The 114,943-nt window shown below is 63.9% G+C and carries 106 protein-coding genes (1 of these 106 cut by a window edge); 68 read left to right on the top strand and 38 right to left on the bottom strand.

Annotated elements, in window-relative coordinates; translation table 11 throughout:
• Positions 1-523 precede the first annotated feature (523 nt).
• The 10 genes from AC0L3J_RS20740 to AC0L3J_RS20785 form a co-directional block, all read right to left on the bottom strand.
• Positions 524-1,174: a hypothetical protein gene (locus AC0L3J_RS20740; protein WP_456765122.1), complete on the bottom strand. Its 651-nt coding sequence runs from the start codon at positions 1,172-1,174 to the stop codon at positions 524-526.
• A 69-nt stretch (positions 1,175-1,243) separates the two neighbouring features.
• A complete protein-coding gene (locus tag AC0L3J_RS20745; protein WP_456765121.1) occupies positions 1,244-1,444 on the bottom strand; it encodes a hypothetical protein in 201 nt (66 codons plus the stop codon).
• 171 nt (positions 1,445-1,615) lie between these two features.
• Entirely contained in the window at positions 1,616-2,374 is a 759-nt protein-coding gene (locus AC0L3J_RS20750; RefSeq protein WP_456765120.1) for a hypothetical protein, read from the bottom strand.
• Positions 2,375-2,393: 19 nt separating this feature from the next.
• Positions 2,394-3,800: a hypothetical protein gene (locus AC0L3J_RS20755; RefSeq protein WP_456765119.1), complete on the bottom strand. Its 1,407-nt coding sequence runs from the start codon at positions 3,798-3,800 to the stop codon at positions 2,394-2,396.
• Between the two features lie 280 nt (positions 3,801-4,080).
• Entirely contained in the window at positions 4,081-4,866 is a 786-nt protein-coding gene (locus tag AC0L3J_RS20760) for a fumarylacetoacetate hydrolase family protein (RefSeq protein ID WP_456765118.1), read from the bottom strand.
• Entirely contained in the window at positions 4,866-5,885 is a 1,020-nt protein-coding gene (locus AC0L3J_RS20765) for a 2-dehydropantoate 2-reductase (RefSeq protein WP_456765117.1), read from the bottom strand. Before AC0L3J_RS20765 ends, AC0L3J_RS20760 begins: the two co-directional genes overlap by 1 nt.
• A gap of 104 nt (positions 5,886-5,989) precedes the next feature.
• Positions 5,990-6,415: a CBS domain-containing protein gene (locus AC0L3J_RS20770; protein WP_027569141.1), complete on the bottom strand. Its 426-nt coding sequence runs from the start codon at positions 6,413-6,415 to the stop codon at positions 5,990-5,992.
• Between the two features lie 176 nt (positions 6,416-6,591).
• Positions 6,592-7,914, bottom strand: a complete 1,323-nt coding sequence (oxlT, locus tag AC0L3J_RS20775; protein ID WP_007608345.1) for an oxalate/formate MFS antiporter — start codon at positions 7,912-7,914, stop codon at positions 6,592-6,594.
• 259 nt (positions 7,915-8,173) lie between these two features.
• The gene (gene oxlT, locus AC0L3J_RS20780) at positions 8,174-9,460 is read right to left on the bottom strand and encodes an oxalate/formate MFS antiporter (protein ID WP_211394180.1); all 1,287 of its coding nucleotides are present in this window, start codon (positions 9,458-9,460) and stop codon (positions 8,174-8,176) included.
• A gap of 251 nt (positions 9,461-9,711) precedes the next feature.
• Positions 9,712-9,849, bottom strand: a complete 138-nt coding sequence (locus AC0L3J_RS20785) for a hypothetical protein (RefSeq protein WP_007608347.1) — start codon at positions 9,847-9,849, stop codon at positions 9,712-9,714.
• A gap of 278 nt (positions 9,850-10,127) precedes the next feature.
• Here AC0L3J_RS20785 and AC0L3J_RS20790 point away from each other — a divergent pair, with 278 nt between their 5' ends.
• A complete protein-coding gene (locus tag AC0L3J_RS20790) occupies positions 10,128-11,459 on the top strand; it encodes an Hsp70 family protein (RefSeq protein WP_456765116.1) in 1,332 nt (443 codons plus the stop codon).
• Positions 11,460-11,498: 39 nt separating this feature from the next.
• Here AC0L3J_RS20790 and AC0L3J_RS20795 read toward each other — a convergent pair whose 3' ends face one another.
• The 3 genes from AC0L3J_RS20795 to pcaB all read right to left on the bottom strand — a co-directional run bounded on the left by AC0L3J_RS20795 (position 11,499) and on the right by pcaB (position 14,581).
• Positions 11,499-11,942: an SRPBCC family protein gene (locus AC0L3J_RS20795; protein WP_456765115.1), complete on the bottom strand. Its 444-nt coding sequence runs from the start codon at positions 11,940-11,942 to the stop codon at positions 11,499-11,501.
• A gap of 263 nt (positions 11,943-12,205) precedes the next feature.
• Positions 12,206-13,195: a Bug family tripartite tricarboxylate transporter substrate binding protein gene (locus AC0L3J_RS20800; RefSeq protein WP_456765114.1), complete on the bottom strand. Its 990-nt coding sequence runs from the start codon at positions 13,193-13,195 to the stop codon at positions 12,206-12,208.
• Positions 13,196-13,201: 6 nt separating this feature from the next.
• A complete protein-coding gene (gene pcaB / locus AC0L3J_RS20805) occupies positions 13,202-14,581 on the bottom strand; it encodes a 3-carboxy-cis,cis-muconate cycloisomerase (RefSeq protein WP_456765113.1) in 1,380 nt (459 codons plus the stop codon).
• A gap of 582 nt (positions 14,582-15,163) precedes the next feature.
• On the opposite strand from pcaB, the gene AC0L3J_RS20810 reads away from it, so the two are divergent.
• From AC0L3J_RS20810 to AC0L3J_RS20820, 3 genes are all read left to right on the top strand, one after another.
• Positions 15,164-15,373, top strand: a complete 210-nt coding sequence (locus AC0L3J_RS20810) for a cold-shock protein (protein ID WP_007593324.1) — start codon at positions 15,164-15,166, stop codon at positions 15,371-15,373.
• Positions 15,374-15,471: 98 nt separating this feature from the next.
• Positions 15,472-15,714, top strand: a complete 243-nt coding sequence (locus AC0L3J_RS20815; RefSeq protein ID WP_007593322.1) for a hypothetical protein — start codon at positions 15,472-15,474, stop codon at positions 15,712-15,714.
• Between the two features lie 54 nt (positions 15,715-15,768).
• Positions 15,769-15,993, top strand: a complete 225-nt coding sequence (locus AC0L3J_RS20820; RefSeq protein ID WP_026233616.1) for a hypothetical protein — start codon at positions 15,769-15,771, stop codon at positions 15,991-15,993.
• A gap of 66 nt (positions 15,994-16,059) precedes the next feature.
• Here the strand turns inward: AC0L3J_RS20820 and AC0L3J_RS20825 are convergent, their stop codons facing one another.
• The 4 genes from AC0L3J_RS20825 to AC0L3J_RS20840 all read right to left on the bottom strand — a co-directional run bounded on the left by AC0L3J_RS20825 (position 16,060) and on the right by AC0L3J_RS20840 (position 20,464).
• Complete coding sequence (locus AC0L3J_RS20825; protein ID WP_007608360.1) at positions 16,060-16,242, bottom strand: hypothetical protein; 183 nt, start codon at positions 16,240-16,242, stop codon at positions 16,060-16,062.
• 374 nt (positions 16,243-16,616) lie between these two features.
• Positions 16,617-17,894, bottom strand: coding sequence for a formyl-CoA transferase (gene frc, locus AC0L3J_RS20830; protein ID WP_007608365.1), 1,278 nt, complete (start codon positions 17,892-17,894; stop codon positions 16,617-16,619).
• Between the two features lie 65 nt (positions 17,895-17,959).
• Positions 17,960-19,693 (bottom strand): oxalyl-CoA decarboxylase, encoded by a 1,734-nt coding sequence (oxc, locus tag AC0L3J_RS20835; RefSeq protein WP_456765112.1) that lies wholly within the window; start codon positions 19,691-19,693, stop codon positions 17,960-17,962.
• A 78-nt stretch (positions 19,694-19,771) separates the two neighbouring features.
• On the bottom strand, positions 19,772-20,464 hold the full coding sequence (locus AC0L3J_RS20840) for a GntR family transcriptional regulator (RefSeq protein ID WP_197031202.1): 693 nt from the start codon (positions 20,462-20,464) through the stop codon (positions 19,772-19,774).
• 350 nt (positions 20,465-20,814) lie between these two features.
• On the opposite strand from AC0L3J_RS20840, the gene AC0L3J_RS20845 reads away from it, so the two are divergent.
• The 11 genes from AC0L3J_RS20845 to AC0L3J_RS20895 all read left to right on the top strand — a co-directional run bounded on the left by AC0L3J_RS20845 (position 20,815) and on the right by AC0L3J_RS20895 (position 33,782).
• Positions 20,815-22,944: an acetate--CoA ligase family protein gene (locus tag AC0L3J_RS20845; protein WP_456765111.1), complete on the top strand. Its 2,130-nt coding sequence runs from the start codon at positions 20,815-20,817 to the stop codon at positions 22,942-22,944.
• Between the two features lie 61 nt (positions 22,945-23,005).
• Positions 23,006-23,848, top strand: a complete 843-nt coding sequence (locus tag AC0L3J_RS20850; protein ID WP_456769664.1) for an IclR family transcriptional regulator — start codon at positions 23,006-23,008, stop codon at positions 23,846-23,848.
• Between the two features lie 103 nt (positions 23,849-23,951).
• Positions 23,952-24,920 carry a Bug family tripartite tricarboxylate transporter substrate binding protein gene (locus AC0L3J_RS20855; RefSeq protein WP_456765110.1) on the top strand — a complete coding sequence of 323 codons (969 nt, stop codon included), beginning with the start codon at positions 23,952-23,954 and terminating at the stop codon, positions 24,918-24,920.
• Complete coding sequence (locus AC0L3J_RS20860) at positions 24,917-25,402, top strand: tripartite tricarboxylate transporter TctB family protein (protein WP_456765109.1); 486 nt, start codon at positions 24,917-24,919, stop codon at positions 25,400-25,402. Before AC0L3J_RS20855 ends, AC0L3J_RS20860 begins: the two co-directional genes overlap by 4 nt.
• Positions 25,402-26,901: a tripartite tricarboxylate transporter permease gene (locus AC0L3J_RS20865; protein ID WP_027569151.1), complete on the top strand. Its 1,500-nt coding sequence runs from the start codon at positions 25,402-25,404 to the stop codon at positions 26,899-26,901. The genes AC0L3J_RS20860 and AC0L3J_RS20865 overlap by 1 nt, the downstream gene beginning before the upstream one ends.
• A 52-nt stretch (positions 26,902-26,953) precedes the next feature.
• Positions 26,954-27,754 carry an NYN domain-containing protein gene (locus AC0L3J_RS20870; protein ID WP_456765108.1) on the top strand — a complete coding sequence of 267 codons (801 nt, stop codon included), beginning with the start codon at positions 26,954-26,956 and terminating at the stop codon, positions 27,752-27,754.
• 85 nt (positions 27,755-27,839) lie between these two features.
• Complete coding sequence (locus tag AC0L3J_RS20875) at positions 27,840-29,642, top strand: adenine deaminase (protein ID WP_473348228.1); 1,803 nt, start codon at positions 27,840-27,842, stop codon at positions 29,640-29,642.
• Between the two features lie 153 nt (positions 29,643-29,795).
• Complete coding sequence (gene gcl / locus AC0L3J_RS20880; RefSeq protein ID WP_473348229.1) at positions 29,796-31,586, top strand: glyoxylate carboligase; 1,791 nt, start codon at positions 29,796-29,798, stop codon at positions 31,584-31,586.
• Positions 31,587-31,597: 11 nt separating this feature from the next.
• Positions 31,598-32,383, top strand: a complete 786-nt coding sequence (gene hyi, locus AC0L3J_RS20885) for a hydroxypyruvate isomerase (RefSeq protein ID WP_456765105.1) — start codon at positions 31,598-31,600, stop codon at positions 32,381-32,383.
• A gap of 12 nt (positions 32,384-32,395) precedes the next feature.
• Positions 32,396-33,283 carry a 2-hydroxy-3-oxopropionate reductase gene (locus AC0L3J_RS20890; RefSeq protein ID WP_456765104.1) on the top strand — a complete coding sequence of 296 codons (888 nt, stop codon included), beginning with the start codon at positions 32,396-32,398 and terminating at the stop codon, positions 33,281-33,283.
• 115 nt (positions 33,284-33,398) lie between these two features.
• Positions 33,399-33,782, top strand: coding sequence for a DUF1236 domain-containing protein (locus tag AC0L3J_RS20895; protein WP_007593296.1), 384 nt, complete (start codon positions 33,399-33,401; stop codon positions 33,780-33,782).
• A gap of 43 nt (positions 33,783-33,825) precedes the next feature.
• On the opposite strand, the gene AC0L3J_RS20900 is transcribed toward AC0L3J_RS20895, so the two are convergent.
• The 3 genes from AC0L3J_RS20900 to AC0L3J_RS20910 all read right to left on the bottom strand — a co-directional run bounded on the left by AC0L3J_RS20900 (position 33,826) and on the right by AC0L3J_RS20910 (position 35,460).
• The gene (locus AC0L3J_RS20900) at positions 33,826-34,203 is read right to left on the bottom strand and encodes a VanZ family protein (RefSeq protein ID WP_456765103.1); all 378 of its coding nucleotides are present in this window, start codon (positions 34,201-34,203) and stop codon (positions 33,826-33,828) included.
• Positions 34,204-34,279: 76 nt separating this feature from the next.
• A complete protein-coding gene (locus AC0L3J_RS20905) occupies positions 34,280-34,882 on the bottom strand; it encodes a thiamine pyrophosphate-dependent enzyme (protein ID WP_456765102.1) in 603 nt (200 codons plus the stop codon).
• A gap of 11 nt (positions 34,883-34,893) precedes the next feature.
• Positions 34,894-35,460, bottom strand: coding sequence for a thiamine pyrophosphate-binding protein (locus AC0L3J_RS20910; RefSeq protein WP_456765101.1), 567 nt, complete (start codon positions 35,458-35,460; stop codon positions 34,894-34,896).
• Between the two features lie 265 nt (positions 35,461-35,725).
• On the opposite strand from AC0L3J_RS20910, the gene AC0L3J_RS20915 reads away from it, so the two are divergent.
• Together AC0L3J_RS20915 and AC0L3J_RS20920 are read left to right on the top strand one after the other, a co-directional pair.
• Positions 35,726-36,775: a hydroxyacid dehydrogenase gene (locus AC0L3J_RS20915; RefSeq protein ID WP_456765100.1), complete on the top strand. Its 1,050-nt coding sequence runs from the start codon at positions 35,726-35,728 to the stop codon at positions 36,773-36,775.
• A gap of 156 nt (positions 36,776-36,931) precedes the next feature.
• Positions 36,932-37,144 (top strand): hypothetical protein, encoded by a 213-nt coding sequence (locus tag AC0L3J_RS20920; protein ID WP_007608382.1) that lies wholly within the window; start codon positions 36,932-36,934, stop codon positions 37,142-37,144.
• Between the two features lie 4 nt (positions 37,145-37,148).
• On the opposite strand, the gene AC0L3J_RS20925 is transcribed toward AC0L3J_RS20920, so the two are convergent.
• From AC0L3J_RS20925 to AC0L3J_RS20950, 6 genes are all read right to left on the bottom strand, one after another.
• Positions 37,149-37,724: a GNAT family N-acetyltransferase gene (locus AC0L3J_RS20925; protein WP_456765099.1), complete on the bottom strand. Its 576-nt coding sequence runs from the start codon at positions 37,722-37,724 to the stop codon at positions 37,149-37,151.
• Positions 37,725-37,730: 6 nt separating this feature from the next.
• Positions 37,731-40,088 carry an Orn/Lys/Arg family decarboxylase gene (locus AC0L3J_RS20930; protein WP_456765098.1) on the bottom strand — a complete coding sequence of 786 codons (2,358 nt, stop codon included), beginning with the start codon at positions 40,086-40,088 and terminating at the stop codon, positions 37,731-37,733.
• 102 nt (positions 40,089-40,190) lie between these two features.
• A complete protein-coding gene (locus AC0L3J_RS20935; protein WP_456765097.1) occupies positions 40,191-42,395 on the bottom strand; it encodes a xanthine dehydrogenase family protein molybdopterin-binding subunit in 2,205 nt (734 codons plus the stop codon).
• Between the two features lie 7 nt (positions 42,396-42,402).
• Positions 42,403-43,419, bottom strand: coding sequence for an FAD binding domain-containing protein (locus tag AC0L3J_RS20940; protein WP_456765096.1), 1,017 nt, complete (start codon positions 43,417-43,419; stop codon positions 42,403-42,405).
• Positions 43,416-43,907: a (2Fe-2S)-binding protein gene (locus AC0L3J_RS20945; RefSeq protein WP_456765095.1), complete on the bottom strand. Its 492-nt coding sequence runs from the start codon at positions 43,905-43,907 to the stop codon at positions 43,416-43,418. Before AC0L3J_RS20945 ends, AC0L3J_RS20940 begins: the two co-directional genes overlap by 4 nt.
• 149 nt (positions 43,908-44,056) lie before the next feature.
• Positions 44,057-44,536, bottom strand: coding sequence for an Lrp/AsnC family transcriptional regulator (locus AC0L3J_RS20950; RefSeq protein ID WP_456765094.1), 480 nt, complete (start codon positions 44,534-44,536; stop codon positions 44,057-44,059).
• A 134-nt stretch (positions 44,537-44,670) separates the two neighbouring features.
• Here AC0L3J_RS20950 and ald point away from each other — a divergent pair, with 134 nt between their 5' ends.
• Positions 44,671-45,786 (top strand): alanine dehydrogenase, encoded by a 1,116-nt coding sequence (ald, locus tag AC0L3J_RS20955; protein ID WP_473348230.1) that lies wholly within the window; start codon positions 44,671-44,673, stop codon positions 45,784-45,786.
• Positions 45,787-45,795: 9 nt separating this feature from the next.
• On the opposite strand, the gene AC0L3J_RS20960 is transcribed toward ald, so the two are convergent.
• Positions 45,796-46,431 carry a 2-hydroxychromene-2-carboxylate isomerase gene (locus tag AC0L3J_RS20960; RefSeq protein ID WP_456765092.1) on the bottom strand — a complete coding sequence of 212 codons (636 nt, stop codon included), beginning with the start codon at positions 46,429-46,431 and terminating at the stop codon, positions 45,796-45,798.
• Positions 46,432-46,671: 240 nt separating this feature from the next.
• On the opposite strand from AC0L3J_RS20960, the gene AC0L3J_RS20965 reads away from it, so the two are divergent.
• A complete protein-coding gene (locus AC0L3J_RS20965) occupies positions 46,672-46,851 on the top strand; it encodes a hypothetical protein (protein WP_231171117.1) in 180 nt (59 codons plus the stop codon).
• Between the two features lie 166 nt (positions 46,852-47,017).
• Positions 47,018-48,076 (top strand): YeiH family protein, encoded by a 1,059-nt coding sequence (locus tag AC0L3J_RS20970; RefSeq protein WP_456765091.1) that lies wholly within the window; start codon positions 47,018-47,020, stop codon positions 48,074-48,076.
• Between the two features lie 80 nt (positions 48,077-48,156).
• Here the strand turns inward: AC0L3J_RS20970 and AC0L3J_RS20975 are convergent, their stop codons facing one another.
• The 5 genes from AC0L3J_RS20975 to AC0L3J_RS20995 form a co-directional block, all read right to left on the bottom strand.
• Positions 48,157-49,029 carry an ABC transporter ATP-binding protein gene (locus AC0L3J_RS20975; protein WP_027517023.1) on the bottom strand — a complete coding sequence of 291 codons (873 nt, stop codon included), beginning with the start codon at positions 49,027-49,029 and terminating at the stop codon, positions 48,157-48,159.
• The gene (locus AC0L3J_RS20980) at positions 49,026-49,895 is read right to left on the bottom strand and encodes an ABC transporter permease (RefSeq protein ID WP_473348231.1); all 870 of its coding nucleotides are present in this window, start codon (positions 49,893-49,895) and stop codon (positions 49,026-49,028) included. Before AC0L3J_RS20980 ends, AC0L3J_RS20975 begins: the two co-directional genes overlap by 4 nt.
• 35 nt (positions 49,896-49,930) lie before the next feature.
• The gene (locus tag AC0L3J_RS20985) at positions 49,931-51,352 is read right to left on the bottom strand and encodes an ABC transporter substrate-binding protein (RefSeq protein ID WP_456765089.1); all 1,422 of its coding nucleotides are present in this window, start codon (positions 51,350-51,352) and stop codon (positions 49,931-49,933) included.
• A gap of 165 nt (positions 51,353-51,517) precedes the next feature.
• Positions 51,518-52,297, bottom strand: a complete 780-nt coding sequence (locus tag AC0L3J_RS20990) for a Crp/Fnr family transcriptional regulator (protein WP_456765088.1) — start codon at positions 52,295-52,297, stop codon at positions 51,518-51,520.
• A 121-nt stretch (positions 52,298-52,418) separates the two neighbouring features.
• Positions 52,419-52,715, bottom strand: coding sequence for a gamma-butyrobetaine hydroxylase-like domain-containing protein (locus AC0L3J_RS20995; RefSeq protein WP_473348232.1), 297 nt, complete (start codon positions 52,713-52,715; stop codon positions 52,419-52,421).
• A gap of 208 nt (positions 52,716-52,923) precedes the next feature.
• On the opposite strand from AC0L3J_RS20995, the gene AC0L3J_RS21000 reads away from it, so the two are divergent.
• The 16 genes from AC0L3J_RS21000 (at position 52,924) to mmsB (ending at position 70,836) form a co-directional block, all read left to right on the top strand.
• On the top strand, positions 52,924-53,697 hold the full coding sequence (locus AC0L3J_RS21000) for a ferredoxin--NADP reductase (RefSeq protein ID WP_456765087.1): 774 nt from the start codon (positions 52,924-52,926) through the stop codon (positions 53,695-53,697).
• 104 nt (positions 53,698-53,801) lie between these two features.
• Entirely contained in the window at positions 53,802-55,544 is a 1,743-nt protein-coding gene (locus tag AC0L3J_RS21005) for a fumarate reductase/succinate dehydrogenase flavoprotein subunit (RefSeq protein WP_456765086.1), read from the top strand.
• Positions 55,545-55,573: 29 nt separating this feature from the next.
• Positions 55,574-55,807: a 4Fe-4S dicluster domain-containing protein gene (locus AC0L3J_RS21010; protein WP_007593252.1), complete on the top strand. Its 234-nt coding sequence runs from the start codon at positions 55,574-55,576 to the stop codon at positions 55,805-55,807.
• A gap of 2 nt (positions 55,808-55,809) precedes the next feature.
• The gene (locus AC0L3J_RS21015) at positions 55,810-56,787 is read left to right on the top strand and encodes a HEAT repeat domain-containing protein (RefSeq protein ID WP_456765085.1); all 978 of its coding nucleotides are present in this window, start codon (positions 55,810-55,812) and stop codon (positions 56,785-56,787) included.
• A 111-nt stretch (positions 56,788-56,898) separates the two neighbouring features.
• Complete coding sequence (locus AC0L3J_RS21020) at positions 56,899-58,071, top strand: fumarylacetoacetate hydrolase family protein (RefSeq protein WP_456765084.1); 1,173 nt, start codon at positions 56,899-56,901, stop codon at positions 58,069-58,071.
• A gap of 411 nt (positions 58,072-58,482) precedes the next feature.
• Positions 58,483-59,448 carry a galactofuranose ABC transporter, galactofuranose-binding protein YtfQ gene (gene ytfQ / locus AC0L3J_RS21025; RefSeq protein ID WP_007608422.1) on the top strand — a complete coding sequence of 322 codons (966 nt, stop codon included), beginning with the start codon at positions 58,483-58,485 and terminating at the stop codon, positions 59,446-59,448.
• 121 nt (positions 59,449-59,569) lie between these two features.
• Entirely contained in the window at positions 59,570-61,114 is a 1,545-nt protein-coding gene (locus tag AC0L3J_RS21030; RefSeq protein ID WP_456765083.1) for a sugar ABC transporter ATP-binding protein, read from the top strand.
• Positions 61,111-62,103 (top strand): ABC transporter permease, encoded by a 993-nt coding sequence (locus AC0L3J_RS21035; protein WP_456765082.1) that lies wholly within the window; start codon positions 61,111-61,113, stop codon positions 62,101-62,103. Before AC0L3J_RS21030 ends, AC0L3J_RS21035 begins: the two co-directional genes overlap by 4 nt.
• Positions 62,100-63,080 (top strand): galactofuranose ABC transporter, permease protein YjfF, encoded by a 981-nt coding sequence (gene yjfF, locus AC0L3J_RS21040; protein ID WP_456765081.1) that lies wholly within the window; start codon positions 62,100-62,102, stop codon positions 63,078-63,080. The genes AC0L3J_RS21035 and yjfF overlap by 4 nt, the downstream gene beginning before the upstream one ends.
• Positions 63,077-63,856, top strand: coding sequence for a FadR/GntR family transcriptional regulator (locus AC0L3J_RS21045; RefSeq protein ID WP_456765080.1), 780 nt, complete (start codon positions 63,077-63,079; stop codon positions 63,854-63,856). Before yjfF ends, AC0L3J_RS21045 begins: the two co-directional genes overlap by 4 nt.
• The gene (locus AC0L3J_RS21050) at positions 63,853-64,779 is read left to right on the top strand and encodes a Gfo/Idh/MocA family protein (protein ID WP_456765079.1); all 927 of its coding nucleotides are present in this window, start codon (positions 63,853-63,855) and stop codon (positions 64,777-64,779) included. Before AC0L3J_RS21045 ends, AC0L3J_RS21050 begins: the two co-directional genes overlap by 4 nt.
• Positions 64,780-64,781: 2 nt before the next feature.
• Entirely contained in the window at positions 64,782-65,858 is a 1,077-nt protein-coding gene (locus AC0L3J_RS21055) for an aldose epimerase family protein (protein WP_456765078.1), read from the top strand.
• Positions 65,858-66,736: an SMP-30/gluconolactonase/LRE family protein gene (locus AC0L3J_RS21060; RefSeq protein ID WP_456765077.1), complete on the top strand. Its 879-nt coding sequence runs from the start codon at positions 65,858-65,860 to the stop codon at positions 66,734-66,736. Before AC0L3J_RS21055 ends, AC0L3J_RS21060 begins: the two co-directional genes overlap by 1 nt.
• Positions 66,737-66,809: 73 nt before the next feature.
• Positions 66,810-67,883, top strand: coding sequence for a multiple monosaccharide ABC transporter substrate-binding protein (gene chvE / locus AC0L3J_RS21065; protein ID WP_275167653.1), 1,074 nt, complete (start codon positions 66,810-66,812; stop codon positions 67,881-67,883).
• A gap of 188 nt (positions 67,884-68,071) precedes the next feature.
• Positions 68,072-69,649 (top strand): multiple monosaccharide ABC transporter ATP-binding protein, encoded by a 1,578-nt coding sequence (gene mmsA, locus AC0L3J_RS21070; RefSeq protein ID WP_473348233.1) that lies wholly within the window; start codon positions 68,072-68,074, stop codon positions 69,647-69,649.
• Entirely contained in the window at positions 69,646-70,836 is a 1,191-nt protein-coding gene (gene mmsB / locus AC0L3J_RS21075; protein WP_027569186.1) for a multiple monosaccharide ABC transporter permease, read from the top strand. The genes mmsA and mmsB overlap by 4 nt, the downstream gene beginning before the upstream one ends.
• A gap of 117 nt (positions 70,837-70,953) precedes the next feature.
• Here mmsB and AC0L3J_RS21080 read toward each other — a convergent pair whose 3' ends face one another.
• A complete protein-coding gene (locus AC0L3J_RS21080; protein ID WP_247288921.1) occupies positions 70,954-71,109 on the bottom strand; it encodes a hypothetical protein in 156 nt (51 codons plus the stop codon).
• A 172-nt stretch (positions 71,110-71,281) separates the two neighbouring features.
• On the opposite strand from AC0L3J_RS21080, the gene AC0L3J_RS21085 reads away from it, so the two are divergent.
• The 23 genes from AC0L3J_RS21085 (at position 71,282) to AC0L3J_RS21195 (ending at position 96,382) form a co-directional block, all read left to right on the top strand.
• Positions 71,282-71,857 (top strand): cytochrome c oxidase subunit 3 family protein, encoded by a 576-nt coding sequence (locus tag AC0L3J_RS21085; RefSeq protein WP_456765076.1) that lies wholly within the window; start codon positions 71,282-71,284, stop codon positions 71,855-71,857.
• Positions 71,858-71,859: 2 nt separating this feature from the next.
• Positions 71,860-72,120, top strand: a complete 261-nt coding sequence (locus AC0L3J_RS21090) for a cytochrome C oxidase subunit IV family protein (protein ID WP_456765075.1) — start codon at positions 71,860-71,862, stop codon at positions 72,118-72,120.
• A gap of 96 nt (positions 72,121-72,216) precedes the next feature.
• The gene (locus AC0L3J_RS21095; protein WP_007608447.1) at positions 72,217-72,669 is read left to right on the top strand and encodes a c-type cytochrome; all 453 of its coding nucleotides are present in this window, start codon (positions 72,217-72,219) and stop codon (positions 72,667-72,669) included.
• Positions 72,670-72,708: 39 nt separating this feature from the next.
• The gene (locus tag AC0L3J_RS21100; RefSeq protein ID WP_473348234.1) at positions 72,709-74,055 is read left to right on the top strand and encodes a cbb3-type cytochrome c oxidase subunit I; all 1,347 of its coding nucleotides are present in this window, start codon (positions 72,709-72,711) and stop codon (positions 74,053-74,055) included.
• Between the two features lie 59 nt (positions 74,056-74,114).
• Positions 74,115-74,927, top strand: a complete 813-nt coding sequence (locus AC0L3J_RS21105; RefSeq protein ID WP_456765074.1) for a CbbQ/NirQ/NorQ/GpvN family protein — start codon at positions 74,115-74,117, stop codon at positions 74,925-74,927.
• A 10-nt stretch (positions 74,928-74,937) separates the two neighbouring features.
• Positions 74,938-76,854 carry a nitric oxide reductase activation protein NorD gene (locus tag AC0L3J_RS21110; protein WP_456765073.1) on the top strand — a complete coding sequence of 639 codons (1,917 nt, stop codon included), beginning with the start codon at positions 74,938-74,940 and terminating at the stop codon, positions 76,852-76,854.
• 73 nt (positions 76,855-76,927) lie between these two features.
• A complete protein-coding gene (locus AC0L3J_RS21115) occupies positions 76,928-77,593 on the top strand; it encodes an HAD family hydrolase (protein ID WP_456765072.1) in 666 nt (221 codons plus the stop codon).
• An 8-nt stretch (positions 77,594-77,601) separates the two neighbouring features.
• Positions 77,602-78,552, top strand: a complete 951-nt coding sequence (locus AC0L3J_RS21120) for a sugar-binding transcriptional regulator (protein WP_456765071.1) — start codon at positions 77,602-77,604, stop codon at positions 78,550-78,552.
• Positions 78,553-78,841: 289 nt separating this feature from the next.
• Entirely contained in the window at positions 78,842-80,155 is a 1,314-nt protein-coding gene (locus AC0L3J_RS21125; RefSeq protein ID WP_456765070.1) for an ABC transporter substrate-binding protein, read from the top strand.
• 90 nt (positions 80,156-80,245) lie between these two features.
• Positions 80,246-81,118 carry a carbohydrate ABC transporter permease gene (locus tag AC0L3J_RS21130; RefSeq protein WP_247288934.1) on the top strand — a complete coding sequence of 291 codons (873 nt, stop codon included), beginning with the start codon at positions 80,246-80,248 and terminating at the stop codon, positions 81,116-81,118.
• 3 nt (positions 81,119-81,121) lie between these two features.
• Positions 81,122-81,952 carry a carbohydrate ABC transporter permease gene (locus AC0L3J_RS21135; RefSeq protein ID WP_007608460.1) on the top strand — a complete coding sequence of 277 codons (831 nt, stop codon included), beginning with the start codon at positions 81,122-81,124 and terminating at the stop codon, positions 81,950-81,952.
• A 16-nt stretch (positions 81,953-81,968) separates the two neighbouring features.
• Entirely contained in the window at positions 81,969-82,976 is a 1,008-nt protein-coding gene (locus AC0L3J_RS21140; protein ID WP_456765069.1) for an ABC transporter ATP-binding protein, read from the top strand.
• A gap of 32 nt (positions 82,977-83,008) precedes the next feature.
• On the top strand, positions 83,009-83,782 hold the full coding sequence (locus AC0L3J_RS21145) for an SDR family NAD(P)-dependent oxidoreductase (protein ID WP_456765068.1): 774 nt from the start codon (positions 83,009-83,011) through the stop codon (positions 83,780-83,782).
• 38 nt (positions 83,783-83,820) lie between these two features.
• Positions 83,821-85,467: an FGGY-family carbohydrate kinase gene (locus AC0L3J_RS21150; protein ID WP_456765067.1), complete on the top strand. Its 1,647-nt coding sequence runs from the start codon at positions 83,821-83,823 to the stop codon at positions 85,465-85,467.
• A gap of 5 nt (positions 85,468-85,472) precedes the next feature.
• On the top strand, positions 85,473-86,408 hold the full coding sequence (locus tag AC0L3J_RS21155) for a carbohydrate kinase family protein (protein WP_456765066.1): 936 nt from the start codon (positions 85,473-85,475) through the stop codon (positions 86,406-86,408).
• 126 nt (positions 86,409-86,534) lie between these two features.
• Entirely contained in the window at positions 86,535-87,956 is a 1,422-nt protein-coding gene (locus AC0L3J_RS21160; RefSeq protein WP_456765065.1) for an amidase, read from the top strand.
• Positions 87,957-88,246: 290 nt separating this feature from the next.
• On the top strand, positions 88,247-89,197 hold the full coding sequence (locus tag AC0L3J_RS21165) for an ABC transporter permease (protein WP_456765064.1): 951 nt from the start codon (positions 88,247-88,249) through the stop codon (positions 89,195-89,197).
• On the top strand, positions 89,194-90,087 hold the full coding sequence (locus AC0L3J_RS21170) for an ABC transporter permease (protein WP_456765063.1): 894 nt from the start codon (positions 89,194-89,196) through the stop codon (positions 90,085-90,087). Before AC0L3J_RS21165 ends, AC0L3J_RS21170 begins: the two co-directional genes overlap by 4 nt.
• Positions 90,088-90,089: 2 nt before the next feature.
• Positions 90,090-91,103: an ABC transporter ATP-binding protein gene (locus AC0L3J_RS21175; protein ID WP_456765062.1), complete on the top strand. Its 1,014-nt coding sequence runs from the start codon at positions 90,090-90,092 to the stop codon at positions 91,101-91,103.
• Positions 91,100-92,104 carry an ABC transporter ATP-binding protein gene (locus AC0L3J_RS21180; RefSeq protein ID WP_456765061.1) on the top strand — a complete coding sequence of 335 codons (1,005 nt, stop codon included), beginning with the start codon at positions 91,100-91,102 and terminating at the stop codon, positions 92,102-92,104. The genes AC0L3J_RS21175 and AC0L3J_RS21180 overlap by 4 nt, the downstream gene beginning before the upstream one ends.
• A 55-nt stretch (positions 92,105-92,159) precedes the next feature.
• A complete protein-coding gene (locus tag AC0L3J_RS21185) occupies positions 92,160-93,656 on the top strand; it encodes an ABC transporter substrate-binding protein (protein WP_456765060.1) in 1,497 nt (498 codons plus the stop codon).
• 608 nt (positions 93,657-94,264) lie between these two features.
• A complete protein-coding gene (locus AC0L3J_RS21190; protein ID WP_456765059.1) occupies positions 94,265-95,941 on the top strand; it encodes a methyl-accepting chemotaxis protein in 1,677 nt (558 codons plus the stop codon).
• 108 nt (positions 95,942-96,049) lie between these two features.
• Positions 96,050-96,382, top strand: coding sequence for a hypothetical protein (locus AC0L3J_RS21195; protein ID WP_456765058.1), 333 nt, complete (start codon positions 96,050-96,052; stop codon positions 96,380-96,382).
• Here AC0L3J_RS21195 and AC0L3J_RS21200 read toward each other — a convergent pair.
• On the bottom strand, positions 96,320-97,273 hold the full coding sequence (locus tag AC0L3J_RS21200) for a helix-turn-helix domain-containing protein (RefSeq protein WP_456765057.1): 954 nt from the start codon (positions 97,271-97,273) through the stop codon (positions 96,320-96,322). The two genes, AC0L3J_RS21195 and AC0L3J_RS21200, sit on opposite strands and share 63 nt — an antisense overlap.
• Before the next feature lie 203 nt (positions 97,274-97,476).
• On the opposite strand from AC0L3J_RS21200, the gene AC0L3J_RS21205 reads away from it, so the two are divergent.
• The 5 genes from AC0L3J_RS21205 (at position 97,477) to AC0L3J_RS21225 (ending at position 102,680) form a co-directional block, all read left to right on the top strand.
• The gene (locus AC0L3J_RS21205; protein ID WP_456765056.1) at positions 97,477-98,058 is read left to right on the top strand and encodes a response regulator transcription factor; all 582 of its coding nucleotides are present in this window, start codon (positions 97,477-97,479) and stop codon (positions 98,056-98,058) included.
• A 379-nt stretch (positions 98,059-98,437) separates the two neighbouring features.
• Positions 98,438-99,523, top strand: a complete 1,086-nt coding sequence (locus AC0L3J_RS21210) for a cytochrome-c peroxidase (protein WP_473348235.1) — start codon at positions 98,438-98,440, stop codon at positions 99,521-99,523.
• A 17-nt stretch (positions 99,524-99,540) separates the two neighbouring features.
• Entirely contained in the window at positions 99,541-99,861 is a 321-nt protein-coding gene (locus AC0L3J_RS21215) for a plastocyanin/azurin family copper-binding protein (RefSeq protein WP_456765054.1), read from the top strand.
• Between the two features lie 23 nt (positions 99,862-99,884).
• Positions 99,885-101,546 (top strand): methyl-accepting chemotaxis protein, encoded by a 1,662-nt coding sequence (locus tag AC0L3J_RS21220; protein ID WP_456765053.1) that lies wholly within the window; start codon positions 99,885-99,887, stop codon positions 101,544-101,546.
• Positions 101,547-101,705: 159 nt separating this feature from the next.
• Positions 101,706-102,680, top strand: a complete 975-nt coding sequence (locus tag AC0L3J_RS21225) for a magnesium transporter CorA family protein (RefSeq protein WP_456765052.1) — start codon at positions 101,706-101,708, stop codon at positions 102,678-102,680.
• Positions 102,681-102,724: 44 nt separating this feature from the next.
• Here the strand turns inward: AC0L3J_RS21225 and AC0L3J_RS21230 are convergent, their stop codons facing one another.
• Positions 102,725-103,351, bottom strand: coding sequence for an alpha/beta hydrolase (locus AC0L3J_RS21230; protein WP_456765051.1), 627 nt, complete (start codon positions 103,349-103,351; stop codon positions 102,725-102,727).
• Complete coding sequence (locus AC0L3J_RS21235) at positions 103,348-104,286, bottom strand: ring-cleaving dioxygenase (RefSeq protein ID WP_456765050.1); 939 nt, start codon at positions 104,284-104,286, stop codon at positions 103,348-103,350. The genes AC0L3J_RS21230 and AC0L3J_RS21235 overlap by 4 nt, the downstream gene beginning before the upstream one ends.
• Positions 104,287-104,415: 129 nt before the next feature.
• Between AC0L3J_RS21235 and AC0L3J_RS21240 the strand changes: the two genes are divergently transcribed.
• Together AC0L3J_RS21240 and AC0L3J_RS21245 are read left to right on the top strand one after the other, a co-directional pair.
• A complete protein-coding gene (locus AC0L3J_RS21240) occupies positions 104,416-105,345 on the top strand; it encodes a LysR family transcriptional regulator (protein WP_456765049.1) in 930 nt (309 codons plus the stop codon).
• Positions 105,346-105,519: 174 nt separating this feature from the next.
• Positions 105,520-107,088 carry a hypothetical protein gene (locus tag AC0L3J_RS21245; RefSeq protein WP_456765048.1) on the top strand — a complete coding sequence of 523 codons (1,569 nt, stop codon included), beginning with the start codon at positions 105,520-105,522 and terminating at the stop codon, positions 107,086-107,088.
• An 81-nt stretch (positions 107,089-107,169) separates the two neighbouring features.
• Here the strand turns inward: AC0L3J_RS21245 and AC0L3J_RS21250 are convergent, their stop codons facing one another.
• The gene (locus tag AC0L3J_RS21250; protein ID WP_456765047.1) at positions 107,170-109,863 is read right to left on the bottom strand and encodes a hybrid sensor histidine kinase/response regulator; all 2,694 of its coding nucleotides are present in this window, start codon (positions 109,861-109,863) and stop codon (positions 107,170-107,172) included.
• Positions 109,860-110,891, bottom strand: a complete 1,032-nt coding sequence (locus tag AC0L3J_RS21255; RefSeq protein ID WP_456765046.1) for an ABC transporter substrate-binding protein — start codon at positions 110,889-110,891, stop codon at positions 109,860-109,862. Before AC0L3J_RS21255 ends, AC0L3J_RS21250 begins: the two co-directional genes overlap by 4 nt.
• A 294-nt stretch (positions 110,892-111,185) precedes the next feature.
• Between AC0L3J_RS21255 and AC0L3J_RS21260 the strand changes: the two genes are divergently transcribed.
• Together AC0L3J_RS21260 and AC0L3J_RS21265 are read left to right on the top strand one after the other, a co-directional pair.
• A complete protein-coding gene (locus AC0L3J_RS21260) occupies positions 111,186-111,953 on the top strand; it encodes a hypothetical protein (RefSeq protein ID WP_456765045.1) in 768 nt (255 codons plus the stop codon).
• A gap of 69 nt (positions 111,954-112,022) precedes the next feature.
• Positions 112,023-114,943, top strand: partial view of a leukotoxin LktA family filamentous adhesin gene (locus tag AC0L3J_RS21265; RefSeq protein ID WP_456765044.1) — the beginning only. It continues 13,402 nt past the right edge of the window; only the first 2,921 of its 16,323 coding nucleotides appear in the window; the start codon lies at positions 112,023-112,025; its stop codon lies off the right edge, out of view.

Raw genomic sequence — 114,943 nt, forward strand, 5'->3', positions numbered from 1 at the left:
CCACATCACCGCAGGACTTGACGCACAGACCCCGGGCGTCAGGACCACACGACTTGTTCGTCCGCGCACGTCCTCGCTGGGCCTTCGGGAGCTGGCGTGTGCTCACACCCGAAGCCATGCGAAGACGCTTTCGGCATCGTGTCGTAGGCACGAAAGCCATTGCTCACAGCCGAAGCCGCCCTGCAATGCCGCTCGCGCCCGACGCCGTCGCGTCCATCGCTGCCCAACCCGCGGTTCGTGACGATCGCGATCCGCCCCTTGTCCCGGGTCAGGGTATCGCGTACGTACGACAAATCCGAATTTCGGTAAAGTGGAATATTTTGGCGAACTGGGATTGACAGGCGGGTGGGAAATTTGTGCGGGTGTTTTGCCCGACGGGCACTCCGCCAATCCATCGTGCCCAATTGCTTCGGCATCGTCATTGCGAGCGCAGCGAAGCAATCCAGACTTTACCCGTGGAGGGACTCTGGATTGCTTCGCTGCGCTCGCAATGACGGCGTCGCGTGGTGCGCCCTGGCGGGCTCTACTCCGCCGACAGCCGCACCATCTGGCGGCCGCCGTTCATTTCCTTGAGGCTGTTGACGAAGTTTTCCGGCCGCTGCCAGCGGTAGGGGACCTTCAATCCCATGTACTCGGCGATGTCGCCGATGAAGCCGGTGCAATTGGTGGTCTCGGCATTCCAGACCGGCGAGCTTGCCTGCAATTTCTTGATATAGGCAAACACGCGCTTGGCGTCGGCTTCGTTCAGATAGACGCGGTAGTTTGCGGTCAGGTAGTCCGGGTCGAGATCGCCGTAGCTTGCGCCGGTCTCCGCCGGCACCCAGGTCAGGTGGCCGAGCACGTAAGCCCAGGTGTCGCCGGACGGCGTCAGGCCCGCGACCTCGACGGCGCGCTCGCTGGTCTTGCCGTACCAGACGAAGGCGTGGCCCCAGCTCGCGGCCGTGCGGGCGCGGAAATCGACGTAGTACGGACCTTTCTCCGCGCGCGCGACCGCGCGCCTAGTCGCTTGCGGCGCCGGCCGTGATACGGCGTCGGTCGTGGCAAGCGCGTTTGCCTCAGCAACGCGCTTGTTCGCTTCGTGGGCCGAGGCGGAGGGTGTCGTGCACGCGAGCATGGCCGCGAGCGCGAATCCCGCAAGGATGCAGGGTCCCGATCGATCAGGTTTGTTCGTCACGCTATGCCCCTCGACTGTCAGCCACTCACGCAGAGTCTACGCTTGCTTCTGCCCGTATTTCGCTGCGCGTCAGTAGCGCGCCGCGACGGGGCCGGGCGCCTTGCCGATCGGGGCCTTTCCAACCGGGCTCTTGCCAATCGGCATCTTGCCGATCGGCGCCTGCTCGGAATAGACGGGAACGGGCTGGCGGCGCGGCAGATCCGCAGCATTCGCAGCCGTCACCAGAGTAAGCGTAGCACCCACGACAAATACAATCTTCTTCACAGTCATACCCCTAGAAGGTTTGGTCCAAACACGGCACCGCCGTGCCCCCAGACACGCCCCACAGAAGGGCGGCCGAATGCGTCCACAGTGCGGCATCCGCGCGACATGTTGGCGGCATCTGCCGGGCGCGCGGAGACGTGATGTGTCTGAATGTTTGGCCTTCGCGCCCCTCGTTGGTCAGTGATCGGCGCTGAGGCGGAAATGCATCTCGATCTTCGCCGGTGACGCATCGCCCGCCACGCGCCAGGGCGAAAAGCCAGGGGTGGGATCAGGATCGGAGGGGAGATCGATCGGCCAGCTCTGCGTCGGCGAACCCGGAAGCGTCAGGCTGACGGCGCGGTGACGCGTTTTGTACGTCAACGACGTGGAGGCAATGATCGCTTTGTGCTCGCCTTCATGCGCGCGCCAGTTCGGAGGCAAATCGGCATTGGCATACCCTGTCGCTTCCTCGACCTCGATGTGCACATCCTCCGCCTTGTCCGGCAGCGTCATACCGGCGGGAAGGCGAAACTCGATGTGGAGCGTCATGTAGCCGTGACTGAGATAGGGCGAGCGGATGAGTTCGTACCAGCCCCAATAGCCAAGGATTGCCGCGATGAGCAGTACGGTGAGAGCAAAGGGCGCAGAGAGCCGCGTGGTGTGATGAGGCGTAGTGTCGGAGGTTTCCGTGGGCGGCTGTGGCGTTGCATTCCGGACCAGGCCGAAGCGCACGAACAGCCAGATGCCGGCGATCAGGCCAACCACACCGCCGATCGGACCGATGTCGAAGAAGGCGCCCATGGCTATGCCGCCATCGCGGTCTGGCCCGGCCAGCGCGATCACCAGTGCGGCAAGGGCGGACCAGCCGGCGAGCGCGCCGAGCAGGGCGGAGAGGAGGCCGAGGATCAAGCGCATGTCCGGATTGGTCGCGCGGATCGGGATCGCGGTTCGAACCATCCCGAAGGATCGGGTGCCTTCACCCGATCTTGTTCAGGCTGTTCCGGATCGTCGAGAAGATGCCGCCGATGTCTTTTCGCAAGCCGTCGAGCGCGTTGAAATTGTCGAAGATGCGGGCGAGGCGGTCTTCGACCTCGCGCTTGCTCTTGGTCAGCGCGTCGACGCGCGAGGCGAGGCTGACGTCGCCGCTCGCCTCGATCTCGCCGACGGTTTTGGCGAGGAGGTCGCGCGTGGTGCCGACGTCCGCGATCAGGGCCTCGATGCCGAACACGGGAGCCTTCAGCGGGACGAGGTCGGCCTGGGACTTCGACAGCTCCGTCTTGAAGGCGTTCAGCGTCGCCAGCGTCTCCTGTAACGCGCCGAGGCGCTGGCGCGACTGGAGAACAAAATCGTTCAGCGCATTCTGGCGGTCGGCAAGCGTCTTTCCGTCGGCGTCGGTCTCGACACCGGCGAGTGAGCGTTCGAGCTGGGCCTGGCGCTGGCCGAGCTCTTCGAAGTCGAGCCCGATGCCTTTCAGGATGTGGAAGCTGTCGTCGATGCGGGCCAGGCGCTGCTCGATCTCCATCTTGTTCTTCGACAGCGTCTCGACCCGGATGCCGAGTGGCGCTTCGCCGCCGGTTTCGAGCTCGTCGACGCTCTTGGCGAGGCGCTCATGACTGAGGCCCAGCTCGCCAATCAAGGCATTGAGGCCGGCGTCCGACGCGCGCAGCGGCACCAGCTCGGCGTGGGACTTCGCCAGATCTTCCTTGTACTGGTTCAGGGTCGCAAAGGTGCCCTGGACGGTGCCGACCCGCGACAGCAGCGTCGCTACGTCGCGCGCGATGTCCTTGAGCCGGTCGGCGAGATTGTTCTTGCGGTCGTCGGTCTCGAGGTCGTGCAGCGAGCGTTCGAGCTGGTTCTGGCGGTCGCGGATCTCGGTGAAAACCGGCTCGACCGCGCGGCGCTGCTCGGCGACCTTGCCGACCATGTCGCGCAGCTCCTGCTGGCGGCGGCGGATTTCGGCGAGCTGGTCGTGCATGTCGGTGGATTCGTTGCGGCCCCGCTGCAGCAGGGCGCGCTGCTCGGTCTCGCCCAGCTTGTCGTGGAGGGCGGAGACGGCCTCCCGGGGATCGCTCTCGATCAGGTGCTGGACGGTGGCGTCGAGGTGGTTCTGCAGGGCGTGGGCGACGACGACGTCCTCGCGGGTCTTCTTGAGGCGGTCGCGCAATGTGTCGAGGCGCCGGTCCTGGCGCGAGAGCCGCCAGGCGGAGGCGCCGATCAGTGCCAGCGCCAGGGCCAGGATCGCGCCGGTCGCAAACCGCTGCGGGACAGGCAGGCCTCCGAACCAGGCAGGCAGGTGGCCGACATCGTAACCGAGCGCCTGCTGGGCGAAGATCCCGATGGCGGTGAGGAGAACAAACCAGGCAACCAGGAAAAACAGCCACATCGTGACTTCCTCACGCCGGCACACATTATCGCCATAATTGCTATTGGAGAGCGGAACCGAGATCAAGGGCGGCGGGGGCTTGCTGGATAGGTCCGGTCGCACGATCCACGGCTGAATGCGTCAGCCGATCGGCGGACGGGCGGTGGGTGCCGGGGGTCCAAGGTTGGACGGAGTGTTCCGTAGCTTGGATGGAGCGAAGCGCAAGCCGAGTTCTGCAAGCCTTGAGGGCCGGCCCCGGATTTCGCTTCGCTCCATCCGGGCTACCGCACCGCTTTGGTGGCTACAGCCGAAACTCGTTGGTCAGCTCGCCGATGCCGTCGATCGCGACGGTCACAATGTTCACCGGCTCTTTCATTACGCCGACGCCGACCGAGGTGCCGACGGCAATGAGGTCGCCGGGGAGCAGGGTCATGTCGTGGGAGATCCTGCTGACCAGCTCCTGCACGGAGAAGATCATGTCCGATAGCGGATAGTTCTGCCGCTCCGCGCCGTTGAGGATGGTGCGGACCACCAGCTTTGCCGGATCGAGACCGGTGGCGATGACGGGGCCGAACGGGCCGTAATCGTCGATGCCCTTGGCCCGCGCCCATTGCGGGAACGTGGGATCGCTGGTCAGGATGTCGTTGGCAGTGATGTCGTTGACGCAGGTGTACCCGAAGATGAAGCTGTCCGCCTCCGCCGGAGACACCCGGGCGCAGGTCTTGCCGATGACGATGCCGAGCTCGCCTTCATACGTGGTCTTACCGTCGTAATAAGAGGGACGGCGGATCACCGCGCCTGGCGTCGTAATGCTGGTGGTGGCCTTCAGGAGGTAGAGCGGCTCCGGCGGCTCGGGCTGGCTGAGCTTGGCCGCGAGCGCGTGAAAATTGTTCCAGAGCGCGACGATCTTGCTGGGCGCGCAGGGCGCGAGCAGCTCGACCTCGGACAGCGCCAGCGTCTTGCCGGTTGCGGCATGACGGCCGAACATCTCGCCCTCATGCACGCTGATGCCTGACGAATTCAGCGTGCCGAAGCCGGTCGCACCGCTATTGCGGAAGCGGAGCCATTGTTTGATCTCGCCAGCCATCACGCCACCGCCAGTGCGCGCGGATCCGATCGTGTCGAGATGCCGTCGTAGAGACCGGCGATGCGGGCGCGCTGGGTCACCATCGCCAGCACTGAATCGAGCGCGGGAGTGGCGATGCCGGTGAGGCGGCCCATCTCCTGCACGACGGTGACGAGCGGGTCGATCTCCATCGGGCGGCCGCGCTCGAGATCCTGGAGCATCGAGGTCTTGTGCGCGCCGACCTTGCGGGCGCCTTCGATCCGGCGCTCGACGTCGACGCGGAATTTGACGCCGAACGTCTCGGCGATGCCTTGCGTCTCCATCATGATCGCGCGCGACAGCGCGCGGGTGGCCGGATCGGTGCAGATCACGTCGAGTGTTGCATGGGTGAGTGCGCTGATCGGGTTGAAGCAGACATTGCCCCACAGCTTGAGCCAGATCTCGTCGCGGATGCGGTCGAGCACCGGCGCTTTCAGCCCGGCTGCGACGAAGAGATCGGCGAGGCGTTGCACGTCCGGGGTGGTCTCGCCGGAGGGCTCGCCGAGCGGAAAATTGTTGCCGTAGACGTGACGGATCACGCCGGGCGCCTCGATCTCGGTGGCGGGATAGACGATGCAGCCGATGGCGCGCTCGGCGCCGATTTCGCGCCACTGCCGTCCGCCGGGGTCGATGCTCTCCAGCGTCGAATTCTCGTATTGGCCGCCATGCTTGTAGAAGTACCAATAGGGGATGCCGTTGACGGCGGTGACGATGCGGGTGTGGGGTCCGAGCAGCGGTTGCATTGTCTCGATCACGCCGGTGATCGAGTGCGCCTTCAGCGTGATGATGATGTAGTCCTGCACGCCGAGCTCGGCCGGATTGTCTGTGCAGCGCGGATGCACGGTGTGCTTCTCCTCGCCCGCGAGCAGCGTCAGGCCGCGCTCGCGCATCGCGGCAAGGTGCGCGCCGCGTGCGACCAGGCTGACGTCGGCGCCCGCGCGCGCGAGCTGAACCCCGAGATATCCGCCGATTGCGCCGGCGCCGTAGATGCAGATCTTCATGGAATCCTCGCGGAGCAGCGGAAGCCGGATTTCGGGACGAAAGATCCGGTCCGGCTCGGAAGGGTCCGAGCCGGGGCCGGTAGTCGCAGGGGAAGTGAGGCGCTTTAAGCTGCTTGCGGCGTGCCGTTGAGTGCTTCGTCGATGACGGCCGCGATGTCGCGCATGCTGATGACCGAGACGAGGCTGTAATCGTCGATGACAGGCAGGTGCCGGATGTGATTCCGGTTCATCAGATGGCGGACGTGCTCGATCGTGTCGCTCGAGGTGCAGGACACGAGTTGCTGCACCGAGACGAGCTGCGAGACCTTGACGTTGACGGCATTGGCGCCGTGCTCGGCAACCGCGCGCACGACGTCGCGTTCGGTGAACATGCCGACCGCGGTATTGCCCTCGGAGCGGACCACGTCCTTCACGACCAGTGCGCTGATATTGTTGGCGCGCATCAGCTTGGCGGCGATACCCACCGTTTCGTTCATTCGCACCGTGACAACGCGCGGTGTCTTCTTGCGCAGAATGTCTCCGACCAGCATTGCAACCTCCCTGGGTGAATGATGAGGCGAGTGTGGTATACATAATGCCAATCGTCAAGCATTCGGTTTGGCTGATCCGAAAATTCTTGCGGCAGCAATGCTGACATTTGTCGTGAGCCAAAAAGAAAGGGGCGCATCGCTGCGCCCCTGTCTCACCCGTGCAAGGTGCGGGTTCGTTATGCCGTCTCGGTCTTGGCGTTCCCCGTCGCGGCGTTGGCGCTCTCGGCTTCCTTGCCGAGAATGAAGGAGCGGCGCATCGGCTTGATCACGAACAGTGCCATCAGGGCCGCCGTCGCGTTCAGCGCCACCGCGACCACGAACACGGCCTTCCAGCCATAGGTGGCCGAGATCACGCTCGCGAGCGGAACGAGCAGGGACGCCGTCCCCTTCGCCGTGTAGAGCATGCCGTTGTTGGTGGTTGCGAACTTCGAGCCGAAGGTATCGCCGCAGGTCGCGGGGAACAGCGAGTAGATCTCGCCGAACACGCCGAAATAGACCGCGGTGGCGAGCACGAAGACGACGGGCACGTGGCCATAGGCCGACAGCGTCAGCAGCATCAGCGCGGCGGTGCCGAAGGCGATGAACATGGTGTGTTCGCGGCCGATCGTGTCGGAGACGAAGCCGAAGAAGGGCCGTCCGAAACCGTCGAAGATGCGGTCGAGCGAGATCGCGAACGTCAATGCCGCCATCTGGAAGCCGGCAAGCGTGACCGGCGTGTCGGCGATCTTGAAGTCGTGCGCGATCGGAGCGATCTGCGCCGCGGTCATCAGGCCCCCGGAGGCGACCATGACGAAAACGAGATACATGACCCAGAAAATAGGGGCGCGCAGCACCTGGGGCGGGGTGAAGTCGATCTTGGTCTGCGGCAGATTGAGCTGCTTCTTCTTCGGCGGGATCGAGATCCGCGGCGGCTGGATGAAGAAGGCGAGCACGAAGACGATCACGCCCTGGCCGATGCCGAAGGTGAGAAACGCGTGCTGATAGCCGCTCGTCGCGATCATGGTCGCGATCGGCACGACGGTGAGTGCAGCGCCTGCGCCGAAGCCGGCGGCGGTCGCACCGGCGGCAAGGCCCCGGCGATCGGGAAACCATTTCAGCGCGTTGCCGACGCAGGTGCCGTACACCGCGCCCGCGCCCATGCCGCCGATGATCGCGGCCGCGTAGAGCAAGGTGAGGCTATCGGCGTAGGAATTGAGAATCCAGGACAGCGCGATCATGACGCCGCCGAACATGATGACGATGCGCGGGCCGTATTTGTCGACGAACCAGGCCTCGATCGGCACCAGCCAGGTTTCGGTGACGACGAAGATGGTGAAAGCGAGCTGGATCGCGGCGCGTCCCCAATGGTGCGCGTGATCGATCGGATCGACGAACAACGTCCAGCCATATTGCAGGTTGGCGATCATCGCCATGCAGACGATGCCCATGACCAGCTGGAGCCAACGGAAACCTGTGCGGAGAGGCGCGGCCGTGACAGCGCCATCGGTGCTGGAAATCATCAAGAACCTCCCAAGCGCCTGTCTGTTTCGACACCGGTCGCAAGATGACCTGATGTCGCAATATTGTGGCGTATCGTCGCAAGCGCGGTGGCGAGCTTGGTATACCATATTCCAGATTGCAAGCCCTATCTTGGCGCGCCACTGACAAAATATGCGGGGTTCCGCTTGGGAACGGCGGACTCGTGAAAACTTCGCGCACAACGAAAACGCCCGGCCGCGAGGCCGGGCGTTTTGCACGAGAAGGCGCTTTTGGAGTGCGTCAGACGGTCGATTGCGCGACCACCACCTTGCGCCAGGGCTTGAGCACCGCGATCGCCAGCGCCGAGGCCAGGATGTTGGCGCCGGCCGCGATGATGAACACGTTGTCCCAACTGCCCGACGATTGCTGCATGTAGTTGCCGATCGGGACCAGCAGCGCGGCCGTACCCTTCGCGGTGTAGAGCAGGCCGGCATTGGTGGTCGCGAACTTGGCGCCGAACGTGTCGGTGCAGGTCGAGGGGAACAGCGAGTAGATCTCACCCCAGGCGAAGAACACGAAGCCCGAGAGCAGCACGAACCAGAGCGGATCGTGGCCCCAGAGGTAGAGCATCCAGATGCCAATACCTTCCATGCCGAAGGCGATGAACATCGTGTTCTCGCGGCCGATCATGTCGGAGATCCAGCCGAAGAACGGACGCGTCAGGCCGTTGAGCACGCGGTCGATCGTGGCCGCGAAGGTCACCGCGGTCATTGTCACCGCCATCAGCGTGACCGGCACGTTGTCGATCTTCCAGTCGGCCGCGATCGGCTTCAGATTGGCCGTCACCATCAGGCCGCCGGCACCGACGATCACGAACATGAAGTACATCAGCCAGAAGATCGGCTGACGCAGCACTTCGGTCGGCTGATAGTTGCGGCGGGTCTGCTGCAGATTGGCGTTCACGACCGCGTTCGGCACCTGACCTGCTTTCGGCGCGAGCAGGAAGAAGGCGAGAATGCAGATGATGATGCCTTGTCCGAGGCCGAAATAGAGGAAGGTGGTCTGGAAACCGCTGTCCTTGATCATGGCCTGGATCGGCGCGACGGTCAGCGCGGAGCCTGCACCGAAGCCCGCGGCCGTGATGCCCGCGGCAAGACCGCGCTTATCCGGAAACCACTTCAGCGCGTTGCCGACGCAGGTGCCGTAGACGCCGCCGGCGCCGATGCCCGCGATGATCATGCCGAGATAGTAGCCGTTGAGCGTGGTCGCCTGCGCGTTGATCGCCCAGCCGGCGGCGCAGAGCACGCCGCCGACCAGGACGACGAGGCGCGGACCGTATTTGTCGACGAACCATCCTTCGATCGGCACGAGCCAGGTCTCGAACAGCACGAACAGCGTAAAGGCCCATTGGATCGACGCACGATCCCAGCCGAACTTCTTCTGAATGTCGGGGACGAAGAACGTCCAGCCGTATTGATAGTTGGCGATCATCACCATCGCCGCGACACCGACTGCCAATTGCGCCCAGCGATACGTGTCGCTAACGCGCGCGGCTGTCGGGGCGGTTGCTTGCACCATGTCCGTCATAAAGCCTCCCGTGGCGCCTCTCATTTTTCTGCGAGCGCTGGAACGGCATTCTTGTATGCATTATGCCAAGCTTCAAGCGCTGGTCCGGTCACCGTGCGCAAATGCCGCAGGACCTTGCCCGGTTGCGGCTGTGACTCAGGACAGCACAAGTAGAAATGGCCCCGTCATCCGGGGCCATTCATCAAAAGTCGTATGCGGACTGATCTAAAACCGTCTCCCGCTGCGCGCGCAGGCGCGGGAGGCTGCCCGGCCTACAGGCCGAAGCGCGGCAGGTCGCCGTTGTGATTCGAGATCTTGGCGCTCGCCATCAGGAGGCGGTCGATCGTGGCCATCAGGCGGGCGAACAGCGAGGAGGAGGGCGCGAGAGCGACGGAAGCGGTCTTGGACATCGGAAATCCCTTTCTTGAGACGGTCAGTAGTGCTGTCTCATTTCGAAAGGGAATTTATGTATACCAGATGCCAATGTCTATGCATGCCATTGCATAGCAGCATTTAGCTCTTCGCATTGCAGCATAATGATCCGTTAAATGGGCCGATTTGAGCGGGATATGCCCAAAACCGGCCGAAACTGAACCATTTGACCGTCGATGTCCACAAACGGAGCCTTGGCAGCGGGGCACGAAGCCGTTAGTGGTCTGCCCCTTCCAATCATCTGTCAGAGTGGTTCATGTCGAGCGCCTCGCCCGCCGTCTCGATCGGCATCGATTTTGGGACCAGCAACACGGTCGTGGCCCTTGCGGCGGACGACCGCCGGGTTGAGGCCATCCGCTTCGACCATGGCGGACAGCGCCACAGCGTCTTCGTGTCGGCGCTGTGCTTCTGGGAGGACCGGCCGGGCGCCGGCGCCCAGGCCGAAGGCGGCCCGTGGGCGATCGAGCAGTTCCTCGAAGGCCGCCATGTCTACCGCTTCCTCCAATCGTTCAAGACCTTCGCCGCGAGCTCCAGCTTCAACACCACCCAGGTGTTCCGGCAGCGCTACAAGTTCGAGGATATTTTGGCGGCGTTCCTGCGGACGCTGGCGCGCCATGGCGGCGATAAATTCGGCTTCGAGACGTCCACCGTCACGGTCGGTCGCCCCGTCCGCTTCGCCGGCGGCAATCCCGACGAAGCGCTGGCGATGCAGCGCTACCGCGCCGCGTTCGAGCGCCTTGGGGCCGGCCACGCCCGCTACGTCTACGAGCCTGTCGGAGCCGCGTTCTCCTTCGCCCGCCGGCTGGAGCGCGATGCGACCGTACTGGTCGCGGATTTCGGCGGCGGCACCAGCGATTTCTCGGTGATGCGGTTCTCGCGTGCCGGCGGCGCCTTGCGCGCCGAGCCGCTCGGCCATGCCGGCATCGGGATTGCGGGCGACACGTTCGATTACCGCATCGTCGATCACGTCGTCTCGCCGCGGCTGGGCAAGGGCTCGAGCTTCCGCTCGTTCGACAAGGTGCTGCCGATCCCCACGGGCCACTACACCAACCTCGCGCGCTGGCATCAGCTCGCGATGATGAAGAGCAACGGCGACCTGCGCGAACTCAGGGAGCTTGCGCGCACCGCGGTGAAGCCGGCTCTGCTCGAGGATTTCATCACCATCGTCGATCTCGACCTCGGCTTTTCGTTGTACCGCGCGGTGTCCGACGCCAAGGTCGCACTGTCGGCGCAGGATCAGGTGGAGTTCCGCTTCAAAGGCGGCGGCGTCGACATCGGCTCGACCATCACGCGGAAGAATTTCGAAGCCTGGATTGCCGACGACATCGCGAGGCTCGGGGCTACCGTCGACAAGGTGCTTGGCGAAGCCGGCATTACCGCGCGCGAGATCGAGAAGGTGTTCTTGACCGGCGGCACGTCCTTCGTGCCCGCCGTTCGAAAGCTGTTCGCCGAGCGGTTCGGCAACGAACGGCTGATGTCAGGCGACCAGTTCGAGTCGATCGCCTATGGCCTTGCGTTGATCGGACATAGCCCGGATCCCGACCGCTGGACCGCAAGCGGCGGGATTGCGCCGAAGGCAGGACCGTAGCCTACGGTCACGCGGCCGCCCCTAAATCCCGTCCGGTCGCTATTGCTTGATCTCAGGCTCGACGAGCTTCGCCAGATTGCGCAGCGATTCCTGCCAGCCGAGATAGCAAGCCTCCGGCGGGATGACGTCGGGGATGCCGGCCTGCGTGATATCCAGCTCGGTGCCGACGGATACTTTCTTCAGGATCACGGTGACCTGGATCTCGCCCGGCAGATTGGGGTCGTCGAACCTGTCGGTGTAGCGGAGACGTTCGCCGGGGACGAGCTCGAGATATTCGCCGCCGAAGGCGTGGTTGTTGCCCGTCGTGAAGTTGCGGAACGACATCTTGAACGTGCCCCCGACCTTCGGCTCGAAATGATGGACGGTGCAGGTGAAGCCGTTCGGCGGAAGCCATTTCGCCAGCGCATCCGCCTCCAGGAAGGCGCGATAGACTTTCTCCGGGCTGGTCGTGAGAACGCGGTGCAGGCGGACAGTGCTGGGCATGATCATTTTCCTCATGAATCGCCGGGCTCGACGTCAGCGTCTATTGCCCGTTCATGTCTAGATGACGGACGAGATACCCCCGATCCGACAGGGCGTTTCGAATTTTTTGATGGATGAGGGGCAGACTGCCGCCACGTCCTGCGGCGTCATGGTGAATGCCAGCTTTGTAACAGCGGATCGTCGGATTGTTCCGTCGGCCTGCGGCGTGAGGCGCGACGGCGAAAGCTGGCGGGCGATCACGCGCTCGACTGCATCGGTTGCACTTATTGATCGAGCCGAATCTGCGCGGCTTTGACAATGTCCTGCCAGCGCGCGATCTCTTCGGTCATCCGCCGCTTGAGCGGTTCGGGGCCTCGCTGGTCCGGCGGTGGCAGGATCAAGCCTACCAGTTCGAGCCGTCTCCGCACGCCGTCATCGTCGAGCGCTGCGCGAAGCGCATCCGAGAAGCGGTCGCGAATGGCGTCGGGAGCGCCTTTCGGCAGGTAGAACGCGAACCAGCTCGATGCGACAAACTGTGGAAGTCCTGCTTCCCTCGCCGTCGGCGTGTCCGGCAGTTGCGGAACCCGTGCGGGCGCCGAAACGGTCAGAAAACGCAGATTGTTGTCACCCAGGAAGGGAAGAACGTCGCCCAATAGTCCACAGCTGAAGTCGCTGCGGCCCGCGATCAGGTCGGTCATCGCCAGCGCTGATCCGCGATATGGCACCTCCACCGGCTTGAATCCGATCACGGAGGTGAACAGCAGACAGCTGATGTGGCTGATCGAACCGACACCCGCATGGCCCAAGGTGAGGTCCGGGCCACGCGCCTTGGCGATCGCGATGAACGACGCCATGCTTTCGGCGCCGAGGTCGCGGCGAGCGACGACCAGGATCGGCGTTTCCGCGACCAGACCGATCGGCGTGAAATCAACCAGCGGATCGTAACGGAGATTCGGATACAGCGCGACCGATGCAGCATGCGTCCCGACGTGACCGCTGACGAGCGTATAACCGTCGGGCGCGCTTTTCGCGACGCGCGTTGAGCCGGTCGTGCCGCCCGCCCCGGCGACGTTCTCGACAATGATCGGCTGCCCAAGTTTTCGCGCCATGTGTTCGGACACGATCCGGCTCATCACGTCGTTGGGGCCGCCAGCCGCGAACGGGACGATCAACGTGATTGGCCGTGACGGGAACGGCGACTCGGCCTGTGCCGCATTCAACATTGTCAGCACCGCAGCTGCGACGAGGCCCATGCGCTTGCGCTTCAAAATCATATGGCCTCACTCCGCATCAATGGCGTCGCCTTGCACCGCCGCGAGAACACGATCGACCTCACGGCCGGACAGGCCGATGTATCGGGCCGGATCCGCAGCCGCCTCGATCTCATGGGGCGCGATGTGGGCCGTCACGGCCGGATCGCGCGAAAGGCTCTGGGCTAGTGTCAGCCCCGAGGCGATGGCGTGCGTGCATGCCGCACTCACCATTTCGTGCGCATGATGGCGCCCGACGTGCGGAGCCAGCGCCATCATGACGGCCTCGGCGGCGATGAGACCCTGCGTCCGCCCGAGATTGGCCTGCATCACATCGGGCCTGACGACCAGTCCGCTGCAGAGGCGAACAGCGTTATCCATGGCCCGGGAGACCAACGCGAACGCTTCCGGCAGCAGCAACCATTCGGCTTGCCACGGTCCCGTCGCCCGCTCGTGGTCGTGGACCGAAGCGTCGAGCATGGCGCTTGCGAGCCGGCGCAGCGACGGTCCGGTGCTGAGAATTTGCTCGCAGATGATCGGGTTACGCTTGTGCGGCATGGTGCTGGACGCGCCATGGCCCTGACCGCCTGGCTCCAGCAGTTCGCCGACCTCAGTCTGCGCCATCAAGACGACATCGGTCGCGATCTTGCTCAGGGTCGCCGAGATCAGCCCAAGCAGGCAAACCGTCTCGGCCAAACCATCGCGCGCGGCGTGCCATGCCACCAGGGGCTCGCCGAGTCCGAGCTCGCTGGCCAGCGCAGCGCGGACGCTGTCGCCATCATCGCCGAGTGATGCGAAAGTGCCGACCGCACCGCCGAACTGGACCTGGAGGACTCTTGGTTTGAGTTCGGCGAGACGTTGCCTGTGGCGCAGTAGGCCCGACAGCCAGACGGAAACCTTGAACCCGAAGGTGATCGGGATCGCGTGTTGAAGCTTGGTCCTGCCGACCATGGGCGTATCGCGGTGGGTCCGCGCCAGATCCGCAAGCGTCGATATCAGCCGCTCCAGATCGCGGTGGATGAGCTCGAGCGCGTCGCGCATCTGCATCACGAGCGCGGTGTCCATGATGTCCTGACTCGTGGCACCCCAATGGACGAATTCGCCATGGGGTTTGCCGGTGAGCCGGATCAGCTGCTCGACCAGATTCACGACAGGCAAACCAGCGCGCAAAGTGCCCGCGGCCAATTCGTCGAGATCGAGTAGTTCAGCGCGTGCAGCGGAGGCGATCGCAGCAGCAGCCTCGGCAGGAATCACGCCAAGCTGCCCTTGAACCTTGGCCAGCGCGACCTCGACCAGAAGCATGGACTCAAGCGAATTGCGCTCACCGAAAATAGTGCGCATGGGGGCGGTGCTGAAAATATCGGCGAGGTGACGGCTGCTGAGGACCGTTCCGGGCTCGAAACTCAGCATGGCCGTGTCGCGATCATGGATGAGCGAACGCGCGCGCGTTCAAACCAGTCGGCAAGCCTCAATCCGAGCTCATGAATGGCGACTCTTACCTTGCGGGCGTATGGCGACGTCTGAGTAAAAAATAGCCGCATCGGTCGGTATCGGTCCCTCCGTCGTCGCGCTCCATTGCGCGCCGTACGGCTTGGCATCGATCAAGCCTAGGTTACCCCCTCGTTTTGTAAAAATGCATTATTGCGATACATGCGTTCTGAATTGGAGAACGCCGTCGAGCGCGCCGGAATTCGGATATGGCCAAGCGCGCTCATGTCGGGTTGCAGATCGTCGCCGAGAAGATCAGAGCCGCTAACGCGAGCTTCTCCGACGGAAGCGTCCTGTACCTACCGCCGAGCTCCTGAGACGTCGAATCGGGCAAATGCCAAGCCTTGCAAATAGCGAGGATGTGGTATACGTTGAGGCTGTTCGTTCAGCCGCTGTGCCTTGTTGAATGCGCCCGCGGGCTCCTTTTCCATAGACATCGACGAATAGAATTTGTTCTGCGTGACGAGCACGCGGAACCTGCGCGTATGCGCTTTGGAGAAGAAAATGACGACAGGTACTGTGAAGTGGTTTAACGGCCAGAAGGGCTTTGGATTCATTCAGCCGAACGACGGCGGCAACGATGTGTTCGTTCACATCAGCGCGGTCGAGCGGGCTGGTCTTGCAGGTCTCGCTGAAGGCCAAAAGGTCAACTTCGAGCTCAAGACCGACAAGATGCGGGGCAAGGTCAGCGCTGAGAATCTCTCGCTGGCCTAAAGCCTTGGTGCCGTTTCACGGATGTGCTGAAACGGCCATGCCACCCGCTCGATCCCAGGATTGAGCGGGTTTTTGTCCGTTGCAGAGCAGGGTGAATAATGAGCGCCAAGAGACCGGCCGAACCGTCACCCGAAAGCATCGCGCGTACTAACCGTCAGCGTTTGGCCGCAGAGGAAGGCGCTCGGGCGATGGTGGATGTTGGAAAGCAAGCCGTCGATGTTCGCAAGAACATGGCGCGGCTTCGAGAGCTGCGCGAAGCCAAGGAAGCGGCAGACGCCGCCCTTCAGGCATCATTGCCCGCCGCCACCCCGACGAAGCGCAAGAAGAAGGTGACGCCATAGCTGGCTTCCATTGCACCGACGACAATTGGGAGAGGGCCGATCACATGCCAAAGAGTGCGGGTCGTGCCTAGAATCAAGTCGGATGGCGGTGGCACCATCACCTTCTTTCTCGCGCTTGGCGCGGGACGACAGATGTGCCGTCTTGCGACGACGTTCCTGACGCAGAAGCAGGCTTTTAGTTATCTTCGCAAGAACCGAACCGAGTTCGAGCGCATGGCGCGGGCGCAGCTCGCTTCTGGTGCAGTCGAAGACGGAATCGTCGTGCTATCGATGCTGTAGGGCAGGCGCAGATTTCAGTGCCGCGCCTTCAGCGCAATCCGCGATCGGAGTCTGGGACCGACGCTCTTATTCGGAGCCGCTTCCCGGCTTCGCCTCCCGGGCCAATCGCTCCGCTTTCAGCCGTTCGCGATTCTCGTTGAAGGAGTTCTGGTCCTTCGCATAGTCATTGATCGGCTTCTGCGTTGTCGCAGGCTTGAACGCCTTGTTGGCTTCACGCTTGGCGCGATCAGAGGATTGATCTTTCGACATTTAAGCCCTCAATTTGATCAATGAGCGTGGTCCTGGCGAGTGCCGGACGCGACGCCACCTGTGCCCGAACTGAAAGGCCGACTTGCCATCCTCGGAAGCGAAGGCGACCAGTTCTTCAGCGTGGGGCAGGGTCTTTGCGAGGCGTGCTGCACTCGCCGTGGAGATTGCATGCTGGCATTTCCGGGCATGCTCGCATTTCCGGGAGCACGCCGGTCGAGGGAGTAACGGCCGGCCACCGCGTCTGTTCCTCGCGAACCAATCTTTAATCCAGCCTTGGCGGCGCGGCAAGCGCGCCGATCGTGCGATGCAGCCTTTGCGCGCCAACAAAAAGGCCGCCGAAGCCGGCGGCCTTTCGCGTCGTGAGATGAGCCCGCTTACTCGGCGGCCTGCTTTTGCGGCGGATCGAGCGCGCCGGACTTGTGGATATCGGCGACCTGATGGTCCGAGAAGCCAAGCACGGTGCGCAGGATCTCGTCGGTGTGCTCGCCGAGCAGCGGGGAGCGCTCCACCTCGCTCGGGGAGTCCGACAGCTTGATCGGGTTGCCGACCGAGATGTACTTGCCGCGGGTGGGGTGGTCGACCTCGACCACGGTGCCGGTCGCGCGCAGCGACTGGTCCTCGGCGATCTCCTTCATCGACAGGATCGGGCCGCAGGGGATGTCGTCCTTGTTGAGGATTTCCATCGCCTCGAACTTCGTCTTCGTCATCGTCCACTGTTCGATGCGGCCGAAGATCTCGTTGAGGCGCGGCAGGCGAACGGCGGGCTTGGCGTAGTTCGGATCGGTCTTCCAGGAGGGCTCGCCGATCACGTCGCAAATCTTCTCCCAGACCGGGGCCTGCGTGATGAAGTAGATGTAGGCGTTGGGATCGGTCTCCCAGCCCTTGCACTTCAGGATGCGGCCGGGCTGGCCGCCGCCTGAATCGTTGCCGGCGCGCGGCACGGCATCGCCGAACGGAATGCCTTCGCCGAACTGGCTGTATTCCTTGAGTGGACCATGGGCGAGGCGCTGCTGGTCGCGCAGCTTGACGCGCGCGAGGTTGAGCACGCCGTCCTGCATCGCTGCCGTGACCTTCTGGCCCTTGCCGGAATGGGTGCGCTGATAGAGTGCAGTGACGATGCCGAGCGCCAGATGCAGGCCGGTGCCGCTGTCGCCGATCTGCGCGCCGGTGACGAGCGGCAGGCCGTCGCGGAAGCCAGTAGTGGAGGCGGCGCCGCCGGTGCACTGCGCGACGTTCTCATAGACCTTGCAGTCTTCGTACGGTCCGGGACCGAAGCCCTTGATCGAGGCGACGATCATCTTCGGGTTGATCGCCTGGATCTTCTCCCAGGGGAAGCCCATGCGGTCGAGCACGCCGGGACCGAAATTCTCGACCAGTACGTCGCACTTCTTGATCAGCTCGGTGAGGACTTCCTTGCCCTTGGGGTTCTTGGTGTCGAGCGTGATCGAGCGCTTGTTGTGGTTGAGCATGGTGAAATACAGGCTGTCCACGTTCGGGATGTCCTGCAGCTGGCCGCGGGTGATGTCACCCACGCCCGGACGTTCCACCTTGATCACGTCGGCGCCGAACCATGCGAGCAACTGCGTGCAGGTCGGCCCGGACTGGACGTGGGTGAAGTCGAGAATGCGAACGCCCTCGAGCGCTTTTGTCATCGTGTTGCTCCGTACTCTGATCTACCCCTGCACCCGCAGGGACCTAATGGGTTGAAGGGGAGTGCTTACTTCTTCTTCTGCAGAACGCTTTGCGGATTGAGGTTGCCGATGCGGCCGCTTTCGGAACCGGCGGCGGGATCGATCACGGCGTTGATGAGCGTCGGCTTGCCCGAAGCCATGGCTTCGTTGACGGCGCGCTTGAGCTCGTCCGGCGAGGTCGCGTTCACGCCGACGCCGCCGAAGGCCTCCATCATCTTGTCGTAGCGGGCGCCCTTGACGAACACCGTCGTTGCCGGATCGGCGTTGGCGCCGTTGACGTCGGTGCCGCGATAGATGCCGTCATTGTTGAAGATGACGACGCAGATCGGCAAATTGTAGCGGCAGATGGTCTCGACCTCCATGCCGGAGAAGCCGAAGGCCGAGTCGCCCTCCACCGCGAGCACGGGATGGCCGGTCTCGAGCGTAGCCGCGATCGCCTGGCCCATGCCGATGCCCATCACGCCCCAGGTGCCGACGTCGAGACGCTTGCGCGGCTTGTACATGTCGATGACGCCGCGGGCGAGGTCGAGCGTGTTGGCGCCCTCGTTGACGAGGATCGCCTCGGGATGATCCTTGATGACGTTCTTCAGCACGCCGAGCGCGCCGTGATAGTCCATCGGCGATTTGTTGTTCATGAGCTTCGGCGCCATCTTGGCGACGTTCTCTTCGCGCTTGGTCGAAATCGCCTTGGTCCACTCGGCCGGCGGGGCGGTCCAGCCCGAAGCCATCGCCTGGTTGAAGGCGGAGACGACCGAGCCGATGTCGCCGACGACGGGCGCGACGATCTCGACGTTGGAGTCCATTTCCCTGGGTTCGATGTCGACCTGAATGAACTTCTTGGGCGCTTCGCCCCAATTCTTGCCCTTGCCGTGCGAGAGCAGCCAATTCAGCCGGGCGCCGATCAGCAGCACGACGTCAGATTCTTTCAGCACCGTGGAGCGGGCAGCGCCCGCGCATTGCGGATGCGTGTCGGAGAGCAGGCCCTTGGCCATGCTCATCGGCAGGAAGGGGATGCCGCTCTTCTCGACGAAGGTTTTGATCTCCTCGTCGGCCTGCGCGTAGGCCGCGCCCTTGCCGAGGATGATGAGCGGGCGCTTTGCGCTCTTCAAAACATCAAGCGCGCGCTTGATCGACGCGGGCGAGGGGATCTGCGCGGGAGCCGCGTCGATCACCTTGACCAGCGACTTCCGGCCGGCATCGGCGTTCATCACCTGGCCGAACAGTTTTGCCGGCAAGTCGAGATAGACGCCGCCCGGACGGCCGGAGACGGCGGCACGGATGGCACGGGCGAGCCCGATGCCGATGTCCTGGGCGTGCAGCACGCGATAGGCCGCCTTGCACAGCGGCTTGGCGATCGCGAGCTGGTCCATCTCTTCGTAGTCGCCCTGCTGGAGGTCGACGATCTCGCGCTCGGAGGAACCCGAGATCAGGATCATTGGGTAGCAGTTGGTGGTGGCGTGCGCGAGCGCGGTGAGACCGTTGAGGAAGCCGGGCGCGGAGACGGTGAGACAGATGCCGGGCTTCTTGGTGAGGTAGCCGGCGATGCCCGCCGCATAACCGGCGTTCTGCTCGTGGCGGAACGAGATCATGCGAATACCGGCCGCCTGCGCCATGCGGCCCAAATCCGTGATCGGGATGCCCGGCACATTATAGATGGTGTTGATGCCGTTCAGCTTGAGCGCGTCGATGACGAGATGAAAACCATCCGTCAATTCCTGCTCGGTGCCCGGTGCTTCGGACTTGGTCGCGGTATTCAGCATGGGCCTTGTCTCCCTGGTCTCAAGATGCCGTTTCAGGCTTTAGGGGCGATGCCTCGCCCTTCTGGTGAACGTTGCTGGCTAGAAGAGTTCCTGACCATGCGCTTCGACGTAAGCGGCAAGGCCAAGGGTGTGATCGCGGGCGCGCTTCTCGGCGAGTTCGGTATCGCGCGCCTCCAGGGCTTCGATCATGCCGAGATGCTCGGGGAGCGACGTCGCGGTGCGGTCCTTGCGTCCAATGGTCAATTGCCGATAGCCGCGCACGTGCAGCAGCAGGTCGTTGGTGAGATCGACCAGCACCGGTGATTCCGACAGCGAGATCAGCGCCTGGTGGAAGGCGATGTTGGCGCGCGAATATTCCTCGACATGATCCTCGGGGAGGCGGTCTTTGCCAAAATCCTTGAAGTAGTCGCGCAGCGCCGTGATGTCTTTCTTGCGCGCGGTGGCGGTGATGAGGCGGGCCGCCATGCTCTCCAGCGCCGCCCAGGCGCGGATCATGTCGACGATCTCGCTCTTGGTCCTTCGCACCACCATGATGCCGCGGCGCGGAACCGTCTTCACGAAACCGTCCTGCTCGAGCATCGCTATGGCTTCGCGGATCGGCGTGCGGCTCACACCCAGGCGCTCGGACAACGCGCGCTCGTCGAGCATCACCGGCTCGGGCGTCGAGTAGATGTCCATCTTGAGGATGGCTTCCTTCAAGGCGTCATACGCCTTGTTCTTGAAGCTACTCTCCGGGGCAATACGAACGATTGCGATATCTGCCTCGGCCATGTTCGGCAACGCCTTGGTTGGTTTCCGCAGTGACACGACGAATCTCCTCCAGTGGGAGTCGTCTTTTACAGGATTATTAACGGGAAAGTTTTTGGCATACCAAATACCAGAATGTCAAGCTGCCTATTTTTTGCAGCGTTCTAAGGTGCGCTGCAGCTTGACAAGTTGGCTTCTGGCATACCAAATGCCATCGCCAGCCATTTTTGATCCAAGCCGGCGGAGCAATCTCGGCTTTATGCCACTCCGTTCCGCGACATGGAACAGAGCGCGGCGAATGGAAAAGCATCACGGGCAGCCGCAACACGCGCGCGCTTTGAGAACGCAAGAACCAAGGTCAAGGGAGAAGCCACATGTCCAATTCCAAAGATGCCGTCCGCAAGGTGCTTGACCAGGTCAAGGCGGACAAGCGCACCAGCCTGACCGCGCCGGAAGGCAAGCTGGTCTGCGACGCCTATGGCATTGCGGTGCCGAAGGAGGGGGTGGCGAAGTCGGCCGGTGAGGCCGGCAAGATGGCCGCCTCGATGGGCTTCCCGGTGGTGATGAAGATCGTCTCGCCGGACATTCTCCACAAGACCGAAGCCGGCGGCGTCATCGTTGGCCTCAAGACGGCCGAAGACGCCGAGAAGGCCTACGAGACCATTCTCGGCAACGCCAGGAAGTACAAGTCCGACGCCAAGATCGAGGGTGTCCAGGTGCAGCAGATGCTGGCCGGCGGCACCGAAGTGATCGTCGGGTCGATCACCGACGCCTCGTTCGGCAAGCTGGTGGCCTTCGGTCTCGGCGGCGTGCTGGTCGAAGTCCTGAAGGACATCACCTTCCGCCTCGCGCCCGCGACCAAGCAAGACGCACTGTCGATGCTCGACGGCATCCAGGCGCATGAAATTTTGAAGGGCGTTCGCGGCGGCGAGCCGGTGAACCGCACGGCGCTGGCCGATGTCATCGTCAAGGTGTCGCAGCTCGTCACCGATTTCCCCGAGATCGTCGAGCTCGATCTCAACCCGGTGTTCGCGACGGCCAAGGACGCGATCGCGGCCGACGTCCGCATCGTCGTCGACTTCGCTTACGTGCCCAAGCCGAAGCCGCGCCCGACCGAAGAGATCGTCGCGGCCATGAGCCGCATCATGCAGCCGAAGGCGGTTGCCGTGGTCGGTGCTTCGGCCGAAGACGGCAAGATCGGCAATTCCGTGATGAAGAACCTCATCAACGGCGGCTACAAGGGCGACATCTACCCGATCCATCCCAAGGCCGCCGAGATCCTCGGCTACAAGGCCTATAAGAGCGTCAAGGACGTGCCCGGTGTGATCGACACCGCGGTGTTCGCAATTCCCGCGAAGTTCGTGGCCGCGGCGCTCACCGAATGCGGCGAGAAGAAAATTCCCGGCGCGGTTCTGATCCCGTCGGGCTTCGCGGAAGCCGGCGCGCCGGAACTCCAGGCCGAGATCGTCGAAGTTGGCAAGAAGTACGACATCCGCCTGATGGGACCGAACATCTACGGCTTCTATTATACGCCTGCCAATCTCTGCGCGACCTTCTGCACCGCCTATGACGTCAAGGGCCACGCGGCACTGTCTTCGCAATCGGGCGGCATCGGCATGGCCATCATCGGCTTCTCCCGTTCGGCCAAGATGGGCGTTTCCGCCATCGTCGGCCTCGGCAACAAGTCCGACATCGACGAGGACGATCTGCTCGCCTTCTTCGAGCAGGATCCGAACACCAACCTGATCGCGCAGCACTGCGAAGACCTTAAGGACGGCCGCGCCTTCGCGGAAGCGGCAAAGCGCGTTTCCAAGAAAAAGCCGGTCATCGTGCTCAAGGCCGGTCGCACCTCGGCCGGTGCGAAGGCGGCCTCGTCGCACACCGGCGCGCTCGCCGGCAACGACAAGATCTACGAGGATGTCCTGGCGCAGTCCGGCGTGATCCGCGCCCGTAGCTTGCGGCAGCTGCTCGAGTTCGCGCGCGGCGTGCCGGTGCTGCCGACGCCGAAGGGCGAGAACGTGCTGATCATCACCGGTGCCGGCGGCTCGGGCGTGCTGCTGTCGGACTCCTGCGTCGACAACGGCCTGTCGCTGATGGCGATGCCGGCGGATCTGGATGCAGCCTTCCGCAAGTTCATCCCCCCGTTTGGCGCGGCCGGAAATCCCGTGGACATCACCGGTGGCGAGCCGCCGATCACCTACGTCAACACGGTGAAGCTCGGCCTGACGGACGAGCGCATCCATTCGCTGATCCTCGGCTACTGGCACACCATCGTCACGCCGCCGATGGTGTTCGCCCGCAACATGGTCGAGGTGAAGAAGGAGATGGAGGCCAAGGGCTTCGTGAAGCCGATCGTCGCCTCGCTCGCCGGCGACGTCGAGGTCGAGGAGGCCGCCGAATATCTCTACCAGAATGGCATCCCGGCCTATGCATACTCGACCGAGCTGCCGGTCGAGGTCCTGGGCGCCAAGTACAAATGGGCGCGCGGGGCAGGGCTGCTCTGAGTCGACGATGCCGCTTCGCCTCTCCTCGCGCGCGGGGAGAGGCGAGAACAGTCAGGTCGCGATGAGCAGGAACGTGATCCGGCGTAAACCGCTCGAGCCCCGCTCGCCGTCGGAGGCCGACAACGAGGTGCGCGACGGCGGCGTGCAATCCGTCGATCGCGCGCTGTCGATTCTCGAGACTTTGTCCGAGGACGACGAAGGCTATCGCCTCAGCGATCTCGCTGTTCGCACCGGGCTCTCCGCCTCGACCGTGCATCGCCTGCTGGCGACGCTGGAAAGCCGCCGCTTCGTGCAATTCGACCGCGCCGAATCCAAATGGCATGTCGGCGTGCGCAGCTTCACGGTCGGCGCGAGCTTTGCGCGGCGGCGCAATTTCAGCGCCCAGGCCATCCCCTATTTGCGCAAGCTGCGTGATCTTACCCGCGAGACCGCCAATCTTGCCATGGTCGACGACGAGTTCATCATCGTGCTGACCCGCATGGAGAGCCGCGAGATCATGCGCTCGCTGACCCAGGTCGGCGGCCGCGTCCCCATGGTGACTTCCGGCGTCGGCAAGGCGGTGCTCGCGACCTATTCCGACGAGGACGTCGGTGCCGTCATCCGCCATCACGGCATGCCACGCCTGACCGAGAAATCCATCGTGCGGCCGAGCGACCTGTTCAAGGAGCTCGAAAAGATCCGCAAGCAAGGCTACGCGCTGGATGATGAAGAGGCCTGCATGGGCCTGCGCTGCGTTGCCGCGGTGGTCTACAACGATTGCGCCGAGCCGCTCGCGGCGATTTCGGTCTCCGGCATGACCAGCCGGCTGACCGATCAGCGGTTACCGGAAATCGGGCAGATCGTCCGCGATGTTGCTGCCGAACTGACGGCCGCGCTCGGCGGGGCAGTTCCGACACCCCGCTAATCGGAAACCCGGGGTATGTCACTGGACAGTGTCGGCCGTTTTGGCTGATATGCGACCAAACGACACGATGCGGCAAACGTCCGCATGAGCCCGGAGACGTCCCATGTTTCAACTTCCCGCGCGCCTCGTCGGCGCAGCCGTCGCGCTGACCCTTGCGGCAGCCACGCCGGCTTTTGCCCAGCAGCTCGAGCTCAAGCTGATGGCACCGGCGGCGCCGGGCGGTGGCTGGGACCAGACCGCGCGCTCGATGCAGCAGGCGCTGGTCGCCGCCGGCGTTGCGCGCAGCGTGCAGGTCACAAACGTTCCCGGCGCAGGCGGCAGTGTCGGCATCGCGCAGTTCGTCAACGGCGCCAAGGGTGACGGCAACCAGCTGATGGTCAACGGCTTCGTCATGGTGGGCGCGCTCGCCATGAACAAATCACCCGTCACGCTCGAGCAGGTGACGCCGATCGCCCGCCTCACCGAGGAAATCCAGGTGATCGTGGTGCCGGCAAATTCGCCGATCAAGACCGCGCAGGATCTGGCCGCAGCCGTGAAGGCGGACATCGCCAAAGTGACCTTCGCCGGCGGCTCGGCCGGTGGCGTCGATCATGTGATGGCGGCATTGTTCGCCGGCGCCGTTGGCGCCGACGCGAAGAAGATCAACTACATTCCGTTCTCGGGCGGCGGCGAGTCGCTCGCCGCCATTCTCGGCGCGAAGGTCACTGCCGGCATTTCCGGCCTCAGCGAATATGATGGGCAGATCAAGTCCGGCAAGCTGCGCGCGATCGGCGTGACCTCGGAGAAGCGCATTCCAGGGAGCGACATCCCGACCTTCAAGGAGCAGGGCATCGACCTCGTGATCGCCAATTGGCGCTCGGTGGTCGCGCCTCCCGGAATCACGCCGGAGCAGCGCAAGATGCTAAGCGACGCGGTCGAGAAGATGGTGAAGTCGGACGCCTGGAAAGACATCCTCAAGCAGAAGGGCTGGGAGGATGCCTATCTCGGCGGCGACGCCTTCGCCGACTTCCTGAAAAAGGAAACCGTGCGCGTCACCGACGTGCTGAGATCAGTTGGCCTGGTCAAGTCATGACCACAGGCGATCCAGCCCAGCCACCGCGGCGCGTCGATCGCGCCGGCATCGTCATCGCCGCGTCGCTCGCGCTACTTGCCGCGGTGCTGGTCTGGGACGCGCGCGGCCTGCAATCGACCACGATGTACGGGATGGGGCCGGAGGCGATGCCGGTCGTGATCGCCACCGGTCTCGCGCTGCTCGCGATCGGCAATCTCGTTGACGCGCTGCGCGGTCATTTGCCGGCGCGCGAGAGCGCCGATCCCGTACCGGTGGTCTTGATCCTCGCGGGCCTTGCGCTGCTGATCGGCATCATCGGCTTCGGCGGCGGGTTCATTCTGGCGACGTCGGCGCTGTTCGTCACGACCTCGGCAGCATTTGGGCGTCGCGCCGTCCTCGTCGATTCCGCCATCGCCCTCGTGATGTCGATCCTCATTTACCTCGCGTTCGACCGGTTGTTGACGTTGAGCCTTCCGGCCGGCCCCCTGGAGCGACTGCTGTGATGGACACCTTCGCCGCGCTGGCGCATGGCATGGCGGTCGCCGTGCAGCCGATGAATCTCCTCTACGCCCTGATCGGCGTGTTCCTCGGCACCGCCGTGGGCGTGCTGCCCGGCATCGGTCCGGCGCTCACGGTCGCGCTGCTGCTGCCGGTGACGTACAAGCTCGATCCCGGCGGTTCGCTGATCATGTTTGCCGGCATCTACTACGGCGGCATGTATGGCGGATCGACCACCGCCATCCTGATCAACACGCCCGGCGAGAGCGCCTCGATGGCGACGGCGCTCGAAGGCAACAAGATGGCCAAGGCCGGCCGCGGCGGGCCGGCGCTCGCGACCTCCGCGATCGGCTCCTTCGTCGCGGGCACGATCGCCACTATCGGGCTTGCCTTTCTCGCGCCGTGGCTGGTCGATTTCGCCGTGCGCTTTGGCCCGGAGGATTATTTCGCGCTGATGTGCGTCGCCTTCGTCACGGTGTCGGCGACCTTCGGCGATTCCCCGATCCGCGGCCTGACCAGCCTGTTCATTGGTCTGACGTTGGGCCTCGTCGGCATCGACAAGCTGACCGGTCAGGCGCGGCTTGCGTTCGGCGTGCCCGAGCTGCTCGACGGCGTCGAGGTGACGACGCTCGCGGTCGGCCTGTTCGCGGTGGGCGAGGCGCTCTACGTCGCATCGCGCCGCCACCACACTGAGGAGAAGCTCGAGCCGGTGCGCGGCTCGCTGTGGATGACCAAGGAAGACTGGAAGCGATCGTGGAAGCCATGGCTGCGCGGCACCATGTTCGGCTTCCCGATCGGTGCGCTGCCCGCCGGCGGCGCGGAAATCCCCACCTTCCTGTCCTATTCCTGCGAGAAGCGGCTGACCAAACACCCCGAAGAATTCGGCAAGGGCGCGATCGAAGGCGTTGCAGGACCGGAGGCCGCCAACAACGCTTCGGCTGCGGGCACGCTGGTGCCGCTCCTGACGCTGGGATTGCCGACCTCGGCGACGGCCGCGATGATGCTGGCGGGCTTCCAGCAATACGGCCTCAACCCGGGGCCGCTGCTGTTCGCCGAGCGGCCTGACCTCGTGTGGGGCCTGATCGCGAGCCTGTTCATCGCCAATTGCATGCTGCTGGTGCTCAATCTGCCGCTGGTCGGTCTGTGGGTGCGGCTGCTGGCGATCCCGCAGCCGTGGCTCTATGCCGGCATCCTCGTGTTCGCGACCATGGGCACCATCGCCGCAAAGCCGTCGGTGGTCGAACTGTCGATGCTGGCCGGCTTCGGCGTGCTCGGCTTTCTGATGCGGCGGTTCGATTTTCCGATCGCACCCGTCGTGGTTGGCCTGATCCTCGGCCCGATCGCCGAGAGCCAGCTGCGTCGCGCGCTCGCGATCAGCCTCGGCGATCCCATGACGCTGCTCCAGAGCCCGATCTCGGCGACGCTGCTTGCGCTGGCGTTGATCGCGCTGCTGGCACCCTTCGTGCTGAAAGGGATGGGACGCTTCAAGGCGAACGAGGACTAGCCATCCCGAGGCGAGCGTCTTCTAATGTTACCTCCATCTCGTGGGAAAAGTCATGCCGTCAGAGCTCCGTTCGCCCCGTCTCGCTGTCCTGATTGATGCCGACAATGCTTCGGCAAAGATCGCCGATGGACTGTTCGAGGAGATTGCCAAGATCGGTGAGGCCAGCGTTCGCCGCATCTACGGCGACTTCTCCAATGCCAGGTCGAGGGGTTGGGCCGACATCCTGTCGAAACACGCCATCATCCCGCAGCAGCAGTTCGCCTATACGACCGGAAAGAATGCGTCGGACATCACCCTGGTCATCGACGCGATGGACCTGCTTCACAGCGGCCGCTTCGACGGCTTTTGCCTGGTGTCGTCGGACAGCGATTTTACACGTCTCGCCGCCCGGATCCGGGAGCAGGGCATCGATGTCTTTGGATTCGGCGAACAGAAGACGCCCGAGAGCTTCCGGCAGGCCTGTCGAAGGTTCGTCTACACGGAGAACCTGCTTCCCGCGTCGGCGAACACCCAGGACGCCGCCTCGCGATCGACGTCGCTTCAGCCGCTTGATGCCGCAACCCCCATCATCAAGAAGGTCATCACCCAGATGGAGAGCGAGGACGGCTGGGTGACGCTCGGGGAGGTCGGTCGCCAACTTGCCAATCTCGCGTCCGATTTCGATCCGAGAACGTTCGGCTTCCGCAAACTGAGCGACCTCGTGCGCAAGACGAATTCCTTCGAGATCGACGAGCAGAACGGGAGGTCGATGCGGATTCGGGTCAAGGCCGCTGCCGCAGCGGCCCCGAGACGACGGAACTCGCGCAGACCCGCGAGGCCGGCGGCGGCAGGCGGTTCGCCGCCTAAGGCGTAAGCAGGGCGTGCCGTTATATTTGCGCTTGCCCGGTCCGGCGCGGAGCGTAACCATCGCAGGGCCATAACGCCACGCGAGGGTCCTGATGACCAGACTTACCCGCTTCGCCGTCGCACCGCTGCATTCGATGACCCGCCGTCTCGCCGATGTGGCCTCGGCGCGTGTCGCGCCGGATCTCGTCGTCACCGGCGCGCGGGTGCTCTCGACCTATTCGGAGCGTATCCACGCGAGCCGCGAGGTCTGGATCACCGGCGGCCGCGTTGCTGTGGTGAAGCCGGCCGGTGCTGCGAAGAAAGTCTTCGGCCACGTGCCGGTTTACGATGCCGCCGGCGGCATTATCGCGCCGGGCCTGGTTGATCCGCACATCCACATCGAATCCTCGATGGTGACGGCCTGCGCCTACGCCGAGGCCGCATTGCTCAACGGCACCACTACGATCTTCTGCGACAGCCACGAGATCGGCAACGTCATGGACGTCGCCGGCGTCGAGGCGATGCTGGAGGACGCGCGCGAGGCGCCGTTGTCGATCTTTTTGACTGTGCCAAGCACGGTGCCGGCCACCTCAGCCGCACTCGAGACCGCGGGCGGCGACCTCACGCCGGACAAGATCGCCGGCCTGTTCGACCGTTGGCCGGAGGCTGTCGGGCTCGGCGAGAAGATGGATTTTGTGCCCGTCACCATGGGGGACGAGCGCAGCCATGCGATCCTCGCCGCCGCCCTGAAGCGCGGGCGGCCTGTATCCGGCCATGTCTATGGCCGCGAGTTCGTTGCGGCCTATGCGGCGAGCGGCGTCACCGATACGCACGAGGCGATCGACCGCGACATCGCTGACGATTTGCTCGATGCCGGCGTCTGGGTGTTCCTGCGCGGGGGACCGCCGACCACACCGTGGCACTCGCTGCCGCAGGCGATCCGCACTATCACCGAGCTCGGCGCTTCGCACAAGCGCACCGCCGTGTGCACCGACGATCGCGACGCCGATGATCTCCTGCTGTTCGGTCTCGACTGGGTGGTGCGGGAGGCGGTGAAGGCGGGAATGTCGCCCGAGCAGGCCTGGTCAATGGGCTCGCTGCATGGCGCCACGCGCTTCAACATGGACAGCGATATCGGCGGGCTCGGGGGCGGGCGCCGGGCCGATCTGGTGCTGATGGACGACAATTTGAAGCCGCAATGCACCTGGTATGGCGGCGAACTCGTGGTCGAAAACCGCAAGATCACGCCGAAGCTCGATCAGGCGCTGTCGCAGCGCTATCAATACCCGCAGGCGGCCTACGCGACTGTGAAGCTGCCGGAGAAGCTGAAGCTGACGCCGGAGCTGCCGCTGAAGGCCTGCACCGTCAACGCCATCAAGACCGCGTTGCCCGGCATCACGCTGATCCATGAGAAGATCGAGATCGAGCCGGCCAAGGATTGGCCGGAATTGTTCGCGCGCTACAGCCTGTGCTTTGTCACGGTGGTCGAGCGCCATGGCAAATCGGCCGGCAATGTCGCCTATGGCCTGTTGAAGGACTTTGGCCTGAAGCGCGGCGCGGTCGCGTCCAGCGTCGGCCATGACAGCCACAACATCATTGTTGCCGGAACCAACGAGGCCGAGATGCAGGTTGCGGTGGCCGCCATCAAGGAGCAACAGGGCGCCGTCTGCCTCGTCGCCGAGGGCAAGGTGAGGGCGCTGGTGCCGCTGCCGATCGCCGGCCTCCTCTCCGACAAGCGCGTCACCGAGGTGGCCGAAGAGGTCAAGGTGCTGAAGAAGGAATGGGCGGAAGCCGGCTGCACCATCCCCTACATGGGCTTCAATTTGATTCCGCTATCGGTCATTCCGGAAATTCGTATCACCGACAAGGGTCTCGTGCTGGTGCCGCAGATGGAGCTGGCGCCGCTGTTCGAGTGATCGCTTTCACGCGTGTCTCGATCTAACTGACTGAAGCTGCCGCGATTTTTCCGCGGCTGCCGCATCGTGGAAAATAAAATCGATCTCGTTGAGTGCAGCCCTCGCGGGCCTGATGATCTCGCTCGAGCCAATGCAACTCAAGCGAGGTCCGATATGGCGAAGATGCGAGCCATCGATGCTGCCGTGCGAATTCTGGAGAAGGAAGGCATCTCGACTGCCTTCGGCGTTCCCGGGGCCGCGATCAATCCGCTCTACTCGGCGCTGAAGAAGCGCGGCTCGATCCGCCACATCCTGGCGCGCCATGTCGAGGGCGCCTCGCACATGGCCGAGGGCTACACGCGGGCCAAGGCCGGCAATATCGGCGTCTGCATCGGAACTTCGGGGCCGGCGGGCACCGACATGATCACCGGGCTCTATTCGGCGATCGCCGACTCGATCCCGATCCTCTGCATCACCGGGCAGGCGCCTCGGGCGCGGCTCTACAAGGAGGATTTCCAGGCCGTTGACATCGAATCGATCGCAAAGCCCGTGACCAAATGGGCGGTGATCGTGCGCGAGCCCGGGCTGGTGCCTCGCGTGTTCAGCCAGGCCTTTCACATCATGCGCTCGGGAAGGCCCGGCCCGGTGCTGATCGACATGCCGCTCGACGTGCAGCTTGCGGAGATCGAGTTCGACGACGAGACCTATGAGCCGTTGCCCATCTACAAGCCCACCGCGACCCGCAAGCAGGTCGAGAAGGCGCTGGAGATGCTCAATGCCGCCGAACGGCCGCTGATCGTCGCGGGCGGCGGTGTGATCAATGCCGACGCGTCCGACCTTCTGGTCGAGTTCGCCGAGATCGCCAACGTGCCGGTCGTGCCAACGCTGATGGGCTGGGGCGCCATCCCCGACGACCACGTGCTGATGGCCGGCATGGTCGGTCTTCAGACCAGCCATCGTTACGGCAATGCCACCATGCTCGAATCCGATTTCGTACTCGGCATTGGCAACCGCTGGGCAAACCGCCACACCGGCTCGGTCGAGACCTACACCAAGGGGCGCACCTTCGTGCATGTCGACATCGAGCCGACGCAAATCGGGCGCGTGTTCAATCCCGATCTCGGCGTCGTCTCGGACGCGAAGGCGGCGCTCGAACTGTTCGTCGCCGTCGCCAGAGAGTGGCGCCGGTCAGGCAGGTTGCGCGAGCGCCAGGCATGGCCCGCTTCCTGCCGCGACCGCAAGAAAACGATGTTGCGCAAGAGCCATTTCGATAACGTCCCGATCAAGCCACAGCGCGTCTACGAGGAGATGACTAAGGCCTTTGGCCGTGACACCTGCTACGTCTCCGTGATCGGCCTTTCGCAAATCGCCGGCGCGCAGTTTTTGGGTGTCTACAAGCCGCGCAACTGGATCAATGCCGGGCAGGCGGGACCGCTCGGCTGGACGCTGCCCGCGGCGCTCGGCGTGCGCGCGGCGTGCCCGGATCGCGATATCGTCGCGCTCTCGGGCGACTACGACTTCCAGTTCCTGATCGAGGAGCTCGCGGTCGGAGCGCAATTCAACCTGCCCTACATCCACGTCGTCGTGAACAATTCCTATCTCGGCCTGATCCGCCAGGCCCAGCGCGGCTTCGACATGGATTATCACGTCCAGCTCTCCTTTGAGAACATCAACGCGCCCGAGCTCGGCGGCTACGGCGTCGATCACGTCGCCGTCGCCGAAGGGCTCGGCTGCAAGGCGATCCGCGTCACCAATCCCAAGGACGCGCAGGCCGCGTTCGCCACCGCACGCGAATGGATGGCGAAGTACCGCGTGCCTGTGATGGTCGAGTTCATCCTCGAACGCGTCACCAACATCGCGATGGGCACGGAGATCGACAACATCGTCGAGTTCGAGGAGGTGCTGGATCTGCCGCTCGACGAGGTCGCGACCGCGCGGCCCGGCGTGCTGCAGCCGGCGGAATAGGGAACAGCAACATGCCGAAATTCGCTGCGAACCTCACCATGCTCTTCAACGAGATGCCGTTCGTGGACCGCTTCGGCGCGGCCAAAGCGGCGGGCTTTTCCGGGGTCGAGTACCTCTTCCCCTATGAATTCGACAAGGCGCAGCTGCGCGAGCAGCTCGACAGCCACGGGCTGACGCAGGTGCTGCACAATCTGCCGGCCGGCAATTGGGCGGCAGGCGAGCGCGGCATCGCGGTCCTGCCTGATCGTGTCAGCGAGTTCAGGGACGGCGTGTTTCGCGCCATCGACTATGCCAAGGCGCTCGATTGCGAGCAGCTCAACTGTCTCGTCGGCATCGCGCCTGTCGATGCCGATCCGCGTGATCTCAACGAAACGCTGGTCGGGAATCTGCGCTTTGCGGCGTCGACCCTGGCGCGCGAGAACATCAAGCTTCTGGTCGAGCCGATCAACACGCTCGACATTCCCGGCTTCTTCCTCAACGGCACCGAGCAGGCCGTGCAGCTGATCTCGGAGGTGCGCTCGAACAATCTGTTCATCCAGTACGACATCTATCACATGCAGATCATGGAGGGCGATCTCGCCCGCACCATGCAGGAATATCTGCCGCAGATCGCGCACATCCAGCTCGCCGACAATCCCGGTCGCAACGAGCCCGGCACCGGCGAGATCAACTATCCCTTCCTGTTCCGCCATCTCGACGCGATCGGCTATCGCGGCTGGATCGGTTGCGAATACAAGCCGCGCACCACGACGCTGGACGGCCTGTCCTGGCACGCGGCGCAGACTTTCGAGACCTGAGGAAACTTTGACATGATCGACATCGGCTTTATCGGACTTGGCACCATGGGACGGCCGATGGCCGGTCATCTTTTGGCTGCAGGCCATCGCGTTCTCCTGCACGATGTCGGGCCGGTCGCACCCGAGCTGATCGCCGGCGGCGGCGTTGCCTGCAAGTCAAGCAAGGAGGTTGCGGAGGAGGCGGATGCGGTCATCATCATGGTGCCGGATACCCCGCATGTGGAGGCCGTGCTGTTCGGCAAGGACGGCGTCGCGGGCGGCATTTCCAAGGGCAAGATCGTGGTCGACATGAGCTCGATCTCGCCGCTGGCAACCAAGGAGTTTGCGAAGAAGATCGAGGCGCTCGGCGCGGATTATCTCGACGCACCGGTGTCAGGCGGGGAGGTCGGTGCCAAGGCGGCAAGCCTGACCATCATGGTCGGTGGCCCCGAGCGCGCCTTCAACACCATGAAGCCGATCTTCGACCGGATGGGAAAGAACGTCACCCGGGTCGGCGCCAATGGCGACGGCCAGACGACGAAGGTAGCTAACCAGATCATCGTCGCGTTGACGATCGAGGCGGTCAGCGAAGCGCTGCTGTTCGCGTCGAAAGCCGGTGCGGATCCGGCACTGGTGCGGCAGGCCTTGATGGGCGGCTTTGCGTCGTCGCGGATTCTCGAAGTGCATGGCGAACGCATGGTGAAGCGCAATTTCGATCCCGGCTTCCGCATCGAGCTGCACCAGAAGGATCTCAACCTCGCGCTTGAAGGCGCCCGCGCGCTCGGCCTGTCGCTGCCGAGCACGGCAGTGGCGCAGCAACTGTTCTCGTCCTGCGCCGCGCATGGCGGCAAGGGCTGGGACCACTCGGCGATGGTGCGCGCGCTGGAACTGATGGCGGGCCACGAGATCGCTGCGGCCTGAACTGTTACCGGGTAACAGTCTCCGGTTTTGGTGCGGTCTAGATCGGGCGGGGAACCGGAACAATGATCCGGCCCCGCGGTTGAAGGCGCACAACAATCACTGGAGACATAAGCACATGAAAACCCGTCTTGCGATTTCGTTGGCTGCCGCGTCGCTGCTGGCGTCGAGTGCGGCCTTTGCTCAGTCGACGACCGAAGAGGGCGCCAGGAACGGCGCACGCGCGGGCGGCGACATCGGCGGCCCGGTCGGAGCAATGGTCGGTGGTACCGTCGGTGCAGCCGTGGGCGCCGGCCTTGAAATTCCGAACGCGATCCTGGGCGGAATTCCGCGCGATGATTCCGTCGTGGTTCACGAGCGCGTCGTGGTCGGCGAGCCACTGCCGCCGACCGTGGTGCTGCGGCCCGTGCCGAACTACACCGAATACCGTTATGCGGTCGTGAACGATCGCCGCGTGATCGTGGAGCCGCGCACGCGCCGCGTCGTCAAGATCATCGACTGACCGATCGGAGCGAGAGCTTTGAAGAGACGGGCCCTGCGGAGCATCACTCCGCGGGGCCTTGGCTCGTCAGGGCCGAATTTGCGCGAAACCGCGTCATGGCCCGATCGGCGACGGCCGCCAGCGCAAAGCCGATGCAGGTAGTGCCGGCATCGACCAGAAAGTCCTCCAGCCGCGCATGCCGTCCCGGTGCCCAGAATTGCATCAGTTCGAGCAGGCCGATCAGCACCACCGCGATGGCTGTGGCCGACAGGCGGCGGCGCGGATAGGCGAGGCCGAAGGCTAGTCCCACCAGGACGAAGGCAAGGGCATGTTCGCCGTCCTGGCCGAGGTCGGAATGGGGCCGCAGGCCGGGCGGGCCAAGGGTTGCAAAGGCGACGGCGGCGGCAAGCAGCCAGGCAGAGGAGCGAACGAAAATGGACATCCGCACCGCTTAGCACGGATTGCAGCAGGCTGCCGAGCCGCCAGGATCAGATCGCCGTGTAGTTAATGACGAAACGTTAAAGTGGCTCGCGCACGCCAAGGCCGTGCATGAAGCGTTCCCGGATTTGTACGGGATCGCGTCGGGTGGCGCCGGCGCCCGGCTTGTCATCGATACGAACGGCGATCAGGCTCGGCTCGCCAGCGGACATGGCTTTCTCAATCAGACGCTCGAAATCCTCCTCGTCCGCGGCCCAGGCGCTGTTGGCAAGCCCGGAGCCGGTCGCGATGGCAACGATGTCAGCCACGTTCGCGGCCGGTGTCGGCTGCGCGCCGGTGATCTGATAGATGCCGTTGTCCATTACGATCATGGTGAGGTTCTTCGGCTTCAACGCCGCGATCGTCGAGAGCGCGCCGAGCTGCATCAGCAGCGAGCCGTCGCCTTCGAGCGCGAAGACGCGCCGGTCCGGCTGCGCCAGCGCCACGCCCAGCGCGATCGGGAAGGCGAGCCCCATGCTGCCGAGCATGTAGAAATTCTGCGGACGGTGGCCGGCGGCCCAGAGGTCGAAATTGGTATTGCCGATGCCACCGATCACGGCTTCCTCGTGCTCGAGTTTCGCGATCAGGCGCGAGGTGACGTCGAAGCGGTTCATCACTTTGGTGTTGCGCGCGTCTGTATTCATATGCGCCGGCCTCACTTGTCGAACACCTTGCCGCCCGTGAGCAGCGGGTTGAGGATCAGGGCCACCGGGGCCTGCGTCGTGACGGCCTGCTTGATCGAACGGTCGGCAATGAATTCGAGCTCGTCGAGCCGAGTGATGGTGTGATGCTCCAGCGCCAGCGAATCCAGCACCGGACGCATGGTGCGGCAGACCAGTGACTGGCCGTAGTTGAATTCGCCGAGCGTGCCGCGCTCGGACACGAACATGATCAGTGGAATCTGGTAGGGCACCGCGAGCGAGGCCAGCACGTTGGCGAGCGTCGCAAAGCCCGAGGTCTGCATCAGCACCGCGCCCCGCCGTCCGCCCATCCAGGCGCCCGAGATGATGCCGACGGCCTCCTCCTCGCGGGCGGTGGCAAAGGTGGTGAAGAAGGGATCGGCGTGCAGGTTCTTGATCAGCGGCGTCAGCACGCGGTCGGGCACGTAAGGGACGAGGCTGATCTCGTTCCGCTTCAGGGTTTGCAGGACGATGCCGTGCCAGCTGTTGTCACTGGAGGTCTGCGCCGCCTCGGACGAGGCTTGTTGCTCCGCAATCGCCATTGCGTTCTCCCTTCGGCCGCGCAGCTTCTTGATGTTTTGCCTTTGTCGTGGCCATCGTCTTGGCCGTCGCGGCGGTCTGCCGAACTTGACGCAGGCAGCGGGATTGTCAACATGTCCGGGCTGCACCGTGATCTGCGCCAGACGACCTGCCGCGGCCGGTGCCGCCGTGTCATAAGCGGCAAAACAAGAGAACGGAGGAACGCATGACAGGAGCGCGCGAAGCGCTGGCCCTGCGGATCTCCTGGAGAGAGCCGGAAGGGTCCTGATGTCCGTCAACAGCAAGCGCGTCTTCTACGTCAAATATCTGGCCAACCCGATCTACATCGACATCCTGAAGGCGCGGCCCGACGTCCGGCTCGATCGCATCGAGAACGAGAGCCCCGCGGAATATTTCGCGCCGATCATCGAAGCGGCTCATGTCTACCAGATCGGCGCCGCCCGTGACGAACTGGCCCCGCACTTCCATGTCGATGCTGCCTTCCTGAAGCGCGCGCCGAACCTGCTGCTGGTCTCCAGCAACGGCGCGGGATTCGATCCTGTCGACGTTGAGGCCTGCACCGATGCCGGCGTGCTGGTCGTCAACCAGTCCGGCGGCAACGCCCATTCCGTCGCCGAGCATGCGCTGGCGATGATGCTGACGCTGTCCAAGCGCATCATCCAGTCCGATCGCAAGCTCCGCAGGGAGTCCAACGTCAACCGCAACGAACTCGTCGGCAACGAGATCGAGCACAAGACCGTCGGCATCATCGGCCTCGGCAATGTCGGTCGCCGCATCGCCGCGCTGTGCAAGGGCCTGTTCGGCATGAAGGTGCTGGCCTACGATCCTTACCTGACGGCCGAGGTGATGGCCGAGCGGGGCGGCGAGAAGGTCGAGCTCGACGAGCTCTTGCGCCGCGCCGATTTCGTCTCGATCTCCTGTCCGCTCGACAAGGGCAGCCGCAACATGATCAGCGTGCGCGAGTTTGGATTGATGCAGCCGCATGCGTACTTTATCACCACGGCGCGCGGATTCATTCACGATGAAGATGCGCTGCTCCAGGCCTTGCGTGACAAGCGCATTGCGGGTGCCGGTCTCGACGTCTGGTCCAAGGAGCCGCCGCCGCCGGAGCATCCGCTGCTCCAGCTCGACAATGTGCTGGCGAGCCCGCATACCGCCGGCGTCACGATCGAGGCGCGGCAGAACATGGGCCGCATCGCGGCCGAGCAGGTGCTGGATACGCTGGACGGCAAGCGCCCGCCGCGCATCATCAATCCGGAGGTCTGGCCACGCTATGCCGAGCGTTTCAAGCAGGCGTTTGGTGTGACGCCGGCGTAGTCGGCAGTCGCTTTGTCCTTCCGTGGGCGGCGCTCCTGCTGCCTAATGATCGGCGGACGGGAACCGCGCCCGACTTTGATCCGCGTCAAAATCTCCCTCCCGGATTCCGCCTAAATGGGATTAGAGTGAGCGCCGCCGGGGCAGGCAGGAGGTCCCATGTCAACTTATGTGGTCAGGTTCATGAAGGACGTGCTCGGCCAGTACGGCCGGCAGATCGAGGTGTGCCAGGGCACGCTCGAGATCGACGCTTCCGACGAGGACGAAGCCAGAGAGCGGGCGAAGGCAAGGTTTTGCGAGGACCAGGCGTTGCACCACTGGTCGTTGCATGCCGACCGCATCCAGGTCAGACCGGCTGACTTTCCGTCGTGAGCGCCTAGCGCCGGGGCGCCGTGACAGGTGGCGCAGTGACGCCAGCGCCGAGCGAGCGCTGTACCATGACGGTGTCGGACCAGTGACCGTGGCGATAGGCGACACCACACAGAAGGCCGGCGCGCGCGAAACCGAACTTCTCGTGCAACGCCAGCGAGGGCGCATTGTCGGCATCGATATAGCCAATCATCTGGCGGAAGCCGGCGGCTGCACAAGCATCGATCAATTCCTGGAGCAACAGCCGTCCGACCCCGCGGCCAAGATGCTCGTGGTGGACGTAGATCGAATGCTTGGCGGTGTAGCGATAGGCTGGACGCTTGCGGAACAGCACGGCGTAGGCATAGCCCACGACTTCGCCGCGGTAGGCCGCGACCAGATGCGGCAGGCGGGTCTGCTTCAGGTTCTTGCGCCGGTCGCGCAGATCGTCCGGCTCGGGCGCACCGGTTCCCTCGACGTCGCGCGGCACGCCGTTGCGGACGTGATGGCGGTAGATCGCCAGCATCGCCTCGACATCGCTCTCGCGTGAGGGCCGTACCAGGACCGGCCCGTCATCCGGGCGCGCAATCGCAGTTTCGTTCATCGGCACCTACTCGGTAACGACGTAAGTATAGAGCCCGATGCGCCCCTGCGCATCGATCTCCTTGTAGACGCCCTGGATTTCCACGTCGAAGCCCGGGAACGTGTTGAAGCAGGTCTCGAACATCTTGAGATAATCCAGCATGGGCTTGGCCCGTTCCGTCAGCCGCTCGCCGGGCACGATGGTGGCGATGCCGGGGGGATAGACCACGAAGGGTGTGGTGGCGATACGGCCCGTGATCGCCTCGATCGGCAGATAGTCGACATCGTTGCGGAACAGGTAGCGCGCGGCATCGCGGGGCGACATCACGATGTCAGGCATATGCTCGGGCATGAACTGTCGCGCCTGAAGCGCGCTGACGTCGGCGGCGCGAAAGAAGCGGTGCATCTCGCCGCAGAGGTCGCGCAGCCGCACGCCGGCATAGCGCGCCTGCCGCCGCTGGGAGAACTCCGGGATAACGTCCGCAAGCAGCGCATTGTCGTCGTGCAGCCTCTTGAAGGCGACGAGACCAGAGATCAGCGTGCCCGCCTTGCTTGCCTCGACGCCCGGGGTAAGCAGGAAGAGCAAGGAGTTGAGGTCGTTCTTCTCGGGGACGATGCGGTTCTCGCGCAGATATTGCGCGACGACCGGGGCGGGGATGCCGTGATCGACATAGCCGCCGGTGATGCGATCGAAGCCGGGCGTGAGCAGCGTCAGCTTGTTCGGATCGGTCATGGCGAAGCCCTCGCTGAGGCCAGGGAAGCCATGCCAGGCGCTGTCGGGGGAGAGCTGCCACAGCGCAGGATTGGTGGCGAGCTCGTCGGTGGAGAGTGTTTCCCAGGCGACGTTGTGCGAAGCGCCGGCGTGGCTGACATCGGGAATGGCGACGCGATCGGGGACGAAGGGTTCGAAGAACCAGCGCCTGTCCGGATTCTGCTCCTTCTCCTCGAACTCCCTGCGCATCGCGCGGATCTTCTTGCGCAGCTCGACGCCGAGCCGGATGGTGTCGTCCCACAGCACTTCGCCGGAGCGGCCCTTCATCATCTGCGCGCCGACGTCGAGCGAGGCGAACAGCGGGTAGAATGGCGACGTGGAAGCGTGCTGCATGAAACTTTCATTGAAGCGGCGGTGCTCGACGCGTCGCTTCTGGCCGCGGATGTGACGATCCTTGATGTGGATTTGGGATGCCTGCGAGAAGCTCGCGAGCTGCTTGTGGGTCGACTGCGTCGCGATGATCCCGGGTGCCTCGGGGGGAAGGTTCGCCAGCCCCATGGCGAAGCGGCCTGCATAGAGCGGGTGGAACTTCATGAAGCCTGCCCAGGCCTCGTCGAACAGGATATACTCGCAGAGATGGCCGATGCGCTTCAAGATCATCTCGGCGCTGTGGATGGTGCCGTCATAGGTGCACTGCTCGACCACGGCGACGCGGAACGGCCGCTCCTTGCGCCAGGCGTCCTTGTCCGTGACCAGGGGATGATTGCGGATTGCCTCGCGCAAGGCTTTTTCGTCGAGCATATCCCAGCGCATCGGGCCGATCAGGCCCCAGGCATTGCGGATGGTCGGCACGTAGACCGGGACGCCGCCATTGATCATCAGCGCGCCGTGATGGGCAGCCTTGTGGTTGTTGCGGTCGAACAGTACGAGATCGCCGTCGGTGACGAGGGCGCCGAGCGCAACCTTGTTCGAGGTCGAGGTCCCGTTGAGCACGAAATAGGTCTTTTCGGCGCCAAAGATCTGGGCGGCTTCCTTCTGTGCCTTCAACGCCGGTCCTTCATGGGTGAGGAGGTCACCGAGGTCGAGCACGGAATTGTCGAGATCGTCGCGAAATACGGACTCGCCGAGATGTTCGACGAAGACCCGTCCGATCGGGCTGCGGTTGTAGAACACGCCGCCATTGTGGCCCGGACAGGTCCATAGCTGGTTGCCCTCCTCGGCATAGTCGACCAGCGCGCCGAAGAACGGCGTCTTCAGCGTCTCTGCATATTGCTTCAGACGGCTGATCAGGTTCTTGGCGATGAAGGTCGGTGTCTCCTCGGACAGGAAGACATAACCGTCGATGAAGTCGAGCACCTCGACCGGGAGATCCTCGAACCGCTTGCGCCGGATCAGGAGGATGATCGGGAAATCGAGGCCGCGCCGCCGCATCAAGTTGATCAGCGCCGAGGTCTTGCCCTCCAGGCCCTTCTTGCCCCAATCCACCACCATGCAGCCGATCGCGGCATCGGTCTGCACCGCCATCTCCGCGTCCTCCAGCTTGCGGGCGCGAACGACCTCGAAGCCGGAACGCTGGATCTCCTCGATGATCTGGTTGAAGCGCACGCCTTCGAGGTCGTCGGCGTCGAACACAGGTGCGGCAAACAGGAAGTTGAAGCGCTTGAAATAATCCATTGTCCATCCCGAATGTGCGAGACCGACAGGTCTCGACACATTTGATGACAGCTGGATGACAGCGGGCGCGATCCCGAGCGGGCCGGTCGGATGACCGGCGTCTCAGTCGAGAAGCTTGTCCAATGTGATGGGGAAGCGGCGGATGCGCTTGCCGGTGGCGTGATAGACGGCGTTTGCGATCGCCGCGGGGACGCCGACAATGCCGATTTCGCCAATGCCCTTGATGCCGAGCGCGTTGATGTGCGCGTCCGGCTCGTCGACGAAGATCACGTCGATGTCGCGAACATCTGCATTCACCGGGATGTGGTACTCGGCGATGTTCGCGTTCATGATCCGTCCGAAGCGGTGATCCATCACCGTCTCCTCGTGCAGGGCCATCCCGATCCCCCAGACCACGCCGCCCATGATCTGGCTGCGGCCGGTCTTGGTGTTGAGAATCCGTCCGGCCGCGACGGCGCTCACGACCCGCGTCACGCGAATGACGTTTAGCTCCTCGTCCACCTTGACCTCGGCAAAGACGGCCGAATGGGTATTGCGCGCGTGCTTCTTGTCCTCATCGAACTGGTTGAGCTTCTCCTTCTCGATACGTTCGACGCCGCCATGGCGCATCGCGTCGGCGATCGAGACTGCGCGGCTGTTGTCGCTGGCGCTGGCAATGCTGCCGTCGATCAGGACCGTATCGGCCAACGCGGTGCCGGCGAGCGGCGAGCCAGGGATTTTCCCGGCCAGACCTAACACCTCCTTGCGCACCTCCTCGGCGGCTGCGAGCACCGCATGTGCGCTCGAGGCAGCCATCCAGGAGCCGCCCTCGACAGGCGCCTGCGGCAGGGTGGAATCTGCGAGCCGGACGCTGATGTTCTCGATCGGCAGGCCGAGTGCGTCGGCCGCGACCTGCGCCACAATGGTGTAGGTGCCGGTGCCGATGTCGGATGCGGCACATGACACCTCGGCATGTCCGTTCGACGTCAGCACGATACGGACGGCAACCGGCATCTGCAGTGCTTCCCACACGCCTGTCGCCATGCCCCAGCCGACCAGATCCTTGCCGTCGCGCATCGAGCGCGGCGCAGGATTGCGGCCGCTCCAGCCGAAGGCGTCCGCGCCGCGCGCGTAGCATTCGCGCAATTGCTTGCTGGTGTAAGGGAGGTTTTCGCTCTGATCGCGGTCCGAGTAGCACTTCAGCCGCAGTTCGACCGGATCGAGCTTGAGAGCAACGGCAAGCTCGTCCATGGCACATTCGAGCGCGCAGACGCCCGACGCCGCGCCCGGTGCGCGCATGTCGCAGGGCGTGGAGACGTCAAGGTGAACCAGCTTGTGGGAGAAGCGGCTGTTCGGGCTCTTGTAGAGCTGTTCGGCCCAGCCGGTATCGTTGCGGGCAAAATCCTCGTAGCGCGAGGTGACGGCAATGGCCTCGTGCGTGACCGCGTCGAGCGTACCGTCCGATTTTGCGCCGAGCCCGACGCGCTCGATGGTCATCGGCCGGTAGCCGAGCCCGTACATCTGCTGGCGCGTCAGCACGACGCGAACGTTTCGCTTCAGCGCGAGCGCGCCGAGCGTTGCCAGCACCACCTGATATTGCGGCCGCAAGCCGGAGCCGAAGGCGCCGCCGACGTATGGCGAGACCACGCGAATGTCATCCGGCTTCTTGTCGAACACGCCGCATAGAAACTTGTGGACGTTCTGGACGCCTTGGGTCTTGTCGTAGATCGTGAGCTTGCCATTGCTGTCCCAGACCGCCGTGGTCGCGTAGAGCTCCATCGGGTTGTGATGCTCGGTCGGTATCACGTAGTCCGCCTCGTGGCGCACATCAGCTTCCGCAAGGGCGGCTACGGCGTCGCCCCGCGGCTTGTGCGGCTTGTCTTTTTCGGCCGCGTTGCTGCGCTCGCCTTCGAGGTCGGTCGCAAAACCATGCTGCTCATATTCGACCCGCACGAGCGTCGCTGCAAATTTCGCGGTTTCCCAGTCCTCCGCGACGACCAGTGCGATCGGCTGGCCGTTGAACTTGATCTTGTCATCATAAAGCGGACGGAAAGGCGAGCCTTCCTCGGGCGCAACCTCGTCCTTCCACGCCTCGTCCTTGTCGGCCAGCGGCGGACGGTTCGCATGCGTGAGCACCTCGAGCACGCCCTCGACCTGCTGTGCCGCGCCGGTGTCGAGGCGGACAATGCGCCCGCATGGAATGGTGGCCTCGACAACGAAGCCATGGAGGAGCCTGTCGGCCGGAAATTCGCCGGCGTATTTAGCGGCCCCGGTGACCTTGGCCCGGCCGTCGACACGCGACGTCGGCGTTCCCACATAAGCGTTCATAGGGTCCTCACGCGATCTTCTTGTGGGCCTGGGATTGCGGCGTGGCGTTCGCCGCCTGTGTCAGCGTCCGCACGATGGCGCGGCGTGCGAGCTCGATCTTGAAGCCGTTATGTGAGCGGGCCGTTGCTCCCTGGAGCAAGAGATCCGCGGCATGCGAGAAGTGATCGGGCGTCGCGGCCTGGCCGCGCAGGCCCGCTTCGGCCTCGAGGCTGCGCCATGGCTTGTGAGCCACGCCGCCGAGCGCCACGCGCGCCCCGCTGATCGCGTTGCCTTCCAATTCGAGCGCGGCCGCAACCGAGACCAGAGCAAAGGCATAGGACATGCGGTCGCGAACTTTGAGATAGCTGTAGTTCTGGGCAAAGCCCCGCGGCGGCAGCTCGATCGCCGTGATGATCTCGCCGGTGCCGAGGTTGGTATCGACATGAGGCTTGTCGCCGGGCAGCCGGTGGAAATCGGTCAGCGCGATGGTGCGTTCGCCGGAGGGACCCGCGATGTGCACGAGCGCATCCAGCGCGGCCAGCGCCACGCTCATATCGGATGGATTGGTCGCGATGCAGACGGCGCTCGTGCCCAGGATCGCATGATTGCGGTTCAGCCCGTCCATCGCCGAGCAGCCGCTGCCGGGATGCCGCTTGTTGCAAGGCGTAGCCGTGTCATAGAAATAGGCGCAACGCGTTCGTTGCATCAGATTGCCGCCAACGGAGGCCATGTTGCGCAATTGCGCCGAGGCGCCGGCCAGAATGGCGCTGGCGAGCAGGGGGTAGCGCTGCTCGATCAATGGATGGTAGGCGAGGTCCGAGTTCGGCACCAGGGCGCCGATGCGCAAGGACCCGTCGGTCGTCTCCTCGACCTTGCGCAGCGGCAGGCGAGAAATGTCGATCAGCCGGGAGGGGCGTTCGACATTCTCTTTCATCAGGTCGATCAGATTGGTGCCCCCGGCGATCAGCTTGGCGCCGGGATCGGCGGCGAGCAGGCGGATCGCGTCGGCGACATCAGTGGCTCGGGCATACTGGAAATTGTTCATGGCTGGCCCATTGCCTGCTGGATGGCGGCGACGATGTTCGGATAGGCGCCGCAGCGGCAGAGATTTCCGCTCATGAGCTCCCGGATCTCGTCGGCCTCCCGGGCACGGCCTTCGACGAGCAGTCCGGCTGCCGAACATATCTGTCCCGGCGTGCAATAGCCGCACTGGAAGGCGTCATGGTCGATGAAAGCCTGTTGCACGGGATGCAGCGCGCCGTCCTTGCCAAGGCCTTCGATGGTCGTGATCTCCGCGCCGTCCTTCATGACGGCGAGCGTGAGGCACGAATTGACGCGCCGGCCATCCACCAGCACCGTGCAGGCGCCGCACTGACCATGATCGCACCCCTTCTTGGTGCCGCTCAGCGCGAGATGGTCCCGCAAGGCGTCGAGCAGCGTGGTCCATGGCACGAGATCGAGCGTGTGACTGACGCCGTTGACGACAAGATGGATCGGAATGCGTTCGGAAATCTGATGCGTGACATCGCCCATGTCCTGCTCCCTGCGACGGCGACCGTGCCGGACGTCAGCCGTGTTGACGCGGGGCACGCCTCCGCCGGCCAATAGCGCCCAACGGACCACCGACCGGTTGGTTCCTTTTGATTCCCTTGCCGGCAGTTCGCCTTTCCGAGAGGTCGCGGTCAGCGTTTTGCTTCGCCGAACACCACATTCGGCACCGCGCGGTTGACGACCTCGCGCAGCGCGAAGCTCGATTGTACCCGCGCCACGCGCGGCAGGCGCGACAGCTCCATGCGGTGGATGCGCTCGAAATCCTGGATGTCGCGGGCGAGCACGATCAGGATGTAGTCGTCGGTCCCCGACATCAGGAAGCAGCGCACGACGGACGGGCATTTCACCACTTCCGCCTCGAACGCCTTCAACGCCTCGTCGCTTTGGCTCTCCAGCGCGATGCGGACCAGCACCGTGGTGGTGAGGCCGAATTGGGCGAGGTCGAGCGCGGCTTGATAGCCCTGGATGTAGCCGTCGTCCTCGAGCGCCTTCTGGCGCCGCGCGAGCGCGGTGCTTGATAGCCCAACCTTGTTGGCGAGCTCGGTGTGGCTGGCCCGCGCATTGGTCGTGAGTTCCGCGAGGATGGCGAGATCTTTCCGGTCCAGGGCCAAAGTTTCGTTTCCAGCGTGAAAGGGCGTTTGGGCGCCGGAAACCGGCGCAGGGAGGCCAAAGCTAGCGGATATTTGCACGAAACCAAACCGGGCAGGTCGCTACGATCATGAGGTGAATCAAAAGGAGGCCAGGGATGCGCGTCGGTGTGCCCAAGGAAATCAAAGTGCAGGAATATCGCGTCGGGCTCACCCCGGGTGCGGTCCGCGAATATGTCGCCGCGGGGCACGAGGTGACGGTCGAGACCGGTGCGGGCGGCGGCATCGGCGCGTCCGACGAAGTCTATAGGCGGGCAGGGGCCGCCATTGCCGACGGCGCGCGCGACATATTCGCGAACTCCGACATGATCGTGAAGGTGAAGGAGCCGCAGAAAAGCGAGTGGGCGCAGCTCCGCGAAAGCCAGATCCTGTTCACTTATCTCCATCTCGCGCCGGATCCCGAACAGGCCAGGGGTTTGCTCGCCTCCGGCTGTACTGCGATCGCCTATGAAACCGTCACCGACGCGGCCGGTCACCTCCCCCTGCTCGCGCCGATGAGCGAAGTCGCCGGCCGCCTCGCCATCGAGGCTGCCGGCGCCGCGCTTAAGCGTTCGGCCGGCGGCCGCGGGCTGCTGCTGGGCGGCGTTCCTGGTGTGCAGCCGGCGCGGGTCGTCGTGCTCGGCGGCGGCGTAGTGGGAACGCAAGCCGCGCGCATGGCCGCGGGCCTTGGCGCCGAAGTCACCGTGATCGACCGCTCTATTCCTCGGTTGCGGGAGCTCGATGATCTCTTCGCCGGGCGTGTACGCACCCGCTTCTCCACCATCGAATCAGTTGAGGAGGAGGTGTTCGCTGCCGACGTCGTGATCGGTGCGGTGCTGGTGCCGGGCGCAAGCGCGCCCAAGCTCGTCACCCGTGCGATGCTGACATCGATGCGACCGGGCGCGGTGCTGGTCGACGTCGCGATCGATCAGGGCGGCTGCTTCGAGACCTCGCACCCGACCACGCATGCCGATCCGACCTATCTGGTCGACGGCATCGTGCATTATTGCGTGGCTAATATGCCCGGCGCGGTGCCGGTGACGTCGAGCCAGGCGCTGAACAACGCGACGTTGCCGTTCGGCTTGATGCTCGCGAACAAGGGTTTTGCTGCGGTGCTGGAAAATCCACATCTCCGCAACGGACTGAATGTGCATCGCGGCCGCATCACCAACATGGCGGTAGCGGAGAGCCTCGGGCTGGAGTTTGCTCCGGTGGGGAGCGGGCTGGCGGAGTAGCGTTGCTGCTCATACCGGCTTGCGATGACGGCTGCCGAGCGCGGCCTCGATCGTCTCAGGCTTCTCGATGCGTTCGATCAACGTGTCGATGCGGTCGCCGCCCCAGAACAGCTCGTCGTTGAATACCATGGTCGGCACGCCGAACACGCCGAGCGCTTCGGCCTCGTCGATGATGCGGTCGTGTTCGGCGCGGGCAGGGCCGTGGACGTAAGCTTCGAACTCACTGGCTGAGCCACCGCAGGACGTGATGACGTCGGTGACTGCGGCGAGATCGTCGATCTCGAGCTCATGGCTCCAGAACCGACGAAACACCGTGTCGTGATAAGGCCGGAAGAAGCCGTGCTGTTGGGCGAACAGCATGCCGACGCTGGAATAGAACGCGTCGTAGATCCGCCGGGGCCCTTTCATGACGAGCCCCTGCGCATTGGCATAGCGCCGAGCGTCCATATAGGCGTAGCGCACCTTGCGCCAGAAATGAGGCGTGCGCTCTTCCACGGTCCCCATGAATTCGGCAACGCGCAGCGTATAGGGCAGCCATTCGAGCTCGACGCCGTGCGTCTCCTGCAGTTCGAATAGGCGCTTGTTGGCCACGAACGCGTAGGGGCTCTTGTAGTCGGTGTAGACGCGCACGCGGGGGTTTGGCATTGGCAGATTCCTTTCATACCCGCGGCGCTACCTGCTCGCCGTGGCGCCGGTGCTAAAATAGGCCGGAAGAAGAAAACTATTGCCCCGGGTCCGTCCGGCGGAAGGAGTTTCCCCTCCGGGAGTTAAAAAAGCCAATCGCTTCCATTGCTGTTTGGGGCCGAAACGACGACATTTCCATCAGAAATTGATGGATTGACTGCTATGGAACGCACCAGGTTTGAGCCTTTCGGCGAGCAATTGGTGTCCGCAACGGACACCCAGCCGCGCTCGCGCGGGTCAAAGCTGCTGCTGCGGGTCGGCACTGGCCTGTTCTGGTCGCTGGTCGCTGGCATCGTGCTCGCGCGTGCGGCCTTTTTCGAGCCCGGCGTCTATGACGGCTTCAGCCGCGTCGCCTCGCTGGCCAAGAGCCTTATCTTCTAAGGGCGCCTGATCTTCTAAGGCGCGCCTGACCTTCTAAAGGGCGCCTGGCCTTCCGAGCCGGATTATTCGGGCGAAGGATAGAACTTCCCTCGGCCCTGATATGTCGAAAACTTATTTCCCAATCGGATGGCGCTGCGTATAAATCCTTCTCCTTGGGGAGAGATTTGTGTCGCAGAATCAAGCATCCAGCCCGGCCGACGCCAAGCCGACCACGGCCACTGGCCGCATCGTCGCGCTGATTCCCGGGATCCTCCTCTGCATCGCCGTGGCCGGTGTTTCGGCCCTGCTCGAACGGGCGGAATTGGGCGTCTTCGAGCATCCCTACGTCGAGGCGCTGGTGATGGCGATCTTGCTCGGCATGGCCGTGCGCAGCTTCTGGAAGCCCGCGCCGCGCTGGCAGTCCGGCATCGCCTTCAGCGCCAAGCAGCTGCTCGAAGTCGCCGTCATGCTGCTGGGGGCCTCGATCAGCTTTGCTGCTATCGCGGCGTCCGGCGTCGCGCTGTTGGCATCGATCGCGGCCGTCGTCGTGGTCGCGCTCTGCGTTTCCTTCGGCATCAGCCGCCTGCTTGGTCTCTCGACGCGGCTCTCGATCCTGATCGCCTGCGGCAACTCGATCTGCGGCAACTCGGCGATTGCGGCGGTGGCGCCGATCATCGGCGCCAACAATGACGAGATCGCATCCTCGATCTCCTTCACCGCCATCCTCGGCGTGATGATGGTGCTCGGCCTGCCGCTGCTGATCCCGCTGCTGCAGCTATCGGCCACGCAATACGGCATCCTCGCAGGCCTCACCGTCTATGCCGTGCCGCAGGTGCTTGCGGCGACTGTGCCGGCGGGGCTCGTCTCGACGCAGATCGGCACGCTCGTCAAGCTGATGCGCGTCCTGATGCTCGGGCCGGTCGTCGTCGGCCTCTCGCTGACGGCTTCGCGCTGGCACAACGAGGCCAAGAAGACCAATGTCGGCTTTTTCCGCCTGGTCCCGTGGTTCATCCTCGGCTTCCTTGCGCTGGCGACCCTGCGCTCGCTCGAGATCGTGCCGTCCACGGTGGTTGCGCCGATCACGCGGATCACGGGTTTTCTCACGGTGGTGTCGATGGCCGCGCTTGGCCTGGGTGTCGATGTGAAGGTGCTTGCCAATGTCGGGGGGCGGGTGACGGCGGCCGTAACGTTGTCGCTGCTGCTCCTGCTCGGCATCAGCATCGCACTGGTGCACTGGTTCAAGTGAGGGAAGCAAGGTGCCGCACACTCCGCTTCCTTCTCCCGCAAGGGGAGAAGGGAAGTAAGAGGGTAAGCGTCGAGAAATCGCTAAATCACATCGGCGAGTGAATGCCCGTGCAGCTCGATGTTCAGCCCCTGCATGCCCATGTCGTTGAGCTCGCCGCCCATCGCCTTGATGCTCTCCTCGCGGATCAGCGACATCAGTCCGCGGCGCAACGCCAAAAACTCCGATGACATCATCATCGACTGCTGCCGCGGCCGCTCCAGCGGGATCGGAATCTCCGCCTTGATCGAGCCGGGCCGTGCGGTCATGCAGTAGACGCGGTCGGATAGGAAGATCGCCTCGTCGATGTCGTGGGTGACGAACAGCACCGATATCTTCAGCCGCTGCCACATGTTGGTAAGTATCTGCTGCATGATGACCCGGGTCTGCGCATCGAGCGCGCCAAAGGGTTCGTCCAGCAGCAACACTTTGGGTCCCGTCGCGAGCGCGCGGACGATGCCGACGCGCTGCTTCATGCCACCCGAGAGTTTCTCGGGGTAATGCTTTTCGAAGGCTTCGAGGCCCGCGAGTCCCAGCAGGGTGCGGGCGGCGCGCTCGCGCTGCGAGCGCGGCATGCCGCGCATCTTCAGGCCGAACTCGACGTTCTCCCGCACGGTCTTCCAGGGAAACAGCGAATATTGCTGAAACACCATGCCGCGCTCCGCGCTGGGGCCGTTCACCTTCTCGCCGTCGACGGTGACGATGCCCGTCGTCGGCTTGAGGAAGCCGGCGACCGCGTTGAGCAGCGTCGACTTTCCGCACCCGGAGGGACCGACGATCGAGACGAACTCGCCAGGCTTTACATGAATCTGCGTATCGGTGACGGCTTCGACCGGCCCCTCGATGCTGTCGTAGCTGAGGGAGAAGTTCTTGACCTCGATATGGCCCTGCGGTGCCTTGACAACGATCTCGCTCATTTCAGCCTCCACGGCATCACCAATTGTCCAGCCCCCCGGATCAGCATGCTCGATCCGAGGCCGAGCACGCCGATCGCGATCATGCCGAGCGCGATGTCGGCATACTGGACCAGCGAATAGGCCTCCCAGGTGAAATAGCCGATGCCGTACTGCCCCGAGATCATCTCGGCGGCGATCAGCGACACCCAGGCCACGCCCATGCCGACGGTGAGGCCGGTGAAGATGTGCGGGAGCGAGGCCGGAAAATACACATCGCGGAAGATCGAGCGCTCCCGCGCGCCGAGACATTGCGCGGCGCGCACCAGCACGGGATCGACCAGGGACATGCCGTGCAGCGTATTGACCAAGATCGGGAAGAACGAGCCGAGGAACGTGATGTAGACGATGCTCTGCTCGTTGGTCGGCCACAGCATGATCGCCATCGGCACCCAGGCGATCGCCGGGATCGGCCGCAGCACCTCCGCCACGGGGAAGATGATCTCGTGGACAAGCTTGAAGCGGCCCATGATCAGGCCGAGCGGCACGGCGACGATTGCCGCGAGCGAGAAGCCGAAGAAGATGCGCCGGCAGCTCAAGAGTACGTGCAGCAGGAATTTCGGATCGTGGATCGCCTTGGTGAAGCTCGCATAGACCGCGAGCGGCGAGGGCACGTTGGTGAAGCGCACGAAGAACACGACGCGATAGGTCGTCAGCAGATGCCAGACCAGCAGAAAGGCGAGCAGTGAGATGATGCCGATCGCGGTTGCGCGCAGCCCGCCCCGGTTGAGCCGGTACCAGCGCAGTGCGAGCGTGCCGAAGGAGGGTGGGGAGGCGGGTGGCGTGGAGGCGGGCATGGCGCTTGCCTCCACGATTGCACTTGCCGGCATGCTGTCCTCGGGATGTCTGAGGAGGGCGGGACTGCTCACGTCTTGCCCCCGCTGACCGCCGCCTTTACCGCGTCGTCGAAGCCGAGCACCTTGCCGCTGATCTTGATGGCATAGGCTTCGGCATCCTTCTTCAACAGGAACGGCGCAACCTCGCCATTGCCGACCGCGAAGAAGGCCTGGTCGGCGAACAGCTTGATGCCGCGGGTGGTATCGAAGACGTAGGCGACGTTGATCTTCTTGCCCTTGGCCTTGTAGTCGGCATAGGCACCGAGCGTGCAGCTGGCTGACGAGAAGGGCATGATGCCGGAATCGTCGACCCAGACCTCGCCGGCCTTGCGCGGATCTGCGATCGGTTTCTTGCAGAAGGAATCGTCGCCGGAGATCTCGTAGTTCTTGGTGCTCGCAAGCTGCCCGTCATAGTCGAGCTTCATCTCGGCATAGGCTTTGCGGATGTAGCTGTCGTCGACCCATTTCTTCGGGTCGAACTCCTTCATGCGGCCGAGGTTCTGCAGAACCTTGACGTCGGCGGTAGCGGCGTCGATCAGAGCCGGCTTGACCGAGGGATCGGTGGTCATGTTGCCGCTGGGGCCGAGGAAGATGTAGACGACCTCCTTGTTGATGCCGGTCCATTCCTGGATCTTCTCGGCGGCGAGCTTGGGATCATCGCGCAGCCATTGATTGGCGGCGATCAGCGCCTTGAAGTAGGCAACAACAACTTCGGGGTATTTCTCGGCGAAATCGGTGCGCACGACGATGCCGTGGAAGGTCGGCAGATTGGTCTCGACGCCGTCAAAGATCTTTCGCGCAAAACCGCGGAACGGCAGCAACTCGGCGAACGGAACGAAGTCGGCATGCGCGTCGATCTTCTTCTCCTGGAGATTGGTCGAGCCGACCTCCGGGCTCTGGCTGACCAGCTGGAAGAAATCCGATGCATAACCGCGGTCCTGCATCGCCTTCAACACCATGCCGTGCGCAGCAGAGCCGAACGGCACGCTGACGAGCTTGCCCTTGAGATCGGCGAGATCGTAGTAGGGCGAATCCTTGTGAACGACGATGCCGTTGCCGGAGCCCGACAGGCTGTAGGCGGCGATGCCGATCAGCCGGCTCTTGCTCTCCGGATTGCTGTCGAAAGTGAAGCCGTTCACGATCAGCGGATAGTCGCCCATCATGCCGATCTGCAGCTTGTTGGCCATCATCGCGTTGGTGACTGGCGGACCGGAGGTGAAGTTCTGCCACTCCAGCTCGAATTTGATGTTGGCGTATTTGCCGTCCTTCGGCAGATATTTCTCGAGGAGATGGAGCTGGCGGATGACGACGCCGGCGGTCACCGTGTTGGTCGTGGTGTCCTGCGTTCCAATGCCGAGCGTAACGGTTTCCGCCGCGGCCGGCTGCGCGAGGAGAAGCGCCAGCGACGTCACCGACATCGCGATCGAGAGCGTGGGAAGATGGCGGACCATTCTCATCCTCATTCGGTTGGATGTGCTGTGGTTGCCATGATTGGGTGAGGGCGTGGGCAGGGCAAATCCGGAATGAGCGCCACAGTCGATTAGTTGCCGGGAAAAGTCGATTGCATACTCCTTGGGCAGTCCTGCACTATAAAGCCGCTTGCATGGGCACCGGCCCTAGTCAGACCCTTGCCCTCGCATCTCTTCCAGCACGTCGGGCCGGCAGACCACGATCTGCGAACGCTTGGTCAGCACGATTCCCTTCTCCTGCATGCGCTTCAGGCTGATCGTGACCCATTGCCTGGTGGCGCCGACCATGTGGGCGATATCCGCATGGGTGAAAGCTGCGGCGATCACACGGCCGTCGGCGTCCTCGACGCCGTAGAGATCGACGAGATGCAGCAACAGATGCGCAAGGCGCTGTGTGATCGAGCGCGTTCCCAGCATCTGGGCCAGCGCCGAATAGCACTTCCCCTTGAAGGTCAGGCCTTCGATCAGGCCGATCGCGAGGTTCGGGATCTCGACCGCAAGGGATCGCAGCTCCTTTCCGGGCAGATGCACCACGCTGCAATTGCTGGATGCAACGCCGGACCATTGATGCACGGTACCTTCGAACACTTCGGGGCCGCCGACGAAATTGCCGACATGCCAATAGGCCAGCGTGATCTCGCGGCCGAGCGGAGAGGTGTAGAACACCCGGATACGGCCGCTCTCGATCAGCCAGATACCGTCATGCTTGCCACCCTGGCTGAACAGCGTCTGGCCACGGTTGAGGACTTTTCGGCGGCCCTGCTTCAGCACCAGCTCCCGCTCGCGCTGGCTGAGCTTGTCCATCAACGCCGGCGGTCCGCCGATCCATTGCTGGTTCTCGGTGAGCAGCAGCGAGGAACCGCCGGCAGGCCGGATCGTGGCGGGAACCGTCCCGCGAACCACATTGGCCGCCGCCTGCAACATCATCTGCCTCCAGAACGTTCAAACCGTTCTAAAGAGGAGCAATGTCCGTGCCAGATTCACTCCGCTGTCATCGCCCGGCTTGACCGGGCGATGACAGCGGAGTTTGGACGACGACCTGTCGCGTCTACCGCCCCGCCAGGCTCAACAAATACGGCTTCGGGTAAATCCCCCGATTGTGCCCATCCGAAAAAGAGATGTTCAGCCCGTAACCGAGATCGCCGATCTCGGTGATCGCGATGCCTGGAAACCGCTCGGGGAAGCGGCCTTCGAAGCGGGCGCGGGTGCAGTGGGCGCATTTGCAGGAGAGGCGGAGCGTCTCCGCCGGCAAGTCCAGCGTGTCGTCCTCAGCGGTGCGGACGCGGAGCGTCGCGAGGTCGGCGCTTGCTTCGTAATCTGCCACGGTCGGTGCCACCAAGGTCATGACGTGTCTCCGACCCTTCTCTACGTTGCCGCAGCGCTGCCGCGCTAGCAACTAATTGCCAGGCGCAGGTGCGCGACGCTGATCTTCGCTGCCTGCTGTTCGATCATCGCCCACGAAATGTGAAACTAATCGACCGGGAATTTCAGTTCGGCGTTGCCGGATTCCAGTCTCTCCGAAACCTTGTGCGCAATCGAGGTCAGGAGAGACAATGAGCGCATTTCAGAAGGAAACGGTCCTGTCGGTCAGGCACTGGACCGATAGCCTGTTCAGCTTCACCGCGACGCGCGATCCGGGCTTCCGCTTCCAGAACGGCCAGTTCGCGATGATCGGGCTGGAAGTCGAGGGCAAACCGTTGCTGCGGGCCTACAGCATGGCGAGCGCCAATCACGAGGAGGCGCTCGAGTTCTTCTCGATCAAGGTGCAGGACGGTCCGCTGACCTCACGCCTTCAGAAGATCAGGGAGGGTGACGTCATCCTGGTTGGCCGCAAGGCCACCGGCACGCTGATCACCGGCAATCTCATTCCCGGCAAGCGCCTGCTGCTGCTCTCGACCGGAACGGGGCTCGCGCCGTTCGCCAGCCTGATCAAGGACCCCGACGTCTACGAGAATTACGAGACCATCGTGCTCGCCCATGGTTGCCGCCAGGTCTCCGAGCTCTCCTATGGCGAGCACCTCGTCGAAGGGCTGCGCAATCACGAGTTCTTCGGGCCGCTGATTCGTGACAAGCTCGTCTACTACCCGACCGTCACCCGCGAGCCGTTCAGGAATCGCGGCCGCATCTCCGACCTGATCGCGTCGAACCAGCTGTTCGACGACATCGGTCTGTCAGGCCTCGATATCGAGACCGACCGCATCATGCTGTGCGGCAGCCCGGCGATGCTGGAGGAACTTCCCGCGATGTTGTCCGCACGTGGCTTTGTCGAGGGCAATCACAGCCGGCCCGGCCATTTCGTGATCGAAAAGGCCTTTGTCGAGCGCTGAGGCGCAAATCGCACCCCGGCGACAACTAATTGCTATCGCCGGGACGCCTGCTGAACAAATCTGATGCAAAGGCGCCGGATCTGCCGGCGGACCAGGAGCAAGCGATGTCACTAGATCAGATCGTCGACGGACTTTCGGAGGTTTCCTGCGACGTGCTCGTTATCGGCGGCGGTACTGCCGGCCCGATGGCGGCGTTGAAGGCGAAGCTGAAGAATCCGAAGGCCAACGTCGTCCTGCTCGAAAAGGCGAACGTCAAGCGCTCCGGAGCGATCTCAATGGGCATGGACGGCTTGAACAATGCCGTCATTCCCGGCTACGCGACGCCGGAGCAGTACACCAAGGAAATCACCATCGCCAATGACGGCATCGTCGATCAGAAGGCGGTCTACAAATACGCGCAGAAGTGCTACTCGATCATCGAGGAACTCGACAGTTTCGGCATCCGCTTCCTGAAGAACGAGAACGGCGACTACGCCGTCAAGAAGGTGCACCACATCGGCACCTACGTGCTGCCGATGCCGAACGGCGAGACCGTGAAGAAGGCGCTGTATCGCCAGCTCCGGCGTGCCCGCATCCTGATCTCCAACCGCTATATGGCGACGCGGCTGCTCAAATCCACCGATGGCCGCATCGCCGGCGCGATCAGCGTCAACACCCGCACCGCCGAGATGCTGGTGATCAAGGCCAAGGCCGTTATCCTGTGCATGGGCGCCGCCGGCCGTCTTGGTCTGCCGACCTCCGGCTACATGTTCGGCACCTACGAGAACGCGGCCAATTCCGGTGACGGCTATTCCATGGCCTATCACGCCGGTGCGGCACTGGCGAATCTCGAATGCTATCAGATCAATCCGCTGATCAAGGACTATAACGGGCCGGCCTGCGCCTACGTCGCCGGTCCCTTCGGCGCCTTCACCGCCAACAACGAGGGATCGCGCTTCATCGAATGCGACTACTGGTCCGGCCAGATGATGCTGGAGTTCTACAACGAGCTGCTGTCCGGCAAGGGCCCGGTGTTTCTCCAGCTCAAGCATCTCCATCCCGACACCATCTCGGAGATCGAATCCACGCTGCACAAGGTCGAGCGTCCCACGCGCGGCCTGTTCCAGCAGGGGCGCGGGGTCGACTACCGCAGCGAGTCGATCGAGATGCATATCTCCGAGATCGGATTCTGCTCCGGTCACAGTGCGTCGGGCGTGTTCGTCGACGACAACGCGCGCACCACCGTGCCGGGCCTTTATGCCGCCGGCGACATGGCGAGCGTGCCACACAATTACATGCTCGGCGCCTTCACCAACGGTTCGGTCGCCGGCATCGACGCGATGGAATTCGCTGACAATCACGACTTCGCGGAATTCGACGCGGCCGAGGTTGCCAGCGAACGTGACCGCGTCATGGCGCCGACCAAACGCGAGGACGGCATTCCGCCGAACCAGATCGAGTACAAGACCCGGCGTCTCGTCAATGACTATCTCCAGCCGCCGAAAGTCACGCGCAAATACGAACTCGGTATGCGCCGGCTCGCCGAAGCGAGGGAAGACATGCAGGAGCGCATGATCGCGCGCAATGCGCACGAACTGCTGCGCGCGCTCGAAGTCCAGTCGATCATGGACTGCGCGGACATGGCAGTGCATGCCTCGCTCTACCGCGAGGAAAGCCGCTGGGGCCTCTATCACTGGCGGACGGATTTCCCCGAGAAGGACAACGAGAACTGGTTCTGCCACACGCTGCTGAGCAAGCAGGACGGCAAGATGACCAGCGAGAAGCGTGCCGTGGAGCCCTATATCGTGCCGATCGCTGACGATGAGAAGGATCTCTACGACAAGCAGCGCATCCGCGCGACCGCCTGACCCGCCGCACAAATAACAGGAGACATACGATGCCTCTCGCTTCTTATCAGACATCGGTTCCGGTGGTCGTCGACGACGCCAAATGCATCGCGGACAAGGGCTGCACCGTTTGCGTCGACGTCTGCCCGCTGGACGTACTGCGGATCAGCGATATGACCAACAAGGCCTACATGGCCTATGACGAATGCTGGTACTGCATGCCCTGCGAGGCGGATTGCCCGACCGGCGCCGTCACCGTCAACATTCCCTATCTGCTGAGGTAGTCATGTCGAGCCCGTTCGAATCCTACGACGATCTCGAAGATGCCGACGAGCGGCTCCAGGCCGCCGATCCAGGGGAGCGCCGCGTCGCCATCATCGCGCTCGGCCATTCCGGCGATCCCGCAGCGGTTGGCCATCTCGCCAAAATGGTCGCCGATCCCGATGCCGGCGTCCGCCAGCAGGTCGCGATGGCGCTCGGCGAGTTCGACGGGCCGGAGGCCGCGAGCGCGCTGGTGAAGCTGCTGGTCGATCCTGAGAGAATCGTCGCGTCCGCCGCGGCCGACAGCATGGCGGAGTTCAAGGATCCCGCCTGCGCCGAGATCATCCTGCCGCTGGTCAAGCATGCCCACGCCTTCGTCCGCATGGGCGCGCTGCGTGCGCTGAAGGAGCTGCGCTGCAAGGATACGCTGAAACCGGCGCTGGAAGCGCTCCAGGATTCCGATGCTGCGGTGCGGGTGCAGGCGATCGGCGTGATCGGGTTCCTCAAGCTGGAGGAATCAATTCCGGCGCTGACCGCGCTGATCAACGATCCCGACGCGCATGTGCGCCGTGCCGCCGTCAGCGCGCTCGCCTTCTCGCAGATGAAGCCTGCGGCCGAGATGATCACGCGCGCTCTGAAGGATTCGGACTGGATGGTGCGGGAGATGGCCGCGGAAACGCTGGGCCTCAACGTCAACGGTTCGATCGCCGCCGAACAGCTCATCGCTTCGCTCAGTGACGAGTTCTGGCAGGTGCGCCTGAAGGCAATCCGCAGCCTTGGCCGGATGAAGATCGAGCGCGCGGTTCGCCCGATCGGCAATTGCGTCAACCACGACCAAGCTAATTTGCGGAAAGAGGCGGCTGCCGCGCTCGGCGAGATCGCCCACCACGACGGCGAAGCCTTCCTTGCCGTCATCGCCGACGATCCCGATCCCGAGGTGCGCAAGAACGCGCGCTGGGCGCTTCAGCAGATTGCGGCCCGAAAAGCGCGGGCGGGGGCATAGAAGCGCGGCGGGCTGCCGCGCTGGACTTCCCGTCCCAGACGTTTATTGGTCTTCGCCAATGTGATAGGCCTCCGCCAGCGAGGCCGATCCGAAAAGAGCGAGGATGCGCCCATGACTACATTGACGGTTAAGGACCTTCTCCCCGAGGACGGCACGCGGGGAACGCTCGTCGGCCGCGTCTGGCTGCCGCAGGCGAATGGCCCGGCCGTGGTCGCCGTGCGCGGCGATGGTGTGTTCGACGTCACCGCAAAATTCCCGACCGTCAGCGCACTCTGCGAGGAAGACAATCCGGCGAAGGCGCTTGCCGCGATCAAGGGCGAGCGCATCGGCGATCTCGAGGTTATCGTCGCCAACACGCCACCTGATCAGCGCGATACGAAAAAGCCGTGGCTGCTCGCGCCGGTCGATCTCCAGACGCTGAAGGCAGCCGGCGTCACCTTTGCCATCTCGATGCTGGAGCGCGTGATCGAGGAGCGGGCGAAAGGCAATCCGGCCTCGGCCGAAGCGATCCGGACAGAAGTGACGCGGCTGATCGGCGATGATCTGTCGAAGCTCAAGCCGGGCTCGGACCAGGCGATGCATCTGAAGCAGGTGCTGATCGATCAGAATGCCTGGAGCCAGTATCTCGAGGTCGGCATCGGCCCCGATGCCGAGGTCTTCACCAAGGCGCCGACCTTGTCGTCGGTTGGCACCGGCATGGATGCGGGGTTGCATCCGAAGTCGACCTGGAACAATCCCGAGCCGGAGCTGGTGCTCTTCGTCTCGAGCCGCGGCAAGATCGTCGGGGGCGCGCTCGGCAACGACGTCAATCTGCGCGACTTCGAAGGCCGTTCGGCGCTGCTGTTGTCGAAGGCCAAAGACAACAACGCCTCGTGCTCCATCGGGCCGCTGCTCCGTCTGTTCGACGACAGCTTTACCCTCGACGACGCTCGCAAGCTCGACATCAGCCTGAACGTGAAGGGGCAGGATGGTTTCGTCCTCGACGGCCATTCATCGATCAGCATGATCAGCCGCGATCCGACCGATCTGGTTGGGCAGACCATCGGCAAGGTGCACCAATATCCTGATGGCTTCGTGCTATTCCTCGGGACCATGTTCGCGCCGGTCAAGGATCGCGACGCGCCGGGACAGGGGTTCACCCACAAACGCGACGACATCGTCACGATCTCGGCGCCCCAACTCGGCAAACTCGTCAACCGCATGCGGACCAGCGACGAGTGCGAGCCCTGGACATTCGGCATCGGCGCGCTGATGAAGAATCTGGCGCAGCGGAAGCTGATCTAGCGCCGACCTTCTTCACCTTGCCCCGCTTGCGGGGAGAGGTCGAGTTTGCGCAAAGCGTAAATTCGGGTGAGGGGGACTCTCCACGAGTCCGTCTGTCACCGGTTGAGCGGAGAGAGCCCCTCACCCCAACCCTCTCCCCGTAAGATCGGGGCGAGGGAGCGCACCGTCGCTCTCGCAACAGCCCGTATCATTTTCTTCATCTCCGCGTTGCATCGCTGGAACAAAATCGCGCTAGGCGTGTCATACCCGGGCCCTGCTGCCAGCCCGTCGCGTCCGACCCAAATAGTCAGATAATATGACTAGTCGGAACCAAACTTCCGTGAAATAGTCCCTCCCGCCGCCTCAAAGGTCGGCCTGTGGGTGCGATGCTACCGATCGGCGCCCCGGATAACATTTTGGGAGATACGCCTGATGATCCTCAAAGCCCTCTTTGCGGCCAGCGCCACTGCTGCGTTGCTGCTCGCGCTGCCGGCGAATGCCGCCGAGCTCACCATCGGCTTCTCGCAGATCGGATCGGAATCCGGCTGGCGCGCGGCCGAGACCTCGGTCTCCAAGCAGGAGGCCACCAAGCGCAAGGTCAATCTCAAGATCGCCGACGCGCAGCAGAAGCAGGAGAACCAGATCAAGGCGATCCGCTCCTTCATCGCGCAGAACGTCGATGCGATCTTCCTCGCGCCCGTCGTCTCGACCGGCTGGGACTCGGTGCTGAAGGAAGCCAAGGAGGCCAAGATTCCGGTCGTGCTGCTCGACCGCGACATCGATCCCTCCGGCAAGGAACTCTATCTCACCGCCGTGACCTCAGACAGCGTGCATGAAGGCGAGGTCGCCGGCGACTGGCTGGCCAAGACCGTCGGCGCCAAGGCCTGCAACATCGTCGAATTGCAGGGCACGGTCGGCGCCAGCGTCGCCGCCAACCGCAAGAAGGGTTTTGACACCGCCATCGCCAAGCATGCGAACCTGAAGGTGGTGCGCAGCCAGACCGGCGACTTCACCCGCGCCAAGGGCAAGGAAGTGATGGAAAGCTTCATCAAGGCCGAAGGCGGCGGCAAGTCGATCTGCGCGGTTTATGCGCACAACGACGACATGATGGTCGGTGCGATCCAGGCGATGAAGGAAGCCGGCCTCAAGCCGGGCAAGGAGATCCTCACCGTCTCGATCGATGCGGTCCCCGACATCTTCAAGGCGATGGTCGCCGGCGAAGCCAATGCCACGGTCGAGCTGACGCCGAACATGGCAGGCCCCGCGCTCGATGCCATCGCGGCCTTCAAGGACAAGGGCACCGTTCCGCCGAAATGGATCCAGACCGAGTCGAAGCTCTACACGCCCACCGATGATCCGCAGAAGATCTACGACAGCAAGAAGGGCCTCGGTTACTGAGCCGAGAGTGTCGCCGGACGGTCGTATTTCGGCAGTCCGGCGATCCCGCTCGCAACCGCCGCGCGAACGAACAGGCTCCGCGTCCGCATCGTCAGCGGGCGCCGCTGGGAGTGAATTTGTCATGGAGAACAGCCCGGATTCCGCTGCTTCCCTGCTGGAGGTGCGCGGGATCAGCAAGAGCTTTGGCGCCGTGCATGCGTTGCAGGAGGTCGACTTCACGCTGCGCGCCGGCGAGATTCATGCGTTGCTTGGTGAGAACGGCGCCGGCAAATCCACGCTGATCAAGGTGATCACGGGCGTGTTCCCGCGCGATGCCGGCATCGTCAGGATCAGCGGCGAAGAGGTCGCGCCGCGCTCGGCCAAGGCGGCGGTTCAGGCCGGCATTGCCACGGTCTACCAGGAGGTCAATTTGCTGCCGAACCTCTCGGTGGCGCAGAATTTGTTTCTCGACCGGCAGCCGATGCGCTTCGGCATCGTGCGTGAAGGCGAGATGCGGCGTCGCGCGAAGTCGCTGCTCGCGGATTTCGGTCTCGACATCGACGTATCAGCGCCGCTTGGCAATTATTCGGTGGCGATCCAGCATGTCACCGCGATCGCGCGCGCCGTCGATCTCTCGGCTCGCGTGCTGATCCTGGACGAGCCGACCGCGAGCCTCGATCGCCATGAGGTCGAGATCCTCTTTCGCATCATGCGTCAGCTTGCCAAGCGCGGCATTGGCATCGTCTTCGTCAGCCATTTCCTCGACCAGGTCTATGAGGTCTCCGATCGTATCACCGTTTTGCGAAATGGTCGCCTGGTCGGCGAGCGCGAGACCGCGTCGCTGTCGCGGCTCGAGCTGATCCGGATGATGCTCGGCCGCGAGCTGGCCGAGACCACCAGCGCGCGGGCCGCGACGCGCGAGCATCAGGCCCGCGAAGTCTGCGCGAGCTTCGAGAACTATGGCAAATCAGGCTATGTCGCGCCGTTCAATCTCGAGCTGCGCCATGGCGAGGTCGTCGGTCTCGCCGGCTTGCTCGGCTCGGGCCGGACCGAGACGGCCCGGCTGGTGTTCGGCGCCGAGCGCGCCGATCGCGGGCAGGCGAGGGTGGAAGGCGCGCCTGTCGGGCTTCACTCGCCGCGCGACGGGGTGCGTCACGGCTTTGGCTATTGCCCTGAGGAGCGCAAGACCGACGGTATCGTCGCCGAGCTCACCGTCCGCGAGAACATCGTGCTCGCGCTTCAGGCCAAGCGCGGTCTGCATCGGCCGCTGTCGCGGCGCGAGCAGGACGAGATCGCGAGCCGTTACGTCAAGGTGCTCGACATTCGTCCGCCCGATCCGGAGCGTCCCGTCGGCCTGCTGTCTGGCGGCAATCAGCAGAAGGTGCTGCTGGCACGGTGGCTCGCGACCTCGCCGCGGCTCCTAGTGCTGGACGAGCCGACGCGCGGCATCGACGTCGGCGCGCATGCCGAGATCATCCGCCTGATCCGCGAGCTCTGCGACGACGGGCTTGCGCTGCTCGTGATTTCCTCCGAGCTCGACGAGATCGTGACCTATTCCGATCGCGTGGTGGTGCTGCGCGACCGCGCCCATGTCGAGGAGCTCGCGGGCGAGGCGATCGACGTCGGCAACATTCTCGCCGCCATTGCCGCCGATAGCGTCGCCGTTGCGCTTGAGGCTCACACATGACAGCGCTGCTGCCGCGCCGCGGCCTTGCCCAGATCCTCGCATTGATCGTCATCCTCGCGGTCGATCGCGTGGTGTCGCCGCAATTCTTCGATTTGCGCCTCCAGGACGGCCGGCTGTTCGGCAGCATGATCGACGTGCTCAACCGCGGTACGCCGGTGGCGCTGCTCTCGCTCGGCATGGTGCTGGTGATCGCCACGCGCGGCATCGATCTGTCGGTCGGTGCTGTCATGGCGATCTCCGGCGCGATCGCGGCGAGCCTCGCCGACAGCCACAGTCTGGCCGTGGTGCTGGCGGCTGCGCTCGGTGCGGGCCTGATCTGCGGATTGTGGAACGGATTTCTCGTCGCGGTGCTCGGCATGCAGCCGATCGTGGCGACCTTGATCCTGATGGTGGCGGGACGCGGCATCGCCCAGCTCATCACCGAAGGCCGCATCGTGACCTTCTCCTCGCCCGATCTGGTCTGGCTCGGCAATGGGTCCATCCTCGGCCTGCCGGTGCCGGTCGCGATCGCGCTGGGGATGCTGATCCTCACCGGCGCGGTGGTGCGCGGCTCCGCACTCGGATTGCTGATCGAGGCGACCGGCGGCAATGCGCGGGCGAGCGAGCTTGCCGGCGTCGGCACGCGCGCGATGATTTTGGCGGTCTATGTCTGGTGCGGCGTTTGCGCTGCGCTTGCCGGCGTGATCGCAGCGGCCGACATCATGGGCGCGGATGCCAACAATGCCGGCCTCTGGCTCGAGCTCGACGCCATCCTTGCGGTGGTGATCGGCGGCACCTCGCTGTTCGGCGGCCGCTTCAGCCTCGTGCTGGCCGTACTCGGCGCGCTGATCATCCAGACGATGAACACGGGCATTCTGCTGTCGGGCTATCCGCCGGAGTTCAATTTGCTGGTCAAGGCGGTGGTGGTGCTCGCCGTGCTGCTGCTGCAATCGCCGAAGCTGTCCGGCTTTGCCGGAATCGTGATGCGGCTGCGGGGGACCAAGGCATGAAAGGCCTGCCGCCCGTCCTCATCACGGCGATCGTGCTCGTCGCGGGATTCGCACTCTGCGCGATGCAGTTTCCCAACATCGCCTCCACCCGCGTGGTCGGCAATCTGCTGACCGACAACGCCTTCCTCGGCATTGTCGCGACCGGCATGACCTTCGTCATCATTTCCGGCGGCATCGATCTCTCGGTCGGTTCGGTGATTGGCTTCACCACGGTGTTCGTCGCGCTGGCGATTGAGCGCTGGGGAATGCCGCCTCTGGTCGCCTTCGTCGCCATTCTCGCACTCTCGGCGGCCTTCGGCGCGGCGATGGGCGCGGTGATCCATGTCTTCGATTTGCCGCCTTTCATCGTGACGCTCGCCGGGATGTTTTTGGCCCGAGGTGCCAGCTTCCTGCTCTCGACGGAATCGGTGCCAATCACGGCACCGGTCTATTCGATCGTGTCGGACTTCGCACTGCGACTACCCGGCGGTGGACGGCTGACGGCGGTCGCGATCATCATGCTTGCGATCGTGATCGGCGGCGCATTGCTGCTGCAGCTCACCCGGTTCGGCGCCAATGTCTATGCGCTCGGTGGCAGCCGGGCGACCGCGAGCCTGATGGGCGTTGCCGTCGGCAGCATGACGGTGAAGATCTACATGCTGTCGAGCCTGCTCGCTGGCATCGCCGGCATCGTCTTCTCCTTCTACACCAGCGCCGGCTACTCGCTCTCCGCCGTCGGCGTCGAACTCGATACCATCGCGGCCGTCGTGATCGGCGGCACGCTGCTCACGGGCGGGCAGGGCTCGGTGATCGGCACCTTCCTCGGCGTGCTGATCCAGGGCATGATTCAGACCTACATCAATTTCGACGGGACGCTGTCGAGCTGGTGGACCAAGATCGCGACCGGGGTGCTGCTGTTCGCCTTCATCGCCTTGCAACAGGGTTTGGTCGCGCTCGCGCGCCGGCCCGTGGCAAAGCGCGCGGGAGCAGTCTCATGACCACCTCGCGCATCCTCGTCATTCCGACGCGCCGGGCGCACTCAAATCACGCGGAAGTGGCCCGCTCGATCGGCGTTGACATCATCGCCGGCCGATATGCAGAAGGGACGCGGCTGCCGGGCGATGCCGAGATGATCGCGATGTTTGGCGTGTCGCGACCGGTGCTGCGCGAGAGCGTGAAGACGCTGGTGGCCAAGGGCCTGCTTACTACCAAGGCGCGCGTCGGCACCGTCGTGCGCGAGCGCGTCGCCTGGAACATGTTCGACGCCGACGTGCTGGCCTGGCACCTGGATGCCGGGATCGACAAGCGTTTCCTCAACGACCTCGCCGAGATCCGCCTCGCGGTCGAGCCGCGCGCGGCGATGCTGGCGGCGGCGCAGCGGTCGGAGCAGGATCTGTCCGAGCTCCGGCGCTGCATGGAGCGGATGCGGCTTGAAGCCTCCGACTCCGTTGGCTTCGCCGATGCCGACCTCGCGCTCCATGTCGGTGTGGCGCGCGCCTCCGGAAATCTGTTCATGCGCTCGATCGGGCACGTCATCGAGGCTGCGCTGCGCGCCTCATTCCTGCTCAGCGCACCGGTCGAACCGGAGGACCGCGACACCGTTCTGCTCTGGCATCAGAAGATCGTCGATGCCATCGCGGCCGGTGATGCCACGACTGCTTCGGAGGCGATGGTCTACGTCATTCACAACGGCATGCGCCGCCACGAGGGTACAGTGATCGAGACTGTATCGGCCGAAGCGCTGCCGTCCGCGGAAGCTGGAGAAAGATCGTGACTGAACTTCGAATCGCCATCGTCGGCTTCGGCAAGATCGCGCGGGATCAGCATGTCGGCGCCATCGCAGCGGTTCCCGGCGCGACGCTGGCCGCCGTCGCCAGCCGCAATGCCTCGTTGCCGGATCTGCCGCATTTCGCGACTATCGAGGAGCTGCTGGAAAAAGGTCCGCCGATCGACGCGGTGTCGCTCTGCACGCCGCCTCAAGTGCGCCGCGCCCAGGCGGTCGCAGCGCTCAAAGCCGGCAAGCATGTCATGCTGGAGAAGCCGCCCGGCGCCGGAGTTGCCGAGCTCGATCCGTTGATCGCGATGGCGGGTGAGGCCAAGCGAACGCTGTTTGCGACCTGGCATTCGCGCCATGCGCCGGCAGTCGAGCCGGCGCGCGAGTGGCTCGCCGCGCGCCGCATCCGTTCCGTGCACATCAACTGGAAAGAGGACGTCCGCGTCTGGCATCCCGGGCAGGCGTGGATCTGGGAGCCGGGCGGGCTCGGGGTGTTCGATCCCGGCATCAATGCGCTGTCGATCCTGACCAGGATCCTGCCGCAGCCCGTGTTCGTCACCGCAGCCGAGCTCGCCTTCCCCGCCAATTGCCAGGCGCCGATCGCCGCGAAGCTGACGCTGACCGACATCGAAGGCCTGCCTGTGACCGCCGAGTTCGATTTCCGCCAGACCGGGCCGCAGAGCTGGGATATCCTGGTCGAAACCGACCAGGGCCGGATGACGCTATCCCGCGGCGGCCGGATCATGGCGATCGACGGCAAGACCGTTGCCGAAGCGCCCGATGAGGAATATCGGGAGCTTTACCGGCGCTTCGTCACGCTCGCCGCGACAGGGGCGAGCGATGTCGATCTGGCGCCGCTTCGTCTCGTTGCCGACGCCTTCCTGCTCGGCAGGCGCACGATCGTCGAACCGTTTGTGGATTGATCATGGCTGGATCGAAAATAGAAAAAGATGTCTTCGGAACGCTGCCGGACGGCCGCAAGGTGGACCGCATCGTGCTGCGCGGCGAGGGCGGGTTCGAGGCGCGCATCATCACCCATGGCGCGGTGATCCAGGCGCTGATCGCGCCGGACGCCAAAGGCTGCTACGACGACGTCGTGCTCGGCCATGATGGGTTCGCCGGCTATCTCGCTGAACGAAAGTTCTTCGGCGCCACCGTCGGCCGCTACGCCAATCGCATCGCCAACGGACAATTTTCGCTGGACGGCGAGACGGTGCAGCTTCCCGTCAACAACGGTCCGAATGCGCTGCATGGCGGCCTCGACGGCTTCGACCGCAAGCTCTGGGACATTGCGGAGATCGACGACGGCGCCGAGCCCGCGGTCACACTGACCTACACGAGCCCGCATGGCGAGGAAAACTATCCCGGTCGGCTCGATGTGCGCCTGACCTATCGCGTCACCGGCTCGGCCGAGCTATCCCTGATCATGGAGGCGCGGACCGACCGGCCGACCATCGTCAACCTGACCAACCACAGCTTCTTCAATCTGGAGGGCGCGACATCAGGCACGCCCATTCTCGATCACAAGCTAACGGTCGCGGCCGCGCATTTCCTCGCGATCGACCCCACGGCCATTCCGTTGCCCGAGCCGCCGCGCAGCGTTGCCGGCACGCCGTTCGACTTCCGCGAGCCGCGGGCGATCGGCGAGCGCATCCGCGAGAGCGACCAGCAATTGCGCAACGGCAAGGGCTACGATCACACCTACTGTCTCGCGCGTGACGGCAAGCTTGCGCTCGCGGCGCGGCTGGAGGCGCCGCGCTCGGGGCGCATCATGGAGCTGTTCACCGATCAGCCCGGTCTGCAGGTCTATTCGGGTAATTATCTCGACGGCACGATTTCGGGCAAGGGCGGCAAGCTGTACCGGCAGTCGGACGCCATGTGCCTGGAGCCGCATATCTGGCCGGACGCACCGAACCGGCCGGATTTCCCGAGCCCGCGCCTAGCGCCCGGCGAGGTCTATCGCCATCACACGGTCTATCGCTTTGCGGTGAGGAGGTCCTGATGGAACAGGTGCCGACCTCGGTTCTTTCGAACGATCCTTGCCATCTCGGCGAGGGACCGACCTATGACGTGACCACCGACACCGCCTGGTGGTTCGATATCCGCGAGGGACGACTGTTCGAGGCGCAGCTCGGCAGCGGCGGCATTCGCGTTCATGCGCTGGGCCGGATGGCGAGCGCACTTGGGCGGATCGATGCCGAGCGGCAGTTGATCGTCGCGGAAGACGGCCTCTATGTCCGCAAAATTGCCGACGGTGCGATGACGCTGCTCTGTCCGCTCGAAGCCGACAATCCCGCGACCCGCTCCAACGATGCCCGCGTGCATTCCTCCGGCACGTTCTGGATCGGCACCATGGGCCGCAAGGCGGAAGCAGGGGCAGGCGCGATCTACGCGTTTCATCGCGGCGAGATCTCGATGCTGTTTCCGCGCATCAGCATTCCCAACTCAATCTGCTTCTCGCCCGATGGCGCCACCGGCTACTTCGCCGACACTGCGCGCGCGGTGCTCTACGCGGTGCCGCTCAATCCCACGACCGGCCTGCCGCGCGGCGAGCCGGAAGTGCTGCTGCGCCACACCGGCATCGGCGGTCTTGACGGTTCGGTGTGCGACGCCGACGGAAACATCTGGAACGCCTGCTGGGGCGCTGGCCGTATCGACGTCTACTCTCCGCAAGGCGAGCGCCTGCGCTCGCTCAGCGTGCCGGCAAAGCAGGCGAGCTGCCCCGCTTTTGTCGGCCCTGATCTGTCGCGTCTCCTCGTCACCTCGGCCTGGCAGGACATGGATGCGGCGGCGCGTGCCGCCGATCCGCAAGCCGGCTACACCTTCCTGTTGGAGGCCTCCGCGCGCGGTCGCGCGGAGCCTGACGTCAAGCTCGCATAGGAGGCTCGAAGCCGCACACGACCAAATTTCTCGACGACACCAAAAAACAGTCTGACATCCAAGGGAGAGAAACATGTTGAAACTGAAGACGACCTTCCTCGCGCTGGCGCTGGCCGGCGCTGCGACGATGGCCGCGGGCGTCACCGCCTCGGCCCAGGACAAAGCAACAGTCGGCATCGCCATGCCGACCAAATCGTCGGCGCGCTGGATCGACGATGGCAACAACATGGTCAAGGTGCTGAAGGAGCGCGGCTACAACACCGACCTGCAATATGCCGAGGACGACATTCCGAACCAGCTCTCGCAGGTCGAGAACATGGTGACCAAGGGCGCGAAAGCGCTGGTGATCGCCGCGATCGACGGCACCACGCTGTCCGACGTGCTCAAGCAGGCGAAAGCAAAAGGCATCACCGTGATCGCCTATGACCGCCTGATCCGCGGCACGCCGAACGTCGACTATTACGCGACCTTCGACAATTTCCAGGTCGGCGTGCTCCAGGCCGAGTCGATCGTGCAGGGCCTCGGCCTCAAGGATGGCAAGGGTCCGTTCAACATCGAGCTGTTCGGCGGCTCGCCCGACGACAACAACGCCTACTTCTTCTACAACGGCGCGATGAGCGTGCTGAAGCCGTACATCGACAGCGGCAAGCTCGTCGTCGTCTCCGGCCAGATGGGGATGGACAAGGTCGCGACCTTGCGCTGGGACGGCGCCACCGCGCAGGCCCGCATGGACAATCTGCTCAGCGCCTACTACGGCAACAAGAAGGTCAACGCGGTGCTGTCGCCGTATGACGGCCTGTCGATCGGTATCATCTCCTCGCTGAAGGGCGTCGGGTATGGCAGCGCCGGCCAGCCGATGCCTGTCATCTCGGGCCAGGATGCCGAGGTGCCCTCGATCAAGGCGATGCTGCGCGGCGATCAGTATTCGACGATCTTCAAGGACACCCGCGATCTCGCCAAGGTGACCGCCGACATGGTCGACGCTGCGCTTGCCGGCAAGCAGGTCACCGTCAACGACACCAAGACCTACGAGAACGGCGCCAAGACCGTGCCGTCCTATCTGCTCAAGCCGGTCGTGGTCTACAAGGACAATTGGGAGAAGGTCCTGGTGGAGAGCGGCTACTACAAGAAGTCGCAGTTCCAGTAAGAGGTCTACTCCCTCTCCCGACCTGCGGAGAGGGAGTTCTTTAGGGTTAGAGCGAAGCGCATGTTTATCAACTCGTCATGCCCGGGCTTGTCCCGGGCATCCACGTCCCTCTTCGCAAGCGGCTGCACGTGGATGGCCGGGACAAGCCCGGCCATGACGATTGTGGAAGCCCCGGGGAGAATGAATCGATGACCGCAATGCTGGAGATGCGTAACGTCAGCAAGAGCTTTTCCGGCGTGCAGGCGCTGCGCGATGTCAACTTCATGGTTGAAGCCGGGCAAATCCACGCCCTCGTCGGCGAGAACGGTGCCGGCAAGTCCACGCTGATGAAGGTGCTCAGCGGCGTCTACCCGGCCGGCAGCTACGAGGGCACCATCATCTTCGATGGCGAGGAGCGCCGCTTCCGCGACATCAACGATTCCGAGGCGCTCGGTATCATCATCATCCATCAGGAGCTGGCGCTGATCCCGCTGATGTCGATTGCCGAAAACATCTTCCTGTCGCATCCGCCGTCCAAGCTCGGCGTGATCGATCGCGACGAGGTGTATCGGCGCACGCGCGACCTGCTCGCGCAGGTCGGCCTCAAGGAATCGCCGGATACGCTGATCACCGATCTCGGCGTCGGCAAGCAGCAGCTCGTCGAGATCGCCAAGGCGCTGTCCAAGCGGGTGCGGATGCTGATCCTGGACGAGCCGACCGCGAGTCTCAATGAGGCCGACAGCGCCGCGCTGCTCGAACGTCTCATGGCCTTCCGCGAGCAGGGCATCGGCTCGATCCTGATCTCGCACAAGCTGAACGAGGTCGCCCGCGTCGCGGACCACATCACCGTCCTACGCGACGGCCGCACCGTCGACGGCATCGACTGCCGCGCCGAGCCGATCCAGGAGGACCGCATCATCCGCAGCATGGTCAACCGCGATCTCGCCCATCGCTTTCCCGAGCGCAGCGTGAAGATCGGCGAGCCGGTCCTGACCGTCGAGAACTGGTCGGTCTATCACCCCATCCATCCCGAGCGGCAGGTGATCAAGAACGTCAATTTCGGCGTCAAGCGCGGCGAGGTGGTCGGCATTGCCGGATTGATGGGCGCTGGCCGCACCGAATTCGCCATGAGCCTGTTCGGCCGTTCCTGGGGCACCACGATCAGCGGTCGCATCCGGCTCGAGAGCCATGAGATCGTGCTGCCGAACGTCGCGGCCGCGATCGACGCCGGCCTTGCCTATGTCACCGAGGACCGCAAGCAGCTCGGGCTGATCCTCGCCGACGACGTCCGCAAGAACATCACGCTGGCAAGCCTGGACCAGGTCGCCCCCAATCGGGTGATCGACGACATCGCCGAGCTGAAGGTCGCCAGCGATTACCGCAACCGGATGCGCATCCGCTGCTCCGACGTCTATCAGGAGACCAGCCAGCTCTCGGGCGGCAACCAGCAGAAGGTCGTGCTGTCGAAATGGCTGATGACCGACCCCAAGGTCTTGATCCTGGACGAGCCGACCCGGGGCATCGACGTCGGTGCCAAGTACGAGATCTACTGTATCATCAACGAGCTCGCAGAGGCCGGCCGTGGCGTGGTGGTGATCTCCTCGGAGATGCCCGAGCTGCTCGGCATCTGCGACCGCATCTGCGTCATGAATGACGGCGCCTTCGTCGGCGAGTTCAAGGGCGCCGACGCAACGCAGGAAAAGATCATGCGCGCCATCATGCGCAACGACAGAAATTATGGAAGCCGCGCCCTGGCGGGTGCCGAGATGGGAGGATCGCAGCCATGACCGACAAGACGGTTTCGCTGCCCGAGGAGCGCCGGAACGGCAGCTTCATCAAGAACAATTTGCGCAACTACGGCATGCTGATGTCGCTGATTGCGATCATGCTGTTCTTCCAGGTCATGACCGGCGGCACGCTGCTGCAGCCGCTCAACCTGACCAATCTGGTGCTCCAGAACAGCTACATCGTCATCATGGCGCTGGGTATGCTGCTCGTCATCGTTACCGGCCATATCGACCTCTCGGTCGGTTCGGTCGCGGGTTTCGTCGGCGCGGTGGCCGCCGTGCTGATGGTGACATACAAGGTCGACTACACGCTCGCCTTCATCGCCTGCCTGCTGCTGGGCGCGGCGATCGGCGCCGCGCAGGGCTATTGGGTGGCCTATTTCAAGATCCCGTCCTTCATCGTGACGCTAGCGGGCATGTTGGTGTTCAAGGGGCTTGCGCTCGCGGTGTTGCAGGGCCAGTCGCTCGGACCGTTCCCGGCGACCTTCCAGAAACTGTCCTCCGGCTTCATTCCGGAGCTCTTGCCGGAGGCCGGCACCCTGCATCCGACGTCCATGCTGATCGGTGCGGTGCTCGCGCTCGGCCTCGTCTACGCCAGCGCCAGGGGAAGGTCGCGCGAGCAGTTGCACGGCATCGAAGTCGAACCCTACGCGTTCTTCCTCGGTAAGAGCATTCTTCTGGCCTGTGCCGTGCTCTATTTCACCTATCTGATTGCCTCGCATCGCGGCCTGCCCAACGTGCTGGTGATCATGGGTGCGTTGATCGCGCTCTACGGCTTCGTCACCCGCCGCACCGTGATCGGCCGGCAAATCTATGCTGTCGGCGGCAACGCCAAGGCCGCAAGTCTGTCGGGCATCAAGACGGAACGGTTGACCTTCCTCACCTTCGTCAATATGGGCGTGCTCGCCGCGCTCGCCGGCCTCGTCTTCGCCGCGCGCCTCAATACCGCAACGCCGAAGGCGGGTCTCGGCTTCGAGCTCGACGTCATCGCGGCCTGCTTCATCGGCGGCGCCTCGGCCTATGGCGGGGTCGGCCGCGTCGGCGGTGCCGTGGTCGGCGCCATGATCATGGGTGTGATGAACAACGGCATGTCCATCCTCGGCATCGGCATCGACTATCAGCAGGTCATCAAGGGCCTGGTCCTGCTCGGGGCAGTGTGCATCGACGTTTATAATCAGCGGCGGTAACCACGTCGGCAGTGCAGTAGGGTGGGCAAAGGCGCAGCGCGCCGTGCCCACCATCCTTCCGCAATTGCGCGAGCAGTGTGGTGGGCACGCTTCGCTTCGCCCACCCTACGGGAGCGGTTACTGCGTCGTGAACAGCACCGCCGCGATCGCGACGGAGATGCTCACCGCCGACACGGTGGCTACGGTCGATAGCACGCCGATTCGCCGGAGCGCGATGGCGAAGACGATGATGATGGGCGTCGCGGTCATCAGCCCGATTTGTGCATCGCTCATGTTATCGCTCGCAGCTCCACGGAACCCTGGGGCGTTTGGTACCGCGACCCGGCCGGCCGGACGTTGCGACGGCGCAAACAAATTGATCGGCATCCCCCAAGTTTGTCCGGCAACAAACTCGGATCGGCACGGCTGAGCTAAGTCTGGCTGGTGTCCTGATCCGGAAGAGCAGATGTCGGCAGCCGATTGCGAACCACAGGGAGCCGGCTGGGGAATTCTGGACGATCTTCCCGGCGATCCCATGATCTGGGTGCTGATCTTCAGCGAGCTCGCCGCCTTCGGTCTGTTTCTCGGTACCTTCACGGTCGCCCGCGCGATCCATCCCGCCGTGTTCGCCGCGGGGCAGGCGGCACTTGATCCGGGTCTCGCCGGATTGAACACTGTCGTGCTGGTGACGAGCGGTTGGGCCGCAGCCCGGGCTACGAAGTCCGCGCGGGCCAGCGAGAGGCGGGCGACACGATACTGGCTCCTCACAGCCATGGGGCTTGGCAGCCTGTTCGTGGCGATCAAGCTCGGCGAATATGCCGAAGAGATCGGACGCGGCATCGGACTCGAGACCAGTCCATTCTTCACACTCTACTTCCTCCTGACCGGCTTCCATCTCCTGCACGTCTGCCTCGGCATCATCATCCTAGCCGTGGTCTGCCGCCGCGCCCAGGCGTTCGGCGTCGAGACGGGAACGGCCTTCTGGCACATGGTCGATCTGGTCTGGATCGTGATGTTCCCGATTCTTTATCTGGTGCGGTGACGATGCCGGATCGCCTGGACTTCACCTGGCTCGCGCTGATCGGCCTCGCACTCGCGACCGTCCTGGTGCCGCCGTTGATGCCGCGGCCGCTGCTCGGCAACGCCCTGCTACTGGCCTTGGCCGGCGTCAAGGGCCGCCGGATTGTACTCGACTTCCTCGATCTTCGCGCGGCGCCTGCGCTCTGGCGCGGCCTCGTCAGCGCCTGGATCCTCATCGTGGTGCTGTTCGCCTGGCTCACATCCGCCGTTGCCGCCCTGATCTGACCCACTCCTTGCGCCCTGACAAAGAACGGGACGTGCCAATCGGCAATAAATCGCATCACCGATTTACGCGACGGGACTCAATTGAAAGGATTGGCAATGGCTGAACGCCTGACCAAGTCGGCCGCTCGAAACGTCTTCTACGGCGGCTCGGCTTTTTTCTTCGCCATCTTCATCGGGCTGACGGCGCACAGCCACTACTACATGGCCACGACCTCGACGGACGCGGCGACGCTGACGTCGTCGGTCGCCCGCGGCAAGCATGTCTGGGAGAAGAACTCCTGCATCAACTGCCACACGTTGCTCGGGGAAGGCGCCTATTTCGCGCCCGAAGTCGGCAACGTCTGGGATCGATGGGGCGGCAAGGAAGATCCGGCCGGCGCGCGAGAGACGCTGAAGGCCTGGATGCAGTCGCAGCCCTCGGGCGCGGAGGGCCGGCGGCAGATGCCGCAATTCAACCTCACCGACCAGGAGCTCAACGATCTCGCCGATTTCCTGCAATGGGTGAGCACGATCAAGCGCCAGGATTGGCCCCCGAACAAGGCCGGCTGAGCCCGCCGCTTTCCTCTTTCAAGACAGAGAGAATCCGAGATGAAATATCAGACCCAGAAAGTCGCGATGCTGTATTTCTACGGCGCGCTGACCCTGTTCCTGGCCCAGGTCCTGTTCGGCCTCCTCGCCGGGACCATCTACGTCCTGCCCAACACGCTGTCGGTGCTGCTGCCGTTCAACATCGTCAGGATGATCCACACCAACGCGCTGATCGTGTGGTCGTTGATCGGCTTCATGGGCGCAACCTACTTCCTGCTGCCTGAGGAAACCGAGACCGAGCTGTACAGCCCGCTGCTCGCAAAAATCCAGTTCTGGATGTTCTTTGGCGCGGCGGGCGTGGCGGTGGTGGGCTATCTCTTCCACTACCACGAGGGCCGCGAGTTCCTCGAACAGCCCTTCATCATCAAGGTCGGCATTGTCGTCGTCTGCCTGATGTTCCTGTTCAATGTGACCATGACTGCGCTCAAGGGACGCAAGACCACTGTCACCAACATCCTGCTGTTTGGCCTGTGGGGCGTTGCGATCTTCTTCCTGTTCGCCTTCTACAATCCGGCGAACCTCGCCGTCGACAAGATGTACTGGTGGTACGTCGTCCATCTCTGGGTCGAGGGCGTCTGGGAGCTGATCATGGCCTCCGTGCTCGCCTATCTCATGATCAAGCTCAATGGCATCGATCGCGAGGTGGTCGAGAAGTGGCTCTACGTCATCATCGGCCTCGCGCTGTTCTCGGGGATTCTCGGCACCGGCCACCATTTCTACTGGATCGGTGCGCCCGGCTACTGGCAGTGGATCGGCTCGCTGTTCTCGACGCTCGAGGTCGCGCCGTTCTTCACGATGGTGATCTTCACGGTGCAGATGACCTGGAAGGCCGGCCGCAAGCACCCGAACCGCGCCGCGCTGCTGTGGTCGGTCGGCTGTTCGGTGATGGCGTTCCTGGGCGCCGGCGTCTGGGGTTTCCTGCACACGCTGTCCTCGGTGAACTACTACACCCACGGCACCCAGGTCACCACCGCGCACGGCCATCTCGCCTTCTTCGGCGCCTATGTGATGCTCAATCTTGCCGTGATGGCTTACGCGATCCCGCAGATCAAGGGACGCGCGCCCTATAACCAGTGGCTCAGCATGACGAGCTTCTGGATCATGTGCACGGCCATGATGACCATGACGTTCGCGCTGACCTTTGCCGGCGTGGTCCAGGTCCATCTCCAGCGCGTGCTCGGCCAGGGCTACATGGACGTGCAGGACCAGCTCGCCTTCTTCTACTGGGTGCGGCTCGGCTCCGGCGTGTTCGTCGCGATCTCCGCGCTGATGTTCGTCTGGGCCGTGCTGGTGCCCGGCCGCGAAAGGCAGGCGACCATTCCCGCCGCGCTGCAGCCGGCCGAGTAAGCATGAAGGCGGCCGCGTTTCATCGCGGCCGCCGCTTCAGACATTTTCGGAGAGAGATCATGAAAGCAGCTCTTCACGCCTTGGCCGCGCCGGCACCTGCGCTACCGGCCTATGTCGCAAGCGGCAACGAATGCGCGCTGTTCGAGCATGCCTGGCGGCACCGGCTTCCGGTCCTGCTGAAGGGGCCGACCGGTTGCGGCAAGACGCGTTTCGTCGCGCATATGGCGGCACGGCTGGGCTTGCCGCTCCATACCGTCGCCTGCCACGACGATCTCACCGCCGCCGATCTCACGGGGCGCCATCTGCTGAGCGGCGGCGACACCGTGTGGACCGACGGTCCGTTGACGCGCGCGGTCCGCGAGGGCGGCATCTGCTATCTCGACGAGGTGGTGGAAGCCCGCAAGGACGTCACCGTCGTGCTGCATCCGCTCACCGACGACCGCCGTATCCTGCCGCTGGAGCGAACCGGCGAGGAGCTCGTTGCTCCCGCGAGCTTCATGCTCGTCGTCTCCTACAATCCCGGTTACCAGACCCTGCTCAAGGCGTTGAAGCCGTCGACGCGGCAGCGCTTCGTCGCCATCGAGTTCGGCTTCCTGCCCGCCGAGCAGGAGATTGCGGTGGTGTCGGCCGAGAGCGGGCTGCCGCCGGATCGCGTACGGCCGCTGGTTGCGCTTGCCGGACGTCTGCGGGCGCTGAAGGGGCATGATCTGGAGGAGGGCGTCTCGACCCGGCTCGTGGTGTATTGCGCGACCTTGATTGCGGCGGGAGTCTCGATCGCCGACGCCGTGCTCGCCGGCATGATTGAGCCGCTGACCGACGATTCCGACGTCAAGGCGGCGCTGCTGGATGTCACGCGCGCTGTGATTGGGTGAGGCAGATTCCATGCTCGACTTCCTCGAATTGGAGGAGACGGTCGGCCGTGCCTGGCACCGGATGGTCGGCGGCACCGCGAGCTATCCGGTTCACGATGATCACGCGGTCGCGCTCGCGGAGGTAAGAGGCCGGCTCGCGGTGATGTTCCGTGCGCTTGGGGGCGAGACGGGTGTTCAGATCGCAAGCGCAGGCGCACGCAGAGCGGGCCATCGGCTCGGCTGGCGGCAGCGCATCGGCCTTGGAGACGAACGTCTCGAACAGCCGGGCCGCGACGCCGCGACCGTCTTCCTCCCCGATCGCATCGCGATATTTGCCGACCGCGGCCTCAACGCAAACCTCTATCGCTGGCTTGCGGCGTGGTTCGCGGTCGCACCGATCGAGACGATCACGGAGGATGATCCGCTGCGGCGGGACCTTCTGGTCCTGCGCCGGGCGAGCGAGACGGCGGTCTTCGTGCTCACGCAGTTTCCCGGGCTCGCCGCCGATTACGCGCAGCTCGCCGCAGCAATGGCCGAGGCCCGGCCGCGACGAAGGTTGCCGCGTCTCGAGCAGGAGATCGAGCAGATCGCTCTCGCCTTGCTCGGGGCCGGAAAGGCGCCTTCGGGCCGGCTATGGCCGGCGGTGATGGGAACAGGTCCGCTGCCGGACAAGGCGCCGCCGGGCTATCGCTCGGTCCTGCCGTGTCCGCTCTGGGGCGATTGCTGGATGCGCGAGCTTTCGCCCGCGCATGCGGGCGACGACGCGTGCGCACCGGGCGCGGGGGCCGCGGCCCAGGACAATCGCAAGCGCTTTGCCGTGCGCGAGCGCGACGACAACGCCAACCGCCGCGATCCCTTCGTGCTCAACCGCTTCGAAAAAATTCTCGCAATGGCCGAGATGGTCAATGTCGACCGTCCGGCTGACGACAGCGAGGACGAGGACGCGCAGAAGGCCGCCGACGATCTCGAGGAGATCACGCTCAGCCGCCGCAGCGGCAAGCCGGCGAGCCGGCTCAAATTCGATCTCGACCTTCCGCCGGAAGCCCTCGATGCCTCGCCGTTGAGCGCAGATCTCACCTATCCCGAATGGGACTACCGCAGCAACTCCTACCTGCCCGATCACTGCCACGTGCTCGCGGGCGCCGCGTCCGAGACCGGCGAGACCTGGTCGCCCGACGAAACCATGCGCCGGCATATCCATCAGGTGCGGCGACGCTTCGAGATCTTGCGGCCACGCCGCGAATTGATGCGCGCCCAGGCCGATGGGCACGACCTCGACCTTGACGCGCTCGTGCGCGCGCGGTGCGATCTTCGCGCCGGCAGCAGCGGCGGTCTCGAACGTATCCATGTCGCGATGCGCCCGCAGGGGCACGATCTCGCCGTCACGCTGCTCGTCGACGTCTCGCTCTCGACGGACGCTTGGGTCGAAGGCCATCGCGTGCTCGACGTCGAGAAGGAGGCGCTGCTCGTGCTCGCGCACGGCCTGTCGGCCTGCGGCGACCACCACAGCATCCTGACCTTTACGTCCCGCCGGCGGTCCTGGGTGCGGCTCGAAACCGTCAAGGCCTTCGGCGAGCCGATGAGCGGAACAGTGGAGCGTCGTATCGGCGCGCTGAAGCCCGGCTATTACACGCGGATCGGCGCGGCGGTGCGCCACGCCTCGGCCGAGCTCGCCCGTCAGCCGCAGCGCAAGAAGCTGCTGCTCGTCCTCACCGACGGCAAGCCGAACGATGTCGATCATTACGAAGGCCGCTTCGCGGTCGAGGACACCCGCAAATCTGTGCAGGAGGCGCGCCGGCTCGGCATCGCCGCCTTCGGCATCACGGTGGACGCAACCGCGCAATCCTATTTCCCGACGCTGTTCGGGCGTGGCGGCTACGCCATCGTCGGTAATATCCGCCGACTGCCCGCGGCGCTGCCGGCGATCTACCGGCAGGTGGCGCACTGATCTGGAAAGGGTGTGGCGTTCCGGCCCTGGGTGAGCTATTGCCCACCAATTGGGTATATGATCGAATGCTGGGATGGACCAGGGCCGGCCGAAACTCGATCTGATCATCTTCGACTGCGACGGCGTGCTGGTCGACAGTGAGCTGTTGAGCTGTCGGTGCCTGTCCGACGTGCTGGCCGAATGCGGCATCGCGCTGACCCCGGAGCAGGCGCTCGAGCTCTTTCTCGGACGCAGCACTAAAGCGGTCGAGCGGCATTATCGGGATCTCGGGCAGGTCGTGCCGGACGGCTTTCTGCCGCGCTTGAAGTCGCATGTGTTGAGCACGTTCGCCGGATCACTCCAGCCGATCGCGGGTGTTGCCGCCGTGATATCGGAATTGCGGACACCATTCTGCGTGGCCTCGTCCAGCGACATCGACCGTGTCGCGCTCTCCCTTGACGTCACCGGCTTGCGGGCGCATTTCGGCGACCGGATCTACACCGCGCAGATGGTCAGGCACGGCAAGCCGGCGCCCGATCTCTTTCTCCACGCGGCCGAGCAGATGGGCGCGCAACCTGCGCGCACGCTGGTGATCGAGGACAGTGCGAGCGGCGTGCAGGCGGGTAAGGCGGCCGGCATGATGGTCTGGGGATTTGCCGGCGGCAGCCATTATCGCGGACGCGACGGGCACGCTATACTCTCGGATGCGGGGGCCGACCGGGTCTTCGCGCGCATGATCGATTTCTGGAAGGACGCCTGACGCCTGCCATGGCTGCCGAGAACGAAAAGACCAGGCTCGATGACGCCGCGCGTGCCGGCTGGCTGTATTTCATTGCCGGTCACACCCAGGACGAGATCGCGAAGATGCTTCAGGTGTCGCGCGCCTCGGCGCAGCGGCTGGTGTCGCTATGTCTTGCGGAACGGCTCATCACCTTCCGGCTCGAACATCCCATCGCCGCGTGCATGGAATTGGCGGCGCGTCTGAAGGAGCGTTTTGAGCTTACCCATTGCGAGGTGGTTCCGGCGGATTCCGCCGCGCCCCAGGCCACCGCGGGCATTGCCGAACGCTGCGCCAACCTGCTCGATTCCACCCTGCGTTCGGAGACCCCCGTCATCGTCGCGCTCGGGACGGGACGGGCGGTACGCGCCGCGGTCGAGCGCGTCACGCCGATCGACCGGCCCAATCACCAGATCGTCTCGCTCGTTGGCAACATCTCCGCCGACGGTTCGGCGAGCTTCTACGACACCGTCGGCCGGCTCGCCGACCGCACCGGCGCACGGCACTATCCGATGCCGCTGCCGTTCCTGATGTCGTCCGAGGACGAGCGCAACAAGATGGTCCGGATCGAGCCGATCGCGAAGGTGAAGGCGGTCGCGGCCAAGGCGGATTTGCGCCTCGTCGGCATCGGCCAGATGGACCAGAAGGCGCAGGTCCATGTCGACGGCTTCGTCACCCGCGACGAATTGTTCGAGATGATGCGGCAAGGGGCAATCGGCGAGATCACCGGCTGGGCGTACGACGCCAAGGGCCGCCTGCTGAAGGCCGGCACCAACAAGCGCCTGACCAGCATCCCGCCGGAGGTCCCGGCGAAGACCACCACGATCGGCGCCGCGGTCGGCGCAGCCAAGGTGCCGGCGATCGCTGCCGCGCTGAATGGCCGGTTGATCAACGGGCTGATCACGGATGAGGCGACCGCAAGAGCGATTCTGGAGCGGTAGGGCGGCGATCGCGCTCCTCGCACTGCTGTCATCATCCGCGAAGGCGGATGATCCAGTACGCCGCGGCCTCGCTTAGGGCAAATCAACAGGCGGCACGGATTACTGGATGCCCCGCTTTCGCGGGGCATGACAGCTGAGTGCGAGGCGGCAACTCCCATCTCCTCCCGCACCGCAGCACTCATAAGTTGCGCGAACATCTTTGCGCCTGCTTGACAACGGCGCGCCCTCAGTCGAACATACGCCCAACGCGTGGGCATATGCTCAAAAGCGCGATCCTAGGGAGGTCACCGTGAAACACGTCCTCGGCGCCGTCTGCGGCGCGTCTTGCCTGTTGCTGGCCGTCCCCGCGATGGCCGAAACCACCTTGACGATCGCCACCGTGAACAACGGCGACATGATCCGCATGCAGGGGCTGACGGCTGAATTCACCAAGAAGAACCCCGATATATCGGTCAAATGGGTGACGCTTGAGGAGAACGTGCTGCGCCAGCGCGTCACCACCGACATCGCCACCAAGGGCGGCCAGTTCGACGTCCTCACCATCGGCACCTACGAGGTGCCGATCTGGGCCAAGAAGGGCTGGCTGGTGCCGCTCGCGAATCTCGGCGCCGACTACGACGTCGCCGACCTCCTGCCCAAGATCAAGGATGCGGTCTCCGTCGACGGCAAGCTCTACGCCGCGCCGTTCTACGGCGAGAGCTCGATGGTGATGTACCGCACCGACCTGTTCGACAAGGCCGGCCTCAAGATGCCGGAAAAGCCGACCTGGGATTTCGTCGTCGACGCCGCCAAGAAGCTCACCGACAAGAGCACCGGCGTCTATGGCATCTGCCTCCGCGGCAAGGCCGGCTGGGGCGAGAACATGGCGTTCCTCTCCGCCATGGCCAATTCCTATGGCGCACGCTGGTTCGACGAGAAGTGGCAGCCGCAGTTCAACACCCCGGAATGGAAGGCGACGCTCACGACCTATGTCGACCTGATGAAGCAGGCTGGCCCTCCCGGTGCGAGCTCGAACGGCTTCAACGAGAACCTGGCGCTGTTCAATGCCGGCAAGTGCGCGATGTGGATCGATGCCACCGTCGCAGCCTCCTTCGTCACCAACCCGAAGGACTCCAAGGTCGCGGACAAGGTCGGCTTCGCGCTGGCGCCCAACACGGGCCTGGGCAAGAATGCCAACTGGCTGTGGGCCTGGAATCTCGCGATCCCCGCGGGCTCCAAGAAGACGGAAGCGGCCGAGAAGTTCATCGCCTGGGCGACGAGCAAGGATTACACCAAGACAGTCGCCGCGAAGGATGGTTGGGCCAACGTGCCGCCGGGCACCCGAACCTCGCTCTACCAAAACCCTGAATATCTGAAGGTCGCCCCGTTCGCGAAGCTGACGCTGGCCTCGATCGATGCCGCCGATCCGAACAAGCCGACGGTGAAGCCGGTGCCTTACGTCGGCGTGCAGTATGCGGCGATCCCCGAATTCCAGGGCATCGGCACGCAGGTGGGCCAGCAATTCTCGGCCGCGCTTGCGGGATCGATGACGGTCGATGCCGCGCTCACCGCGGCGCAATCCTCAACCGAGCGCGAGATGAAGCGCGCGGGTTACATCAAGTGAGCTCGAGCTCTCCCTCCTGAGCTCAGACTTGCGGCCATCCACTGCTAAGGATGGATGGCCGCCTTCTTCCCGCAAGCGGAGAAGCCAACAATGGCGACCCGGCAGACGCAGCTTCTCGCACGGACGCTCCTGACGCCGGCCGTCGGGCTGCTGTTCATCTGGATGATCGTCCCGCTCGCGCTGACGATCTATTTCTCGACGCTGCATTACAGCCTGCTCGATCCCGGCTCGGAATCATTCGTCGGGCTGGAAAATTTCCGCTACTTCCTCACCGATCCCGCGTTCCTCGCCTCGCTCCAGAACACGCTGGTGCTGGTCGGCTCGGTGCTGGCGCTGACTGTCCTGCTCGGGATTCCGCTGGCGCTGCTGCTCGACCAGCCCGTGATCGGCCTCAACATCGTGCGGCTGATGGTGATCGCGCCGTTCTTCGTCATGCCGACGGTGAGCGCCTTGGTCTGGAAGAACCTGTTGATGCATCCGGTGTCCGGGCTGTTTGCCTGGATCGCCTCGCTGTTCGGGTTGACGCCGATCGACTGGTTCACCGACGCGCCGCTGCTCGCCGTGATCCTGATCGTGTCATGGCAATGGCTGCCGTTCGCGACGCTGATTTTGCTCACCGCGATGCAGTCGCTCGACGAGGAGCAGAAGGAAGCCGCCGAAATGGATGGTGCCAGCGCAGTCTCGACCTTCATCTACATCACCCTGCCGCACCTCGCGCGTCCGATCACAGTGGTGATCCTGATCGAGACGATCTTCCTGCTCACCGTCTTTGCCGAGATCTACGTCACCACGGGCGGTGGCCCGGGACTGTCGACCACCAACATCGCTTTCCTGATCTATTCGCAGGCCCTGATCCAGTACGATGTCGGCACCGCCTCGGCGGGCGGCCTCGTCGCTGTCGTGATCGCCAACGTCGTAGCGTTCTTCCTGGTCCGCATCGTCGGCCGCAATCTGGAGGCATGAGACATGGCGCGGATGGCGACGAGGCAGCGGGTGGTGGTCTCGACCATCGGCGCGTGGTTCTTCGGCTTCCTGATCTTCTTCCCGATCCTCTGGATGGTATTGGCGAGCTTCAAGACCGAACTTGAGGCCTTCGCGATTCCGCCGTCCTTCCTGTTCTTCCACTGGACCACGGAGAACTACGCAACGGTCCAGGAGCGCAGCGACTATTTCCTCCACGCGATGAACTCGATCATCATCGCCGGCGGCTCGACCTTGATCGCGCTTTTGATCGCGATCCCCGCCGCCTGGTCGATGGCGTTCTCGCCGACCAAACGCACCAAGGACATCCTGCTCTGGATGCTTTCGACCAAGATGATGCCGCCGGTCGGCGTGCTGGTGCCGATCTACCTGATCTACAAGTCCTTCGGCTTGCTCGATTCCCGCATCGGCCTCGTCTTCATCCTGTGCCTGGGAAACTTGCCGATCGTGATCTGGATGCTCTTCACCTATTTTAAGGAAATTCCGCGCGACATCCTGGAAGCCGCGCGCATGGACGGCGCCACCATCGGCCGCGAGCTGGTCTATGTCCTGACGCCGATGGCAATCCCGGGACTCGCATCGACCATGCTGCTGAACCTGATCCTGGCCTGGAACGAGGCGTTCTGGACGCTCAATCTGTCGACCTCGAACGCTGCGCCGCTCACCACGTTCATCGCGTCCTATTCGAGCCCGGAAGGGCTGTTCTGGGCAAAGCTGTCGGCGGCGTCGACGCTGGCGATCGCGCCCATTCTCGTCCTCGGTTGGTTCAGCCAGAAGCAGCTCGTGCGCGGGCTCACCTTTGGCGCGGTAAAGTAGGAAGGGCTGCCGGATCATGGGTCAGATCACACTTCAGGACGTGCAGAAATCCTTCGGCCCCGTGCACATCATCAAGGGCGCGGACCTCGAGATTGCCGACGGCTCCTTCGTGGTGTTCGTAGGTCCCTCAGGCTGCGGCAAGACCACGCTGTTGCGGCTGATCGCGGGGCTCGAGGACGTCTCCGGCGGCAAGATCCTGATCGACGGCAAGAACGTGGTCGACACGCCACCCGCCAAGCGTGGGCTGTCGATGGTGTTCCAGTCCTATGCGCTCTATCCGCATATGAGCGTGCGCGGCAACATCGGCTTCGGCCTGAAGATGGCGGGCCTTTCCAAGGACGAGATCAACCGCAAGGTCGAGGCCGCCGCCGCGACGCTGAACCTCGCACCCTATCTCGACCGTAAGCCGCGCGAGCTCTCCGGCGGCCAGCGCCAGCGCGTCGCGATCGGGCGTGCCATCGTCCGCGAGCCCAAAGCGTTTTTATTCGACGAGCCGCTCTCCAACCTCGACGCGGCGCTGCGCGTCCAGATGCGCATCGAGGTGACGCGGCTCCAGAAGCAGCTCGGCACCACCGCGATCTATGTCACCCACGACCAGGTCGAGGCCATGACCATGGCCGACAAGATCGTGGTTCTCGACGGCGGCAAGATCGAGCAATACGGCTCGCCGCTGGAGCTCTACGAGAAGCCGGCCAACCTTTTCGTCGCCGGCTTCATCGGTTCGCCCAAGATGAACTTCGTCACCGGCGAGCACGCTCTGCAGAAGGGCGCGGCAACGATCGGCGTACGGCCGGAGCATCTCAAGATCGAGCGCGACGGTGCCGGCGGCTGGCAGGGAACGATCGCGGTGGCCGAGCATCTCGGCAGCGACACCTTCCTTTATGTCGATGCCGGTCAGCTCGGCATGCTGACGGCGCGCTACATCGGTGAATTGAGCCTGCACGCCGGCGACCATGTATCGCTGGTGCCGGAGCCCGCGCGCGTCCATCGCTTCGACGCGAGCGGTAACGCCATTCGGAACTGACAAGAAACGGCAAGAAAACCGGAAAGACCAAAATGTACCTGGAAAAATTCAAGCTGAACGGCAAGACCGCGTTCATCACCGGCGGCGGGCAGGGCATCGGGCTCGCCTGCGCCGAAGCGCTGGCTGAAGCCGGCGCCAGCGTCATCATCGGCGATCGTGACAGCAAAGTCGCCGATAGTGCGAAAGCCAGCCTGAAGGCGAAGGGCTTCGACGCTGAGACGGCGATCATGGATGTCACCGACACCAAGCGCGTGGCGGAGGTGGCGAGCGACCTCGTTGCCCGCCACGGCAAGGTGGACATCCTCGTCAACAATGCCGGCATCGCCCGCAGCGAGACGCCGGCGGAGACCGTGACCGACGAGCATTGGCTCAATGTGATCGACGTCAATCTCAATGGCACCTTCTGGTGCTGCCGCGAGTTTGGCAAGCACATGCTGAAAGCGAAGAGCGGCGCCATCGTCAATGTCGGATCGATGTCCGGTTTCATCGTCAACAAACCGCAGGAGCAGTGCTTCTACAATGCGTCCAAGGCCGGCGTGCACCATCTCACGAAATCGCTCGCGGCCGAATGGGGAGCGCGCGGCATCCGCGTCAACGCGGTGGCGCCGACCTATATCGAGACGCCGCTCAACGCCTTCGTGAAGAGCAATCCGAGAATGTACGACGCCTGGATCGGTGGAACCCCGATGGCGCGGATGGGGCAGGTCGAGGAGATCGCCTCGGTGGTGCTGTTCCTCTCGTCCGAGGCCGCGAGCCTGATGACCGGCAGCATCGTGCTGGTGGATGGCGGCTACACTTGCTGGTAGGCTTGCGTCAAAACTGACGAGAGCTTCCGGGGGCGACAATGCCGCGAGCGTATATCGGCGTCGATGTAGGGACCACGAGCACGCGGGCAGGGGTGTTCGACGAGGCGGGCACCTTGCTGGCGATCGCGCGGCATCCGATCAGGATATGGCACGAGGCCGGCGACATCGTCGAACAATCGTCCCAGGATATCTGGGACGCTTGCACGGCGTCGGTGCGGGCCGCGATGGCGGAAGCGGCCATCGCGCCTGACAGCGTCGGCGGTATCGGATTCGATGCCACCTGCTCCCTCGTGGTGCTCGACCGGCAAGGCGAGCCGCTCACCGTCAGCGCCTCCGGCGAGGCGCAACGCAACGTCATCGTCTGGATGGATCACCGCGCCACGGCCGAGGCGCGGCTGATCAACGAAACCGGTGATGCCGTGCTGCGCTATGTCGGCGGCTCGATCTCGCCCGAGATGGAGATGCCGAAACTGCTGTGGCTGAAGCGGCATATGCGCGCGAGCTTCGATGCTGCAGGGCACTTCTTCGATCTGGCGGATTACCTGACCTGGCGCGCAACCGGCTCGCTTCAGCGCTCGACCTGCACGGTCACCTGCAAATGGAACTATCTCGCCCACGACGGCGGCGGCTGGAGCGCGCCATTCTTCAAGCGCATCGGCCTGTCGGATTTCGTCAACGAGAAATATGCCCGGATCGGCACCGAGATCGTCGCCCCCGGTACGCGCCTGGGTGCAGGTCTCTCCCGCACTGCCGCGGCCGATCTCGGCCTGTCAGCGGGCACACCGGTCGGAGCGTCCCTGATCGATGCGCATGCCGGCGGCATCGGGGCGATCGGCGGGCGCGACGAATCGGACGGCGCGACAGATGTCTCCGACCGCCTTGCCTACATCATGGGAACGTCTGCTTGCATCATGGCGACGACGAAAGAACCGTGCTTCGTGCCGGGCGTGTGGGGTCCTTATTACTCCGGCATGGTACCAAATTTCTGGCTCAACGAGGGCGGGCAGTCGGCTGCGGGCGCTGCGATCGACCATCTTCTCAAGTCGCACCCCGGCCACGCCGAGGCGAGCGCGGCGGCGCGCATCGAGAGCCTCGACCTCATCGAATTCCTCGAGCGCCGCATCATCGCGCGCGCAGGCGGCGCCAGCCGTGTCGCGCTGCTGGCCAGCGACGTCCATGTACTTCCTGAATTCATCGGCAACCGCTCGCCCTACGCCGACCCTGACACGCGCGCGGTGATCGCAGGCCTCGATCTCGACACCGGCATCGCCTCGATGGAACGGCTGTTCGTCGCCGGTCTGTGCGGGCTCGCCTATGGGCTTGCCGAAGTGATCGAGGCCTTTGCCGCGCATGGCGTCCATGCCGGCATCATGATCATGGGCGGCGGCGCCAGCCGCAGTCCGCTGGTGCGGCAGGTCATGGCTGATACCACCGGCCTCACGGTCGCGCTGCCGCAGACCAAAGAACCTGTGCTGCTCGGCGCCGCCATGCTAGGCGCCGTCGCCGGCGGCGCCTATGCCTCGATCGGCGAGACCATGGCAAAGATGTCGGCGCTGGGACGCAAGAGCGAGCCGACCACGCCCGACATCGCCGCCTTTCACGCCCGCAAGCGCGAGGTCTACAAGCTGCTGCGCGAGGTCGATCGCGGCAGCCGCGTCGCGATGCGCGATATCGCGAGAGGTTGAGACGGATGCTGATTTCCTGCGGCGATGCGCTGATCGATTTCGTCCCGACGCGAAACGCCGACGGGCGCGAAGCCGTGATGCCGGCGGTCGGCGGCTCCTGCCTTAACGTCGCAATCGGCATGGCGCGGCTCGGCGCGCCGACCGGCTTTGTCGGCGGGATCTCGACGGACATGTTCGGGCGCATGATCGCCGCCCACGCCGCTGCATCCAATGTCGAGCTCGCGCTCGCCACAAGCAGCGATCGCCAGACCACGCTCGCTTTCGTTCGTATCGTCGCGGGCGAGTCGCATTACGCGTTCTACGACGCCGAGACGGCTGCGCGGAACTGGGCCTACCGGCGCGGCTCCATTCCCTTCGATACGGTCGAAGTTCTCCATGTCGGCTCGACCACGCTCGTCAATGACCAGGGCGCGACCGAGACCAGGGCCCTGATCGCGGACGCACGAGCGTCCTCGACGATCTCCTTTGATCCGAACTGCCGGCCCAACCTCGTGAAGGACAAACCGGCTTATCTCGCCCGCATGACCGCGTTTGCGGCCAGCGCCGATCTCATCAAGATGTCGGATGTCGATTTTGCCTATTTGTTCGCCGACGAGCCGTATCACCAGCGTGCGAGCACGCTGCTCGCAGGCGGCGCGAGCCTGATCGTCATCACCCGCGGCAACAGCGGCGCGATCGCGTGGCACGCGGGGGCAGGGCAGATCGAGGTCGCCGCGCCCAAAGTCGTGGTCGCCGACACCATCGGCGCGGGCGACAGTTTTCAGGCGGCGTTGTTGTTCGCCCTGCACAAGCAGGGACGTCTCGCCCGACAGCAACTGAAGGATATCGTTGCCGACGAGCTCCGCCGCGCGCTGTCCTTTGCCGCCAATTGCGCTGGGCTGACCTGCACCCGTCCGGGCGCCGATCCGCCCTGGAGTCATGAGGTCACCTGGAGCTGGTAGCTAGCGCGTCAGACCTCGCCCCGCTTCCGAATTGTTTCGGTGGACACCGGCCATGCGCAAGCCGAAATGGACAGGATCCGTGCACGCTGGCAAGGTCCGCGCGTCCTGACGCGAGCCGGTCCTTCCATGAACGATGATCTCTGTTTCCTGTCCGCCACCGAATTGCGTGCGCGCATCGACCGCAAGGAGATCTCGCCCGTCGAGCTCACCCGCGCGGTGCTCGCCCGTGCCGAGGCGCTCCAGCCTGAGCTGAACTGCTTCATCACGATCTGCGGCGACGAGGCGCTTGCCGCCGCGCGCGAGGCCGAGCGCAAGGTGATGGCCGGCGAGCCGCTCGGCCTGCTGCACGGCATCCCCGTCACCGTCAAGGACATCGTCAACACCAGGGGCGTGAAGACCAGTTTCGGCGCCATTCCCTACAAGGACAATGTTCCGAACGAGGATGCCGTCGCGGTTGCAAGGCTGCGCGCACAAGGCGCGACCCTGATCGGCAAGACCACGACGCCGGAATTCGGCAGCAAGTGCCTGACCGACTCGCCGCTGTTCGGCCGCACCCGCAATGCGTGGAGCGCCGAGCGCTCGTCGGGCGGCTCCAGCGGCGGCGCGGCGGTGGCGGTGGCGAGCGGCATCGCGCCGCTTGCGATCGCGACCGATGGCGGCGGCTCGACACGGATTCCCGCCGCCTGCAACGGCGTGGTCGGGCTGAAGCAGGGCAACGGCGTGATCCCGCACAGCCAGGCGCTGGACGTGTTCGGCAACCAGACCTATGTCACGCCGATGACGCGAACCGTCGCCGACACCGCGCTGATGATGCAGGCGATGGCCGGCGAGGATCCTTGCGATCCCTGGTCGATCGGCGTTCCCGTGCCCGACTTCATCGGCACGGCCGCGCCGCGCGGCGATCTGCGTGGGCAGAAAATCCTGTATTGCCTGTCGTCGCCCGGGCGCCCTGTCTCTGCCGATGTCGCAGCCGGCTTCAAGGCGAGCCTCGATCGACTCGCCGGCCTGGGTGCCGAGCTCGAGGAATTTTCCGGCGAGGGGTTCGACATCGAGCCGATCTGGCGTGCCATCAACCACACGGTCTGGCGGACGCGCTTTGCAAAACTCGCGGCCGAGCATGGGGACGCGCTGAGCGAGGCCTTCCTCAGGCAGCTTGCGCTTGCCACCGACGTCAGCGGCGTCGCCTATCAGGAGGCGATGTTCGCGCGCACGGCGCTGTTCCGCCGGGTGCAATCCCTGCTTGCGCGCGGACATCTGCTGGCGATGCCGACCATCACCCGCACCGCCCTGCCGATCGATCAGGACCTGTTCGGCACCATCGAGATCGACGGCAAGCACTTTGACAGCGTCCGGCCGCACTGGTTCCCCTGGACCATGCCGTTCAACATGACCGGACACCCCGCGATCAGCCTGCCCTGCGGCTTCGGCCGCGACGGCCTGCCGATCGGATTGCAACTCGTGGGCCGCTTCCGCGCTGATGCGGACTTGCTGCGCGTGAGTGCGCTGTTCGAGGCCTCGCAAGGCCTTCTGTCCCGCTGGCCCGGCTGAGGGTGAGGGGCATGCAAAGGACCTATTTGCAAAGCACTTGCCTCCGGTGCCCGGACATGTTGATCGTGCAACGGATGAACCCTGAATCCGAGCGCGCATGAGCGTATTTGTCCCAATACGGCATGGCGCCCGCAATTCCCTCGGTGTCGTCCTGGCGAAAACCAGGACCCATACCGCGGAATTGATCGGGGACGGGCAGTGCCAGTACCGAACGACCAGTCTTCGCCAAACTGCTCCCTGGGGCTATGGGTCCTGGCTTTCGCCAGGACGACGTCGGAGCTCGTGAGCGCATGAGCGTATTTGTCCTCCGACGTGTGCTGACCTTGCTGGCGACGCTGGTCGGCGCATCCGTGATCATTTTCCTGGTGCTGGATGCTCTCCCGGGCAACGCTGCGCAGATGCTGATGGGCGCCGACGCCTCGCCAGATGCGGTCCGCGCGCTCACGGTCAAGCTCGGGCTCGATCAGCCGCTGGCGGTTCGCTATCTGCAATGGATCAAGGGGCTGCTCGTCGGCGATCTCGGCAACTCCTACGTCTACGGCACGCCGGTTGCCGCCTTGATCGCGGAGCGGCTGGTGCTGACCATTCCGCTCGCGATGATGTCCATGCTGATCACGGTGACGCTGGCGCTCTCGGCCGGCATCTACACCGCCGCCAACCACAACAAGCTCGGCGACGTCGGCGTGATGTCGCTGACGCAGGTGGGCATCGCGCTGCCGAATTTCTGGTTCGCGATCCTGCTGGTGCTGTTGTTCTCGGTGCGGCTGCAATGGCTGTCCGCGGGCGGCTTTCCCGGTTGGGAGGACGGCATCTGGGCCGGCATCAAATCGCTCCTGCTGCCGGCGGTGTCGCTCGCGGTGGTGCAGGCCGCGATCCTCGCACGCGTCACGCGCTCGGCGGTGCTGGAAGTGCTGCGTGAAGACTTCGTCCGCACGGCGCGCGCAAAAGGGCTCGGCAAGCGCGAGGTGCTGTGGAGCCATGTGCTGCGCAACGCCATGATCCCGGTGATGACGGTGATGGGGCTGCAATTCGCCAATCTGCTCGCCGGCACCATCGTGATCGAGAACGTGTTCTATCTGCCGGGCCTCGGCCGCCTGATCTTCCAGTCGATTGCCAACCGCGACCTCATCGTGGTGCGCAACTGCGTGATGCTGCTCGCAACCATGGTCGTCATCGTCAATTTCGTGGTCGACGTGCTCTATGCCTTCGTCGATCCCCGCATCAAGGTCCACGATCTGTGAGCGCGCCGCTGACCACCCTCGTCGACGCGCCGGCCATGGCGCGCCCTCTGCCGGCCCGGACCTTCTGGCGTCGCGCGCTGCGTCATCGCAGCTTCGTGCTCGGTGGTGCGCTGAGCTTGCTGGTTCTCGCCTCGGCGCTGCTGTCGCTGCTGTGGACGCCCTGGTCGCCCTACGAGATCGACATCGCCTCAAAGCTCCGGCCGCCCTCGGCCGCGCACTGGCTCGGCACCGACGTCTTCGGCCGCGACATCGTCTCGCTGCTGCTCGCCGGCGCCCGCTCCACCATCATGGTCGGCATCATCGCGGTCAGCATCGGCCTCACCTTCGGCGTCTGTCTCGGCCTGATCGCCTCGGCCAGGCGCGGCTGGACCGAAGAGATCATCATGCGCTTCTCCGATTTCACCTTCGCCTTTCCGGCCGTGCTCTCCGCTATCATGCTGGCTGCGGTGGCCGGTCCGGGCATGGTGACCTCGATCGTCGCCATCGGCATCTTCCAGATCCCGACACTGATCAGGCTGACGCGCGGCTCGGCCAACGCGATCTGGGCGCGCGAATTCGTGCTGGCCGCGCGCGCGGCAGGCAAGGGCAAGTTTCGGATCACCATCGAGCACGTGCTGCCCAACATCCTGTCGATCCTGATCGTGCAGGCGACCATCCAGTTTGCGCTCGCGATTCTTGCCGAGGCCGCCTTGTCATATCTCGGTCTCGGCACGCAGCCGCCGCAGCCGTCCTGGGGACGGATGCTGAACGACGCGCAGACGCTGCTGTTCCAGTCGCCGATGCTCGCGGTCTATCCGGGCGCTGCGATTGCAATCGCGGTGCTCGGTCTCAATCTGCTCGGCGACGGACTGCGCGATCTGCTCGATCCACGACTGGCGCGGGAGCGATGAGGATGGGCGAGCGCTCGACCATGCCGTTGATCGAGGTCGAAAATCTCGGCGTGCGCCTCAACACCAGCCGCGGGCCGGCACAGGCCGTGCGCGGCGTCAGCTTTGCCCTGAAGCGCGGCGAAACGCTCGGGCTGGTCGGCGAATCCGGCTGCGGCAAGTCGGTGACGGCGTTGTCACTGATGGGGCTGCTGCCGGACAGCGCGTCCGTCACCGGCAGCATCAAGCTGGATGGCGGCGAACTCGCTGGATTGTCGGACGCGGACTATTGTCAGTTGCGCGGCAACCGCATCAGCATGATCTTCCAGGAACCGATGACCGCGCTCAACCCGATGCACACGATCGGCCACCAGGTCGCCGAGCCGCTGCGGCGTCACAGGAAATTTTCGGCATCGCAGGCGCGTAAGGAAGCGATCGCCTTGCTCGACCGCGTTGGATTGCCCGATCCGGCGAGGCGCGTCGACGCCTATCCGCACCAGTTTTCCGGCGGCCAGCGTCAGCGCGTCACGATTGCGATGGCGCTCGCCTGCGAGCCCGACCTGCTGATCGCGGACGAGCCGACCACGGCGCTCGACGTCACCATTCAGGGCCAGATACTCGACCTCATCGCCGATCTCGTCGAAGAGCGCGGCATGTCGATGATCCTGATCTCGCACGATCTCGGCGTCATCGCCGAGAACGTGCAACGCATGATGGTGATGTACGGCGGCACGATTATCGAGAGCGGGCTGACCGACGAAGTGTTCCGCCGGATGGGCCATCCCTACACGCAGGGCCTGTTCCGGGCCCGACCGAAACTCGGCGCGCGCAAGGGGACGCGGTTGACGACGATATCGGGCTCGGTGCCGGATCTCGCCGATCTGCCGTCCGGTTGCACCTTCGCCGATCGGTGTCCGCTCGTGATCGAGCAGTGCCGGGCCGCGCTTCCACCGATGGTGGACGTCGGACCCGGCCATTTCGTGCGCTGCATCCGGACGGACGTCTCCATGGCCGAACGCGTCGGAGCGCTGACCGTATGAGCACGGCGCCTCTTCTCGACGTGAAGGATCTCGAGCAGCGCTATACGCTGCCGCGCGAAAGCGTGTTTCGCCCGCCGGGGCAGGTGCGCGCGCTCAACGGTGTCAGCGTGCGGGTCGACGCCGGCAAGAGCCTCGGCATCGTCGGCGAATCCGGCTCGGGCAAGTCGACCTTTGCGCGGGTGGTGATGGCACTGGAACGGCCGACATCGGGGCAGGTCGCGCTGCTCGGCCGCGACCTCAACCGCATCTCCGCGGACGAGCTGCGCCGCGCGCGCCGCGATTTCCAGATGGTGTTCCAGGATCCCTATGGATCGCTCGATCCGCGCCAGACCATCGCGCGCATCGTGGCCGAGCCGCTCACCGTGCTTGATGGCGCCGACCGCAATACGTTCCGCGCCCGCGTCTCCGCAGTGCTGCGGCAGGTGGGCCTGCGCGATGCCGACATGGAGAAATATCCGCATGAGTTCTCCGGCGGCCAGCGCCAGCGCATCGCCATTGCGCGCGCGCTGATCACCCAGCCGAAGCTGATCGTCGCCGACGAGCCGGTCTCCGCGCTCGACGTTTCCGTGCAGGCGCAAGTCTTGAACCTGATGCAGGACCTCCAGGAACAGTTCGGCCTCAGTTACGTCCTGATCAGCCACGACCTCGCCGTCGTCGACTATCTCTGCGACGAGGTCGCGGTGATGTATCTCGGCCGCATCGTCGAGCAGGGCCGTCCCGAGGATCTGTTCGAGCGCTGCGCCCATCCCTACACGCGAGCGCTGCTGGAGGCCGTGCCGCGGGTGCGCGCCGGCGGCGGCCGGCGCCGGCGCGGGGCCCAGGCGATCGCCTCGCAATCGGCGGCCGCGACCGGCTGTCCCTATGTCTCGCGGTGCGCGCTTGCCGACCAGCATTGCCGCGAGGTTCTGCCTGAGCTACGCAAGGTGGGCGAGACGCATCTGGCCGCCTGCCATAAGGCGGAAGCCGTGATGGCGTTGCCGCAATTGCCCGTGGAAGGTTAGCGTCCGCGGCGGGATTGGCGTAGGCTTGAGACAAGAGAAGGCCGGGGAGTTACGCATGTTCAGGAAACTATCGATCATTGCATTCGCCGCCGCGTTTGCCGCGGCACCGTTGCCGGTGCTGGCGCAGAGCAAGAAGGACAGCGTCGTCATGGCCATGGCGCTGGAGCCGCCGGGGCTCGATCCAACCAACGCCGCCGCCGCCGCGATCGCCGAGGTCACGCTCTACAACATCTATGAGACCCTGACCAAGATCAACGAGGACGGCACCACGTCGCCCCTGCTGGCGGAGAGCTGGACCGCATCGCCCGATCTGAAGACCTATACGTTCAAGCTGCGCAAGGCCGTCAAGTTCCACAATGGCGAGCCGTTCGACTCCGCAGCCGTGAAGTTCTCGTTCGAGCGCAATGCTGTCGCCACCAGCACCAACAAGGACAAGAGCCTGTTCCAGAGCTTCGAGAAGGTCGACGCGCCCGATGCCGACACGGTCGTGATCAGCCTCAAGAATTCGGAGCCGAACCTGCCGTTCCTGCTGGGGCAGGCGAGCGGCTCGATCGTCGAGCCGAAGAGCGCTGCCACCAATATCACGCAGCCGGTCGGGACCGGGCCCTATCAGCTGGGTGCCTGGGCCAAGGGCTCCTCCATGACCCTGACCAAATGGGCCGACTATCGCAACGCTGCCGCGATCAAGCTCTCGAAAGTGACGATCCGCTTCATCTCCGATCCGTCGGCGCAAACGGCGGCGCTGCTGTCCGGTGACGTCGATGCGTTTCCCCGGGTGTCGGCCCAGCGCACCATCGCGCAGTTCAAGGCCGATCCGCGCTTCAACGTTATGGTCGGCGGCTCCAGGGCGAAGACCATCGTCGGTATCAACCATCGCAAGAAGCCGCTCGACGATGTTCGCGTGCGCCGTGCGATCCTTGCCGCGATCGATCGCAAGGCGATGATCGACGGCGCGGTCGATGGTTTCGGCACGCCGATCGGCAGCTTCTACGTCCCGACCGCGCTCGGCTATGTCGACACCACAGGCATCAACCCCTACGATCCCGAGAAGGCCAAGAAACTGCTCGCCGAGGCCGGCGTTACCACTCCGCTCGAGTTGTCCTTGAAGCTGCCGCCGCCATCCTATGCGCGGCAGGGCGGCGAGATCCTCGCAGCCCAACTCGCCAAGGTCGGCATCATCGCCAAGATCGAGAACGTCGAATGGGCGCAATGGCTGTCGCAGGTATTCGCCGGCAATGGTCCGCACAATTTCGACCTCACCATCGTCAGCCATGTCGAGCCGTTCGATCTCGTCAAGATCACCGAGCCGGACTACTATCTCGGCTACAACAACGAGGCGTTCAACGCGCTCTACAAGCAGATCGTGTCGACGCCGGAGGAAGCCGCCCGTGTCAAGCTTCTCGGCGACGCCCAGCGCATGCTGGCCACTGACGCAGTCTCGGGCTATTTGTACCAGCCGCAGCTGATCACCATCACCAACAAGAAGCTGAAGGGCGTCTGGAAGGACGTGCCCCAATACGAGAACGATTTCTCGACTTGGGCGTGGGAGTAGGGTCGCGCAGGTCGATTGTGCGATGTCGGTGACGATCTCTCCCACTGGCAGAGATCGTCACAACACCGGTCCAAACAAAAAACCTGAAAAACAACCCCATGCACAGTAGCCGGGGGTAGTCATTTCAATGACTTGCTCGTCACGCGTTCGATGGCTTGCGCGTCGCGCCATGGCGTTGACGCGTCGGGCAAAACACTGGCATGATGGCATCATCGAAGAAGTCGTCGGGCGCCGTCACGGCAACATGCCAAGTTCATCGCGACGATTGGGCTGGACGTCTCGATTGCGCCAGCAAACCTTGCGGGCGCGCCGTCGCCAAGACCTGGTGGCGAAGACCTGCTGGTCAACACCTGATCCAAGACCTGATGGCCAAGCGCACCATACACAAAGCCTAGTCCTCCAGGCAGCGTCTTTCGCTTCTTTCCCGCTGGCTCACAACAGACCGGCGGCTTCGCGTCCGTCCGAGCCGGAGCGCTGCTGTTGAAAACGCCGCCCCGAATTTGCTGCGGCAATCCCGTAGTCACACGATAGTCTGTAGTTAACTTTCATCAACCAACTCGAACAAGGATGCTGGGCGTTTACTTAACCCTTTGCTTGCCGGAGCAAACATGCGCCTGACCGTTAAAGCCTCACTACTTGGAATCGTCTCCATTCTCGTTGTTCTGTTAGTCGGACAGGCATGGGCCGCGCTTTCTCGCGCCGCAGCAATCAACGCGAACGCTGAAGATCTTGCCACCAGCTGGCTTCCTTCGACGAAGGCGCTGGGGGAGGTAAAGTACTGGGCCACGCGTGTTCGGGTGGTCGGCGCACGGCTCCTCATGACTACTGATGCCTCAGAGCGCAGGACAGCGGAGACGCAGCTGATTCAGTATCAGGCGAATCTCAACAAAGCAGAGAAACTCTACCTGCCGACGATAGTGTCGGCTGAGGAGAGGGCGCTGTGGGACACCTTTCAGGAGAAGTGGAAGCTATACACTGGCGAGCAGGAGCGGATTCTCAGGATCTATGTGACTGATCCAGCGAAGGCCGTGAGTGAATTCAACGGGACCGGGAATGCCGCATTCGGCGAAGCGCAGAACGCGATCGACGCGGATGTCACGTTCAACGAGAAGGGCGCAGCGCAGGCCGTTTCGGATGCACGCAACAGCTACACGCTGGCCAAGGTGGTGACCTTCTCCGTTGCCGCGGTTGCGCTCCTCATCGGCCTTGTTTCTGCTTTTCTTGTGTTGATGCGGATCACTTCGCCGCTCCAGCGGCTGAACGGCACGATGCGGACCATCGCCGACGGGAACCTCGATACCGAAGTCGTCTATACGACGCGCAACGACGAAATCGGCGATATGGCCAAGGCACTCCTCGTTTTCAAGGAGAACGGCTTGCGCGTGCGCCAGATGGAGGACGAGCAAAAGGCCAACGAGCAGGCGGAAGCAAGGCGTCGCAAGCAGGAAATGGAGAAGCTTGCCGACGAATTCGAGCACGCCGTTGGCGAGATCGTGGATGCCGTGGCGTCCGCTTCTACCGAGCTGGAAGCCTCCGCCAATACGTTGACCCATTCCGCCACGCGGGCTCAGGAGGTGACCACGACCGTTGCCGCCGCCTCGGAGCAGGCTTCGGCCAACGTTCAGTCGGTTGCGAGCGCAACGGAGGAACTGTCCGGGTCGGTCAACGAAATCGGACGGCAGGTTCAGGAATCGGCCCGCATGGCAGGCGAAGCCGTCGGCCAGGCCCGCAACACAATGGCCCAGGTCAGCGAGCTATCGAGGGCCTCGACCCGCATTGGTGACGTGATTGAACTGATCAACACGATCGCCGGACAGACCAACCTGCTGGCGCTGAACGCGACCATCGAGGCAGCGCGGGCCGGCGACGCGGGCCGCGGTTTTGCAGTGGTTGCCTCCGAGGTGAAGGCGTTGGCCGAACAGACCGCACGGGCAACCGGCGACATCGGACAGCAGATCACCAGCATCCAAGCCGCAACCCAGGAATCCGTTACGGCCATCAAAAGTATCAGCGGTACGATCGAGCGACTTTCTGAAATTTCGTCGACCATTGCGGCAGCAGTTGAGGAACAGGGCGCGGCGACTCAGGAGATCGCCCGCAATGTCCAGCAGGCCTCACAGGGCACCCAGCAGGTTTCCTCCAACATCGTCGACGTTCAGAGGGGAGCGACCGAGACGGGCGGGGCGTCCAGCCAGGTGCTGTCCTCCGCGCAATCACTGTCCTCCGACAGCAACAGGCTGAAAGCTCAGGTACAGCGGTTCCTCTCCACCGTACGCGCCGCCTGATCTGAAACGGAGGTGGCGCCTGGTGAACGCCATGCGCCACCTCGTTCCCTCGAGCATCGATTGTCAAAGATGTCGAACGTCACAATCTTGCACCTTAGTGAGCCTGTGTTGAAGCAGCGTCTCATCGCAGCCGATCTCATTGCGCAAAGCGAGGAGACCAGGCAGAAGGCGGCGAAATTCGCACAGTGCTTCGCCGAACTGGAATCGATCATCGAAGCCTTGAACGGTGCGAAGCGGCACGGTTATCGCATACGCTTTCGAGGGCTTCAGAGCCAGCTGAAAGCTGCCGTCGAGGAGCTGATGGTGCTGGAGAAGCAGCTCTGCGACATTCGCCGATACTTTGCGCGCCAAGCCGTGGCCGAAAGCAAGGGACCGCTTTCACCGGCTTTCTTTGAACTTTCGGAGGTCGCTGGGCAAAATTCCATAAGCTCTTTTGAATGATCGGCTAAAGTGGGTCAGGTCCGAAAATCCCCAGCCGAGAGCGATGTCACTGACTGAACGGTGTATTTGTCTTGGGTCTTCCAGGGCGTGGCGGCATCGAGCCAGCCGCTTGGTTTGGACGAGCCGCATAAGTGAGCTGCCCTGCGTTCCGAGCAATCTGTTGGCTTGGCGAACGCTAATTCCAACACGTTCGGCGATCCGCTCGGGCGTGATGTCGGTATTCTGCAATCTCGCGTCGATGACGCGGTGAATGTGCCAGACGAGGCGCGATTTGCTTGCCGGAAGTTGCGTTGGCCTATCGACCGCGTTGCCGATGGAGAGCGCAATCAAGTCGATTGCCTGCGTCGAGATGGTTTCTTCGCTTGACCTATCGAGCGTACCGCTCAGCTTTCCCAGCTCGGCTGCAAAGAACAGGGTTAGGCGATCCTGCGGACCCAACGGAGCGATGCGGCAGGCCGAAATATCGAAGTTGGTACCGAGCCTTGCTTCAAGTTCCGTTCGCGGAACTTTGATAATCAATGTGGACGACTGACCGAGAAATTGCATCGTGTGGGCGAGCCGCGGGTCCACACATGCGAGTGAGCCTGCGTCCAAAGACACCCTGCGATCGCTTTGTTCCAGCAGGATTCGACCAGCGAGCAAACAGAATAACAGGACTTCGCTGGGGTCCGAGCGGGCCGCATGCCGGCTTGTGGAGGCGACCTGAATATCGGAGTTACTTGATCTAACCAGGTCTAGCGAGCCTACGCGTCCGACCGACAGCTCTGCTTTGAAGCTGTCGCGAGACGGAGTCGAGGAGTCGTGGTCGGCGATCCGCTCGCGCGTGGCAGCTTGCCAATAGTCGAAACGGTCCCGCGGATGCACGTCTGCGGTGGAGAATGCGACCTCCATAAATCTGCTCCCAATTCCCCCTTGGCCGATTGATTGGACCCAATAAGCCGAGCGAATGAACCGCGCGTGTTTAAGCGTCGATGCAAAGCCTCGCGCGATTCGGCGAGCATCAACACTGATCTTTTGGCATACAGCATATGAATCACGCGAGACGTAATTGTACGGGTAGTCCTTCCGTTCAAGTACCTGCCGGACCTGTTCTGGTGCTGGATGACGAACCCGCGGTCTGCCAGACGGTCTCGCTGGTGCTCACCAGGGCGGGGTTCGATGTGATCGGCTGCAGCGATCCGAAGTCATTCTTTGCCTTGTGCCTCGACTCCAATCCTTCCTGCGTGCTCGTCGATGTCGTTCTGAATGACCTCTCTGGGTTGGAAATACTGATGGAACTCCGGAACCGGGGTTTTGATCGGCCCATCATCATGGTGTCCGGCCGTAGCGACGTCGTGACGGCTGTCCGCGCCATCAAGCAGGGCGCCTTTGATTTCATCGAGAAGCCGTTTCGGGGCAACGACCTTGTTGCGCGGGTTGCAGCAGCTTTGAAACCGGGGGAGTCCAGGAGTTCGCGGGCCGTCTTTCACTTTCCCGGACGGCCGCCGCTCACGCTTCGCGAGCGGGAAGTTCTGTTCGAACTGATTGGCGGGAGCTCGACCAAGGAGATCGCGAACCGCATGAATCTGAGCCCACGGACCGTCGAGAGCCACCGGGTCAATATCATGCAGAAGGTCGGCGCGAAAAATCCCGCCGAGCTGGTGCGCCTTGCGATCACGGCGAAGCTCGAGCCATGAACAGGATCGCTGCTCAAGCATGATCGCAAGTCGTCCGGCCATCCATTCTTGGCCGGGGATTACCTTCGCACCGCAGTGAAATTGCCACCGATTCCCGCTTATGCGTGCTGGAGCAGCCCGAACTGGAAAAGTCCGGATGTCGCGTATTGGTGTAGTTCCACCGCCGAGAACCCGCCATCCAACTTCGTCACCACTACGGTTGTTGCCGCTTTTTCCTGCAATTTGTATTTGCGGGTTTGCCGAAAATCGATACTCGATTGGCTAGGGCAACAATTTTATTTTAACGATCTGCCTCTATTTTCATCACGCCAGAAGGGCGGTGCATTGCCTCGAAGGTTTTCCAGTGTGTCGCGAATGACACCCTCTCGAGGGACATTGCATGCCGATGTTCGGCTCCTCACGTTACACCATCTTCGCCGCCGTAGTCGCATCGACCGGTATTGGCGTTATCGGCTTCAGCACGATCGGTTTCGGCGCAGCCGTCGTCGGCGAAAGCCGCAAGGTCGAGATCACACAGAAGGCGCCGGGCGGGCTCGACGCGCTAAAGGCGCTGTATCGCAGACCCTCGACAATCCCGTTCCCGAAAGAAAATCCGTACACGCCTGAGAAAGCAGCGCTTGGCAAGAAGCTGTATTTCGACACCCGCCTTTCGGTGACGTCGGCGCAGTCCTGCGCGAGCTGCCACAGTCCCGGGTTCGGCTGGGGCGACGGGCTGGCAGTCGGCGTCGGCCACGGTATGGCGAAGCTCGGTCGTCATTCGCCGACCATCGTCAACGCAGCCTGGAGCGCCATCTTCATGTGGGACGGCCGTCTTCCGACACTGGAGGAGCAGGCGCTCGGCCCGATCCAGTCCCCCGGCGAAATGAACATGAAGCTCGACGAGCTCATGCAGCGGCTTTCCGCCGTTCCCGAATATAAGCCGATGTTCGAGGTCGCCTTTCCGGGCGAGGGCATCAAGGCGAAGACGCTTGGCCAGGCGATCGCGACCTATGAGCGTACCGTCGTTTCCGAACGGGCGCCGTTCGACGGCTGGATCGACGGGGACGAGAAAGCGATCTCGGAAGACGCCAAGCGGGGCTTCGCGGTCTTCAACGGCAAGGCGCAGTGCGCGGCCTGTCATGAAGGCTGGAACTTCACCAATGAAGGTTTTCAGGACATCGGACTGCCGAGCCGCGACGTCGGCCGCGGCGAATACCTTCCCGGCGTCATCAAGATGAAGCACGCCTTCAAAACCCCGGGCCTTCGCGAGATCAGCCGCCGCAGCCCCTTCATGCACGACGGCTCGCTCGCAACACTCGAAGACGTCATCGAGCACTACGATCACGCGGGTGTCGATCGACCTAGCCGCTCGGACCTCATGCGGCCGCTCGAACTGACAGCGCAGGAGAAGGCCGATCTCGTTGCGTTCCTCAAGACATTGACCAGCGAACTCGCCCCGACGGCTGTGCCGGTCCTGCCGCGCTAGATTTGAAAGGATATCCCATGCGTACACTTGCTCTGTTCACTTGCGTCATCGTCAGCGGGCTTTCGGTAGGCGCTTATGCGGCCACCGAAGTCATCCACCAGCAGGGGCGCGTCTTCTCAGCCGAGAACATCTCGGTCAAGAAGGGCGCTGCCGTCACGTTTTTGAACGATGACACGGTGCCTCACAACATCATGTCGGCAAGCAAAGGCAACGAATTCAACCTCGGATCGCAGGCGCCCGGTACCTCGACGGACGTCAGCTTCAAGGATGCCGGCGAGGTCCTGGTGATCTGCGCCATCCATCCCCGCATGAAGATGATGGTCAAGGTAACTGACTAACCACCACGTGGCGCCGGAGATTGATGATGTCGATACGCTACAAGATATTCGGTGCCTTCAGTGTCGTGATCCTGCTGGCCTGCGGGATCGCATTCTACGGCATACGCGCCATCGGCAATTCCGGCGACCTGGTGATCCGTCTCTATGACGGGCCGCTGATGGGGATCAACCACGCGCGGGCCGCCCACGCGGCGCTGCATGAGGCCCGCCTCGTGCTCCAGCGAAACCTGCTGGCGGGCAGCTCAGGCGAACAGGTCAAGAAGTTCGAGGATCTGGTGCGCAGCAGCTTCGAAGATCTGAAAGTCGTGCGCGAACGCACCTCATCGCCGAATGTCACGACGGTCCGCGAGAAGGTCGAGGGCCAGCTCAAGGAATGGTCCAGCGGCGCGCTGAAGATTCTCAAGTCGTCCGCCGGCGGTACGACGGAGATTCCGACCAGCTTCCTGCTTGCGCAACAGGGCGACCGGCTGATGACGTCGATCGACGATCTCGTCGAGCTTGTCGCCGCTTATGGCTATGAGTATCGCACGGAGGCGGAAGCAGCGGTCGGCTCGGCCCGCAAGACGATGATGTCAGTGGCGGTCGGGACGGCGCTGATCGGACTCGTCATCGCGCTCGCCTTCACTTACTCGATGAGCCGGCCGATTTCGGCGGCAGTCCGGATCGCCGAACGCGTGGCAGCCGGCAACTTCATGGATGACATATCCGTCCGTCGTCGCGACGAGCTTGGGCGGCTCCTGAAGTCTCTGGCCGTGATGCAATCCAGCCTGAAGGCCCGCGCCGATGAAGACCTAGCCTTGATCGCCGCCAAAGATCAGAGCAGCGCCGCGCAGATCGGCCGCCGGCAACGGATGGAGGCCGAGATCGATGCCTTCCGCGCCGCCTTCACCTCCGTGCTCAGCCACACCGACCGCATGACCGGGGAGTTGACGAACACGGCCCAGAACTTGGCATCGACAGCGCGCAACGCTGGTACGCAGTCCAGCGAGGCGGCTTCGACTGCCAAGGAAACGTCGAGCAACGTCCAGACGGTTGCGAGCGCCGCGAGCGAACTCGGTCAATCGGTGCAGGCCATTACCTCGCAGCTTGCCGATGCAACCGTAATCGTCCAGCGCGCCTCCGGCATGGCGGAGTCCGCCAATCAAACCATCGGCAGGCTCGCAAGCGCGGCGCAGCAGATCGACGAGGTGGTCGGCTTCATCCGCACCATCGCCGGCCAGACGAACCTGCTTGCGCTCAACGCTACCATCGAAGCCGCGCGGGCCGGCGAGGCGGGTCGGGGCTTTGCCGTCGTCGCGTCGGAGGTCAAGGCGCTTGCAACCCAGACTGCGAAAGCAACCGAGGAGATTTCGTCGCAAATCAACGAGGTACAGTTGGCGACACGGCAGGCAGTCGACAACGTCGGAGCCATCGCCTTGATCATTGGCGACATCGACAGTTTTACAGGCCGGATCGCCGCGGCCGTCAGTCAGCAGAATGCGGCGGCGGGAGAGATCTCCAGAAATATCGGTCAGGCCGCCACTGGTACGGCTCAGGTTGCCCGCAGCATTGCCGGAACAGCCGAAGCCACCGACAATGCCAACCGTTCCGCCGACATGGTTCTGGCAACCGCCCACGATCTCTCCAGCCAGGCGGCGCAGCTGCGTTCGTCGGTGGATCGCTTCCTCGCCAACGTGGCGGCTTGAACGGCCCTTGCGTGGATTTGGGTTGGCGTGGCGGTCCGCTATTCAGCGCGGGTCTGCCAAGCAAACGCACTGAACGTTTGGAACCCTCAGACGTTAACCCGGTGGATGGCAGCCGAATGAACCATCCGGCGTGACGACGTAGCCACGGGGTCCGGTTCCTTGCTCAAGCTGTACAGGTGGCCATCCGACGACTGGCAGAAGATCGGCGCGGAAATGCCGTCCGAGATCATTTGGGCTGATCTTTTGGACGCGACGGCAGAAGAAAAGCAGTTCGTCGAGCGATTGCTCGGGATACGCGTTCCGTCCGAGGATTCGCTCAGCGAGATCGAAGCGTCGAGCCGCCTGATCCTCGACAACGGGACGCTCTATCTCAGCTCGCCGGCGGTCCGGCTCAACGAGGACAACGAGGCCGAGATCACGCCGGTGGGATTCGTCATCGGCCCGCGCGTGCTGGTGACGGTGCGCTTCGCGCAGCTGCCGATCTTCGACGACATCGGCAAGCGCATCGGTTCCGATGACAGCCTGGAGAACGGCATGTGCGTGTTCACCAGCCTGGTCGAGGCCATGGTCGATCGCGGCGCCGATGTCCTGGAGCATCTCGGCGCGAAGGTCGACAGGCTCTCGCGGGGCGTCTTCAAGGGCGGGCTCGTTCGCACCAAGCGGCCGGTCCGCTCCAGCCGCAGGATGCGCGAGGCGTTGGAGAACATCGGAGAGCTGGCCGATCGGCTCGCCAAGGCGCGCGATGTCCTGCTTGGCGTCGGCCGCGTCGCCTCGTTTGCCGGCGATGTCGGGAGCGAGTGGATCACGCCTGCGTCGAAGAAGCGCCTCGAAGCCGTCTCCAAGGATGTCGCTTCGCTCGGCGATTATGAGACGCGATTGTCGGACAAGATCCAGCTTCTGCTCGATGCCGTGCTCGGCTTCATCAACATCCAGCAGAACGAGCTGTTCAAGATATTGACGATCGTCTCGGTCGTCGGCGTGCCGCCCACGATTCTGGTCGGAATCTGGGGCATGAACTTCAAGCACATGCCGGAGCTGGACTGGACGTTCGGCTATCCGCTGGCGTGGCTCGCCATCATTGCCAGCGGCGTGCTGCCGCTGATCTGGTTCAAGCGGCGCGGCTGGTTCGAATGAAGCCGCGGCGCACCGTTCGGCAACGATGCGCCGCTTTTTCCGGATCAGGCGACTTCGGCGGCGAATTTGCCGATCCAGTCGCGGGCGAGCGTCACATCCGCTTGCGACAATTGATGGCCCGCCGGCAGAACCTTGTGTTCGACCCGTGCTCCGGCTTCAGACAACAACGAGGCAAGCTTCGCCGAATTGCTCGCCGCAACGATCGGATCAGCCTGCCCTGACAGAAGCATGACGGGCTTGCCGCCGAGCTCAGCCTTCGGCGGATCCGACAGCGGCACCATGGCGCGGAGCAGGATCGCGCCCGCCAGCACGTTCGGCTCCAGCAGCAACAGCGCGGCTGCGATGTTGGCGCCGTTGGAGAAGCCGACCGCGACCGGCGCGGCGATGCCGTAGCGCTGCCGTGCCTCCGCGACGAAGCCGCCGAGTTCGTGCGCACGGCGGCGCACGTCGTCCTCGTCGAACACGCCCTCGGCAAGGCGGCGGAAGAAACGCGGCATGCCGTGCTCGAGCACGCGGCCGCGCGGCGAGAGCAGGGCCGAGCCGGGCGAGACCATCTTGCCAAGCCCGAGCAGATCGTTCTCGTCGCCGCCGGTGCCGTGCAGCAGCAGGAGCGGAGGGGAGCCCGCGCCGGTCGCGGGCTCGAAGCGATGGACGAATGAACTCTCGGTCACGACACCCTCTCTTCCAAATTCGGCAGAACACCCTCGATCTGCTTGCGCTGCGCTTCGAGGAAGCTCGGCAGCTTCAGGTCGCGTCCCAGCGTCGCGACGGGCTCGTCGACGGCGAAGCCGGGGATATCGGTCGCGATCTCGAACAGCACGCCGCCAGGCTCGCGGAAGTAGATCGAGCGGAAGTAGTTGCGGTCCCTCTGCTCGGTCGGATGCAGGCCGTGATTGCTCACGAGCCTTTGCGCCATCTTGCCCTGCTCGGCGTCATCGGCTGCGCGGAAGGCGATGTGATGCACCGAGCCGCCACCTTGGTGCCCGCGCAAAAAGCCCTTGGCCTCGTAGATGTCGACGACGCTGCCTTCGACATCGCCCGGTGCCTTGAAGCGGATCACGGAGCCTTCGCGCGCCGTTTCCTCGAACCCGAACACGTCGGTGAGGACGGCAGCCGTCTTTGCCGCGCTGTCGAGCAGCAAGGTCACGCCGTGGAAGCCGCGGATCGCATGTTCGGCCGGCACGTCGCCATTGCTCCAGCCGGGCTCGCTCTCGGCACCGGGAATGCCGACCAGCGCGAGGGCCATGCCATCAGGGTCTGTGAACGGCAGCACGGACTCGCCAAAGCGCTTCTCCAGCGCCTCGTAGGCGATGCCCTTCTCGACGAAGCGCTGCGTCCAATAGCCGAGCGAGCGTTGCGGCACGCGGAAGGCGGTCTGGTGGGTCTCGCCGACGCCGCGCCGCCCGACCGGCACACCGGCCCAGGGAAAGAAGGTCAGGATGGTGCCGGGGCGGCCGGTCTCGTCGCCATAGTAGAAGTGATAGGTGCCGGGATCGTCGAAATTGACCGTCTTCTTGACGAAGCGCAGGCCGAGATCACGGGTGTAGAAGCCGAAATTCCTGATCGGGTCGCCGGCGATCGCGGTCACGTGGTGCAGTCCAGACATTGTCGTCCTCCAAAGCTCGGGGAGCGGTCTTGCTCGGACCGGAAATATCGTTCCGCTTTGGATTGGAGACAATCCATGCAAATATGACGTCTATGTCTACGATTTGGAAACAATCGCCGGCGCCGGCCCATGGATAAGGTCGCCAGTCTCCGGGCCTTCGTAAAGGTGGTCGAAAGCGGCAGTTTTGCCGAGGCGGGCCGGCAGTTGCGGCTGTCACGCTCGGCGATCAGCAAATACATCGCCGACCTCGAAGAAAGCCTCGGCGTTCAGCTCCTGAACCGGACCACGCGCCATGCGAGCCCGACCGAGAACGGCCAGCGCTATTTCGAGCGCGCGGTCGTGATCCTGTCGGAGATCGAGGCGGCCGACCAGGCCGTGGCGCAAGCGCAATCGGCGCCGCGCGGCCTGTTGCGCGTCAACGCGCCGATGTCGTTCGGCACCCTGCGGCTCGGGCCGGTGCTTGCCGATTTCATGGCGCGATATCCCGAGCTGCAGCTCCAGCTCGTGCTCAGCGACGACCTGCTCGATCCCGTCCAGGACGGTTTTGACGTGACCTTGCGGATCGCGGAATTGGAATCGTCGAGTTTGATCGCGCGAAAAATCATGCCGGTGGGGCGCATGATCTGCGCTTCACCCGATTATCTCGCACGTCACGGCACACCGAAACATCCACAGGATCTGCGCGGGCACGCCTCGCTGACATATGGCTTCCTGCTGACGGGCAATCAGTGGAAGCTCACCGGCACCGACGGCGATCACTGGATTCAGCCGGCCTGGTCGCTCTGCGTCAACAATGCCGAAGTGCTGCGCGATGTCGCGATCAAGGGCAGGGGGCTCGCGCTGCTCCCGGAGTTCATCGCCGCCGACGCCTTGAGGAAAGGCGAACTGCGAACGGTGCTGAACGATTATTCCGCGCCGCCGCTGGCGCTCTATGCGGTCTATCCGCCGACCCGGCATCTGTCGGTGAAGGTGCGGCTGTTCATCGATTTCCTGGTGGAGCGTTTTGGCCGGGAGGGCGACGAAGCCGGCGGGAGCAGACATACAGAGGCCAGGCTATAGATCCATGGATCTGCCGGCAGGAGGGTTTGCGAGAGTCCGTCCGAGACCAAACGTCGCGAGCATTGTGAGCTGGTTCACAACCGCTCGTCAGTGTTTCTGGCAATGTGACGCGTAGTGCGGCTGTGCGAATGGATTCAGCCGATTGCAGATGCCTTATTGTTTTGGAGGCACGCTATGATCGATCAATTTTTCACAACAATCCACCTCGACGCCGCGCACCTTGTGGCGGGAGTGTTGACGGCCTTTTACGCCGGACATCGTTTTGCCACGCCTAGGACGCTCAGGTCAGAGACAACCCGCTTTCAATATTACAGCAGTTACGTGATGTATGTCATTTCGTGCATCGGGCTTCTGATGTTCTTGAGCTGGACCCTTGCCCACAAGCCGGAATTGCTTGGTCTCCTGTACTCGCCAAGTCCCATTCCTGAAGGATTGAAGAGCCTTGATGCACCACTTGTGGCCGCGCTTATCCTAACGACGTTGCTGCCATCGGTTCCTGTTCTGCGGGATATTGATGGTGCCATGCTGCGTTTTTTTCACCGTATGGGCGCGATCCCGCTTGGAGCTGTTCGCTGGGCGCAGCGGATCAACATGACGCAGCTTACGATTTCTGAAAGATTGGTCGCAGACACCAAGTTTTATATCGCCAACAGCACGCTTCTGCCTGACTCTCTGGCCGCCCAGCTGCAGCCCGATTTCACGTTGGATAGCGTGCGCTTTCGGTTTACGCGATGTCTGGCGCTCTACGTTGCCTTGAGCAATCTGCCCGGTTGGACTGCTTATTCCGCCGACTTTCCCGAAGAGCGAGCCACTTTCGAGAAGAAGATGAGCAGCTTCTTCGCTCAGTCCGTGGCGTTTTTCACTCTCACAAGTCAGATCGCTCAGCGTCAGCTTGAGCCAGCGGCGGAGCCGGTTGACCAATTTCGTTCTTACGCACTCGAAGCCTACGAGGACATTCGGTTGATGCTTGCCAGAGTGCTCCTTTACAGTTGCAATAGCGACAGCGAAGTCGCTCACCAGTTTGCAAGGATTGGCTTTTCCATTCAACGGCCGTCTCTGATCCGCCTGCCGTTAAATCTGCTGAGCTTGGACTTCGCCGGGGTCGTCGCGCTGTTCGTCATAGTGACGATTTCCCTGGCCGGCGGCGATTTGGGCAGGGCATTAGGCATCGGGATGCTTGTGGCGGTCAATCAGTCAATCGCGGCGGTGTGTGCCCTCGCACCGAAGCAGTTGTGGAACTTTGCCGATTATCGTTGCGTCAGGGAAAGGCCTACTCTGTCTTATCTGATCTCCGGCGCATGCACCCTCACGATAACGCTGCCGATTTCGTTTTGCTTCTATCTGCTCCGGGCGCATTTTCCAGTCGATGCCGTTCATCCGGTCCTGCCGTTCGTGGCCCAAGCCAAATGGCTGCTGCTCCCCACCGTGCTTTCAATGGCATTGGCTTTTGCGTGTGACGATACAATCGAAGCGGATCACGAACCGTGGTGGCTCAGGTGGGCGGAGAGCGCCGGGCTGGCTGTACTCATGGGCTTTTCGGGCTTTCTCGTGATGCACTGGTTGAGCGTGAACCAGCCGACAGTACAGCACCTGCTGTTGATACCGTGCCTGCTCAGCGCCTCAATCGGTGCGCTCTTTGGCGTCACGATTCCGTACTGGTATCGAAAAACCATGAGGGGGGGAGAGTTGGAGGCGACAAAGCCGGTGCAGTCGAGTGCGGAAAAGGTCGCCCCGGCAGTCTGATGGAAGGCGCCTGCCTTGATCTGGACTGATAAGGCTCCGCCAGATTTTTCTTCGGGCCCAAAATGAAGAACTCGAGCGCATCTAGCTGATCGTACGCTGCTCCGCCGGCCGGAGCAGATCGTCCAGCGCGCTCATCGAGGCCTCTCGAAGCGCGGCGAGCTCGCGGGCGGCGCTCTGGGATTCGGGCGAGGACATCGAGGCTGCTGCCAGCTCGACCTCGCGGCTGCGCTCGAACAGGCGGACGAGGCCGAGCGCGCTCGCGCCGCTGCCGAGTTGGTGTGCGGATCGCGCGAGCTGCGCGGGATCGCCAATCACTGCTGCCTTGGCGATGTCCTTGATCAGTTTTTCGCTGGTCTCTTCCAGCAGGTCGTGGAGTTTTGCGATCTGCGTCGCGCCCAGCAGCTCCTTCTGGTCGTCGAGGAAATGCCGGTCGATCAATGCGCCTGCGACGAGTTGAGGCGGGGCTGGCTGGTTCTGGGCATCGTCCTCGATCGCCTCGCGCAGCGCATTGATCAGGATCGGCTTGCTGACGATCCTGGCAATGCCTGCCCCCGCGAGCCGCTCGCGGGCGCGGCGCGACATGTCGGCGGTTACCGCGATGATACGCGGCATGGTCGGCAGACCGAGCGTTCGAATCCGCGATGCCGCCTCGACGCCGTCCATATCGGGCATATGCAGATCCATCAGAATGATGTCGAAGGCTTGATCGCGAGCGAGTGCAACGGCGGCCGCGCCGTTCGTGGCGATGGTGGCGTGGTGGCCGAGCCTCTTCAACATCGCTTCGCCGACCTCGCAATTGACGGGGTCGTCGTCGACCAGCAGCACGCGAAGCTGCCGCGATGGCGGCTGGTCCGCGCCTTGCGCGATGCCGTTCGCGGCGAGGCCAAGCGGGACCTCAAGCATGAACGAGCTGCCCGTACCCGGCGTGCTCGCCACCGTCAACTCGCCGTGCATCAGGCGGGTGAGGCGCCGCGCGATCGCCAGTCCAAGGCCGGTGCCGCCGAACCGTCGCGCGATGCTGTCGTCGGCCTGGACGAAATCCTCGAAAATCCGCTCGTGCATGTCGGGCGCGATGCCGATGCCGGTATCGCGAACGGTGATGCGCAGCAGGACATGATCGTCATGTGCCTCGGCGGCCGCGCTCAAGCCGATGCCGCCGCGCGGGGTGAACTTGATCGCGTTGCCGATCAGATTGAGCAGAATGCGATTGAGCCGCACCGGGTCGCCGTGCACGGAGGTATTGACCGTCGCAGCGCAGGCCAGATCGAAGGAGAGACCTTTGTGAGAGGCCTGCGGACGCATCAGATCGGCCGCCGTTTCGACGAGCTGGTCGAGGCGGAAATCGCGGGTCTCCAGAGTCTCGGCGCTGGCCTCCAGGCGCGCATATTCGAGGATGCCGTCGACCAGCGCGATCAACGTTTCGCCCGACGCGGCCGCGGTCGTGAGGTGGCGCCGCTGCGCTTCGCCGAGGCTGCCGTCGTCGAGCAGTTGCAGCACCCCCATGACGCCGTTCAGCGGCGTGCGCAGCTCGTGGCTGACGACCGCGAGAAAGCGCGATTTGGTCTCGTTGGCCGCGACCGCCGCGCTGCGCGCGCGCTCGGCGGCATCGTGCTCGGCAAGGGCCTGGTCGCGGGTCTTTTCCAGTTCGGAGGTGCGCTCGATCACTTTGCGCTCGAGGGTCGCATAGGATTCGCGCAAGTGAGCGGCCATCCGGTTGAACTGATCGCCGAGCGCCTCCAGCTCGTCACCGGTCTTGATCGCGAGCCGCAGGCCGAGGTCGCCGCTGCCGATCCGCCGCGCGCCCTGCGTCAGGATCTGGATCGGCACGGTCATGCGCCGGCTCAGAAAGAGAGAGACCAGCACCGCACATGCCAGCAGGATGACCAGGAGAAAAGTCGAGCGTCCGATCGACGCATAGATCGGCGCATAGGCCTCGGTGAGCGGCAGCTCGACGAACACCAGCCAGCCCAGCGAGGGGACCGTCGCATAGGTCGAGAGCACGCGTTGACCGGACAGATCCTCCTTGACCAGGCCGCCGGAGGGCGGCCCGACGCCATCGAGCGCGGCGCGGACGTCGGCATGGCCGGAGAGATCGCTGCGACGCAGTGCCGGCCACAAATCGGGATGCGCGATCAACAACCCCATCCGATCGACCACATAGGCCTTGCCGGTGTTGCCCACCCTGATCCCGGCGACGAGGTCCCAGATGAAGCGAAGATTGACCTCGGCGACAATGACATCGGGCGTGAGGCCGGTTCCGCGCGTGGCGAGCGTCATGAACGGCTCGGTGTCGCCGAGGAAGTAGACCGGTCCGTAATAGGCGCGGCTTTCATTGGCGCCGCGGAAGGCCTGCGAAGCGGAGAGATCGGCCTTGCTGCCGATCCTGTCCGCGACACGGCGCGACACGCGCACCTGCTCGCGGCCTTGGGCGTCGAGCTCGGCGATTTCCGCGACCGCGGGCGAGAGGCGCAGGAGGCGGATGGCGTTCAGACGCTGGTCCTCGTTCGTGGACAGCTCCGGGGGCAGGCGCGACAGCCATCTGATCTGGTTTTCGATCTGGCCAATGAACTGGCCGATCTGGATGGCGGCGCTTGCTGCCTGCTCGCGCTGGATCGCCGCCAGCAGCTGCTTTTGCTCGCGATAGGAGAACCAGACGTCGAAGCCGGTGTTGATGGCGAGCGCGGCGAAAGCGAGCGCGACGATCGAGTAGAGGTATTTGCGGAACAGCCGGCCGGGAGGTGGCCGCAAATCTCCCTGGTCGATCGTCTCGTTCACTCGCGGATCTCGTCGGCGCGCGCGAGCAGCGTGAATGGGATCGTCAAATCCAGCGTGCGGGCGACCGTGCGGTTGATCAGGAGCTCGTACTTCCGCGGCGATTGCACCGGCAGGTCGCCGGCCTTGGTGCCGCGCAGGATGAGATCGACATAGTCAGCCGAGCGCACTTCGAGCGTCGGCCCGTAGCTCATCAGGCCGCCCGCATCCATGAAATAATAGAACGGGTAAATCGTAGGCACGCGATATTTGGCCGCCGCGGCCACCGCAGCCTGTCGGTGGACCACCAGGAAGCTGTCGACCAGCGCAATCATCGCCGCCTTGGGCGGTTCGGAGAAGGGCCTGACGGCTTCGTCGATCTCCGTTGGCGCGCTGACGGGGGCGGGGACCACGGACACGCCGCCCAGTGCTGCCTCTTGCTCGATGGAATCGAGGAAGAAGCGGCCGCCGCGAGGCGTGGTCGCCGGATTGTACAGGATACCGACGCGCGCAAGATCCGGCACCGCCTCCCGGATGAGCTGAAGCCATTTGCCGCCCATCTCGGCGCTGCTGTTGGTGAAGCCGGTCACGTTGCCGCCGGGATGGGCGAGGCTTTCGACGAAGCCGTTGCCGACGGGATCGTTGGCGGTCGCGAACACGATCGGGATGGTTTTGGTGGCCGCCAGGACTGCTGCGGTTTCGACCGTCGAGCCAGTCAGGATCACATCCGGCTTGAGCGCCAGCAATTCCTGGACCGCGGTTTTCAGTCTGTCCGGCGCGCCGAAGGTCGAACGGAGTTCGAGGCGGAAATTGACGCCTTCGACCCAGCCTCGCTGCCTCAAGCCCACGATGAGGCCGCCCAGGCGGGAGGTCGGGCTGTCGATCATGCTCCTTCTGGTCAGTTCGTCGTCGAGCGGCAACGCCGTCAGCGATGCGACGACGCGCATGCGATCAGATGTCGCGCCGAGCGCCAGCCAGCCCGCGGCGGTCGTGCCCACAAGGCGAATGAACCCGCGGCGATCGACCGCGAGAGCGGAAGGCCGTTCGGTCATGGATGTCTTTGCATGATGGTGTGCCCCAACCCGATGCTTAGCGCGAACGGCCGGCATCCACAATTGATGAAAAAATGCGTTTGTGACTGCTCATTCGCAGCGTTTGGCGGCCCGATACCGTATTCCTACGCCGCCAAAGAGTCGCTGTTTCGAACCTTGTCTCCTCCGTGACACCTTGTAACGCACTGCAGCGTTGCAACATTTTCCGTCTCGGTCCTGATGACGGTTCGGGGAGCCCGATTTCGTAGCTGCCGATTTTTGAAGCGTTGTTTCAAATTTTTTCGAAGGTTTTCGATGCGCAAAATCTATCTCATTCCGGCCCTCGTTGGCCTGCTCACCTTCGTTGCAGCGGGGCCCCTTGCGGCCCAGGGCGCCGTGCCGAAGCAGAAAGCGGCGCCGGCACCGAGAGCCGCCGCCGGTGCAGCTCCCGCAGCAGCCGGGACGCCGGTCGCTGCCGGCGCGACGTCGGCGGCCGAGACCGCGGCCGCGGACGACAGGTCCAAGGCGATCGACTCCAAGGCGATCGACGGCTTCCGCTCCGCGAAGTTCGGAATGAACGAGGCCGACGTGCGCGCGGCGATAGCCAAGGATTTCAGCGCGAAGCCCGACGCCGTCAGGGCGCAGGACAATGCATCCGAGCTGACACACAGCCTGCTCTATTCGGCGCCCGAGCTGCTGCCGAACGGCGGCACCGCCGAGCTCTCCTACGTGTTCGGCTACAAGTCGAAGTCTCTGATCCAGATCGGGGCGGTCTGGTCGAAGGGCACCGACACGACGATCACGCCGGAGAAGCTGTTTTCCAACGCCAACATCCTGCGCGCCCATTTCCTCAGCGAGGGCTTCAAGCCCGATTCCATCGCGGTCAACATGCCCGTCAACGGCGGCATCGTGATGTTCCGCGGCAGCGACGCCAAGGATCGCTCGGTCATCCTGCTTCTCCAGGGCACGTTCGAGAACAAGGACAACAACCAGCGAGTGCTGACGCCGACCAGCCTGCTGCTGTTCTACGTCGCCGACGCCAAGAGCCCGGACATCTTCAAGCTGCCGCCCGGCCAGTTCTGATGCCGCGCTGCCACGACATTCTCCCACCCGGTTGTGGATCGGCCCCAGTGCCGATGAAGAGGATCTGAAATGCGCCGACCATCTGCAAGGCGAGACAATGACGAGCTGACGCTGCGGGGGCTCGCGCGTTTCCGTTCGATGTCACTGCTCTGCGCGATGCAGATGGTCTTCCTGCCGGTGTTCAGCGTCCGCCTGCAGGCGCAGCCGGCGAACGTGATCACGCCGGACGGCCGCACCGGAACCAGCCTGCAGACGTCCGGCAGCGTCACCAACGTCACGACGTCGACCGTCTCCGGCACCAGTGCCTTCAACTCGTTCTCGCAGTTCAGCGTCGGGCAGGGCAACACGGTCAATTTGCAACTGCCGACCGGCACGCAAAATCTCGTCAACATCGTTCGCGACGCACCGGTCTACGTCAACGGCACACTGAACTCCTACATGAATGGCGCGATCGGCGGTAACGTCTATTTCGCCGACCCCAAGGGCTTCGTGGTCGGCCGCAGCGGCACGGTCAATGTCGGCAGCCTCAACGTCTCGACGCCGACGCGCGAGTTCACCGACAGCCTGATCGGCGCGCAGGGGCAGATCAACGGTTCGGCCGTCGCCAATCTGATGGCGGGCTCGTTCCCGGTCTCGCCGGACGGCAACATCCGGATCTACGGCCGGGTCAATGCCATCGATGGCGTGCGCCTGACCGGGCAGAACGTCCTTGTCGGTGGTGCCAGCCAGCGCGACATTGCCAATCTCGATCATGCCGCGAAGTTCGCGGCCTCGGTCAATTCCAAAGGGCTGCGGAGCGCCGCCGCGATTTCCGTGCGCAACGGCTCGATCCACATCGGCGCCGTCAACAACGCAAGCGTCAACGGACGGCTAACCGCGCGCAGCAAGACCACGACGCCGAGCAACATCACGGTCGTGGCCGGCAACCAAGCCGAACTCGGCAAGAATGCGCGCTTGAGCACCGCGAGCAGAACCGCGGATGCCGGCGGCGTCCTCGTCAAGGCCGGCAACGACGTGACCGTGAGGAGCGGCGCGAAGATCAATGCCAGCTCGAAGACCGGCAATGCGGGCCTGGTCGAGCTGAGCGGAAACGGCATCATCGACGTGGGCAGCGGCGTTACCATCAACCTTGCCGCACCGAGCGGCCGGGCCGGCACGCTGCTGATCGACCCGACCGATGTGGTGATCGGCGACGCCAGCCAGGGCGACGTCGGCGTAACCCTCAACAACACGTCCGTCGCCAACGCCATCGCGGCGCTCAGCGCTGGTGGCACCTATCTGGTTCAGGCCGACAATTCGGTCACGCTGGCCGCGCATGCGGTGATCGATGCCCGCAACCTCGACGCCACCAAGACTCATTCCGTCGGCAACGCGATCAATGTCGAGATCGACGCGCCCACCATCAGCATCGTCAACGGAGCACAGATCCTCGCCCTGGCGATCAATACTGGTGGAACGACCTACAGCAGCGGTAGCGTCACGCTTGCAGCCACGGCGAGCCAGATTCTGATGTCCGGCCACGCCCATGCGACCACGGGCATTACCGTTGACGGCACGATCACCGGCGGCGCGATCTCGATCAGCGCGAGCTCCACGGCGGTCGCGAGCTTCACGAGTTCGCTCGCTTCGACGTTCGCGCTGATCGGCGAGTCGGTCCCCGGCATGATCCTGGGCCTCAACGGAGGCTATGTCGCGGCGAGCTCAACCGCGGCCGTGAACATCAACGGCCATGCCAATATTTCCGGCAGCGGCAACGTCTCGATCAGCGCTTACGGGTCGGAGAGGGCCGAGGATCCCGTTATCGCCGCGTCGCTCTTCGGCGTATCGCCGGTCGGCGCGGCGGTCGTGGTCGGGAACATCGCCGGCAACGTCACCACCAATGTCGCAAGCAACGCGACGATCAGCGCGGGCGGTACCCTCGACATCAAGGCCACCAACGATGCCACGATGAACGTCACTGCCGTATCGCTGACCTCGAGCGCGATTCTCGTGGCGACGGTGGCCTATTCGACGGCGTCGGTGACGACCACGGCAAACGTCGCGACCGGCGCCCACCTGAGCGTCGGCACGGCGATCGGATCGACCGGTGGATTCGCGGTGCGCGCGCTGAATAACAACAGCTTCTCGACGTCTGCGACCTCCGTGGGACTGGATAATCCGGCCTTGAACGGCGGCGTCGGCGGTGCCGTCGCGATCAGCAACGTCAACACCGCGGCGACCGCGACCCTCGGCTCGTCGCTGGGGTCCAGCACCTCGAACCGGATGACCGGCTCGGTGACGGTCGAGGCGACCTCGAACACCACATCGAATTCGACGATGTCCTCGACCATTACCGGCACGCCGGCGCTGATCGCCGGTCTGCAAGGGGCATTGGTCGTGGGCACGATGGATCCAGGCCTGTTCTCGCAGCAGTTCAGCACGCTGTTCACCGCGGATCTGAACCTGAAGGCGGCGGCGGCCTTGACGATCGCGCGCAGCACGGAGAGCGCGACGGCGGCGATTGCGCAAAACCCCAGCGGCGGCGCGCCGTCGATCTACACGTCGGGCAACGTCGCCGTCATCAGCAACGTGATCGACGTGGGCGTGCGCAGCATTGCGACGGCCTCGGCGATCAGCTCGAGCCCGGTCGATGGTCAGTCGACGGCCGTCGCCGCCGCGGTCGCATGGGGCGATTTCACGCACAATTCGAACGCCTATATCGGCGGCGGGACCCTGATCAATGCGCCGGAGATCGGCGTCTCGGCAAACACCTATATGCCGATTACCAACACCTGGTTGCAATGGGCCTCGCTGACCGACGTGCTGAGGCATCTCAACGGAAATCTCGGCGTCGGCGGCAGCATCCTGACCAGCTACGCCAATGCGACTGCTGACGCAGGCGACACCGTCGGCATCTCGGGGTCGCTGAACAATTTCATGGTTCACAACAACACCACGGCATGGGTTGCGACCGGCGCCAGCCTGACGTCGACCTGCGCCGTTGCGAGTTG

It is taken from the genome of Bradyrhizobium sp. Kon37, assembly GCF_055807535.1.

Coding starts and splice junctions, on each gene's coding strand:
- AC0L3J_RS20745 (WP_456765121.1), bottom strand. CDS start 1,444: ATGACTGTGAAGAAGATTGTATTTGTCGTGGGTGCTACGCTTACTCTG.
- AC0L3J_RS20750 (WP_456765120.1), bottom strand. CDS start 2,374: ATGGTTCGAACCGCGATCCCGATCCGCGCGACCAATCCGGACATGCGC.
- AC0L3J_RS20755 (WP_456765119.1), bottom strand. CDS start 3,800: ATGTGGCTGTTTTTCCTGGTTGCCTGGTTTGTTCTCCTCACCGCCATC.
- AC0L3J_RS20760 (WP_456765118.1), bottom strand. CDS start 4,866: ATGGCTGGCGAGATCAAACAATGGCTCCGCTTCCGCAATAGCGGTGCG.
- AC0L3J_RS20765 (WP_456765117.1), bottom strand. CDS start 5,885: ATGAAGATCTGCATCTACGGCGCCGGCGCAATCGGCGGATATCTCGGG.
- AC0L3J_RS20770 (WP_027569141.1), bottom strand. CDS start 6,415: ATGCTGGTCGGAGACATTCTGCGCAAGAAGACACCGCGCGTTGTCACG.
- oxlT (WP_007608345.1), bottom strand. CDS start 7,914: ATGATTTCCAGCACCGATGGCGCTGTCACGGCCGCGCCTCTCCGCACA.
- oxlT (WP_211394180.1), bottom strand. CDS start 9,460: ATGACGGACATGGTGCAAGCAACCGCCCCGACAGCCGCGCGCGTTAGC.
- AC0L3J_RS20785 (WP_007608347.1), bottom strand. CDS start 9,849: ATGTCCAAGACCGCTTCCGTCGCTCTCGCGCCCTCCTCCTCGCTGTTC.
- AC0L3J_RS20790 (WP_456765116.1), top strand. CDS start 10,128: ATGTCGAGCGCCTCGCCCGCCGTCTCGATCGGCATCGATTTTGGGACC.
- AC0L3J_RS20795 (WP_456765115.1), bottom strand. CDS start 11,942: ATGCCCAGCACTGTCCGCCTGCACCGCGTTCTCACGACCAGCCCGGAG.
- AC0L3J_RS20800 (WP_456765114.1), bottom strand. CDS start 13,195: ATGATTTTGAAGCGCAAGCGCATGGGCCTCGTCGCAGCTGCGGTGCTG.
- pcaB (WP_456765113.1), bottom strand. CDS start 14,581: ATGCTGAGTTTCGAGCCCGGAACGGTCCTCAGCAGCCGTCACCTCGCC.
- AC0L3J_RS20810 (WP_007593324.1), top strand. CDS start 15,164: ATGACGACAGGTACTGTGAAGTGGTTTAACGGCCAGAAGGGCTTTGGA.
- AC0L3J_RS20815 (WP_007593322.1), top strand. CDS start 15,472: ATGAGCGCCAAGAGACCGGCCGAACCGTCACCCGAAAGCATCGCGCGT.
- AC0L3J_RS20825 (WP_007608360.1), bottom strand. CDS start 16,242: ATGTCGAAAGATCAATCCTCTGATCGCGCCAAGCGTGAAGCCAACAAG.
- frc (WP_007608365.1), bottom strand. CDS start 17,894: ATGACAAAAGCGCTCGAGGGCGTTCGCATTCTCGACTTCACCCACGTC.
- oxc (WP_456765112.1), bottom strand. CDS start 19,693: ATGCTGAATACCGCGACCAAGTCCGAAGCACCGGGCACCGAGCAGGAA.
- AC0L3J_RS20840 (WP_197031202.1), bottom strand. CDS start 20,464: ATGGCCGAGGCAGATATCGCAATCGTTCGTATTGCCCCGGAGAGTAGC.
- AC0L3J_RS20845 (WP_456765111.1), top strand. CDS start 20,815: ATGTCCAATTCCAAAGATGCCGTCCGCAAGGTGCTTGACCAGGTCAAG.
- AC0L3J_RS20850 (WP_456769664.1), top strand. CDS start 23,006: ATGAGCAGGAACGTGATCCGGCGTAAACCGCTCGAGCCCCGCTCGCCG.
- AC0L3J_RS20855 (WP_456765110.1), top strand. CDS start 23,952: ATGTTTCAACTTCCCGCGCGCCTCGTCGGCGCAGCCGTCGCGCTGACC.
- AC0L3J_RS20860 (WP_456765109.1), top strand. CDS start 24,917: ATGACCACAGGCGATCCAGCCCAGCCACCGCGGCGCGTCGATCGCGCC.
- AC0L3J_RS20865 (WP_027569151.1), top strand. CDS start 25,402: ATGGACACCTTCGCCGCGCTGGCGCATGGCATGGCGGTCGCCGTGCAG.
- AC0L3J_RS20870 (WP_456765108.1), top strand. CDS start 26,954: ATGCCGTCAGAGCTCCGTTCGCCCCGTCTCGCTGTCCTGATTGATGCC.
- AC0L3J_RS20875 (WP_473348228.1), top strand. CDS start 27,840: ATGACCAGACTTACCCGCTTCGCCGTCGCACCGCTGCATTCGATGACC.
- gcl (WP_473348229.1), top strand. CDS start 29,796: ATGGCGAAGATGCGAGCCATCGATGCTGCCGTGCGAATTCTGGAGAAG.
- hyi (WP_456765105.1), top strand. CDS start 31,598: ATGCCGAAATTCGCTGCGAACCTCACCATGCTCTTCAACGAGATGCCG.
- AC0L3J_RS20890 (WP_456765104.1), top strand. CDS start 32,396: ATGATCGACATCGGCTTTATCGGACTTGGCACCATGGGACGGCCGATG.
- AC0L3J_RS20895 (WP_007593296.1), top strand. CDS start 33,399: ATGAAAACCCGTCTTGCGATTTCGTTGGCTGCCGCGTCGCTGCTGGCG.
- AC0L3J_RS20900 (WP_456765103.1), bottom strand. CDS start 34,203: ATGTCCATTTTCGTTCGCTCCTCTGCCTGGCTGCTTGCCGCCGCCGTC.
- AC0L3J_RS20905 (WP_456765102.1), bottom strand. CDS start 34,882: ATGAATACAGACGCGCGCAACACCAAAGTGATGAACCGCTTCGACGTC.
- AC0L3J_RS20910 (WP_456765101.1), bottom strand. CDS start 35,460: ATGGCGATTGCGGAGCAACAAGCCTCGTCCGAGGCGGCGCAGACCTCC.
- AC0L3J_RS20915 (WP_456765100.1), top strand. CDS start 35,726: ATGTCCGTCAACAGCAAGCGCGTCTTCTACGTCAAATATCTGGCCAAC.
- AC0L3J_RS20920 (WP_007608382.1), top strand. CDS start 36,932: ATGTCAACTTATGTGGTCAGGTTCATGAAGGACGTGCTCGGCCAGTAC.
- AC0L3J_RS20925 (WP_456765099.1), bottom strand. CDS start 37,724: ATGAACGAAACTGCGATTGCGCGCCCGGATGACGGGCCGGTCCTGGTA.
- AC0L3J_RS20930 (WP_456765098.1), bottom strand. CDS start 40,088: ATGGATTATTTCAAGCGCTTCAACTTCCTGTTTGCCGCACCTGTGTTC.
- AC0L3J_RS20935 (WP_456765097.1), bottom strand. CDS start 42,395: ATGAACGCTTATGTGGGAACGCCGACGTCGCGTGTCGACGGCCGGGCC.
- AC0L3J_RS20940 (WP_456765096.1), bottom strand. CDS start 43,419: ATGAACAATTTCCAGTATGCCCGAGCCACTGATGTCGCCGACGCGATC.
- AC0L3J_RS20945 (WP_456765095.1), bottom strand. CDS start 43,907: ATGGGCGATGTCACGCATCAGATTTCCGAACGCATTCCGATCCATCTT.
- ald (WP_473348230.1), top strand. CDS start 44,671: ATGCGCGTCGGTGTGCCCAAGGAAATCAAAGTGCAGGAATATCGCGTC.
- AC0L3J_RS20960 (WP_456765092.1), bottom strand. CDS start 46,431: ATGCCAAACCCCCGCGTGCGCGTCTACACCGACTACAAGAGCCCCTAC.
- AC0L3J_RS20975 (WP_027517023.1), bottom strand. CDS start 49,029: ATGAGCGAGATCGTTGTCAAGGCACCGCAGGGCCATATCGAGGTCAAG.
- AC0L3J_RS20980 (WP_473348231.1), bottom strand. CDS start 49,895: ATGCCGGCAAGTGCAATCGTGGAGGCAAGCGCCATGCCCGCCTCCACG.
- AC0L3J_RS20985 (WP_456765089.1), bottom strand. CDS start 51,352: ATGGTCCGCCATCTTCCCACGCTCTCGATCGCGATGTCGGTGACGTCG.
- AC0L3J_RS20990 (WP_456765088.1), bottom strand. CDS start 52,297: ATGATGTTGCAGGCGGCGGCCAATGTGGTTCGCGGGACGGTTCCCGCC.
- AC0L3J_RS20995 (WP_473348232.1), bottom strand. CDS start 52,715: ATGACCTTGGTGGCACCGACCGTGGCAGATTACGAAGCAAGCGCCGAC.
- AC0L3J_RS21000 (WP_456765087.1), top strand. CDS start 52,924: ATGAGCGCATTTCAGAAGGAAACGGTCCTGTCGGTCAGGCACTGGACC.
- AC0L3J_RS21005 (WP_456765086.1), top strand. CDS start 53,802: ATGTCACTAGATCAGATCGTCGACGGACTTTCGGAGGTTTCCTGCGAC.
- AC0L3J_RS21010 (WP_007593252.1), top strand. CDS start 55,574: ATGCCTCTCGCTTCTTATCAGACATCGGTTCCGGTGGTCGTCGACGAC.
- AC0L3J_RS21015 (WP_456765085.1), top strand. CDS start 55,810: ATGTCGAGCCCGTTCGAATCCTACGACGATCTCGAAGATGCCGACGAG.
- AC0L3J_RS21020 (WP_456765084.1), top strand. CDS start 56,899: ATGACTACATTGACGGTTAAGGACCTTCTCCCCGAGGACGGCACGCGG.
- ytfQ (WP_007608422.1), top strand. CDS start 58,483: ATGATCCTCAAAGCCCTCTTTGCGGCCAGCGCCACTGCTGCGTTGCTG.
- AC0L3J_RS21030 (WP_456765083.1), top strand. CDS start 59,570: ATGGAGAACAGCCCGGATTCCGCTGCTTCCCTGCTGGAGGTGCGCGGG.
- AC0L3J_RS21035 (WP_456765082.1), top strand. CDS start 61,111: ATGACAGCGCTGCTGCCGCGCCGCGGCCTTGCCCAGATCCTCGCATTG.
- yjfF (WP_456765081.1), top strand. CDS start 62,100: ATGAAAGGCCTGCCGCCCGTCCTCATCACGGCGATCGTGCTCGTCGCG.
- AC0L3J_RS21045 (WP_456765080.1), top strand. CDS start 63,077: ATGACCACCTCGCGCATCCTCGTCATTCCGACGCGCCGGGCGCACTCA.
- AC0L3J_RS21055 (WP_456765078.1), top strand. CDS start 64,782: ATGGCTGGATCGAAAATAGAAAAAGATGTCTTCGGAACGCTGCCGGAC.
- AC0L3J_RS21060 (WP_456765077.1), top strand. CDS start 65,858: ATGGAACAGGTGCCGACCTCGGTTCTTTCGAACGATCCTTGCCATCTC.
- chvE (WP_275167653.1), top strand. CDS start 66,810: ATGTTGAAACTGAAGACGACCTTCCTCGCGCTGGCGCTGGCCGGCGCT.
- mmsA (WP_473348233.1), top strand. CDS start 68,072: ATGACCGCAATGCTGGAGATGCGTAACGTCAGCAAGAGCTTTTCCGGC.
- mmsB (WP_027569186.1), top strand. CDS start 69,646: ATGACCGACAAGACGGTTTCGCTGCCCGAGGAGCGCCGGAACGGCAGC.
- AC0L3J_RS21080 (WP_247288921.1), bottom strand. CDS start 71,109: ATGAGCGATGCACAAATCGGGCTGATGACCGCGACGCCCATCATCATC.
- AC0L3J_RS21085 (WP_456765076.1), top strand. CDS start 71,282: ATGTCGGCAGCCGATTGCGAACCACAGGGAGCCGGCTGGGGAATTCTG.
- AC0L3J_RS21090 (WP_456765075.1), top strand. CDS start 71,860: ATGCCGGATCGCCTGGACTTCACCTGGCTCGCGCTGATCGGCCTCGCA.
- AC0L3J_RS21095 (WP_007608447.1), top strand. CDS start 72,217: ATGGCTGAACGCCTGACCAAGTCGGCCGCTCGAAACGTCTTCTACGGC.
- AC0L3J_RS21100 (WP_473348234.1), top strand. CDS start 72,709: ATGAAATATCAGACCCAGAAAGTCGCGATGCTGTATTTCTACGGCGCG.
- AC0L3J_RS21105 (WP_456765074.1), top strand. CDS start 74,115: ATGAAAGCAGCTCTTCACGCCTTGGCCGCGCCGGCACCTGCGCTACCG.
- AC0L3J_RS21110 (WP_456765073.1), top strand. CDS start 74,938: ATGCTCGACTTCCTCGAATTGGAGGAGACGGTCGGCCGTGCCTGGCAC.
- AC0L3J_RS21115 (WP_456765072.1), top strand. CDS start 76,928: ATGGACCAGGGCCGGCCGAAACTCGATCTGATCATCTTCGACTGCGAC.
- AC0L3J_RS21120 (WP_456765071.1), top strand. CDS start 77,602: ATGGCTGCCGAGAACGAAAAGACCAGGCTCGATGACGCCGCGCGTGCC.
- AC0L3J_RS21130 (WP_247288934.1), top strand. CDS start 80,246: ATGGCGACCCGGCAGACGCAGCTTCTCGCACGGACGCTCCTGACGCCG.
- AC0L3J_RS21135 (WP_007608460.1), top strand. CDS start 81,122: ATGGCGCGGATGGCGACGAGGCAGCGGGTGGTGGTCTCGACCATCGGC.
- AC0L3J_RS21140 (WP_456765069.1), top strand. CDS start 81,969: ATGGGTCAGATCACACTTCAGGACGTGCAGAAATCCTTCGGCCCCGTG.
- AC0L3J_RS21145 (WP_456765068.1), top strand. CDS start 83,009: ATGTACCTGGAAAAATTCAAGCTGAACGGCAAGACCGCGTTCATCACC.
- AC0L3J_RS21150 (WP_456765067.1), top strand. CDS start 83,821: ATGCCGCGAGCGTATATCGGCGTCGATGTAGGGACCACGAGCACGCGG.
- AC0L3J_RS21155 (WP_456765066.1), top strand. CDS start 85,473: ATGCTGATTTCCTGCGGCGATGCGCTGATCGATTTCGTCCCGACGCGA.
- AC0L3J_RS21160 (WP_456765065.1), top strand. CDS start 86,535: ATGAACGATGATCTCTGTTTCCTGTCCGCCACCGAATTGCGTGCGCGC.
- AC0L3J_RS21165 (WP_456765064.1), top strand. CDS start 88,247: ATGAGCGTATTTGTCCTCCGACGTGTGCTGACCTTGCTGGCGACGCTG.
- AC0L3J_RS21175 (WP_456765062.1), top strand. CDS start 90,090: ATGGGCGAGCGCTCGACCATGCCGTTGATCGAGGTCGAAAATCTCGGC.
- AC0L3J_RS21180 (WP_456765061.1), top strand. CDS start 91,100: ATGAGCACGGCGCCTCTTCTCGACGTGAAGGATCTCGAGCAGCGCTAT.
- AC0L3J_RS21185 (WP_456765060.1), top strand. CDS start 92,160: ATGTTCAGGAAACTATCGATCATTGCATTCGCCGCCGCGTTTGCCGCG.
- AC0L3J_RS21190 (WP_456765059.1), top strand. CDS start 94,265: ATGCGCCTGACCGTTAAAGCCTCACTACTTGGAATCGTCTCCATTCTC.
- AC0L3J_RS21200 (WP_456765057.1), bottom strand. CDS start 97,273: ATGGAGGTCGCATTCTCCACCGCAGACGTGCATCCGCGGGACCGTTTC.
- AC0L3J_RS21210 (WP_473348235.1), top strand. CDS start 98,438: ATGCCGATGTTCGGCTCCTCACGTTACACCATCTTCGCCGCCGTAGTC.
- AC0L3J_RS21215 (WP_456765054.1), top strand. CDS start 99,541: ATGCGTACACTTGCTCTGTTCACTTGCGTCATCGTCAGCGGGCTTTCG.
- AC0L3J_RS21220 (WP_456765053.1), top strand. CDS start 99,885: ATGATGTCGATACGCTACAAGATATTCGGTGCCTTCAGTGTCGTGATC.
- AC0L3J_RS21235 (WP_456765050.1), bottom strand. CDS start 104,286: ATGTCTGGACTGCACCACGTGACCGCGATCGCCGGCGACCCGATCAGG.
- AC0L3J_RS21240 (WP_456765049.1), top strand. CDS start 104,416: ATGGATAAGGTCGCCAGTCTCCGGGCCTTCGTAAAGGTGGTCGAAAGC.
- AC0L3J_RS21245 (WP_456765048.1), top strand. CDS start 105,520: ATGATCGATCAATTTTTCACAACAATCCACCTCGACGCCGCGCACCTT.
- AC0L3J_RS21255 (WP_456765046.1), bottom strand. CDS start 110,891: ATGACCGAACGGCCTTCCGCTCTCGCGGTCGATCGCCGCGGGTTCATT.
- AC0L3J_RS21260 (WP_456765045.1), top strand. CDS start 111,186: ATGCGCAAAATCTATCTCATTCCGGCCCTCGTTGGCCTGCTCACCTTC.